Here is a 115,343-nt window from a genome sequence, read left to right as displayed (position 1 = left end):
CGCCTTTTTTGCAATGTTCGCAAATTCCACAGGAGTTTACCATACAACCGACACCAGCGTAATCTCCTACTTTAAATTTAGTTACGTTCTTTCCTACTTGGGTAATCTTCCCTGCTATTTCATGTCCGGGAACCATAGGGAAAATTGAACCGCCCCATTCATCACGTGACTGATGAATATCGCTGTGACAGATACCTGAATACATGATTTCAATCAACACATCATTGTCACCAATAGCTTTTCTTTCAAATTCATACGGTGTAAATACCCCGTTTTTATCCATTGCAACAAAACCTTTTGAATGTACATGACCGTCATGTACTTGATTGCTCTGTGCTTGAACATTGTAACTGATAGTCAGTAAAATTACTGACAAGAGATAAATTAACTTTTTCATTTTTAGTTGTTTCTATGATTTATAAATTGTTTATTTATAAGATTGTAGATAAATTTCCAGCATATCCATATCAGATAATTCAGCAGGGTCTGCGGAAATGTCACCGCCCATAACTTTACGGGTACGTTCAGGACAGCTTTTCAGATATTCTTTTGTAATCCCGAAATCACTCATTTTTAAATCGGACATCCCGATGTTCGCAATCAATTTGTCGAGAGCATTTACAAAATCTTGTCCTGAAATAGCATTATGAACCCCCATCGCCTTTGCTATTTTTATCATTTGTCCTTCACAAACTTTTAAATCGGCAAACTTCTGATAGTAAGCATGTGCAATCATAATCAAACCTGCTCCATGTGGCAGTTCGGGATAGAACCCGCCAAGTGAATGTTCCATAGAATGTGCAGATGTACAAAGCATATAATATCCGGCAAGTGAATTAGCCACTGCCATATAATAGCGTGCCTCTTTATCAGAACCGTCTTTAACGGCGAGGGGTAGATATTTTGCAACAAGTTCGATTGCTTTTAATGCGAACATTTCACCCATTATATGATTTTTAGTATTGATAACACTTTCTGTTGCGTGAAAGAAAGCATCCATTCCTTGATAAGCCGTAAATTGGGATGGAATAGTCATCATTAAGTCGGGGTCAACGATGGAAAGAACCGGGTACATGCTTTCTCCGCTGAAAAATCCTGATTTTTCTCCTGTTTCTTCTTTTGTGATGACACCCCACGGGTCGACTTCACTGGCGGTACCCGCTGTTGTGGTGATACATACGATAGGAAGCGGTTGGGCTATACGTTCTTTTTTGCCGCCTGTTGTACTGAAACTGTAATCCCATAAATCACCGGGGTTAGTCATTGCAAAAGCAATGGCTTTGGCTGCATCCATCGCACTGCCACCGCCTAAACCGATAACAAAATCGCAACCGCTTTCTTTTCCCAATATGGAAGCATCCATTACGTTAGCAAGGGTAGGATTGGGATGAACTCGGTCGAAAAGCGTGTATTCCACGTTTGCCATCTCCAACTGTTTTTCTACTCGTTCTAATGTTCCATTTCTTTTTACCGATTTACCGGAAGTCGTAACTATCAAAGCTTTTTTTCCGGGTAATTGCTGTTCGTGCAAATGATTTAACTGTCCTGCTCCGAACAATACGCGCGTAGGAATGAAATAAGTAAAATTGGTAATCATTGTAATAATCTCCTATAATTTGAATTGTTAGAAATTTATTTATCATTCATATTTCTTATGCAGAATAAATAATAGTATAGAACCAAGCACAGCAAAAGGAATACCTACTAAAGCCGGATAACGGAAATCAAATCCTGCTTGTAATATCAGACCACCACAATAAGCTGCAACAGCATTTCCTATATTAAAGGCTATTTGAATGCTTGCTGCACCTAACATTTCACCACCTTTGGAGAAACGGATAATCAGGTATTGTAAAGGGCTGCCCACACCAAATAGTCCTGCCGTGCCTATAACCATTAATACGACAGAAAGCCACGGAACAGGTGAAAAGAAAAATATCAATAACAATGTGAAAACCATACACGATTGTACAATGGCAGCAACAAGTCCGGCTCGAAAACGGTCAGCCAAACGTCCGCCAAGCAGATTGCCTATCACCATACCGAAACCTGCAATAACCATTAACCAAGTAAGGCTATCTGTTGAGAAGCCCGAAATGTTCGTTAAAAGTGGATTTATATAACTATACCAACAATACACGCCGCCGTTTCCTAATAAAGTACCACCGATAATAAGCCACGGTGCAGGTGACTTTAGGAACTTAAACTGTCCTTTGAAGCCACTATCAGGCAAACTATCCATTTGAGGAATCCAACGCCAAATGCTATAGAACGTTAGTAAACTCCAGCAAGCTACCAGCAGGAAAGTAAGCCGCCATGAAATAGTATTGCTTAGTGCAGTTCCAAGAGGTACACCAAATACTGTGGCGATGGTCATGCCTGCAATCATAACCGATACAGCTTGCGAACCTTTTCCTTTGTCTGCCAACCGTTGCGCCACGATAGATGCCACTCCAAAATATGCACCGTGTGGAAAACCAGACAAAAAACGGGCAAGTAAAAGCATCCAATAATCAGATGCTGCCGCAGCACAGAGATTACCAACTACAATGATGGTTACCAACAACAACAAAATCTTTTTTAAAGGATATTTGCGTACCAACAAGAGCACAGGAGCACCCAGACATACCCCCAAAGCATAAGCTGAAATCAGATGTCCGGCGGCAGAGATGCTAATCTGCAAATTTTCGGCAACACTTCCTAATATTCCCATCATTGCAAATTCTGCAATACCTAATCCAAGTGTACCGAATGCAAGTGCAATAAGACTTTTCTTCATAACAATTCGTTTGTTTAAAGACATAAAAAAACATCATCAAAACCGTTTGATTTTGATGATGCAAAAGTAGCTGTCCGAGGCTTTGTACTGTTTTTCTTATTCGTTATTTCTTCTTTGCTGAAAAGTCTTTTTATTTTCTCTATATGGCAGTAGAGTTTATGACGGACGGTGGAAAGCCGAACTCTTTTTTGTAGGCAGTAGAAAAATGTGACAGGTTCTTAAAGCCCACCTTTAAATACACTTCTGCAGGCTTTTCTCCTTTCTCGGTTATCAGACATTTGGCTTCTTCTAAACGCTTTTTTATCAACCATCTACTTGGTGTGTTATTAAAAACGCAGAAGAAATCTTTTTTGAAAGAAGATAAACTTCTTCCTGTATAATGTACAAATTCTTCTATAGACAAGTCGCATTTATAGTTTTTAGTCATAAAATCAGCCAAGTCAATTTTCCACGGTTCTGCAAAGTCAAAAAGTACCGAACCAAGTTCTGGCTTTAATTGAAGTAAAACGAATACTGCTTCTTTCAGTTTAGCTTCCATTAGCTCCTTTGACGGATATTGCCGGGCATCAAAATATTGTTCAAGTGACATAAATAGTCCTTTCAAAAAAGGGTGCTTTTCCAATAAAACATAAACAGATTTAGCAAGATGAGAGTTATTAACTAAAGGAACAGTTATTTGGCTTTCGTTCAGGAAAGTTTTCAGGAAAGGCGTTTTTAATTGTAAGAACAATCCTTTGAAAGGTTCTCCGTTTCTTGATGGCTTCTTAATTTTGCGGAGCATGTGGTTACGTTTCAAAAAAAAGGCATCTCCTTTCTTTAAATGATACCGTTTTTCGGGAGAAATAAGTTCTAATTCTCCTGAACAGATATACACCAACATATGCTCTGTAACCATCTCCTCACACCATTTGTCTTTCTCTACAAGGCAACAATAAAATGTGTCCATGTAATTGTAAACGACTATACCCGATTTTGTATCCATGACTTGAGTCTTATTTGATAAACAAAGATATGTAACTTTGTTTAGATGTGAATTAATCTCTTATAGATTGATATTTATTTTATACAAAAATATGGCGTTTCGTGTTGAGACAGGTTTTCTTAAAAGTTCTTTTTACTTTTCTTAAAAGCCAATAGTGAATAATAATGCTCTTTTGGGAGTATAAGCTATCGGTAGGGGTAATATCTTTATCATATAGACGAGGAACGTACCTTTGAAAATACAGACTTATTATGACAAATGAGTGGTTTCTACTATCTTCGTATGTGAAGTCGTTTTAGTGATGTTGTTAAATATTTTCTTCTTGGAGAGTATAATGAGGTACAACAGCTATATTTTGGCCCGTTTTAGAATCATATGCAACCAAAGCATGTATAGCTTGATGTATCCTTAATTCTATACCATTTTGTCTAAACCTATTCATTAGTTGAGATGAACAATGCTCAAACAAAGTTTCACTTTCATTTTGAATATCTTGTTCTAATCTTTTAATTCGATGAAATTCATGATTGGAATCCATGACAGCTTGTGCGCTTTGTCCTGTTAATGCGAATCCCATTCCCATCGGAAGGTAGCTTGTCCCATCTCTCATTGTTATTCCAACATTAAGGCCAGCTTTTCGGAGTTCTTTTATATCTTGAGAGTCAAACTTGATAGCGAATTCACCTTCTACTTTAAAATTCGATATTAATTGAGGCCAATTATCATGTATAATTTGTACTAACTCTATATTAGACCAATTGTCATGTCTCATAATACAAAGAAAATAGACATCATTAGGCGTTAATATTGCAAAAAGTACATCTCCTGTACGTTGAATAAAACCATCTGATGTTACAGCTTCACCTAAATGAAAATGATGAATATTCCAAGAATAAAGTAATTTATCTTCCTTATCTATTCGCTCTATTGTTTTACTCAGGTGAGGACGTACATCTATCCCTCTTTCAAATTTGTCTTTAAGTAAATCTAATCCATTTTGAAGTTGAAAGGGGCATACGAAATTATTAGCATAGTGTACTTGGCGGGAACATTGAGGAATGAGCCGTTTTTTAATAGTATAATATGTTATTAACAATTGATGATCATCTGTTATTATAGAAGTATCATATCCAACCTCCAATAATTCGGCTCGATATATATTAATAAGATCTTCTAATGCTTTTGAATCAATAGTAATCATGAAACATTAACAGTTACACCCCTCGTCTTTTATTGAGCCGCCTTGCAGAAACAGTTTTCCAAATGGTCGTTCACAAAACCGGCCGCCTGTAAAAAAGCATAGCAAATAGTCGGCCCGAAGAACTTGAATCCTCGCTTTTTCATATCTTTGCTCATAGCATCCGACTCGGGAGATGTGGCGGGAATCTGGCTCAAGCTCTTGAAATTATTGACAATAGGTTGCCGGTTGGGAAAGAATGATAAAGTGTACTTGTAGAAACTGCCGAACTCTTCCTGAATAGCCATAAATAGTTTCGCATTATTAATTGTGCTCTTGATTTTCAACCTGTTTTTGACAATCCCATCAAATTGCATCAATTGCTCGATGTCTTCCGGTGTCATCTGCGCTACTTTTTTCACATCAAAATGATGAAAGGCTTCCCGGTATCCTTCACGTTTGCGGAGAATAGTAATCCAAGCTAACCCAGCCTGGGCACTTTCAAGAACCAGAAACTCAAACAAAGCCTTGTCGTCAGTGACAAGTTTGCCCCATTCTTCATCATGGTATTTTATGTATAGTTCGTCTGTTCCAGCCCAACCGCAACGGGCATTTATTATATCTTCCATATTTATGACCAATTATTTATTAGTTCGTTGTTCCATATACAAAGATACAAAAAGGAACAATCATTCAAAAACATGAAAAAAAAATCACCCAAAGTGTGTCAGTATTTTGTAGTATGACAGACTAACCTAACAAAAGACATCCCAATGTTAGGGTTAGGGTTTACTTACTTAAAAACGAAAGACGTATGAAAAATGTTATTCTAATCATCGCTTTGTTCATATCCGGAGGATTGGCAACAGCACAAGAAACAATGAGCGGACAGCTCTCTAAAAATACAAATATGAGTGACGTAAAAGAAATTTATTTTGCAGGCGGATGTTTCTGGGGTACAGAACATTTCATAAAACAGATTAATGGCGTAGTCAATACGCAAGTGGGCTATGCAAATGGAAAAACGGATGTACAGAATCCGACTTACGAGCAGGTTTGCAATGATAATATCGGTTTTGCCGAAACAGTAAAAGTCGGTTACAATCCGCAGCAGGCCGATTTGAACTTTCTGATAGATCTGTTCTTCAAAACGATAGACCCGACAAGCCTTAACCGGCAGGGGAACGACAAAGGAGCACAATACCGGACAGGCATTTATTACACAGATAAAGCTGATTTACCGGTTATCAAACAGGCTGTGGAAGCCCTGGCCAAACAATATACCAAACCGGTTGTCGTAGAAGTCGAACCGCTGAGGAATTTCTTTCCGGCAGAAGATTATCATCAGGATTATCTGGACAAACATCCGAACGGTTATTGCCATATCAGCCCTGAATTGTTCGACATGGCCAAGAAAGCAGCTTTCTCGCCTCAAAAGATATATCAAAAACCGGATGACGAGACATTACGTTCCCGGTTGACAGCCGAACAATACGCCGTAACACAAAAGAATGCAACGGAAAGAGCTTTCCGGAACGAATATTGGAATGAAAAACGCGAAGGTTTATATGTCGATATAACTACAGGTGAACCTTTATTCATCTCGACCGATAAATTCGACTCCGGTTGTGGTTGGCCCAGTTTTTCAAAACCCATAGATAAGAGCCTGGTAATGAAAAAGACAGATAATTCCCATGGTATGCAGCGTATTGAAGTGCGCAGCAAAACCGGAGATGCACATCTGGGACATGTGTTCAATGACGGTCCGACCGATAAAGGCGGATTGCGCTACTGCATCAACAGCGCATCACTCCGGTTTATCCCGAAAGACAGGATGAAAGCCGAAGGATACGCCGATTATATTCCACTTCTGGAAAAGAAATAAAGAATTTTTATTATACAAACAATTTAATAACAGACGAATATGAAAAAGTATTTATTAGCAGCAACAATGTTTGCATTGGTTTCAACAGCATTTGTTTCATGCAGTGATGAGGATGAAAAGGACATGCCGGGACTTGCTTCTTCGGTAATCTCTTTTGAGAATGTATTGGAACCTAAAGATTTTGTAGAGAGCGGAACATTTGTAGGAATGGGAAGTGAAGATATTAACGCGCCTGTGGTATTACCGGGACAGAGTATCCGCTTTACATTCCATGCAGGTAAAGGACAGGCATTGATGTTTGCCACGATGTACGGAGCATCGAAAGACTGGTTTTTCGCACCAGAGAATCCGGGCCTACAACTTTATAATAATGACGGTGTGCCTATGACGGGAGATGTTTCTTCGCAAATCAAACTATGGGATAACGGGACGAAAGCCGGAATGACTGATGAGAAAGAAGATGTCGGCATTATGATGGTTCCTGATATCGACGCTTCGAAGCTGATGAAGCTGGAGCTGAATTATATGGCCAGTTCTTCTGAATTTGAGTTGACTATCACCAACACCTCTGGTGGCAGTGATAACGAGACCCCTTTTTCACCGGGTGTATGGGCAGTTTCGAATGTATTCAACGGGGAACTTCTGAACGGGATGCCTTTTTATGAAGCCGGAGCAAAATCGAATGCAGAAATAACAGCGATTGCACAAATGGGCGACAACTCTCTTTTAGCGGAAAAGATTTCTGCCAACACAGGCATCATCACAGGCATTTCTCCAGCCATAGTTGTAGTCTATACGGGAGACGTCAACCCAATCTATGAAGCAGGAAAGAAAGATGCCGGAATAGGTCTGGCTAACCTTGCGCAGAAGGGTGATGCATCAGCCTTGAAGGCTTCATTGGAAAAGATGCCTGATGTAAGAATGGTCTATGTTGCCGGCGATGCTCCGGTAGCACCGGGTGAAAAAGTGGAAATAGAGTTTGAAGCAACCGAAGGTGACCATATCGCCTATGCGACCATGTTTGGTTATTCCAATGACTGGTTTTATGCAAATGAAGCCATGATTCCTGCTAATTTCAAAGGTGACATTACGGGTAAGACTGCTCTTTTTGATGACGGAACAGCTGTTAGCCAATATCCAGGAGCCGGAAATGCACAGGGGCTTTTCATCGGAATGCCGGAAAAAGAGGACGCATCTATTATGAAAGTAGATGATATGTTCCCGGTTCCGACAATAAATAATGTTTTGAAGGTAGTTATCCGATAATAATAGTAATTCTGGAAGATTTTTATAACCACTTTATTAGCAAGCAGTTCTGAGGATAAGGTAAAAATGAGGTAATGATTTGGCAACCCTGTCTATTTCTACGTTCTGCTGTGAGTTGCTGTCAATGTCTCTCGTCTTGGTACAAAAGTAGCAATAAAAATCGGATACACATCAAAATGTCCCATGATTTTTATCACAGGACGTTTTTTATCTTCGCTGAATAATCCGGTTTAACCGTTACTTCTATTTTCGGCAAGTTGCGGGCTATGATTGCTGAAATTTATACTTTAATCCATACTCTTCCAACTTGCTATACAGCGTTGTACGTCCGATTCCGAGCAATTCGGCGGCAACCTTGCGGTTTCCGTTTGCCTGCTTCAACGCGCGTAAGATGCGTTCCTTGTCCTCCGCATCGTTTCGCAAGGCGAAGCTGACAGGTGAGGTCGGTTTCGTTACGGCAAGTTCCAGATGCTCTTTCATGACAACTCCCGTCTGTGCCTGCAACACCGCGCCCATTATCTTCTGCCGAAGCTCACGGACATTACCCGGCCACGGATGGGTCAGCAATGTCTTACGGGCTTCCGCATCGAGCCCAGTCACGCTACATTCCAATTCATTGTTGGCAATCTCACGGAAGAACTCCGCCAACGGCATGATGTCCTCCTGACAGTCACGCAAGGGCGGAACAGTTATCTCGAAGTCGTGCAAACGGTACAGCAAATCCTGTCGGAAACGTTTTTCAATGACCGCTTTCTCCAGATCCTCGTTGGTGGCGGCGATGATGCGGACATTGAAGCTCTTGTCCGTCTTGTCACCTATAGGGCGGTATCTCCGTTCCTGTATGGCACGGAGTAACATCTGCTGGGTTTCCAATGCGAGATTGCCTACCTCATCCAAGAACAATGTGCCACCCTCTGCCTCATTGAAGTATCCTTTCTTTGTGCTGTCCGCACCCGTAAACGCGCCTTTGACATGTCCGAAGAATGCCGAGGGCGCAAGGTCTTTGGAGAGTGAACCGCAGTCCACAGGCACAAACGGTTTCCCTGCCCTTTTGCTCTTATCATGCAGATGGTGGGCGATATGCTCCTTGCCCGTGCCGTTCTCTCCGAATATCAGCACGCTCATATCAGTAGGGGCAACTAATCTTATCTGTTGCATGATTTTCTGAAAGGCGGAACTGTCACGGGCAAAAACGGGCATACGATTTCGTCCGATACTCCGTTCTTTCAGGATGGTATGAAGCAGAGGCATAAGTTTATCCTCCACAAGCTGCTTGGGGATATAGTCCAGCGAGCCGAGTTTCATACTTTCGACTGCCGTATGCACTTCGGCATAGTTGATCATGATGATTAACGGTTGTGTCATGCCTTCCTTGCGCATCCATCGTAATAGGTCGATGCCGTCACCGTCGGGTAGTCGTAGGTCAGAAACCACGATGTCCCCGTCTGAGGCTTGTTGCAGAAGTTTCTTCGCGGTCGAGAGGTGGTAAGCCTGCACGGTACGGAATCCTTCCCGTGCCAGCAGGTTGCAGACAAACTCGCAATACACGATATTGTCCTCCACCACGATGATTCTTGTTTTATCCATTTTCGTATTTTTCCTTTCTTCTTTTGCCTGCCGGATAATTTCAGCACCTTTATCCAGCACAGCCGGTCACCGCTTTGCATATCGCTTCGTCATCTGGAGTGGCACTTCCATGAAGTTGGGCGTAAAGTTCCCTCAATGGCTGGTCGGCACGGAGAATCTGCCATGAACTTCGCAGATGGTGTGTAAGTGTGTCCAGTTCTTGGAGGTCTTTACGCTGTTCTGCATCCTTGACCGCCTGCATTTCCTTTTCGGTTTCCGCTATCAGTTTGTCCAGCATGACGGATTCATTGCCATAAGATAGCAGAGTGGAAAAATCCGGCTTTTCATCCAATATGCTGCTTAATGCGCATTTATCCGTAATCTCCATCAGTTCGGATATGGAGAACGGCTTGAACAGGCATCCGGCAAATCCACGCCCTATAAGTTCCTCCTTGCTGCAACTGCCCGAAGCGGTTGTCACGACTATGGGAATACTCTTCGAGTTGCCTACATTGGATGAGCGCAACAGTTCCAGCAGTTCAAAACCGCTTATCTCAGGCATATTCAGATCCGTCAGAAGCAGGCTGTATTCCTTTTTTCGTATCAGCTCCATCAGTACCGAAACATTGGTACAGGTATCGCAGTGCATCCCTTCATGGGCATACATTTCTTTCAACATAAGGAGAAGTACCTCGTCATTGTCGATGGCAATCACATCATGGCAGATATGATTATGGCGCATTTGCGCTTGAATTGTCTGTTCCGGCAGTTCCTCGGCTGTCTGCATGGGAATTTCCACCGTGAAGCGGCTCCCTTTGCCTTTCTCGCTTTCCAAGCGTATAGTTCCACCGAGCATCGCCACAATACGCTGCACGATGGACAATCCTAATCCGAAGCCGTCTTTTGCGGCGGCATTTGAAAGACGTTCAAATGCACCGAATACTCGTTGTTGCTCATCTTCGGTCATGCCCGTACCGGTATCTTCAACGATAAGTTTCAGCAAACCGTTATCATAATCCGCTGCCAATGATACACTACCGTTATCCGTGAACTTGATGGCGTTTGACAACAAGTTGTTGCCGATTTGCAGGATACGTTCCTTGTCGGTCAAAACCACCGCATCGGTGTGGCTCTCCACTATCAAAGTCAGCCCCTTGTTCATGGCAATGGGCATGAACTCCGTTTCAAGAATATGCGTGATTGCGGAAATCCTGCAAGGGGAAAGGTTGGGTTGCTCCTTGCCGTTGTCCAGACGGAAGGAATCCAGCAGCGTGTTGAGCATCTCCCGCATACGCTCGGAAGATTGCCGGATATTATCCACATACATGGTGCTTTTATCCGCGCTACAACTTTTCTGCATCAGTCCGGCATAGCCTCATTTTGTCAATCGTATTTTTTCGTGGTAGAAGTAGTTTACGATGACAGGTTTGCCTTTTTCCGAGCGTCCGTATGGCAGATCGTTTATACGATACGGGAAGCCCTGCTCCTTGGCGTAATTTGAAATGTCCTGCTCCAATGCCTGCCAGTATTCAAGCCTTTTTTTATTGTAAATTTCCTCGTAAAGCGGTATGAGGTCAGGATACTTCTCACGGATATACGTCATTATCCCGCCTTTGAACTGCCCGCGTAAATTCAGGTTTTCAAGCCAGATTAAATCAGCATAATCTTTTACCTCCTCTATTATTGCCTTCACGTCTGTTATTCTGGGGAATATGGGCGAGACGAAGCATACGGTGCGGATACCTGCCTCGTATGTCTGACGCATCGCTTTCAGACGGCGTTCAATGCTTACGGCGTTGTCCATATCTGCGCAGAACTGCTCGTCGAGCGTATTGACAGACCATGACACAGTCACTTTGGGAAAACTCTTCAACAGGTCGAGATCGCGAAGGACAAGATCGGACTTTGTGCATATCATAATCTCGGCATCGCTTCCTCGCAGCTCTTCGAGCAGCCTTCGGGTACGGTGGAATTCTTCTTCATACGGATTGTAACCGTCCGTCACAGACCCTATTACAACACGTTCACCGTCGTATTTATGAGGATTCGTTATCGGCTTCCAGTTTTTTACATCTAAAAACGTACCCCACGGCTCGGTGTGCCCGGTGAACCGTTTCATGAACGATGCGTAGCAATACCTGCAGGCGTGGGGACACCCTACATAAGGGTTGACCGAATATCCTCCCACCGGCAGAGAGGATTTGGTCATTACACTCTTTACATCTATTTCCTTTATTGTATCCATATTCATTGTATTCGTATGGTAAATTGTTCCGGCAATTCCTGAATCATTCTTTCGTCGCCCATAATCGGCAGCAAATCCTCTTTCATGAACACCGGTATGCCATGAGCCTTTGCCTGTTCTGCAATGCTAAGCACCCATTCGGGGCGCGAATATGACTTTCCTTTTCGGTTTCCGGTCTCTGTGCCTATGACAATCCAGTCAATTCCATCGAAATCAATCTCGCCGATATCATCGAAGAGAGGTTCAAACGTGACATGGTAGTGTCGTGCTTTGATATTCTTTTTCAAATCATCAATCCTCCTTTTCTCGGAACTGCGCGTGACGGTCACGCCCATCCATACGTTCTCGTCGTCAGAGGAGAAACTGATTTTGTCAGGGCGCTTCGTCAGAAAGATATAGGCGTGCTGGGGATTGCTGCTGATCCGCTCGAAAATTTCTGCGTTCCATTCAGGCTTCCAATCGGAGAAATCGCTCATTCCTGTCATGAGCCACACATGAGGACGGGACGTATCGATGATGCGCAGTTTTCGTTCCATGTATTCAGGCACGGAAAAGTCGTCGGTAATGTGGAAACGGCGGCAGTTGTTACGGGCATAGCAGTAAGGGCATCCTATAGTGCACCCTACCACTATGTTCATGTTTTTTATCAGGGATTTAATGCAGACACTCATAACACAACTGTTTCTCCGTCCTCCGGGATAATCAGCCGGCTCATGTCGGCTTCGTGATGCGTTGCCTCATTGCGCAGAATTGCACGGGTGGTCTGGCAATGGTCGATGGCATCCATGTGTACGGCTATCAGCTTGATATGCGAAGGCAATTCGTCAAGTATCTGCATCACTTCGTTCTCGTCGGGGATGATAGGACCGTCCGTTTTGGAAAATTCGGGAAAGATTGCACCTCCGGAGTTTACCACGATATAGTCAGGATTGAACCGTTCCACGGTGTCTCGGATACATGCTTCCCATCGGCAGTCACCCATTATATAAACGGTCGGGAAGCCCTCGGCTTTTAGCACATAACCTGATACAGGTCCCATCATCTGCCCGATCTGCCCGAAACCATGATGTCCGGTCGTGCGGTAAATGGATATGCCGTCTATTGTTTTTATTTCTTCGATGGGTATCACATTTGTAAATCCGTCGTTTCTGATGGCGTCCGCGTCCTGGGGCTGAACGTAGAAAGGAATTTCTTTGGGCAAATGTGTGGGGACACTCGGCTCGTAATGGTCGATGTGATTGTGGGTCAGGAGCACCATGTCCACGCCTCCGATAATATCCTGAATAGGAATGGTGAGGTGTACCCTCGGTGTTTTATTCACACCGAGGGCCGATATCAAAGTGCCTTTGTCGGCTAAAACGGGGTCAATTAGCATGGTGTGTCCCGCATACCTGATTTTCAAGGTGGCATTGCGCACCAATTGTACTGTGGATGTCTTTTTCATGACTATATGTCTTGTTATTGATTACGGGTGCAAAGTTCGGAAGAATCCGGCGAAACATCTATGCCTGAAAAAACGGTAATTATGCCATTTTGATAAATGAAATTATTATCTTTGCAAAAACGACAAGGATATGGACGAGATAATCAACCCTGATCGACTGGTCAGCGTACCGTTCAACAAGACACGCTGCGGCGTGGATTTTTACATCAATACTGCCATAAACAAGGACATCGGACTTGTGCTGACAGAAAACAAGCGGTTTAAGACAGACTTCTTCAGCTTCTACTTTTTCCGTAAGGCAAACGGATATTTGCTACTGAACTTCCGCAAGATTGAACTGCGCGACGGCATGGTTCTCCTGCTTTCACCCCATCAGCAACAAGAGTGGCATGTAGATGAGACGGCGTTGGATTACACGTTCCTTATATTCCGCGAAGATTTCATGCGTACTTTTATCGCCGACAAGTTCTTCGTTTTTCGCCTTTTGTATTGTTACCAGACAGATACGCCGCCTTACATCAATGCCACACATGACGAAATGAAGGAATATATGCGGCTGCTCGGAAAGATTAAGTATGAGCTGATGAATCCAGTGTCCGATACGTACAATATCATTGTTTCCTTACTATATTATCTTTTGCTGATTATCAATCGTACATACGCTGCCGCCTATTGCTTGCCCGCTGAAATTGCTAAAAACAATTTCGCTTTTCGGTTCAAGGACTTGTTGGAACAGAATATCCGCACCCACCAGCGGGTGCAGGAATATGCAGACATGCTTCATGTCAGTCGCATCACACTCAATAACTCAGTAAAAGCCCAATTCGGAGTATCAGCTACCCATTTGATAAAACAACGTCTGCTTGAGGAACTGAAGAACGAATTGCTATTCTCCAACCGCACTGTCAGTGAAATGGCGGATGATTTCAATTTCTCTGATCCGAGCCATCTCATGCGCTTCTTCAAACAGCAAACAGGCAAAACATTTACTCAGTACATGACGGATTACAATAAAGGCATATACGAATAACTTCTTAATATAGTCGATAGCGGCTATCGAAATATGGTTGTTGATGTTCAGGCGTTTTTGTACTGCATGAACCATTTTACGATTTCTGGATCTTCGTGCGAGCCGAGTAAGAAAGGCTTGTCGGTATCCAGCGTCTTTATCCGTGCCATGTCGTCGGCCGACAGGGTGAAGTCTAATATGTCGAGATTCTGCTTCATGCGTTCCGGTTTCACAGACTTAGGAATAATTATGCACACTGATATTTATCGCGCCCGGACAGGTGTTCGGTGCGGAAGATGACGGCATGCAGTTCCAACCAGATGGCTACCTGCTTATGTTCCATCCCGACCTGCTGCGGAATACACCTCTCGGGCGGATAATGCGTGAATATTCGTTCTTTTCCTACGAGACAAACGAGGCATTGCACCTTAGTGTGGAAGAACGGCAAATCATCATGGATTGCTTCCACAAGATTCAATATGAATTGAACCATCCGATACACCGTCACAGCAAGAACCTCATCACAGACAGCATCAAGACGTTCCTTGATTACTGCACACGTTTCTATGACCGCCAGTTCATCACACGCGACAACCAAAACCGAGACATCCTCGCAAGATTTGAGCGGTTGCTTGACGAATACTTCCATGATGGGGCTGCTAAACGGATAGGCTTGCCCACTGTACAGTATTGTGCAGACAAGCTCTGCCTCTCGCCCAACTATTTCAGTGATTTATTGAAAAAAGAAACAGGTTCAACCGCCCTGCATTTCATTCATGACAAGTCTATTGAAATAGCCAAGACGGAACTTGCATCTACAGACGACACCGTTAATGAAATCGCCTATAATCTCGGTTTTCAGTACCCGCAACATTTTACCCGACTGTTCAAGAAAGAGGTAGGTTACACTCCGAATGAATATAGAGCGCAAGTGTCGTGAGAATTGGATTAGTACAGAATATTAGAACCCAACACCTCTCTTGCGCTTAACTTTCTTCCTTCTGCGAAGTATATCCACCATTTCCTGATTGGCTTCCGCATCAGCAGCGTTATAAGATGAGCCACTGCTTTTTAGCAATCCCCAAGAGCCGTTGAACAACTCGCTTTGTGCCGTGCCGGACGGTGCGCTTGGTGTAGCCGTTTCATATATTCCGGCTGTTATTCCCATACGTTCCCTGCATCTGTTGTGCTGCAAAGCCGCGTCAATCTTGGAATAACTGAAACGCCTGTCCACTTTGGAGCCGTTGAAATGGTAGCCATTCATGGAGAATACAACACCCTGCACCTCGCTGGTCTGCCCCTTATGCTTGAAATGTACTTCCACTCCCTGCCGTTTCAGGTTGGCGATAAGCACGTTCCAGTTGCCGCATCTGCCGACTTCCATTTTGATGATGTCGTAAAGCGCATATTTCGTCCTGTCTGGCTCTTTCAGGCGGTTGCGTTTGACATTGTCCTTTCCGCCAGCCATATGCAAGCCGTATTTCAAGGTCAATTCCTTGCAGATGCGGGTACTGCGCAGACGCTCGTGCCTGTCCGATATGGTATTGCCGTTGTTGTCTATGCGGTTGAAAGCAATATGCACGTGCGGATGCTCCTTGTCGAAATGCTGGGCGATGAAGAACTGCGTATTCTTGATTCCCATCCGTTCCATATATTCGAGCGCGATGCCTGCCATGATACGGTTCGTCAGCCGTAACTCATCCTCTTTGGAAAAACTCAACGCGATATGTCCGACAGGTTTTGTCACCTTATCGTTCATCCGTGACTGGGCATTGAAACTCATGGCGATAGTTTCCAGATTTTCCATAAACAAGCCTTCGCTTGCTACTATCTGCGTATCCTTCTTCTTGTCGATGATGTAATCCACCACACCCTTGAAGTCGCTTCCTTTTACGATTTTCGCCATCATATCCCTATCTTGGTTATAAGTTCATGAATCCTTGCCACTGCCACCTTGCAGTCCCACCGTTCATCGTGGAAGCCTCCGGCGTTTGCCTTACGCGCAAGCTGGTTGAAATTGTTAGCCATGCCGCAGAGTTGGCGGATGTATCCGGCATGTTCCTCCGACAGCCGTTCTTTCACATGACCGTTACGGAAACATTCCCTCATGTACTCGCTTGGTGATACGCCCGCCTCATGCGATCGTGTCAGCAGGCGGAAGTAGTCGGCTGCCGTCATTTTCACTGCGATACGGTATTTCAGTTTCTCGGTTGCTTCCTTCTTGGGGCGACCTCCCTTGTTGCGTTCCTTGTGTTCCTTTGTCTGTTCCATATTTTATTCCTTTTAATTCGGTTACTGATTCAACTGTATAGACCGACGGGATGCCACCTCCTGCAATTTGGATGGTGGGTGGCAAGCGGTTTCGGTACACCCGAAACACAAACTTGCTACCTCCCAATCCTTAAGGAATGAGTTTCGGGCATCTCCCGTTTTTCTCATTCGGGATGTCATAATCCCAACCCTTTCTTCTTGGGTTTTACGATAGTTCTTAGCGGTGGACTAACGGCTAATTTCTGCCGGATTCCACGCAGGTAATCGTTCAGGTCTTTATGCCCTTTGTAGTTGTCGGAGAAGTCGCGGATGCGTCCGGCGAACTTCCTTTCCAATTCCCGATACGCCTTTCTTCCCGCCTCGTCATTGTCGAGCATGCAGTGGATACGTCCATACCCGTGCAGCACATCTATAGCTTTGGAAACATTGGCGGTCGAATTGAGGATGACGTAATCCTGCCTGTCAAGGTCGGGCAAGTTCGAGCAGTTCCTCTTCCGCAACGTGAGGAATGAAAGATAGTCCATCATGCCCTCGAATACAAGGCATTTCTCTCTCGCTTCTCCCTGTTGCCGAATATGGCTGATGTCTTTGGGTGCGACACAGCCTTTGAAAAAACGGTTACGCACTTCAAATCCTCCCGCCACATTCGGAAAACCGATGGCGAAATAGGGCTTGCCGTTATGGGTGAAGTGGAGCTCTTTACATTGCGCCTTTGCCAAAGCGATGTTTATGCCCCGTTCCTGCAAGTATCGGAGCAATGCCGGATGGGTGAGTTCACCCACCTCCAAATGTTGGAAACTCGGTTCGGATGCCTGCTGGCGAAAAGAGAAAGATATGGGACGGATGTGTGGTGCCTGTTCCGCTATCTTGCCAAGCAGATAAGGCACATGGTCGGATGCGTACAGTACCCCTGCAAGTGCGATGATGTTACCACCTCTTCCCAGTCCATAATCGAACCACAGGTTGCGGTCGGTGTTCACCTTGAACGAGGCTTCCGTTTCCTGACGGAACGGGGATTTATACCACAGGCAGTTTCCCTGTTGCTTTACGGGCGAATAACCCAAACTTTGCAGATAGTCCGCAATTTTGATTTGTTTTGCTTCTTGGATGTTCATGATATAATTTCTATGGATTTGATGATGACTGTAAAAACGTTGATTTGATGAATGAGATATGTATTGTCCTATACGTTAATGCTTTATATTCTCAACATCTTCTCAACAAACCACTCACAAATAGAGAATCCAACAAACTGATGCTGTTTCCCTCTCAACTTTTCTTTTCGATTGTTGAGAATTTGTTGAGAGTGTATGCTGTTTATTATCAGTATGGTTATATCATTATTCATCAATTCAACAAAAAAAGAATAGTATTACAGGGATTCAAGTTGTTCCCTTGTGACGGTGTAGAAACGACCGACTCTTTTTATCGGCTCATATCGGCACTCCCGATTGTAATTGAATTGGTAAGTGGTATATGTAAGCCCGTTAGAGGCAGGAGTAAGTTTCCAACATTCCTGCAATACCTTTCTGACTTGGTGCTTCTCCACCTTTACCTGCGAATGTACCAGCAAAAGAAGAATGTCGTTGTGGCAGAACGAGAATGTGTCCGTGCCGACACTTTCCATAATGTCAAGGATAAGTTCGCACATCTCTATCTCCAATCGGTTGCGGTTGCTGCGGATAATCTTCTGCAAGGCTTCGGTATGCAGCAAAGAGGGCGCAAACCACATACGGCTTTCCTTTTCGGTGGAAAGTTGTCTGTATTGCAGGTAATACAGAAAGGCAGGTATCTCAGCTTTCAGCTTTTGCAGGAAGTCTGTGTCATCGGATTGCAGACGGTCTATCTTGCGCACCCAATAGCGTGTTTCACCTGCATCAATGATAACAGGCAGATACTCGTTGTTGGAGCATAGCACGAACTTGGCAAAGAACGCTATCTCGTCACGGTCTTTGCCTTTGGCTTCCACCTTGTAGGAAAGTGTGGTGCTGAGGTTCTTCAACCGCTCGCTGTCCTCCCTGCGGTTGAGCAATACCTCGTCCACCACGATGAGCAGTTTTCCTGCCCAGTCGGAATTGAACTGGCTGCGGAAGTCCTCGTTGGTATTGAAAGTGACATTGTTTTGAAACACAGCTTTCAGGAAGTTCAGGAATGTACTCTTGCCCGTGTTGCGTTCTTCTGATACCAACAGCAGGATAGGCAGTTTCTGCACGGGTTGCAGGTAGAGCAATTGAAGATAGTCCATGCCCAATTCATACTGTTCACCGAAGATATGGCGCACCAATGACCGGATACAGGGAAACTCGCCTTGTTGCGGACGGTGTCCTATCGGCTCGTAGAGGTTCAGGAACTTGTCCACCACGGGACGGTAGTCCACATGGTCGGGGACGGTGCAGAAGCCGTCGTACTTCGGCACGGTGGCGAGATAGTCCTTGCCGTAGTCCTGCCGCAGTGTTTCGTTGTTCCACACGATGCGCTTCTTCACATAGCCTCCGTTCAGACGGGGCTGGTTCACTAACTTGTAGAGGGTAGTACCCACACGGATAAACTCCTCATTTTCAAAGTTGCCTTGTTTCATTAGCACTTCTTTTTTTGTTTAATCAGTGCAAAACTCGGCAATTAGCGCAGAACGGATTAACAACTCACGCATACCTCACGTAAGATTTTCTTGGATTTGGCTTTATGACATACTACAAAAGCCCGAAGAAATGCCATTCTAATGGATTTTTCTTCGGGTTTGTCGTAATCGTACGTATGAATGGCAATACACCTATTCACATACTCGTATAAATACATTGTTGGCAATGGGAATACGCATAGGTCTCACTACTTCATGTCGTCATATCATTAGAACTTATGCCTGATAATTAGACATATCCCAACCATTTATACCCAGCGAAAAGAAGATATTTGTTTTCTCTTTTCGCAAGTACAGCCTTTCAAAAACGGTATTGCGTACCTGTTCCGCACCGAAGCTGTTGATGCGGAAAGCAAGCGCGACTATCATCGGAAAACTGAACACATCGGCATGATAGCCGTTTTCCAGCCGGATATACTTCTGTACCTCGTATTCTTTTAATGCTCCACTGTTATAGATGTTTCTGATGGCAGAACGAAGTGTCGGAGCAATTACTCCGAACAGTTCCACCAATTCCGGCTCGCTCATCCAAATGTTTGAGACATTCTCCGGCATGATGATATTGCCGGATTCATTCACTGTTATGCTGTTTCTTCTCATACTCATGACATCGTTATTCCGTTAAACGTCTTACTCAGTTTGTCGCCGAACATGGTCAGGTCGTTGTCGAGCTTCTGCGTGGTTATCTTTGCGTAGAGTTGGGTCGTGACTATATTCGTATGTCCCAACACACGGCTTACGCTTTCAATGGGCATCCCCTTGCTCAAAGCTAATGTTGCGAAGCCATGACGACTGCAATGAAATGATATTGACTTGGTTATGCCACATTCCCTTATCATCCGTTTCAACGGTTTGCAGATAGACCAATAGTTCAAGCCGGGGAATATACGATTGTCTTTCTGCATCGGTCGGTAGCGTTCGACTATCTGCAAGGGTATATCCAGCAGCTTCACTTGGAAGGCGACTTTTGTCTTGTGGCGTTTGGACAATATCCACTTCTCGCCGTTCACCTCCACGATGTTGTCATTCGTCAGTTCCTGAATGTCCACGAACGACAAGGCGGTGAAACTGGCAAAGATGAAAATGTCACGGATGTATGCGAGCTTGCTGTCTGCAAACTCATGTGTCATGACCGCTTTCAGTTCATCCTCCGTCAGATATTCCCGTTCTTTCACATTGGGGCTGATATGAAACTGGATGAAAGGATTGCGCGGTATCAACCCGTTATAATGCGCTTTCATGACCACGCCTTTCAGCCACATACAGTTTGCCCATATCGAACCGTTCCGCAATCCGGCTTCAGTCGAGAGGTATGCGGCGAACTCCTTGATGAAATCGGGAGTAAGTTCCAACATGGACATATCGCTGCGTCTGTAAAACGACTTGATAAAGGCGGCTACATGGTTTCTTGCCCGTACACGTGCCCGATAGGTAGCCATTACCCTGTCTTTGCCTACCCGTTTCTTGAACACTTCGTTCTCACGGTCGAATGCTTTTAGCAGCGTCTCATACTCGCTGCCGATTCCCTGATAGGCGTTGCGCACCATCTCAGCCGTAACAAATGCCTCGCGGTCTGAAATGCGCTGGTAATGTTTGATGATTTGCGCCTTGATGTTGTCAAGGGCAAGGTTGATGTCTCGTGCCTCGCGGCTCTTGCCTTTCGCCTTGTTTCCTTTCACGTCCCAAAGCGTTTTCGGGATGTTCTGCTTACAACTGAACTGCGCCACAGTCCCGTTGATTGTCACTCGTCCCATGATGGGGACAATACCGTTTTTCTCCTTGCTGCCGTTCACGTAGAACAGAACCTTGAATGTGCTTCTTGCCATACTCGTTTTTTGTTTGCAAAGTTATTACTCAACGAGTTAGACCTTGATATGCCAACCTGTGCCACAAGCTGCCAAATACAACACGGTGTGTTAAAAATCACCATTCGGCGGGTAATGATTTGGAGACCGTTCTTCTTCATAAATCCGCTTTCCTTTACGTTACCTCGATTTTTCGCCTGTCCTCATTTGTCTTCGCAAACGCCTTATTGACAGGCATTACGAAGACATTTGTCCCTTTTTATTCGTCTTTTCCAGAGATTTTTCGTATCTTTGTAACAGAAGAATCCAGGGCACAGGTGCTTGAGAATCATGCCCTGGATTCACGACTTCTAATCAATAAACAAATGCGACAAAACGGCATTTCCACATCGGCTTTCGAGTTGGAGAAATGGATAGACGACTACTCAAAAACACTCTTGGACAGAGCCTATTATTTGCTGTCCGATAAAGAAGATGCCAAAGATGTAGTTCAGGAAGTTTTTCTTTCGGCTTACAAAAGCAGAGATTCTTTTCAGGGGAAAAGTACGCCATTAACTTGGCTGACAAGCATATTGCAACATAAAATCGCCGATATATACAAAAAGCGGTATAACGGGAACTCCCAATCATTATCTTTCGAGACTTTTTTTGACAAACACGGTGAATGGATCGAGCCAGACGTGGCGGACCCTTGGGAGGAGGACGAGTTTGCAGTAAGTACACTATTAAATAATGACAGTTTCTATGAGGTATTCAATCAATGTCTTGGGAATCTGCCCCGACAATGGCTGATTGTCGTCAACAAGTGTTATCTTCAGGAACAAAAAGCGGTGGAAATATGCCGCGAACTAAACCTGTCGACTGCCAATTACTGGAAGCTATTGCAGCGCAGCCGTCTTCAGTTAAGAAAGTGCCTCGATATTCACTGGTTTAAATTAGGAGGTCAAAATGCTTAAAGAGTTTATACATATATTTACGTTGTCATGCAAACAGGCAACCTACTTAATCGAAAAGCGTATCCATGTCCCCTTGTCGGTTACGGAAAGGATGCGTTTGGCTATCCACCTTTCACTCTGCCGGTTGTGTCGCGCATATAACACAAAAGCTGTCTTTTTAGACCGTTTGATGAAAAGGGGTAGAAAGAAAGAAGTTTGTAACTGCCGATTTGGAAAGGAAGAAGTAGAGCAGTTTAAAATGGACATAAAAGAGAAAATAAATAGATGATGGCTTGGATTTCTTATAAAGTTGTTTTACTTTTGCGCTCCGAAAACAAGGAGAGATGCTCGAGTGGTTGAAGAGGCACGCCTGGAAAGCGTGTAAACCCCTAAAGGGTTTCGCGGGTTCGAATCCCGCTCTCTCCGCTGAACCGGCTGTTCCTACCCCCCTGTATATCTTGATTTACTAAATGAGCTGCATATATATATGAAAGTGTCCGATACTTGAAAGATCGTCGGCACGACCTGTATGAAGTAAAACCAAAACGGAAGTAACAAAATTGTAATAAATATATCTTAGCATTGTCATTTTGCTGTGTTTTACAAGGTGTTTAAGATGTTTTATAAGTAGAACACTTTCAATAGCGGAGAAAAAATAGTATATTTGTAGCAAATGCATTTAAACTAACATTCTATAACCCTCCAAAAGTATTTGCTTATGATTAAAAGAAGATTACTCGCGTATGACATCCCACAATTGACTAAAGAATTCAAGAAAGATTTTCCCCAGTTGCAGGCAATGGCGGAAGAAAGCGAGAGCGCAGAGCTTTTTAAAGAGGCTCTGCGCTCTTTTGTCTCTTCACGCATTGACAAGACTGTCGGCGGAAGCAATATGGGCAATGCCGTGGCGAGACATATTCTTCTGCTAATCGAACATGACGACACCATCGTTTCCGAGCTCTCGACCGGCGAAAATATACCGGTACGGACAATCACCTATCTATGGCAGCTCCTGACCGGAAAGCTGACGGAGCCTGTTTCACCTGATTTATTTATAGACCTGTTCCGGCAGTTTGATTTATTGGAGAACCCGGAAGAGGTTATACCGGACCGTTCGCTTGTCAAACGGCAAATGAACCGTTGGCCTACCGGCTTGGATGAAGATGTGATGGCAATACGCCGTTCCAATAAGGAGCGGATCATTGCCGGACTGATACGCAAGATCGAACGGCGCCATGCACCGACATCCCGCTTTCAGTTTGCTGAAGGAATGAGCTATGCGGAAAAGTACACAAAGGTGCAGGATTGGTGGAATACCAGCCGCTTCCACCTTACCATGGCATTTAAGAGCCCGACGGAACTGAACTATTTTCTCGGTGGCTCCCTATCGGAAGAGACAATGCAATTACTGGCGCGTGCCCGGAAAAAAGGAATGCCTTTCTTCGTAACGCCTTATTACCTTTCTTTGCTGAACACCAACACAAGCGGATATGACGACGCCACGATCCGTTCCTATGTCCTTTATTCCGAAGAGTTGGTTGAAACATACGGACAGATAAAAGCTTGGGAAAAAGAGGACATCGTCGTGGCCGGCCAACCCAATGCTGCCGGATGGCTACTGCCGGAAGGGCATAACATACACCGCCGTTATCCGGACGTGGCGATCCTGATTCCCGATTCGATGGGACGGGCTTGCGGTGGTTTGTGCGCTTCTTGCCAACGTATGTACGATTTCCAGAGCGAACGTCTGAATTTCGATTTCGAATCTTTAAAACCGAAAGAGACCTGGGACAAGAAGCTGCGACGCCTTATGCGTTATTTCGAAGAAGATGCACAGCTCAGGGATATCCTGATTACCGGAGGCGACGCGTTGATGAGCCAGAATGCAACACTGCGTAACATCCTCGATGCCGTCTACAAAATGGCAGCCCGAAAACAAAAAGCGAACGAGAGCCGCCCGGACGGAGAAAAGTATGCCGAACTGCAGCGTGTCCGTCTTGGAACCCGCCTGCTTGCCTACCTGCCACTGCGTATCACGGATGATTTGGTTACTATTTTAAGGGATTTCAAAGAGAAAGCATCGCGCATCGGAGTTTCGCAGTTCATTATCCAGACGCATTTCCAGTCTCCGCTCGAGGTGACGCCGGAAGCGAAAAAGGCTATCGAAGCAATTCTGTCTGCCGGATGGATCATCACCAACCAGCTGGTCTATACCGTTGCCGCCTCCCGGCGCGGACATACGGCCAAGCTGCGGCAGACGCTGAACGCGATGGGTGTCGTATGCTATTACACATTTTCGGTCAAGGGCTTTCATGAAAATTATGCAGTCTTTACGCCGAACAGCCGCTCCTTGCAAGAACAGCAAGAGGAAAAGATATTCGGTCTTGTCCCGAAAGAAAAACAGAAAGAGCTTTACCGCCTGATCCGCTACGAACGTCCATTGGGAAAGAAGCTGGTCAATTTCATCCGGGAAAACCATCTCCTGTTTGCAGCAACCGACCGTAATGTATTGAATCTTCCCGCTATCGGTAAAAGCATGACATTCAAAACAGTCGGCATGACTGCCGATGGAAAACGTATCCTGAAATTCGAGCATGACGCCGGACGCCTCCATAGCCCTATCATCAATCGTATGGGAGAGGTGTATATTGTCGAAAACAAGTCCATCGCCGCCTACCTGCGCCAGTTACAGGCAATGGGCGAAGACATCAAAGAGTACCTCAGCATCTGGAATTATTCCGAAGGCGTAACCGAACCGCGCTTCAGTATCTACGAATACCCCGATTATCCTTTTGATATTACAGAAAAGATGACGAATCTTGAGCTATAAAACGAGTAATGTGTTATCTTTGTTCGTGCTAAACCAATATTAAAATGATAGAGAACGAAAGAGAAACACGACACGAGCATGTGTTACAGGCTGTCCGCCAGATGATGACAGCCGCCCGGACGGCCCCGAAGGGGAAAGGCATCGACATCATCGAGGTGGCAATGGTTACGGACGAAGATATCAAACGTCTTTCCGAAGAACTTATTATTATGTCAGGCGAAACCGGTTTGAAGTTTTTCCTGCGCGACGCCGACAATATCCTCCAGGCCGAAGCGATTATGATTGCCGGCACACGCCAGCAGGTACAGGGTTTGAACTGCGCACACTGCGGATACCCCACTTGTGTGGAGAAGCCCGATGCTGTCCCCTGCGCCATCAATTCGGTGGACCTGGGTATCGCAATCGGTTCAGCCTGCGCCACAGCATCGGATCTCCGTTTGGATACACGCGTCATGTTCAGCGCCGGTTTGGCAGCCCAACGGTTGGGGATGCTGGGCGACTGCAAATGCGTGATGGCAATTCCGGTCAGCGCGTCTTCCAAAAACCCGTTCTTCGACCGGAAACCGAAGACTGAAGGTTAACTAATAAAATTGTGTTTATGATTAAGTTTGATAACAAACTCGAACTTCGATATTACTTCAATGACAAGTCCAACTACATGGATGCCATAATCAAACACCGGGCAGAGAAAGAAGTCCTTTCCCTTCTCCGGTCATTGGCAGACATGCTGGATGTCAAGATGACGGTCTACTGCGAATCTTTCCAGCAACAAGAAGGATTCCGCGAGATATGGTCGGCGGCAGGTGAAAACAGCCGCCTGATCTCGATCGTCCTGAATCTGTTTATGCAGGTATGGACACGCCCTTCCCTACTGGTTGGCGGACAGCCGGCGGCAGACCGTACGACGGCAGACGAGGAGAAGATGCAACGTGAAGTGTCGCTCCTTCGTAACAATTTGAAAAAGAGACTGCCCGGCGTCACGATTTCGCACGAACTGGTGGAACTGCTGAGCGCATCTCCCCGCTTCTGCAAATGCAAATCCAATTTTTATGAGGCTGTACGCGGCTATCCGAAAGTAACGCGGTTCACCTTGCGCGAGCTGAACGAAAACAACCGGAGCCGTTCCGGTTCACTGGAAGTCAAGCGCGAACAGTTCGACTATTATATCCTCCGTTCCGACGAACTGCCCCCTGTCAAGGACAACAAAGCGACGATCGAGATTATCTCGCCTGTGTTGAAAGATGCCCGCTACCGCTGGAAAGGGATCTATAACAAAGGAGGAGAAACGATCGACTTCTATATGTGCGACGAAGATTTCAAAAAAGATATGTTCGACGAAAAGATCACCTTCAAGAGCGGCATGTGCATCGACTGCGTGTTGGAAATACAACGGAAGATGAGCGAGTTAGGCGAAGTGGTCAACGTCAGCTACACCGTCGAGACAGTCATCCGGACCCGCTTCGACAAAATGGAAATCATCACGCCGCAAGGCAAACGGCACCTGCGGAAGTTAGAAGCCGAAAAAAAGCAGTTGACACTTGACCTTTTCGGATAAAACAAAATAACAATGGCGAAAGCAAAAACTGTCTATGTCTGCTCCAACTGCGGGGCTGACTCCCCGAAATGGATTGGGAAATGTCCTTCTTGCGGCGAGTGGAATACGTATGTCGAAGAGATCGTGGCAAAAGAGCCTGCCGGAAAGCGGGCGCTCTACGGCTTGCCGGACGGCGGCAAGGTACGGCCTGTATTGCTTCGCGACATCACTTCCGAAGAGGAAACGCGCATTGACCTGAAGGACCAGGAGCTGAACCGCGTCCTCGGAGGCGGCCTGGTGAAAGGCTCGCTTGTCCTGATCGGAGGCGAACCGGGTATCGGGAAATCGACCCTCGTTCTGCAAACTGTTTTAGGATTGAACGGACTGAAAACGCTCTACGTCTCCGGCGAAGAGAGCAGTCGCCAGCTGAAACTCCGTGCCGACCGCATCGCCCACGAAAACCCGGACTGTTTTATCCTTTGCGAAACCAATCTTGAACAGATCTTCGTACAAGCCCAAAATGTACAGCCCGACCTGTTGATCATCGACTCGATACAAACCATTTATACGGAAGTCGTGGAGTCCTCCCCCGGCAGTATCACCCAAGTACGCGAATGCAGTGCGGCTATCCTGAAATATGCCAAGGAAAGCGGGACGCCCGTTCTTCTGATCGGCCATATCAACAAGGAAGGGAGCATTGCCGGCCCGAAGGTATTGGAACATATCGTTGACACGGTCCTGCAGTTCGAGGGCGACCAACACTATATGTACCGCATCCTCCGCAGCATCAAGAACCGTTTCGGGAGTACGGCCGAGTTGGGGATATACGAGATGCGACAGGACGGCCTTCGCGAAGTCAGCAATCCTTCCGAACTGCTGCTGACGCAAAACCACGAAGGGCTGAGCGGCGTCGCCATCGCAGCAGCTATCGAAGGTGTCCGCCCTTTCCTGATCGAGACGCAGGCATTGGTCAGTTCCGCTGTCTACGGGACGCCCCAGCGCAGCGCGACGGGCTTCGACCTCAGACGTATGAATATGTTGCTGGCCGTGCTGGAAAAGCGCGCCGGCTTCAAGCTGGTCCAGAAAGATGTCTTCCTGAATATCGCCGGCGGCCTGAAAGTGAACGATCCGGCGATCGACCTGGCTGTGATCAGCGCCGTACTTTCTTCCAGTCTCGACATTACGATCGAGCCGGGTATCTGCATGTGTGGCGAAGTGGGGCTGTCGGGCGAGATACGTCCGGTGAACCGCATCGAGCAGCGTATCCTGGAAGCGGAAAAGTTGGGCTTCTCACGCATTATCATCCCGCACAATAACCTGAAAGGCTTCGACTCATCCAAGTGCAAGATTCAAATCATCCAAGTGCGCAAGGTGGAAGAGGCTTTCCGGCAATTGTTCGGATAAGTTATATTTATATGAGAAAAAGTGTTGTTTATCTATTTGTGAGTGTTTTCTTCCTGTTTACGAGCTGTGAGTATCAGTTAGGGGAGAATTTTGTGGAGATGGAAAATCACCAGGTTGACTCGGTCACGACGAGTGTGGATTTTTATGGTTTTATCCATGATTTGGAAAACGAGATCTATGTGGTGAAACATAGCGGGAATGCTGTATGCGAAATTTATCCGTTGCCCGGATTCGAAGTTGAGAAGCAAATCATCCGCTTAGGTGAATTGGAATGGGAAAGCGATGGAATCCGATGCGATTTTGTGCTGGACGTAGACCGGATTCCAAATGGTTCTTATGAGTTGTCGTGCGAAATCTTTGCACGGACAAATAGTGGGACGGTTGCCGGACAGGTCGGAACCGAACATTATGTAGAAAAGCGCAGTTGGCCTCTAAAGGTTGATGCGCGTAACGGGAGCGACAAACTCCTGCCGTACGAAATCAATGAAAAAGGGCATCCTGTCATATTCTGGGAAGTAGACGAATCGGAGCGTGACGGTTTCGATTACTACACAATCGAGTATAGCATCGAGAATTATACATATATCCGGCGAAGTTACGATTTCAACCAACGTTCTTTCGTAGACGAGAAATACACCGGTGGCGGCGGCACATACGAGGTTTATATTTATTTCAAAGACGAGACCCTTCGTCCTTATTCCCTTGGCAAGGCAATTCTGGAAGCAAACATGTCTAACCCTGAAAACACCCCGGAGAAATGAAACGGATACTGCTTTTTATATGCCTCGTCTTATCTGCCATCCGCTTCGGACAGGCACAATCGCTGACTGTCGAGTATAACATCGGACATGGTTCTTACCAGATGTCCGAAATGAAAGACCGGTTAAAAGATCTTGCACTCCCTGTTGTAAATGCCCAGACAACCGACAAGTTCCCCGGTTATGTCACCCAGGATACCCGCATCGGGATTGAATGGAAACGTAATCATGCAGGGGTGCTTTTCAACTATATGAATACAGCGGGGAAGAAAGGCGTAGCCGATTATTCGGGGCACTGTAACTATGAGTTACATAACAAAGGGTACAAATTAGGGGCTTTCTACCGCTTCCGCCTGACGAAGGAAGAACTGGGTATTTTCACCTTTGAGCCTTATGTACAGCTCTCGTCCGGTGTCGTGCTGACCAGAGGAAAAGAGCTCTACAGCTTGTTTATAGAGTCTGCTCCGGAAAGTAGCAACCAGAGTAAAAATAAATATTCCGGTACAAACATCTTTCTGGAACCAACTTTTGGTATTAAATTTGGCCTCTGCCGCAACATCGCGCTGAACCTGAGTGTCGGATACGAATGGGATGCGGTAAAAGAAGACTGCCAACTCGGAAATCCGAAATCCCCATTACCCGTAGAGGTCGACTGGAGTGGCTACCGGGCACAGGCTGGATTGATTTTTTATTTGAATCTGAAGAAATAACAATGATACAAGAATTACAACTCCGTATATTGCCCGAAGAGGCCGCCAACGAACAGTCGTTGAAACAGGTTGTTGCCCGCGAGACGGGGACATCCGTTCCGCATATCCAGGCAGTCCGGGTACTGAAACGTTCGATCGATGCGCGCCAGCGGACAATCTATGTGAATGTAAAACTGCGTGTTTTCATCGACGAACAGCCGGACGAACCGGAATACCAATCGGTGGAATATAAAGATGTTTCAGCTGGCAAAACAGTTATCGTGGTAGGCGCTGGCCCAGGAGGTCTGTTTGCAGCTCTCCGCCTGATCGAGCTGGGTTTACGCCCTGTCGTAATCGAACGCGGGAAGAATGTGCGCGAACGGAAGAAAGATATCGCCCTGATCAGCCGCGAGCATAAAGTGAACAGCGAATCGAATTATAGTTTTGGTGAAGGAGGTGCCGGAGCATATTCGGATGGCAAGCTCTACACTCGCAGCAAGAAGCGCGGTTCGGTCGACAAGATCCTGAATATCTTTTGCCAATTTGGTGCCAGCACATCGATCCTGGCAGACGCCCATCCACATATCGGAACAGATAAACTGCCACGCGTGATCGAGAATATTCGTGAACAGATTATCCGCTGTGGTGGTGAAGTCCATTTTGAAACACGCATGGATGCCCTGATCATCCATGGCGAAGAGGTTGCCGGCGTGGAAACCAATACAGGCAAAAGCTTCTACGGTCCGGTCATCCTGGCAACAGGTCATTCCGCACGTGATGTCTACCGCTACTTACACGACCAGCAGATCCCAATCGAAGCAAAAGGCATTGCTGTCGGGGTCCGCCTGGAACATCCTCAGATGCTGATCGATCAGATCCAATATCATCGCAAGGAAGGAAGAGGGGAATATCTGCCGGCTGCCGAATACAGCTTCGTTACGCAGGTCAACGGACGGGGAGTTTACTCTTTCTGTATGTGCCCCGGTGGCTTTGTCGTTCCAGCAGCCAGTGGCCCAAAACAGGTGGTGGTCAATGGGATGTCGCCATCCAACCGGGGGTCTCGTTGGGCTAATTCCGGAATGGTTGTGGAGATTCGTCCGGAAGATTTTCCTTCGGATTCCCCTTTGGGATTAATGGAATTTCAGGAACATCTGGAAGAACTCAGCTGGCTGAATGGCGGTATGAAGCAGACTGCTCCTGCACAGCGAATGGCAGATTTTATCAACAAGAAAAATTCTTTTGATCTTCCGGAATCTTCTTATACACCGGGGCTGCTGGCTTCTCCGTTACATTTTTGGATGCCGGAATTTGTAACGGGCCGGCTACGTGAAGGCTTCCGTTATTTCGGAAAAGTATCTAAGGGATTCCTGACCAACGAAGCATTGATGATCGGGGTGGAAACACGCACCTCATCGCCTGTCCGCATACTGCGCGACAAAGAGAGTTTCCAACATGTAACGTTAAAAGGCCTTTTTCCATGTGGTGAAGGGGCCGGATATGCCGGAGGAATTGTTTCCGCCGCGATCGATGGTGAACGGTGTGCAGAAGGTGCCAGCCATTATTTGGACAACCAATAGGGAAAGTCTATAATATCTTCTTTTTCAGTTTACAATACCAGGCATTACTGATACCCATATACCGGGCAATGTATTTATCGGGTACACGGTTGATCATCCAAGCGTAATTTGCATAGAGAAACTGGATGAACTCTTCAGCGGTAGAGGACAGACGAACAGCCAGCAAAACATCCAGCTTATAGATGATCGTCAGCATGACATTCTGGTAATAGGAAGCGAACAACGGATAACGAAAAGAAAGATCTTCGATATGGCTACGGGAAAAGCAAAGCAATTCCCCTGCTTCAAGTGCCTTAATTTCGAACTCGGAAGGCTGTTTCGTAAAATAACCAATGGCAGACAGGAACGGAAACATATTATCGGCCGCAAAACCGGTGACACATTCGTTGCCGTTCTCGTTTACATATAAATTAATGAATAGTCCTTTGTTGATGAAATAGGCATCCTGACACAACTCACCCGTACGCAATAGGTAATCTCCTTTTTTCACTGAGATCACTTTGGCATGGTCTTCCAATTCGCCCAGGAAAGCTTCATCGCGAGCGAGAGCTTCCGGCAGATCGGCAAGGAGTCGCGCGAAATGAGCATCTGTTTCCATCGTTATTTCTCAAGTGTGAAACTTTTACGTCCGATCAGGTTGCCGTCTGCAAATACGTCTACCCGGTAGGTTCCGGGGGAAAGGAATTCTTCGATATTCCAATACATGGTTACCGGCAGTTCTTCACCGTCATATTCAACCAGCTTCTTCATGGAGTAATTGATTTCTTTTCCTTCAAAGGTAAAGACATCGGCACGGCTCTTTAGCAGGATGTCATCGTCAGGCTTCATGATACGCACATAGATCGTTTTTTCACCAACCGGAGCCGTAATATTTTTAGCAATACGGAAATCAACGACAAACTGTTCCATCTTTTTGATCACCTTCGCCTTCTTCCCACGACTGGTTACAGGGGTTACAGTGATTCCCGTCGCGTCCAACCGGCTTGCCAGCGTAACACGTTCTGTCAACTTTTCCTTTTCCTTCTTTAGCGTAGTGGCTGTAGAAGAAGCTTGCTGATATTTCTTTACGGCTTCATTCTTTTCAACCTTCAACTGTTCATTCGCACGGTTCAAAGAGTCGATCTGAACGACATAGTTACGCATGATCTTACGTAACGTCTGCAATTCCTTTTTCAAACGGGCAATCTCTTTTGTATTGGTAGCTTTGACAGTCCGGAGTTCTTCTTGCAGACGTTGAACTTTAGCCTGTTCAGTCGACAGCAAGTTCAACAGCGAATCATTGCCTATATTAAATTTATATCCTTCGTACTGGAGAGATAATTCATTAAATTCATCTTCCAGCGATTCCTTATCCAACACATAAGCTTGTTCCAACTCTTGCATCTGCTGCTTCTGATGGAAAATATAATAGCAGGCTCCAGCAATAATTAGCAGTAGCACAACCACTGCCATGATCAATAATGAAAGCTTATTTATTTCTTTTGTTTCTTTCTTTTCTGTATCCATACTGTCACTGTTAAAAATGAACACGCAAAGGTAGTAAAAATGATTTAAGTTCCGAATATTATTCCTACCTTTGTGCCACTCAATTAAATAATAATTTGCATGCACGAGAAACTTATTATTCTTGATTTCGGCTCGCAAACAACTCAATTAATAGGACGTAGAGTCCGTGAGTTGAATATGTATTGCGAGATTGTCCCCTACAACAAATTCCCACATGATGCTACAGATGTGAAAGGTGTAATCCTTTCCGGAAGTCCTTATTCGGTATATGATGCCAATGCATTTAAAGCTGATTTAAGTGAAATACGAGGTAAATATCCCGTATTGGGAATCTGTTATGGAGCCCAATTCCTGGCTTATACATCCGGCGGGAATGTCGAACCGGCAAACTCCCGCGAATACGGACGTGCCAACCTGTCGCATATCGCGGGCACAGACGAGCTGTTGAAAGGTATCAATGTCGGCTCACAAATCTGGATGTCTCACGGAGACACAATCACCGTCCTTCCTGAAAACTTCAAGGTTATCGCCAGTACAGACGATGTGAAAGCTGCCGCTTATCATGTAGAAGGTGAAAAGACTTGGGGCGTACAGTTCCACCCGGAAGTATTCCATACGACCGACGGGACTAAACTGTTAGACAATTTCCTGAATATCTGCGGATGTGCCAAAGATTGGACACCGGCTTCTTTCATCGAATCGACAGTTGCAGAACTGAAGGAACAACTGGGTGACGATAAAGTGATCCTGGCTCTTTCCGGCGGTGTGGATTCTTCCGTTACAGCCGTTCTGTTGAACAAGGCGATCGGAAAAAACCTGACATGTATCTTTGTAGACCATGGCTTACTGCGCAAGAATGAGTTTGAGAATGTATTGAAAGATTACGAACATCTGGGATTGAACGTAATCGGAGTAAATGCAAAAGAAAAATTCTATAAGGAACTGGCCGGAGTCTCCGACCCGGAAAAGAAACGTAAAATCATCGGCAAAGGTTTCATCGATGTATTCGACGAAGAGGCCCACAAGCTGAAAGATATCAAATGGCTGGGTCAAGGTACGATCTATCCGGATGTAATCGAATCGCTCTCCATCACCGGAACGGTTATCAAGAGCCATCACAACGTAGGCGGTCTGCCTGCCAAAATGAACCTGAAGCTGATCGAACCATTGCGTCTGCTGTTCAAAGACGAGGTGCGCCGCGTGGGTATGGAATTAGGAATGCAACCGCACCTGATCAAACGCCATCCCTTCCCCGGTCCCGGTCTGGGCATCCGTATTTTAGGTGACATCACGCCTGAAAAGGTACGGATCCTGCAAGATGCTGACGATATCTATATGTCGCTGATGCGTGAATGGGGATTATACGACAAGATCTGGCAGGCCGGAGTAATCCTCCTCCCGATTCAGTCTGTCGGTGTTATGGGTGACGAACGCACATACGAAAACACGGTTGCTTTACGTGCTGTTACTTCTACAGATGCCATGACCGCCGATTGGGCACAACTCCCCTATGAATTCCTCGCAAAGGTTTCCAACGAAATCATTAACAAGGTCAAAGGTGTAAACCGCGTAGTGTACGACATCAGCTCGAAGCCACCAGCTACGATTGAGTGGGAATAAGCTGCTAAAAACATTTATAAAGCCTGGTATTCATGTTATACCGGGCTTTTATTTTGCCTTGAAATGAAAAAATCATATATTTGCCTCAAGTATAACATAATGTAAAATCAATAAAATCAAGAATCACATGAAGCAAGATATGATTGTTATCCTGGACTTGGGCAGTCATGAAAACACAGTGTTGGCACGTGCAATCCGTGCATTGGGCGTTTATAGTGAAATCTATCCGCATGACATAACAGCAGAAGAGTTGAAGGCACTGCCGAATGTAAAAGGTGTTATTATCAACGGCGGTCCTAACCATATTATCGACGGTGTTGCAATCGACGTTAATCCGGATATTTATACGATTGGCATTCCTGTAATGGCAGCAGGCCACGAGAAAGCATTATGCGAAGTCAAATTAGAAGAATTCAAGGATGACGTAGAAGCAATCAAGGATGCTGTAAAGTCTTTCGTATTCGACACTTGTAAGGCGGAAGCAAACTGGAACATGACTAATTTCGTCAATGACCAGATCGAACTGGTCAGACGCCAGGTTGGAGACAAGAAAGTCTTGTTGGCGTTATCTGGTGGTGTTGACAGTTCAGTCGTTGCCGCCCTGTTATTGAAAGCAATAGGTGACAAACTGGTTTGCGTACACGTAAATCATGGTCTGATGCGTAAAGGTGAGTCGGAAGCTGTGGTCGAAATATTCAAAAACCAATTGAAGGCAAACCTGATCTACGTAGATGTAACGGACCGTTTCCTTGATAAATTAGTAGATGTCGCCGATCCCGAACAGAAACGTAAAATTATCGGTGGCGAATTTATCCGCGTCTTTGAAGAAGAAGCCCGTAAGTTGGATGGTATCGACTTCCTGGGACAGGGAACTATTTATCCGGATATCGTGGAAAGCGGAACCAAGACTGCCAAAATGGTCAAATCCCACCATAATGTAGGCGGCTTGCCCGACGACTTGAAATTCGAACTGGTAGAACCGCTGCGCCAATTGTTTAAGGACGAAGTTCGTGCTTGCGGTTTGGAATTGGGCTTGCCATACGAGATGGTTTATCGCCAGCCGTTCCCCGGACCAGGCTTAGGCGTACGTTGCTTAGGAGCGATCACCCGTGACAGACTGGAAGCCGTACGTGAAGCAGATGCCATCCTGCGTGAAGAGTTCCAGAATGCCGGCTTGGATAAGAAAGTATGGCAGTATTTTACAGTCGTACCCGATTTCAAGTCTGTAGGCGTACGGGATAATGCCCGGTCTTTTGAATGGCCTGTTATCATCCGTGCCGTCAATACGGTAGATGCCATGACGGCGACCATCGAACCGGTAGATTGGCCTATTTTGATGAAAATAACAGACCGTATCCTGAAAGAAGTTAAAAACGTAAACCGCGTCTGCTACGATATGTCCCCAAAACCCAATGCAACGATCGAGTGGGAATAAATACAAATCCATAAAATAAAGAAAACTCCCCTACCGCTCTTTCTATTAAAGAGAATGACAAGGGAGTTTTCTTTAAACTTTTCCGATCTTCCGTACCACCCGGCAAGGGTTACCAACGGCAAGTGAATTATCAGGTATATCTTTCGTCACTACACTGCCGGCACCGATTACAACATTATCGCCAACAGTGACACCGGGAAGAATAATCGCACCCGCACCTATCCAAACATTATGACCGATTGTGACCGGATAAGCATATTCCAATCCCTGATTGCGCAATGAGGCATCCAACGGATGCCCGGCTGTATAAATTCCGACATTAGGAGCAATAAAAGCATTATCACCAATCTTCACCTTTGCTCCATCCAATATAACCAGATTGACATTGGCATAGAAATTTTCTCCTATCTCTATATTATATCCGTAGTCACAAGCAAAAGGAGGTTCTATAATAAAGCTCTCTCCTGTCCTCCCCAAAAGTTTCTTTAGGAGTTCCGTCCGCTCTGTCTGTTGTGAAGGGCGCAAACGATTATAATCATAAAGCAGTTCTTTAGCTGTTTCACGATCTGACAACAATTCGGGATCATAGTTTGCATCATATAGCAGGCCCAGGTTGCATTTCTCTTTTTCGGTCATTATCTGTTTCTTTATTATTTTGACAAAAATAATAATTATTTTAATTCACGTGGACTTTTTCTCATTCGCCAGAAGTTTTCAATTTGTTCAAGGGTAACACCTTTTGTCTCAGGTATATAAAAATATCCCCAGATTAATGCCAAGAAAGCAATCCCTCCATATAGCCAAAAAGCACCAGCAGGATTACCCAGATATTCACCATCCAACAGAATCTCTTTGCCTGGTATAGTCAATACATTGACAATTTTAAAGAAAGTGAATGAAACAATACTATTAAACAACCAAACAGATAACGATCCTAATGACACTCCTAATCCACGTAATTTCTGAGGGAATATTTCCGAAATAATCAACCATCCCAAAGGCCCTATGCTTATTGCGAAGAATGCAACATAACAGAGTATAAGTAGAATTGTTAGCCACTTGACAGATTCTCCTAACAGATTGCCCCCCAGAAAACATAACCCTAACAGTAATAAAGAAACAGTTATTCCGGACAATCCTATAAAATAAAGCATTCTTCTCCCCAAGCGATCCACAAAATAAACAGACACAATCGTAAATATAACATTCACTAATCCAACCACTACAGAAGCCCAAATAGCAGCAACTGTTCCATCAAAGCCAGCCATTAGAAAAATCTTGGGACTATAATAGATTACAGTATTAATTCCGACAAATTGTTGGAAGAACATAATCCCTATGCAAATGAAAAGTGGTGTCCTCAACCAAGGTTGTAAGAGCTCTTTCCAACCAGATTTTTCCATCTCGTTCCTTTTTATTTCTTCTTGCATCTGTAACAGGGAAATCCTCGCTTGCTCTTTCCCTTCTATTTTATTCAAAATATCTACACATTCATTATGCCTTCCCCGGCTCATCAGCCAACGAGGAGTTTCTGGCATAAAAGCCATGCCCACTAATAAAACACAAGCAGGTATGACACCGACATAAAACATGGGGCGCCAACAAGATATATCATTTTCATCCGCAAAAAACAAATCAGATAAATAAGAGACCAATACACCAATGGTAACCATCAACTGAAACATAGAAACAAGCATACCCCTCACTTTTGCCGGAGAAATTTCAGCAATGTACAAAGGTACCGCAAATGAAGATACTCCTATTGCTATTCCAAGAAAAAGACGAGCCAAAATTAAATTCCAAGCATCTACTGCAATTCCTGACCAAATCGCGCCTACTGCAAAAATAATGGCAGAAGCCAATATCACTTTCTTACGTCCTAATCGATCTGTTATTTTACCACAAAACAAGGCACCCAGAATTGCCCCCAACAAACCGGCAGATGTAACTAACTCAATCGTACTATCATCTATTCCAAAATCTTTTTGAAAAAATGGAATCGCTCCTGAAATCACCCCTGTATCAAAGCCAAAAAGCAGACCTCCGGTAGCAGCTATAACAGCTATAATATAAACCAACATACTATTGTGCCCTGTTTCCATGATATCTAAAATTACAAACTAAATTATTTTTATGGAATAAAATTTATCCAGTATTCCTTTCTTAGTTGAGGAGACGGAACAAACAAGAAAGTATCAGGATTTTCTTCAAAAGTATCATATATGGACTTGTTTTTCTTTATACCTAAATCCGTATAATCCGATGGTAATTTACATATCAATTTGGAAGACTGATAACAAGGATTTGCGACCCATTGAATCTCATCAAATTCGTTAAAAACCGGATACCAAGCAATACCTTTATGTTTCCTCACTCCATCATACACAAATCCATATTCGCGATCACACCAAGCACCAAATGTCAAAGGTTTATTAGGATTGGCACTAATAGTCGCATGCGTCCAATAAGGGGGAACCACCACTACATCTCCAGGTTTGGCATAAACAGCAAAGCAGCGTCCCGGATTATCTTCTGCATATTCCTGTATATAAATAATAGCCTCTCCGGACCATATTTCATATACTTCAGGAGTCGACCAATTACTGAAAGGAGAAACCTTATGAATATGCCCTTGGCTTCGAATAGGCTCAGTTCCTAATTTCCCAGCAGCATAAGTCACGACTCCATACAATAAATGCATCGAATTGAGTAGTTCCCTATGATTTTTTTTACCGACATCCATAGCAATGGAATAAACAATCTCCGGTCCCTCACAATTCGGATCCAACAAACTCTTCGAGATGTCGTTCAATTTACGATTCTCTACCTGAGGACCAAAAATATCAGGGCCATAAATAAATCCCATAGGACTTTCAGTTGCCTTGATATCAAGCCCTGGATCAAAAAAAAGTTCACACATGATGTTTTACAAAAGCTTTAATTGTGGCACATTCTGTTCCTTCCGATTCTCCAAACGGACGAATTGTATAGTCTCTGACCGCTTCTGGTATGATAAATGTTTCTGCATAATGAACAACAAACGGTTCAAAAGATCCGGAAGGGCTTTCAACAACAACTTCTCTCCCTTCAACTAAGTTTAATACATTGACACTGCCGCTCGTATGATGCAAAACTGGTTTTGTAAACCAATGTCTTCGTGTCTCAATAAATTCACATTCATGCAAACCAGTATGTTCCTCCCTCCATCCATCTCCTTCTGCAACAAAAGCAACTTGATTAAGAACTTCTTTTCTCACCCATGATTCCGTACGATTCCATTGAATTACATTCTTTCCATGCTCTATATTTATAGGTCTGGGACGTCCGTCCAACCCTAAACGTCCCCAATCCCATAATTTAAATGTAAAGATATAAGGAGTCGCACTGATCTCAAGTACCATGCCGTTTGCTCCGGAACAATGGACTGTTCCCCCCGGTATCAAGACGTGGTCATGTTTTTTCACAGGATAGCGTCCTACAAACTTTTCGGCATCAAATTTCCCGGAAATTTGGGCATCTTCCAATGCTTTAATCATACCCTTCGAATCAACATTCTCCTTTAGCCCCAAATAGACCACAGCATCTTCTCCCGCATCTAACAAATAATAACTTTCATCCTGTGTATAATGCATGCCGAACTTTTCTTGGATATATTCAGTCAACGGATGTACCTGCAAGCTTAAATTACCTCCTTGCATCGTATCCAAGAAATCAAATCGAATCGGAAACTCATCACCAAAACGAGCATGTACCGGATCTCCCAATAATTCACGGGGATGAGCAAACACCAAATTAATAGAAGGTATTTCAAACTTGATATTGCCAAAAGATAAAAATAAACTATTCTCTTCTGGAACACAATCAAAACACCAGGCATAATTAGCAATACTTCTATCCAAATCACACACTTCTTTCATCCATTGTCCACCCCATGGTCCCGGATCAAAAAAAGGGACCACACGAAATGGCTGTTTTATAGCTTGCTCCAATCCTGCACGAACAGCATCCCCTGTTGCCATTTTGGGTTCCCCGGCTTTATTGGTATCAAGAACATAGTCCCAATAGGGCATTAATCTCTTTTTGAAACGATCACAAATACGCCAATCTACAAAGAAACCTCTTTTATACTGCAATGCAGATCGCTCAGTCCGATTTTCCACCCCTACATTACTAATTTCATTCCTTCGAAAGCGCATCTGGATTTCCCAACGAGCCATATCTGCATACACTAATAAATCGGTTTCTGGCTGAATATAAGCAGCTCCTGTACCATAAACAATAACAAGTCCTTGTTTCCGGTCTATTTTATTCCGTAAATCACAAACTTTCTGTTCATCAAAATAGCAGTCTATGCTAAAACGTGTCATATAACCAAATAGCTCATCATCCGTTATATCCGCTTGCAACTTAACATTTAGCTCTTGCTCCGACAGCATGCCTTCGGAGGAATCAATAAAAAAAGCATCAGGAAATGCCAAACAGAATTGCTTTTTCACCTCATCATGAAGTATTCCCTGATAGCATTCCACAACCAATATCTTACGGGGTTTATCTATTGCATTCAACCGTTGATTCAAGACGTTTACAATATTCGCCCACCCTAAATAGCAAGAAGATATATATATATCCGGCACATTAACCGATGGATATTTATTATAATTAGATTTTTTATGCAGATAAGATTTCATTCCTTCTTTTTTTATTTTTAAAACAATATTCTGATGCCAATATCGCTGCATTATCACCAAGTTCTGATGCCAATATTTTAACAACTGAACTTGGACACCAAGCTAACTTTCCTACACGTTCACGGATATAGGGAAGTATTACATCTTTACTTTTCATCACTCCACCCCCTAAAACAATAACCTGAGGATCATAAGCATGTATATAAGTAATTATGGCTGCACTCCACACATCCATACATTCATTACGTACGATTAAAGCATCTACATCTCCATGAGAGGCCCAATTAAAGATTTTCTCAAAATCGTAATTGTCAGCGTTTTCCCTAAACGAAGCTGATAACTTCGGATTTTCCTTTATTATGTAAGGGAGGAAAAAAGAGGAGGAAAGAGCCTCTACACATCCTACATTACCACAACTACATTTACGCCCCTTATAATCGATTACGAAATGCCCACCCAATGAACCGGCCTGATAATGCTCCCCATACAGAACACGCCCATCCAAAACAACACCAGTACCAATTCCAGTACCAATTGTCATCATTACAACATTATTCAAACCTTGTGCAGCTCCGCATTCCCATTCCCCAATAGTAGCCAGTCGCGTATCATTATCCATATAAAAAGGGACGCCCCAATTCAATTCGCACCATAATCTCAAATTTAAATCACAAGCATCATCATATTTGTCATTTGTTGCCAGAACCTGATAATGCTTCACATCCACAATCCCCGGAAAAGCCAAACTTATACCTGCCAGATCTGTAATTTGAACTCCGCTATTATACAATAAATTATTTATCGTATCTTTTATTTCTGGTAAATTATTTCTAAGTCCTTTCTCTGAATGAGCCGGCAAAACTTTAAAGTTTAACACCTTACCAGATTCAACCAAACCTATTTTAACAAAAGTTCCTCCCAAATCAATTCCTATAGTATACATATCCAGACCTTTCATAATAAAGTGGGAACCCCATTTACATCCATCAAACTACGCGCAAACCCTTCTGCTGCAATTGTCGCATAATCATGTCCGGCATCAGAAGGCCAACAAGCAGAAAAAACTAATTTTTGATAACCTATATTGGCTACACGATGTGCGACTTTCCCGGGAATATAATGCAAACTACCCGGAAACATTCGTTCGGCCCATACATTTCTTTGCTCATCCATTAGGATTAGCATGCCTTCTCCCTCAACTCCCCAATAAAATTCTGCACGATTGCTATTGGTATGAAAATGCCCTTTAGTCATAAAAAATTCTTGCCCTACTTTACCCGGATAAAGTAATGTGATCCCCATAAACAGTCCCCCTGGTGTATTTTCCACAACAGGAAGAAAACTACTGACCTGATAAATAATCTGGTCTCTATCCATTTGCTCAAAAGCATCCTTATCTTGGAATACACCATCCAAATCCCCCAATAAACGAGTTGATTTTACAACATTTTCTCCTGTAAGACAATTATTGGTAAAAAAAACTTCAGGTACATAAATATTATCTACTTTCATAATCCTTTTTTTACATTGATTCCACCTTCTATCTAATCCATTCATCAAATGACAAATAAAACTCTTTATTGCCTTGCTTTTCAGGCATTTCTATATCTATTCGTTTGCACTCACCTGGCAATAGATTAAAATAACCTTCTGACACATACACAGGAAGTAAAGCTTGTCCGGACTCTTTGTCACGCACGTTGACCTTGATTCCTGTTGCTACCAGATCTGAATTATTCTTTATTTCAGCCTGGATCAATATTCGCTCCTCTGTTTTCTTTATCTTCTTTGACTTTAGCTGTAGTTTAGCTTTCCCACCTTTTTGCAAAGCAGAAAAATTTGAAGGAGCAGCAGGATTAACCCAATAATCATTGTAGGAAATGGTATGACCCTTTCGATCTAATAACTGGGTTCTGATCAATGATAATTCATTGATTTCTGATGGAACAAAAACTTCCATACAATCAGTTAATCCATTTGCATCTAAGTTTACCGATATTTTTTCCTCATACAACTTTTGGCCTTTTAAATTATATATTTTAAATGATGCTTTTGCGTTCGAAATTTTTCCAAGGGTTGTATTTATGACTTGTAGTTTCCCGTTAACTGAATTCCATTGTACATGTATCGGCTCACAAGCTTTCTTTGCTCCATAGAATGCCCCGTGAGTTTCATAATCATACGAATATACCTGCCAAATAACACTCGGCCATGCCGGGTGACTCATCCATAACAATAATCCACTGGCATAATTCCACATCTTCTGGTTCCAAGTTTCAAACATATTACGATACAGATTATAATTAAGAAACTGAGCTCGCGAGCAAAACTCATCCGCACTACGAGATGGAGCCATTCCTAATTTTTCCACATCGCGGATATAATTTTTCCAATCAAAACTTTCATAATGTAAATCATGATAATACCAAACATCCCCAATCGGCCAAAGATCTTCTTCCGGTATAAATTTACGAAGAGTTTCCACTGTTGGAACAGAAGGTGCTCCCAATTCCGTACTGAAACCATTCGCTCTTTCAGTCAAATATTCCAATTGATTGTCAATATAATGCCAAGGACCACTTGGACAAAGATTTAAACATCTTGAATTACCGTGATAATGTCGGGTCCCATCCACCGTATTAACTATTTCTTGAAAACCATCTTCCAATATATCTGGTGCATACCCTTCATTACGTGGACACCATATGGCGATAGAAGGATGATTACGAAAACGCAATACAATATCCCGAGCATTCGAAAGAAATAGTTCATCGTCCAATGGTTCCAAATTATACCCTTGAGTTGAAAGGGAAAAATCATTCCATACAAGCAAGCCGTATTCATCACAGAGAGTATAAAATAGTTCCTCCGTCGACTCTCCGGTCCAATTTCGAATCATTGTAAAATTAGCATCCTTATGCAAACGGAAATAAGGCTCAAGCCTCTCACGGGTCACACGTTTCATCCCATCATCCATACCCCAATTTCCGCCACGACAAAAGATCGGTTTTCCATTTACACAAATAGTCAAAAATGGATTTTCCGACTGATTCACTTCTTCCTGCAAATACCGTATAGTCCCATCTGCTAATGTTGGAATAACTACTTGTGGAAAAGCAGGATTTTCTATTGCAATCCGTTTTTTATAATTAAACAAAGTTTTTCCCTTCTCTTCTACATCCGTAGGACTATATTGGAAGCGCACATTTCTCTTGTCTGGAGTTTGCGCCATAAGTTTATAAGAAAGTTCACGAATCCCAAAACGAATATTTTTTGTTTGTAAAGCCTGATTGTCCCGTATTACAGTCAAATTCAACTTATACAAAGCTTGTGCTCCATAACCATTCGGCCACCATAAAGCAGGGTTTTGAAAACGTAGTTGTTCAAACTTTTCCGATGTAAAACATATTTCTTTCCGCTCTAACGGGTTCAACGTTACTTTCTGTGAAAATGAAACATTTCCGATCTTCCCATTTACGAAGAAAATTTGTTCTTCTGTAGTATTATTCACCAAGGGTATCTTTATCGTGATATCCGCATAAGTAGTATCAGGTAAAGGTAAGTCCGTTATAACCTGAGGATCCTCCATAATAACATCACCTACTCGCATCAATCTAACATCTTGCCAAATACCAATATTTCGATCTCGGATACCTGGTATCCAATCCCATCCTTCCGAAGATATAAAAGTTGGTCCATCCAAGCAAAGAGCCCCCCCGTTTCCGCCAAACCATTCCTTCGTTTCCTCAAAAGGAATACCTGGATTATTAGGCGGAAAAACATGAATAGCCAATGTATTTAAGCCCTGTTTATCCAATAAATCATTAACAGGAAATATTCCTCTTTTAAAAGCACCATTTATAGTTCCTAAACGGCTACCATTTAACCAAACATCTGCTTTATAATTAATACCATTCAATAATATCTGATAGTCTGAATCATTATTATCTTGAGGAACAGCAAAAGAAATCCGATACCACCAGTCCATACGGCAAAGCGTATCCGGTATAAATAAATTATTCAATCCATAATAAGGATCCGGATATACGGATTGCTCCACTAAAGTTGTCAAGACCGTACCCGGTACAACTGCATTATACCATTCAGATGCATTGGTTTGAATATCCCATAAAGACATTCCCCTTCCAGCCAACTTATATCCTTCGATCATTTCCCAGCCACCGGACAACAAAAAGTTTCCGTCATCATCCAAACTCAGTTTTCCGGAAACGGATTGATAAGCCTTCCGTTTCAAAATATCCTGAGTTGATTTTGAACGTGGGAGTTCATTTACCGGCTGTCTGACAGTCCGCCCAAAATTCAATTTATTTTGTCCTATAGCTTGTCCCCCTATTAATAAAAAGGTAAACAAACTAAACCAATATACCTTTGTCATATTATTAATTTATTTTTTCAAAAGCTTATCTTCCATCACCTCTTTAAAAAGAAGATAAGCATCAGGAGTTATATGAATCTGATCATCCATAAAATATTTCATAATAGGACGATCATTTTTATCTACAAACTTATTCCATACACTTACGAAGTCTATATAATCATATAATGCAGCATACTCTCTCATAAGATTATTAGCTTCCTTATATTTATCAAAAGATTTCACCCGTGCCGGACAAGGCTTAATAGAGACAAGTAATATCTGACATTTAGGATAATGATAATGGATAAGGCGACTCATACAAATTACATCTTCCATAAACTGCACTGGGGTTGTCGACGTTTCATTCAAGTCATTATCGCCCTCGTAAATAACAATCTGTCTGGGACTAAATGGTTTGACAATTTCATCAAAAAAATATATTTGATCACACATCATAGAGCCTCCAAAGGCTCTGTTCACAACAACAGAATTTGGAAAGTATTTCTGCGTATCTCCCCATCTTGTAAAAGTGGAACTTCCTATAAATAAAACACAACCTTGTTTAATCCCTTCTTTACTATTTTTATCTCTTAACTCCTGAATCTTTTCTTCCCATTGTGCCGCTCTTTCATATTGAGCAGAAAGATAAAAACAATGACAAAGTAAAATACAAAACAGAACTATCCTTTTCATACTACAAAACAGTTTACCGATTCCACACCAGATTTCAAATATAAGCCGGGAACCAAGATTAATCCTCTTATTCCCGGCTTACTCCTCCTCCTTACTTTTTCACTTTAAAACACCAAAACCAAGCCTCCCATCCATTATTTAAAACATGAGCCAATACCATTTTATCTTCTGTCAGTTTCAGTATATCAAATTCATGGACAGTTTTTCCTCCTTCATTAGGAGAAACTCCTTTCAGCACAGTACCGTCAACAATTGTTAATGTACCAATAGACCAAGGTGTTCCATCCGCCATTAGTTTCTGTTTGGTCATATCAAATTGAAAACTACCTCTCTCTACCACCTGTCCAGTTTGACTTATTTTAGTGAAATTAGCCGCCCCATTCAAGTCAAAAAGCATAACTCCATCCTTTCCGACTTCTGGATCCTGCTCGTCCATATCACCAGCTTTGATCGTAGCCCAAGCGGGAGCTATATTTCCCGGGTATCCCCCATTTCCCCAAACAACATCATCCGGACTGGTATAATCCCACATCCAGGTTTTACCGTTCCTATCAGTACCAGCAAAAAGAGCCCATTCATCTTCTATCGGATACAAAATTTTATCAATTATCACCTTTCGACTAGTAGAAACAGTTCCTCCAGAACAAATTCCAGTAAAGACGATTTCCTTTTCCCCTAAAAACGGGACTAATACGGTGTCTTGCTGACGAACGGAAATTCCCGAACCATAATTCCAATGAGATCCAATCATTGGAGTTCTATTTATCATTACGATTTTATTTCCACCTTCTGTAAGTGGGTAAACATCCAAATTCAATTCACTTTCAGCAATAGTACTTCCTTGTTTATGCTCTTCTTCTATCGGATTACAGGACAATTGAAATATTGCCAATAACGAAAAAAGAGCTATTATTATCCTTTTCATATAAATTCATTTAACTAATTAATTAATACAAAGCTTCATTTCCCCAGCCCGGAGTTTGCTCAAGTACCCCTGCAGATAAATCAATCTGAGTTTTAGGAATCGGCATAAATCCACCTGTTTCCTGAAGACGCTGTACCAGATTCCCCATATTCATGACATCATCCACACCATTATTTTTCACTTTCACTCCATTTTGCTTTCCAAGAGCTTCTGCCGCAATCCCCCAGCGGAGTAAATCATAATAACGGACACCTTCAAAAGCAAGTTCCCAGCGACGTTCATCCTGCAAAGCCTTATCCGTATAAACTGCCAAAGGGGCTAAACCTGCACGCTCACGCACCCGATTCAGATAACTTACATCTTTTTTTAATTCCGCCATCATCAATAAGACATCTGCGTAACGAATAATCACTTGATCCTGTGTATTATCAATTTGAAAATCTGGGGTACGTCCATATAATACACAACTATAATTTACGCAAGCTGTTGTGCCATCCGATTTTGCCTGATGGGCATTGATCGCTATATATTTTTTCTGCCAATAACCTGTTTCCTGAATTTGCATACTGGCTCCCCAAGTATAACTTTTGATATTTTCATCCGGATTATTTACATCTAGAATAGATGCTGTACGTCTAAAATCATTCGGTTCACTTGCTTCCCAATCTTCGATCAAACTTGTACTTACAGTACCGGCCCCCCAACCTTGTCCAAATGGAAAAATATTTTCATAATCAGGCTGTTCACGAATAGAAAAATAAAGCACTGGCTGATTACTATAGTAGATACTAGTCGAATGGTTACCCATTGCAGAATATTTAATCGCAAAAATTGTTTCATTATTCTGATCATCACCGACCCAGTTCAAATTATTATCTGCAGCAAACTTATAATCAGGAGCCGTAGCCGAATTCGCATAAGGCCATAAATTACCGAAATTAGATACCAGCCCATGACCACTATTATTAATACAATCATCCAGCCAATTAATTACCTCTTGCTTTGTAATAGAACCTCCGTCAGGTAAAGGCAATACATCCTGCTTATAATACCCTGTGTAGAATAAATAAACACGTGCCAACAATGATTCGGCAGCCCATTTGGTTGCATGCCCCAACTGACCGTCTTTTGCTTCATACCTTCTATTCGGTAAAGTTTGAATCGCATATATTAAATCATCTGCTATCTGGGCATACAAGTCTTTTACTTCAGCTCTTGGATTATTAACCGCCTCTGTTGTTAGTACTAATGGAACCGTTCCAAACATTCGACACAGGTCAAAATAAAAGTAAGCACGTAAAAATCGAGCTTCTGCAGCAATCTGATCTTTCAATTCTGGCTTTTCCCATGTTTTTACAACATCAAGAGTTTCCAACAACATATTAGCTCGAAAAATACCTTGATACATTTTTTTCCAAAAATCAGGAAACATATCATCATTTATCTTCTTCAATTGATCAATGGCCCCCCAACTTCGGTCCACTAATGTTCCACCTCCCAAACGATCATCAGACAATAATTCAGATACCAGAAAAGTACACTGATTAACATTCACAGACGGTAATACTGTATACACCCCGGTCAGTGCATCCAATGCATCCTGTGAAGTCTCCGGAAAATTAGAAGTGTCTTTCTTTACTAAATTGTCTGAATCCAGAAAAGAGTCACAACCTGTAATAAAAGAAACGAGTAATATAAGAAATGCTATCTTTTTCATATTTCAAATCTATTAGAATTTTAAATTAACACCTACCATATATGTTCTTGGACTCGGATAAAAACCGACATCTATGCCGGAAACCCAGCTCTTGTCGGCCCCATATCCAATCTCAGGATCCATACCCGAATATTTAGTAAAAGTTGCCAGATTCTGGGCTGTAACATATAGTCTGGCCTGTCCCAATGGAATACGTGGAAATAATTTTTTAAAATCATACCCTAATGTGACGTTCTGAATACGGAAATAGTCACCGTCTTCTATAAATATGTCAGAAATATATAACCAATTTGTATTTGTTCCAGACGCTACTCGAGGTAAGCGGTTAGAGGTCCCCTCACCATGCCAACGTCCCAAAATATCAGTGGTATAATTTTCCTTCGGTTGATCGGCAAATGACCGGTACGACCTGGCAATCTGATTGCCTAATACAGCATTAGTTGTTATACCCAGATCAAATCCTTTATAACCTAAATTAAAAGTAAGCCCCATTATTACATCAGGATGAGGATTACCAATCATACATTTATCATTATCATCAATTACACCGTCTTTATTAGTATCCGCAAAGATCAAATCGCCAGGAGCTGTCCCGGAAAGCTTGGCACCGGAATACTCTGCTATTTGCTTTTCACTCTGAAAAACACCTAAAGTTTTGTATCCATAAAAATAACCGATAGGATATCCCTCTTGTGCGCGATACATTTCAGTAGTACCTTCACTCAAAATATTAGGGCTACCATGAATAATACCTTCTGAATTAGCAATACGGGTTACCTCGTTTTTATTATGAGATAAATTCAAATTTACTCCATAAGTAAAATCACCTACATGATCATTCCAATTCAAAGCCATTTCAATCCCCTGGTTCCGAACATCCCCACCATTTATATATGGAGCACTTGTTCCATAGGAATCCAGAATTGGAGCCTGTACAAGCCAATCCTTAGTTGTCTTCAAATAATAATCGAAAGAGAGCCCCAAACGGCCACCAAAGAAACGAGCATCCAAACCTAAGTCCAATTGTTCGGAAGTTTCCCAAGTAACATCTTTATTAGGTAGAATATCAGGATATGCACCAGAAGAAATCGTTTGCTTATCCGGGCCGAAGAAATAATTAGATTTCAAAAATGAGATCGTAGCCAGATACTGGAACGGATCAATATCTTGATTACCATTTTGTCCCCAACTGGCACGAATTTTAAGAAGATCAAGATAATTCTTTGTCGACTCCATAAAAGCTTCATTACTCATAATCCAACCTGCAGAAATTGAAGGAAAATATCCCCAGCGATTTCCTTTTGCAAAATTAGAAGAACCGTCAGCCCGCATTACCAAAGTCAACAAATAAGTTTCTTTATAATCATAATTTACACGTCCAAAGAAAGATGCAATACTCCTTTTCTGTAAAATCTTATTTTTCATATAGGGAGATCCACCTACGGTTGTTTTATCGGCATAGATAACAGTTGTATTATTCAGATATGCATGTTCAAAATCATTAAAAATTGAATTCACATTACTGGCGGACAAATTATCCCCTAAACCGCTTCTTTCCATCGACTGACCGATTATTGCACTAAAACTATGATCGTTATTTATTTTAAAATCATAACTAATCGTATTTTCCCAAAGCCATCCGGAACTGATATACATCTGTTGAGTCACTTCATTCTCCTTATTATATACGTTAGAAGCCAATTCATAAACCGGCTCAAAACTACGATAAGCATTCGCTTCCATCGTCAAGCCAAAGCTACTTTTAATTTTCAAGTTTTTAACTGGTTGCAAGGTTACATATGCATTAGCCTTGATATTATGCTTTTTTGTCAAATTTTGACCGTGTGCATACTCCATCAGCGCTATAGGATTTTCACCAGTCGGATCCCAAGCCAATGCATAATGATAATCACCGTTTTCGTCATACATCGGAAGGAATGGGTTTGCTTTCAACGCACCATTAATATCATTCTGGTACTGGTTACCGATTGATATGCCTGATTTTTCACTATATGAATAAGTTAAATTTTCACCAAACTTAATCACATCAAAATCATTATTTTTTAACAATGTATGTTCCGTATTCAGACGAAATGTATAACGGTCATATTTAGGCTGTACAGGTTTGCCCAAAATACCTTCTTGTGAAGTATACGAAATACCCATAGAATAAACAGACTGTTCACTACCTCCAGTGATATTCAATGCATGATTTTGAATCGGTGCATTTTCATTTCTCATGGCATCCAACCAGTTTGTTCCTTTATTCGTCCCATTCGAATAACTTTCCCAATTAGGAACCAAAGAACTAAAATCATAAGCAGGCAGGCCATCCATCAACCGACCTTCATTCTGTATCATGGCGTACTCCTGGGCATTTAGCGTCGGAGCCATTTTATACACGTTTTGAACGCCAAAATATCCATCATAAGAAATAGAAGCCTTTCCTGCTTTCCCCTGTTTTGTGGTAACCAACACGACACCATTTGCGGCACGTGAACCATAAATAGCAGCCGAAGCAGCATCTTTCAGCACATCAACAGACTCAATATCAGCTGGATTCAAATTATTAATATCTGCACCCGTCACGCCATCTATAATATACAATGGGCCCGAAGAGCCAGTAGTACCCAACCCTCGTATCGTCACACTATAGCCTTCTCCCGGCATACCGGATGATTGAGTAATATTCACACCCGGAGTTTGACTTTGTAAAGCACCTAAAGCACTTACTGTATTCAATTTTTGGATATCATCGCCTTTCACCTGTACGGTAGCACCAGTCACCAGCTTTTTTTTCTGAATGCCATACCCTATTACCACCACTTCTTCCAAAGCCTGCGAATCTTCTTTCAACGCTACTTGATAAACGGTGATATTAGGTTTAACTGTCAGAAGTTGTTCCTGATATCCAATATACGAAATTTGTAAAACACTCCCATCCGGAACAGTTAAAGTAAATTTCCCGTCCAGATCTGTAACTACACCATTTGTAGTTCCTTTCTGAACTACATTTACACCAATCAAAGGCTCATTATCAACCTCTGAAACAACAATTCCGGAAATAGTTCTTCCCGTTTGAGCTTCTGCGATCAAGTTTCCTAAAAGCAGAAAAACGGAAATGAAAACCAGATAAAAAGTCCTATTCTTCTTCTCCATAAAAGAATCGATTTAATTGATTAATCATTATTAAAAAAATGCAACATCCCCAGCAAAGACAAAAACGTCCTTGCCTATATTTTTTTTATTTGAGACTTTTGAAGATTGAAATTTAGAGCCGTCTCAATAATTTAGCAGCTACTTCATTATTCATGATAATAGATTCATCCAACTCAGCAGACCTGATTATTGCAGTCATCTCCTGATGCCATTTTATATCACGCCACATTCCTACAAACTGAGGCCCACAAAAATTACTGGTAGCTATCCCGGCCCACATACCGGTTTGAGCAGCGGTGACAGTGCCTAAAGCACAAAGTTCCTTCACCCAATCCCAATTTAACATAGGCCAATCTTTATAATCTACAATACCCCAGCATTCCGTCGTAACAAGAGGGCGGCCTACTCTTTTTGCTACTTTTCCCATCAGTTTAATTTTATCAGTCAAAAGTTTCTGCCAGTACAATGGTTTATCCTGATAAAGATTTTCTGCAACTTTCACCACTTTTTTATATGCCTCTGGAGAAAATTGTCCGTCTTTATAATCTACAATCTTATAAAACTCACTATTATTCTGGTGAACCATCCAAATGTGGTGTTCATACAAATCCAAAAATGAAGTATCTATTTCTTCATATTTATAAACATCACCACAATCAAACGAGAAAAGGAAAGGTATATCCGGATATTTTTCCTTCATTCGACTCAAAGCCTGCTTCATCCATCGAAGAGATTCTTCCTTATACCACTGCCCCCATACAACATGAGGATACTGTGAAGAAAAGAAAGGTGCCCATAAATTCCCCGGCCATTCATTACATAAATCTACAAACAATATAGTATCCAGTAATCCATCCTGTTCTATAGATTGAAGAGCCGAAATCCAACAATCAGCCATTTTATCAGAGGTCGTTATCTTCATTCGAACATCATCTATATCCTGGCGGTACCAAGAAGAAAGTCCAACTTTTATATCACGTTCTTTGCACTTCAATAGAAACCTATTCAAATTCGGTTGAACCTGTACTTCATTCAAATCCGGACTACCCCAGACCTGCTGATTCCAAACTTCTTTCAATAACCACTTCTTAGTCGGGTTTTCTGCAATCAAATGTGGATAAGCATCAATACGTATTGCATTATAACCGCGTTCCTGCAATTCATCCAATGCTATATCCCAGTCTTCATAACCAGCACCCGGCCAACGGCGCTCCAACCAAGAAAAATCCCACATAGTAATTGCACGAGGTGAAACATTTCTCCTCCCAGTCTCAAAAGCCATCGTATCCTTATTAGAAGAACCAAGAGTATCTAAGGCAGTAAGACTCCCTAAAGCGGCTATTGTAGTTTGTTTTATAAAATTTCTTCTATTCATATTAGTACTCAAACAGGATAATTTACAATCGTGTGACAAAACTATTCATTCAAATATTTCTATATTCATAGGCTTTCTATTATTAGAATTACAACTGTTAACTATATCTCGAATATCATATTGCAAATATATAGTAATCCGATATTATCTTATTTCTTAATTCTCACACACATTTCTGGTATTTTACCATAATTCCAAATTCATATAACTTTTTGGTTTTTTACCCCAAATTTCTTCTGGTATTCCGAGGGGGACATTTGCGTAGAGCGTTTAAACTGCTCAATAAAATTTGATAAGTTATTAAAACCGGACTCCATACTCAATGTCGAAATCTTCATACGTCCTTCAATCAATAACTTTTTGGCATGACCAATTCTTATATCATTCAGATACTGAATAAATGTTTTCTTCGTTCGTCCTCTAAAATAACGACAAAAAGCATTAGGAGTAAGCCCAACCAGTGATGCCACTTCCTCTAATTTAATCGGTTTCATAAAATTCTTCATCATATATTGATATACCTTATCAAATCTTTCAAAATCAGAAGAATTAACAGATTCCGTAAAGCCGATACTCGCTAACAATTCGTATTCATCAGTGGTAGCCATCATTTCTAACAAAGAAATAAAGTTAATAATACGGGACGCTCCGGTATCATTTACCGACCGCTGAATAAAAGAGCCAATGGCATCCCGGGATTTCCCTACAAACTTAATTCCTCTTCTAGAACGTTCTATAAGCTGACGTATATTAGACATCTCCGGCAGACGAATCAAATTAGCTTCAAAAATATCTTTCAGAAAAAACAAACATAAACAAGAAGCCTTCAGTCCTGCTCCTTGTGTAAAAAACTCATCGTCATTTCTCCATTCATGAGGTAGTTTCGGCCCTACCATGCAAACATCTCCTTCTTGGTATCTACCTATATGATCACCAACAAAACGCGTGCCTATGCCCTCTAATATATACATGATTTCAATTTCCGGATGATAATGCCACGGAACAATAAAATGAGGCAAATCTTCTTTATAGAAGTTTATATAACTATTGCTCGTAAATGGTAGTTCTTGATAAAGTGGTATCATAATATTTTATTTGTTAAAAGAATGGACAATCAGACGACAGACATAAGTCTGCCGTACAAATATACAGCCAAGCACATTTAAAGGCTTATATGATATTCGCAAAGAATTATGGTATTTTACTCTTAACGTTAGGACCTACGTTAATATACCAGAATTCTTCATTAATCTTCTCCTTTTCCGTTGATGCTCTAAATAACGATTCAAAGAAAAATAAAAAAAGGATATGAACCAAAATATTTTTTTGGGTTAACATATCCCTTTTCTTACAAAAATTTATTCTTACTGATTCAACACATGTATCGTATGACATGCCACCAATGCCGCCGTCTCCGTGCGCAACCGGCTTTCTCCCAACGAGATGGGTTCAAATCCTTGTTGCAGGGCAAAGGCTATTTCTTCCGGGCTGAAATCTCCTTCCGGACCGATCAGTATCAAGGCATTCTCGCCAGGATGGTACACTTTCTTCAATAAAGGTTTTTCGCCTTCTTCACAATGAGCGATAAACTTACGGCCTTCAAAAGGCTGGCTGACAAAAGAACGGAAATCCGTCATTCCATTCAATTCCGGCAATGTTGCTTTCTGAGACTGTTTCATCGCACTAACCAAAATCTTTTCCAGACGAGCCGGCTTAACCTCTTTCCGTTCGGAAAAACGGCAGTTTAAACAAGTGATCGCATTAATACCGATCTCCGTTGCTTTCTCCGCAAACCATTCCATCCGATCCATATTTTTAGTCGGAGCTACCGCTATATGCAAATTGAAGTTCCACAAAGCCGGTTGTTCCCAGCTTTCCAATATATTGACTTCACAATGTTTAGGATGTGCCCTACTGATGGCAGCCTTATAAAAAAAACCTTTACCGTCCGTCAGTAAAATCTCATCGCCCTCTGTCAACCGAAGGACACGAACACAATGGCCACCTTCTTCTTCCGGCAACTCTGGATTAACAGCAATATCCGGCGTATAAAATATCTGCATCTCTCTAATTTTCAATTTTCAACTCTAATCTTCAATTACCCCAGTATCATGCCCACTATGGTAGCTGAAAGCACCGAAACCAAGGCACCACCGACCATGGCAGGAAAACCGAAGCGGGTAATGAGTTCCCGTTTTTCCGGCGCCAGCACCCCCATGCCTCCCAACAAAATACCGATAGATGAAATATTAGCAAAACCACATAGAATATAAGTAGACATCAAAACTGATTTCTGATATACAAACATACCGGCATCTTTCCATTCCTGCATCTGGAAATAGGCGACAAACTCATTCAGGATTGTTTTCTGCCCCAACAAAGAGCCGACCAACATGATATCCTGATAAGGAACCCCGATCAACCACATGAAAGGGGAAAGAATTACCCCCAAAATAAACTGGAATGTCAGCCCTTGCGCCTTACCGTCCGTGACCGACACGATCCAATCATTCAGTCCGGTATACCGTCCGACCAACCCTTCCAATATATAGTTGGCAAGCGCCACCATCGCAATAAAGACCAATAACATGGCAGCAATATTGACCATCAGGCGGACACCTGTCGATGTCCCGGCAGCCAAAGCATCCAATGCCGTAGAATGCTCTCCGATTTTTTCCATCTTAACCAGTCGGTCATCGGCTTTTTCCGTCTGCGGACAAAGAATCTTAGCCAGAACAATGGAGCCCGGAGCAGCCATCAACGATGCAGAAAGCAAATGCTTCGCAAACAAGACTCTGGCAACCGGGTCACCACCAGCCAACATACCGATATAAGTCCCCATCACTGTTCCGGCAATCGTACCCATACCGGAAACCATAACCAAAAATATTTCAGACCGGTTCATGGCCGGCAAATAGTTCTTTATCAAAACAGGCGATTCCGTCATTCCCATAAATACATTTCCGGAAGTTACCAATCCTTCCGCACCGGATATATTCATAAAACGACGCAAAACCCAGGAAAAAGCACCCACTATACGCTGGATAATCCCCCAATAATAGAACAAGGAAACCAATGCGGAAAAGAAAATTACGACAGGGAGTGAATTCAGAAGAAAAATAAACCCTTCACTTTTGGTCACCAACGGTCCTAACAGAAAAGCGACACCCGACTGTGTAAAGTCCATCAACTTGATAAAAGCCTTTCCCAACCATTCCAGCACGATCCCGACTGCCGGAACATGCAGAACCGCAAGTGCAAAAATGACCTGCATCAGCAATCCGCCTCCGACCAGTTTCCAATCGATCCGTTTCCGGTCATAACTCAGGAGATAAGCCACTCCTAAAACCGTTGCTATACCCAGAATACCACGCAAAAAAGACTCCAGGCTAAAACCAAGTTGTTGTTCTATCATTTGGGCCCTCCCTCCTCTTCGCGACGCCGTATTTCATCCTTATACATTTTTGCATACTCATAGTTCTCATCTGCAATCGCCTCATCCAGACGATCCGACAGCTCCTCGGCATCCAAAAGGGAAAGCCACTTTTTTAGCCGGACTTCATCTTTTATATCTTCCGGCTCCAAATCCAGGATAAAATCATCATCATCCTTATCCTTTTCATCCATGGCGGCATCTTCCAGAACAACACCACATTCTTTCACGATCTCAGGTGTTGTATAAATATCGCATTTTACCCGCAATGCAATAGCAATAGCGTCTGAAGTACGCGAATCCAGACGAACCTCGTTGGCTCCATCCTCAAAAAGCAATTCGGAATAAAACACACCGTCTTCAAACTTATAGATAAAAACCTCACGTAAACGGATACCGAAAGCCTGGGCAAACGTTGCAAACAGATCATGCGTCAAAGGACGAGGGGGTGTTATGCGCTCCAATGCAATTGCTATTGACTGCGCTTCCGATGTTCCGACAATGATAGGTATGCGGCGAACCCCTTCTTCTTCCGCCAGGATCAGAGCATATGCACCCGACTGTATCTGGCTATTCGTCAAACCCTGTACCCGTAGTTTTATTCTTGTATCCACACTATTTAGTTTTTTAGTCAATACACAAAAGTAATATTATTTCGGAATCTTAAAAAGCATTCGATAGGAAAGAAAAGAACAAACGGCCTAAAAAAAGAAAAGGTTGTCATCACGACAACCAATCTTCATTGCTAACCTTAAATCTAATACCATGAAAAACACAGTGCAAATATACCTGTTTTATGTTATGCAGCATAGTTTTTCAGCAGAAAAGATCAGAGATTTAGCATTATTTTAATCAAAAAACCATCTATTTAAGCGTCATTAACGGTTTATTTCTGATTCTTCACGTATTCATCCGCTTTTGCCCTCATGCGTTCCACCCGCTTTTGCGTTTCCGGATGACTGGAGAATAACTGGCGGAATTTAGACGATTTAGGGGCTTCTTCACTCAATTCCAACAGTTTGTTCAATGAATTACACATACTGTAAGGATCAAGGCCGTTGGCTATGCTAAATTCAAAGCCGTAATCGTCCGCCTCGTTTTCCTGTGTCTGTGAATATTGCGCACCGGCAAGCGACTCGGCCAGATCTCCCAACTGCGAATCAGTCAACTTTGCCGCCGTATTACTGGCAGCACCGGTAGCGTTCTTGGCCGCTGAAGTCAGATAGGCTTGCTTCATGGCATCTTTCGAATCCGTATGTACCACGTGGCCGATTTCATGACCGATAACTGCCATCACTTCATTATCATCCATGATCTTCATCAGACCTCCACAAACACGAACACTTCCGTCTCCGCAAGCGAACGCGTTTACGTCAATCACATTATAGACTTTAAAATTCAGGTCAAGACCATCCACTTTTACATCCTTTGTCAGATTAGCTAAACGCTGTCCCATTTCCGTATCAGGACCAGCTACTTCATTGTGCGTATCCATCCACTGGATATATTCGCGCGCCATCTTTGCCACATCCTCGTCCGACAGAGTTATAGCTTTTGCAGCATCCGCTGCCGCATTTACTAATTTCTTTGTATTGATGGATTTACCGCCAATCTTAAATTGAGCCGATGCACTCAAGCTGACACCGGCCACCAAAGCCATTGATAATAAAAATGTTCTTCCTTTCATTTCGTTTGTTATTGTTGTAAATAATTCTCTATCTGGTTAAATGTAACATCTTTCAAAATAACTTTCTTATCCTTATCCAACAGATAAAGTGTCGGGATAGCTTTCAAATCATAAATCTCATCATTCTTCAGGCTGACCGTGCTGTCATAGGAATTAATCCAGCTTGCCGGCATATAAGAAATATGGTTCCTCCACGCATCCAAATCTTCATCCGGATAGACGGCAAGGATTTTGAGTTTATTATTCTTGATCCATCCATTCACAATCGGGGAAGCAGCAAGCTGATCGGTTATTTCTTTGCAGGCATGGCAATCCGGATTATAGAAAAATAAAAGCAAATAATCAGCTTTCACATGATACAAAGTACCTTTCTTTCCGTCTGCCAGGGTATAAGTAAAATCAGTAGCAGGCTCCCCTATCCTGTTTTTAAGAGCCACTTCAAGAAGATGCGCCGGACGTACTTTATGGACTTCATCGAAAACCGGAGCCTCTAAAACAGCTTCCAATACAGGTATATAGAGGGATTCATCCCGCATGGGTGAATTCGGGTCATACAAATATTTTTCATATAACCCGGCAAAATAAGCAAACATCGTACTGTCGACAGCCGCCTTATGCATCATGTCTTTAATAGAAGAAGCAGCCGTTGCTGGTGAAACATATTTCATCATGTCAATATAATTGGATGCTGCCTGTTCCGTAATTTCGGGAAGGTGGATCAAGGTCGTATCGGTAAAATCAAATTTATCCCAATAGTGCGTGACCAGATAGGCAGCACGTTTTTCCGGCTCGGTTATGACACTTGGAACAGAAACCATTTCAAAAGTACGTTCTTTTGTGTTCTCTGTTTCCATCTTTTTGGGCTGTTGACCGTTACAAGCACTAAAAATCAACATAAAAGATAATAAGTGAAGTACTTTAATCCGCATAGTATCTTGTTTTTATTTGCCACAAAGATAAGCTTTATCAGCAATTAAATAATCAGAGGCGCAATAATTAATCGACCGGTTAACTAAAGTAAGAGGTTATCCGAAAACCGGCGGGCTCATTCAGAAAAAAATGCCGATATTCAAAGACAACCTCTTACGCGCTACAAGATAAAAATTCGAGGTACCTTATATCTTTGTCTACTCTGCTGATAAATCAAAACAGATTATAGTTTGTCCGTAATACTTTAAATTCTGTCCGACGGTTTATCTGGTCCGCAGTCTCCTGCTGTTCGGGAGTCAGCTTCTCTATAAATTCTTCCGTCAGGACATCCCCTTCATTCAGGAAATCGAAATTCTTAGCCATCTTTTTGTTGATCACCTTAGGAACACTTTCACCATATCCTTTGGCTTCCAAGCGGTCTTTGGCTATACCTCCCGCAATCAGATAATCGACTACCGATTGGGCGCGCCGTTGGGCCAGGCGTTCATTATACTGGTCCGAACCTTTCCGGTCGGTATGCGCTCCTAATTCGATTGTCACATTCGGATTGTCATTCAACATCTTAATCAGTTCATCCAATGCTTTTTTCGATTCCGGACGCAGTGTCGCCTTATCGAAATCATAGAATATATTTTCGATCACAACCGGTTTGCTGATCGGGGAAAGGAAAAAGTCCACGATATATGTCTCATTCTTTTCTTCCGGCCCGGTCTTCAACTCAAAATTCTGGTTCAGATAACCGCGTGCACTGGCCATCATCACATACCTGATGTCACGTTCCAGTTCCACTTTGTACTTACCATCTTTCTTTGCCAGCACTTTTTCGTTCAAACCGTCCCGGCCGACAATACGGACTGTCGCATCTTCGATCGGATTCTCATCCACATCCGATACGATACCTTCAATAAAGATCGTGATAACCGGCATTTCAAAAGAATACAGATGATCGTATCCGCGTGCATCATTTCGATTGGAACTAAAAAAGCCTTTTTCCTGCTTCCCGGCGAAAGTGATACCGAAGTCATCTCCGGAAGAATTGATCGGAGCTTTCATGTTTTCGACATTCCATTTACCGGTACTGTCTAAAGTAGCCTTAAACAGATCGAGTCCTCCCATACCCGGATGACCATCCGATGCAAAATAAAGTGTAACGGAATCGCGCACATATGGAAACATTTCGTCACCCGGCGTATTGATATCCGGTCCCAGGTTTTCCATCGGTCCGAAATCATTCCCGACAACACGCGCCCGAAACAAGTCTTTACCACCGTAACCGCCCACTGCATCGGATACAAAATACAAATATTTACCGTCAGGCGAAATCGCCGGATGACCAAGAGCTGTCACCGAATCTTTTACGATACTGGCACGCGTACCCTTCCCCCATTTGGCACTGCTACGGGTAGAGATATAAATTTCAGAAGTACGCGGTCCCTCCGGATCCTGCGCACAATAAGTATAATACATCGTATTCCCGTCCTTGGAAAAAGAGGGCGTCCCTTCATCAAATTCCGTATTTACTTCATCCTCCAACTCTATCGGTGCTTGCCAGGCTCCGTTCTCATCCTGCTTCACCAGGAAGAAATCATTATTCCGTTGCCCGGTAATCGCATTGGTAGTCTCATCCTTATCTTTTCCGGCTCCTTTGGGCGTACGAGTCGATGCAAAATAAAGCTGGTCATATTTTTCTCCGTACAGCATCGGGCCAAACTCGGAACGGCGGGAGTTAAACTTCTCCATTCGTTTGACCACATAACGAGTCGGATTCTGTTTCCATTTCGTAGCCTCCTCGCACCCCGCAATACCGTTAAATGCCAATATGCTGCCCGGTTCCGCTAACAGATAATCATTGTAATATTTGATCGCTTCACCATAACGTCCGCTCTTATGGTACATCTGCCCGAGGCGAAGGTTCACAATACTGTCGGGATAGTTATAGCGCAAGGCATTCATATACGCACTGGTTGCACGCGGCGTATTATTAATCAAGCGATTGCAATCGGCCATCCTGTAAGCGATATAACCACGCAAGTCCCGCTTGACAGGAGGTGTTTTTGTATATACTTTCCGGTATATGGCCGCAGCTTCAAAGTATTCACCAATGCGTTGCTTTTCTTCCGCATCGCTCAACTTCGCCGATTTACAGGAATACAAAAACGATACTGCCAGTAACAGGAATAAGTATGGGGTAAATTGTCTCATTTGCTATAATCTATGTTATATATAACAGGATTATGTACGATTTATTGTATAACCTTTACAGCAACAGCGAACTATCCCCGTAACTCAAAAAACGGAAATCATGCGCCAGGGCATAATCGTAAATGTTCTTCCAATCACCTTTTACAAAGGCTGAGATCAGCAACAGCAAAGTACTTTTCGGCTGGTGGAAATTCGTCACGATACCCCGTACGATTTTGAATTCATAACCCGGAGCGATAATGATCCGGGTAGCCGTCACCAGCTTATCCGCCTGATGCCTGTCCAGATAATCCAGGATATTTTGCAACGCTTCATCAGCAGTCAGACGGTTATTCGACTCTTCATAAGGCATCCACTGTTTGACAATCAATTCATCGGCTGTCGCCTCCGGATTCGAAGCCAGCGTAACTCCCATATAATAGAGGCTTTCAAGCGTACGGACCGAAGTCGTACCGACCGCAATAATCTTACCGAGGTTCTGTTTGATCCGCTCGATCGAACTACGGCGTACGGATATAAATTCCGTATGCATCTCGTGGCCTTCGATTGTTTCACTTTTCACCGGCTTGAACGTCCCGGCTCCGACATGAAGCGTCAACTCCTCGCGTCCGATGCCGTGCGCATCGATATCAGCCAGGACTTCCGGCGTAAAATGCAAACCGGCAGTCGGAGCGGCCACCGAACCTTTTATCTTCGAATAGACAGTCTGATAAGTCTGCAAATCGCTTTTTTCAGTTTCCCGGTTCAAGTATGGAGGAATAGGCAATACACCTGCCGCATCCAGGAGATCGGCAAACGTACAAGTCGGATGATCCCAGGAGAATTCAATCAGATGACTATCTCCGCAAGTCTGTAGCTTCTCCGCTTTTAGCGTGACAATTTCGCCATCGAGCTGCACCATCTTAGTCAAAAACCCTTCTTTCCATTTTTTCAGGTTACCCACCAGACACGTCCAGCGGCAACGTTCGGTCTGCTGGAATACCAATGCATAATCATGCGGTTCGACCGGTTCCAGGCAGAAAATCTCGATCTTGGCCCCTGTCTCTTTCTGAAACAAAAGGCGGGCCTGGATCACCCGCGTATTATTAAAGACCATCAACGAGCCTTCCGGCAGATAGTCCGTAATGTGTTTGAATATACTTTCGCCGACCTTTCCTTCCTTATATAATAAAAGTTTCGATTCATCCCGCTTAGGCAACGGGAATTTAGCGATCCGCTCGTCAGGCAGCGGATAATCGAAATCTTCAATACGTATCTGTTGCGTCTTTGTTGTCATGATAATTCTTCCAATTCTATTGTTTGTTCAGTCCAAAGATCCATCGTATCCGACAAATCTTTCTTCAAGGCCGAATATTCGCTATATAAAGAGACATCCGCCGCTCCCTCAGGCGTTGCCAGTTTAGCCTCGATTGCCGCTATGGATTTTTCCAAATCCGCAATTTTCTTTTCGGATTCCGCAATCGCTTTTTCCACTTTCTTGATCGCTTTACTCTGCTCCTTGCGGGCTTCATACGAGAGCTTATTTTGAGTGGGTTGTACATCTGCCGCAGCAACATCAGATGCCGCCTGGGCGGAACGTTCCAGTTCTTGCAGACTATCCAGCTTCTTGCGTTCGAGGAAATCATAAATCCCTCCCAGATGTTCGACCACCCGTTTATTGCCAAACTCATATACTTTGTCCACCAGGCCATCCAGGAACTCACGGTCGTGTGAAACGACAATTACCGTTCCGTCAAACTCCTTCAATGCATCTTTCAACACATCTTTAGAACGCATATCCAAATGGTTCGTCGGCTCATCGAGAATCAAGAGGTTCACCGGTTCCAGCAGCAAACGGATCATTGCCAGACGCGTTTTCTCCCCTCCCGACAAGACCTTGACCTTTTTGTCCGAAGCTTCTCCCCCGAACATGAAAGCACCCAAAATATCGCGTATCTTCGTACGGATATCCCCTTGCGCCACATAATCGATCGTATCGAACACCGTCAGATTTTCATCTAAAAGCTGTGCCTGGTTCTGGGCAAAATAACCGATCTTGACATTATGCCCCAGTTGCAACTTGCCGGTGAAGTCGGTAATCTCACCCATTATACATTTTACTAATGTCGATTTACCTTCTCCGTTTTTACCGACAAAAGCGACCTTATCCCCCCGGTTGATCGTAAACGTCGCATGCTCGAAAATCAAGTGTTCACCATACCGTTTGGCAAGGTCTTCCACTATCACCGGATACGAGCCGGAACGGGGAGCCGGCGGAAACTTCAAGTTCAGCATAGCCGTATCCACCCCATCCACTTCGATGCGTTCCACTTTCTCCAATTGCTTGATACGGGATTGTACCTGAACGGATTTGGTCGCCTTATAGCGGAAGCGTTCGATAAAAGCCTCCGTATCGGCCAACTTCTTCTGCTGGTTCTCAAAAGCACGGAGCTGTTGTTCACGCCGCTCCTGGCGCAACACGACATATTCGGAATATTTTACTTTATAGTCATAGATTTTTCCAAGCTCGATCTCAACCGTACGGAAAGTCGTATTGTCGATAAACGCCCGGTCGTGGGAAACGAGAATAACCGCATTGGCACGTGTCGCGATAAAGTTTTCGAGCCATTGGATAGACTCGATATCCAAATGGTTTGTCGGCTCGTCCAACAACAGGACATCCGGCTTACGCAACAAGAGTTTTGCAAGCTCGATACGCATACGCCATCCCCCGCTGAACTCGGAAGTCGGCCGGTCGAAATCATTCCGGGTGAACCCCAGACCGATAAGCGTACGTTCCAGTTCCGCATGATAGTTATTTCCACCCATCAGCTGGAAATGTTCTGTCAGATGGGTGACACGATCGATAAGTTTCTGATAGGATTCCGTCTCATAATCGGTACGTTCGGCCAATTGCAGGTTCAGCCGCTCCATTTCCTTTTCCATTTCATGGATATGCTCAAAAGCCTGCTCGGCTTCTTCACGAACCGTCTGCGTATCCGCTAATTTCATCTGCTGGGGAAGGTAACCGATTGTCGTTTCTTTCGGCACGCTGATTGTCCCCGCGGTCGGTGACTGCAAGCCTGCAAATATCTTCAGCATCGTAGATTTTCCGGCACCGTTCTTCCCGACCAGTGCAATACGATCCTTCTTATTAACCACAAACGAAACATCATCAAAAAGCGTAAACCCGCCAAACTCAACTGTTAGTCCTTCAACCGAAATCATATATTTTTTCTATTATGGCTGCAAAGATACAATTTATCCATAAAAAAAGCCGCAACATAAAGTCGCGGCTTTCTATTTTAATAAAAAGACTTCTCGCCAAATGGCGTACCTATTAATAACCTGTATTCTGTTTCAGGTTCGGGTTCTTATCGATACTACCTTGCGGAATCGGCAAATAACGATTCTTCTCTACAAATTGACGATTTTCGATAAACGCTCTTTTATCAGAAATAACTGCACGTTTATAAGGATCAGTTTCACTGTAGTTGATAGTTCCTGTGATACGATTCAATTCCCCGTTCAACAATGTTTCAGCCAATCTCTTACCACTGGCATCTTTCCAGCGCAAGATATCTGCACGACGCAATCCTTCACCAGCCAGTTCGACACAACGTTCACGACGGATCAACTCACGCAATGATTCTTTTGTACCATATTTGGTTCTATCAACCGGCTTCATGCCTGCACGTGTACGGATTTGATCCAAATATTCATAAACCTGAGCCGAAGGACCATCCAATTCATTCGATGCTTCAGCATAAGTAAGCAATACTTCTGCATAGCGGAAAACGATCACACAAGTAGCCGTATTCCATATGTTCGAATACTGATCGATCGGATCCAAATATTTAGCCCATGTCAAAGCCGTTTTAGAAGCATTATCGGTATAAGTCGGATAATTGATATTTTTCGATTTACCATCAGCTTCAAATTCATCCAAAGTATTCAGGACTTCACCTCTCCATTCCTGTCCGGGGAAAAGAATAGTCTTTTCCATACGAGGATCCCGGTTGGCAAACGGATGAGTAGCATCATAACCACTACCCGGTTCATCTTTTGTCAAACCGTTACTCATCTCATACATATCAACTAAATTCTGAGTAGGAACGATTGAAGACCAACCAGCATCTTTGTTATTATACATCTGGCCGACAACACCTAAACCATATATATTTGCAATACGCTGATCCGCTAAAATAACTTCTTTGGAATCAATTCCCGTCAGTTTAAACAGATTGGAATAATCCGGGTCCAATTCATACTGTTTCAAATCGATAATAGCTTGAGCCGCATCTTTAGCTTTTTGCCATTCATCATAATACAAAGCTTCGCGCATTCTGATCGCAAGGGCCGCTCCTTTCGCAATCCGTCCACGTTCGGAAGGCTCAGCATTAATGTTTGCAAGCGCATCATCCAAATCTTGTGCAATTTGCCGGCGCACTTCTTCTTCCGTATTACGGGGAACCTGAGCTTCTTCAGCTGTCAGATAAGAGCCGATAATAGGCACACCGCCGTACCACCAGTTCATACGAAAATAGCAATAAGCACGAATGGCTTTAGCTTGGGCGATCAAATCTTCTTTCTTTCCCGGTGTCGTAAACTCGACATTGTCAATGTTGTCCAATACCGTATTACAACGACGGATAATAGAAAAATTGTAGAATGAAGCTCCGGTATTGGAACTTGCCAAAGAGCCATCACCCCAAGGACGCCATCCTTCCCAAGGGAAATTATTATAACCGATATCAGAACCGCAATCCAGGTACAAAATAGAACTTGGATCCCACAGTCCATTATAACATCCTACAACAAAGCTTTCAGCATCATTTTCTGTTTTCCATGTTGTGGAAGGAGACAGCGCATCATGCGGAGCTGTATCCAAAAAGTCCGAGCAGGCAGTAGACAATAGTGCTACTCCAGCCAATAGATATATTGATATACGTTTCATATAATTCAACTTATAATTAGATAATCATTAATTGTTTAGAATGTAATATTAACACCAAATGAATGTGTTGTTGACAGAGGATAGCTTGACAAGCGAGAGCTTACAGTTTCCGGATCTACATTCAACGGCATAGAATCAAATGTCAGCAAGTTTTCAGTTGAATAATACACTCTCAAATTCTGAACACCTACTTTTTCCAAAAGACTTTTCGGGAAAGTATAGCCCAATTGTAAAGTCTTTAAACGCAGATAGCTTGTGTTGATTACCCAAAAGTCAGACAAAACATTGGAAGCTTCACTCGGAGACATACGAGCTTCAGCTACACGTGGCATACTTGCATTCGGATTTTCTGGAGTCCAGGAGTCCAGCCATGCTGTGGACGGATGCCCTGCACTACCGGAGAATTCACCAAAAGCTTCTTTTGTATAAGCAAATCCTACATTAGCGGCTCCTGTGAAATTCATTGTCAAATCAAAATTCTTATAAGCTGCATTCAAGTTCAAACCGAATGTCATGACCGGATCTTTCGTTTTATACAATTCACGGTCTTCAGCCGTAATCTTGCCATCACCGTCTGTGTCGACATATCTTAAATCACCGGCTCTGAACTTCTGTCCGAACGGATATCCTTCCTGTTTGGAATACTTATCCATCCAAGCTTGTGCTTCTTCGTCAGACTGGAAGAATCCATCTGTTTTATAAACATACCAGGAGTTGATCGGCGAACCTACCTTACGCAGGAAGTCACCATCAGACATACGTTCGACACCACCTAAATTTTCTATCTTATTTTTATTATAAGCAAAATTACCGACTACGCCGAATTTCCAATCACCCCAACGGTTATTGTAACCCAATTGGATTTCAACACCACGGTTACGCATCGCACCTACATTATCTTTATAAGCTCCTAATGCGAACTCTGTCGGAACCGGAACTTCCATAATAATGTCTGTAGTCTTACGATCATAGTAATCGAATGTCAAGTTGATCTTATTATTGATCACAGCGTCCAAACCGATACCCCATGTTGTAGATTTTTCCCATGAAAGGTCTTCGATTTTATAACTGCCCTGATAATAACCAGTTGTCAACGCACCGCCAAAAGGATAATTAGCACCCAGATTATAGGTGTTCAACCAAGGATAGAAGTCACCGCCTGTCGGAGTTCCGTCACTCAATGCATCCTGGTTACCCAGCATACCCCAAGAACCGCGGATCTTCAAGCTGTTCAACCAATCTCTCGTATTTTCCATAAATCCTTCTTCACTGATACGCCATGCACCTGAGAAAGAAGGGAAATATCCCCAACGATGTCCCGGAGCAAAACGGGAAGAGGCATCCGCACGGAAGTTAGCTTCCAACAGATATTTACCAGCGTAATCATAGTTTACACGGCCAAAGTATGAAAGCATAGCCAATTCACGGGTAAATCCAGAGTTTGTTTGAGTAGCTGTCGCACCGGCGTTCATATCATCCAACTCATTGTTAGGGAAGTTTTCACGATACATATAATTGTAACGTACATCATACTGTTCTGCATGATAACCCAACATGGCCTTCAAACCATGATTACCGAACTGTTTATCATAGTTCAACAAAATATCCAGATTATAACGGCTCCAGTTTGTGAATGCTTCCGACAAACTATTCGGACGGGCAGCCTGCGCCGGGTCAGCGTCAATTTTCTTTACAAATGCTTTGTAGTGTTGATCGTCATTTACATAAGCACCTGAAACAGTTGCTTTCAAACCATCGATAATCTGATAATCGACAGCCAAAGATCCTGTAAAGTTCTGATTGTATTTATCAACAGTCTGTTTGGAATCCAACCATGCGATAGGGTTACCGTCATTTGTTGCCCCATAAGTACCATCTTCTTTATAAACAGGGATCATCGGGCTCAGAATGTTCAACTGACGAATGATCTGGTCAGACCAACCGCCGCCATAGTTGGAGTTCGGGTCTTTATAATCATTCTTGATATAAGCCATATTCATACGGACCGTCAATCTCTTCGTGATATTCATATCCAGATTAGCACGCCCATTGAACTGTTTACGTTCCGAATTAGGAAGAATACCTGTTTGTCCTAAATAACCGGCAGAAGCCATATATTTTGCTTTTTCAGAACCTCCGCTTACGTTTACATTATGTTTATGCAGCACACCTGTTTGATAAGCAGCATCATTCCAGTCTGTATTAGGATGGCCATAAGGGTCTGAACCGTCCTGGAACAGACGAATATCTTCATCACTATAACGGTGCGGCTGACCATTCGTATCGTCAATACGGTTGTACAGCATTGCATATTCAGCAGAGCTTACACGGTCAATAACAGCCGTCGGGCTTGAAACGCCGACATAACCGTTGTATGAAACGCGGGGAGCACCAGATTTACCACGTTTAGTCGTAATCAAAATTACACCATTCGATGCCTTCGAACCATAGATAGCGGCCGACGCTGCATCTTTCAATACAGAAATACTTTCGATATCATTGGGGTCAACGCTATCCATCGAACCACTTTCGATACCGTCAATCAAAATGTAAGGATCAGAATTATTTAATGTCCCGACACCACGAATACGGATATTACTTCCGTCTTCACCCGGACGACCTTCACCGGCAGTGATCGTTACACCAGGCATCAAACCCTGCAAACCGGATGATACATTAGAGATAGGACGATTGGTCAGTTCTTCACTGGCAACAGAAGCAACAGCACCTGAAAGGTTCGCTTTCTGCTGTGTTCCATAACCTACAACTACGACCTCTTCCAACTTTTGTGTGTCTTCCTTTAAGCTTACAGTTAACGACGCTTGTCCGGTGTACGGTATTTCCTGAGTCAAATAACCGATGAAAGAAATCTGGATAACATCTCCATTTTTAACATCCAGTACAAAATTACCATCCATGTCGGTAACCGTACCGTTAGTCGTTCCTTTTACAATTACAGAAGCGCCGGCTACAGGGCCTAAATCATCACTCACTGTACCTTTCAAACTTTTTTGTTGCTGAGAAATGCCAACTTTGGGAGTTGCCGTACTGTCTAATGCATAAGCTGCTCCTCCGGAACACAATGCTGCAGACAACAACATAAGGCTGACTGGTCTTGCGATTTTCAACATACCAATTTGTTTTTTGTTTAATAATAATAGTTACTATATGAATAAGATCTAAGGAGGTGACAATCACCCAACTTATAGACTTAACACATTCTTTTCTTGATTTTGAACGTTCAAAAAAACTTATATCCAAAAACTTGACTTAGTTCTTGTAGGACTATGATTAAATAAATTCGACAAACGTGCTCGAAAAAACAATGAGAGATATACAATAACCCCCTTTTTGGGCAGTTTTTCTATTTCGTTCAAAATCTTGATCGATTTTGGATTGACTTTTTTCATGGTTTTAACCTTCCCGGCTGACACCAGATGAAATGAGGTGCCGAGCCAATTCTAAAAAGCATGCAATTTGATTACCGAAAACCGGAAACACCGACAAAGTGATAAACCTTAACTCTCGGAGAATCGAATATTTGAAAATAAAACGGACAGCGTTCCAAATATCCCGAGGAAATTCAGGGGCTTTTTTGCCCTGAAGACGGTCCTCTTTCCAATTACGACCGTCCAAATCGCCATTACGACCGTGCTAATCTTCGCGAGGTGCCGAGTGCACTACACATTAGCACGGTCATAATGGCAAAGAGGACGGTCGTAATTGCTGGAAACGCTCAAAAAAGGCGAAAAAGTCCTTTTTTGATGGCAGAAAAGTGGATTAACATTTATTGGGTTTCGGATGTCTTTCGAGCCTGAAAAATGCATTTTATACAATAAGCCCCTAAGGATTGAAAAAAATATCCATGCCCATCCATCCGGATTTTCATGCCCATGCAATCCGATTTTCATGGGCACTGGATTTTACCAAAGCCACTATCGGATTTTGTCACTAATCAGGCCATATGATATGTGGTTTATTATTCGATGTTAATTAAATACTTATTACAATAAGTACGAAGGGATAAAAGCCTAACTACAAACATACTCACATAATCCACCGAAATACCCTTTAATTGTTAATTAACATTTCAAGTTCTGTCATTGGGTAAATAGGCAAATATTAAATTACACTTAATATAGTAAAAGATTAATTTTACACACGCCGAATAAAAGTAATAGATATTTAGATTTTCAAAGGAAGAAGAGCAAACATTAGGCTTATATAAGAAAAAAAACAGATAATATTGTTTGTGTTAATGAAATATTTTAATATATTTGTCGCGTTATATAAAGGTGATGTTAAAATACATTTCACAGGTATCGTGCTAATTTTTTCTAAAAAAAAGTATGTACTGTAATAAATATGTATTACATTTGCCACGTCGAAGAAACGTAGTCCTACAAGAACTTCGCATTAAAATCCTCCCTTTTTTTCTATCATTCATTATGTTTTTTACAATAAGTAATTAGTCCTACAAGAACTAAGTCAAGTTTTTGGATATAAGTTTTTTTGAACGTTCAAAATCAAGAAAAGAATGTGTTAAGTCTATAAGTTGGGTGATTGTCACCTCCTTAGATCTTATTCATATAGTGACTATTATTATTAAACAAAAAACAATTAGTATGTTGAAAATTGTAAGACCAGTCAGCTTTTTGCTGTTGTCTACTGCTCTTTGTTCATCAGGGACGATGTTTGCAGCCAATGAAACAGCAACTCCTAAAGTTGGCATTTCTCAGCAACAAGCGAGTTTAAAAGGTATCGTGGAAGACGAATTTGGCCCTGTAGCCGGAGCTTCCGTTGTTGTAAAAGGTACTACTAACGGTACAGTTACCGACATGGATGGTAATTTCGTCTTGGATGTTAAAAAAGGAGATGTGATCGTTATCTCATTTATCGGTTACCTGACCCAGGAGATTAAGTACAATGGAGAACAATCCATTAAGGTAAACTTAAAAGAAGACACACAAAAACTGGATGAGGTTGTTGTTGTTGGTTATGGCGTACAGAAAAAAGTAAACCTGACAGGTTCTGTATCGACAGTAAAAGCTGAGACTTTGGAAACAAGACCTGTATCAAGCGTTTCTGCAGCTTTAGCAGGACAGATGCCGGGTGTGACAGCTATCCAAAGTTCTGGTAGACCGGGTTCACAGACAGGTTCTATCACGATTCGTGGTAAGAACTCCGTGAATGCAGCAAGTCCGTTAGTTATTGTAGATGGAGTTCCGGGTAGCATGAATACGATTGACCCGGCTGATATCGAAAGCCTGACAGTATTGAAAGATGCTTCTTCTGCCGCTATTTACGGTGTACAGGCTGCCAACGGTGTTATTTTGATCACAACAAAGAAAGGTAAAAAAGGTGACCGGGCACGCGTCAACTATTCAGGAAATGTAGGTTGGTCAACTCCGACTATGCGTCCCAAATTCTTGGGTTCTGCAGATTATGCCATGTTATATAACGAGGCGACTCTCAATGACAATCCGAACAATCCGCTTCGTTTCACGGATGAAGACATTGAATTATATCGCAACGGAACAGATCCTTACGGTCACCCAAATACCGATTGGTATAAAGAGACCATGAACAAAAATGCGATTGAGACAATGCATCACATATCTATCAGCGGTGGCTCTGAAAAGACAAGCTATAATGCATCTGTCGGATATACACAGCAGAACGGTTTGATCGATGCCAACAACTACAAACGGTTTAATGCGCGTACCAGCGTCGATTCTCAAATCAACAAATGGTTCTCTGCAGGTTTGAATGTTTCAGGCTACAGAGGAACCCTGATGGACGGATGGAATAGTGTTGCCGGTATGACTCAATTTACCAACCGTGCAACCCCGGTCGAAGCAGTCCGTAATGAAGAAGGTGATTTCCTGTATCACGGAAAAGACAATCCGGTAGCACTGTTGGGGCGTGACGGCTTCAGAAGAACAATGGACCAACAGGTAAACGGTACACTGTATGGGCAGGTAAATATTCTGCCGAACCTGACCGCCAAAGCGTTATTTTCAGTACGGAATGATGAAAGAAGCGAAGATGGTTTCAAAACTCAAATCGTTTATGGCGCTAATAACGAAGCAACGACAGGTCTTCGCGAAGGATATGAAAAGCAAACCTGGTGGAACTGGTACACGACGCAGGTATTGATCAATTATAACGAAACATGGGGCAAACATGATTTAGGTTTGTTAGCCGGTTTCGAACAGATCGATTATCGTTATAAACATCTTGAGGCTGAACGAAAAGGTGGAGGTAACAATGAATTGCAAGAATCATTGAGCACGCTGGATGCATCTTCACAGACCAACAAAGAATCAAGATATGAGATCGCCCACCGTTCATATTTCGGACGTGCACAATATAGCTTTGCTGATAAATATTTGTTAGAAGCGAATGTCCGTTTGGATGGTTCTTCCCGTTTTGCTTCCGGTAACCGTTGGGGTGCTTTCCCTGCATTCTCTGCCGGTTGGAGAATCACCGAAGAAGAATTTATGAAAAATGCAGGTATAGATTGGTTGAGTAATTTGAAATTACGTGCAGGCTGGGGACAAACAGGTAACGAAGAGTTGAAAGATGAAGAAGCCTATCTGACTGTTCCTTCATATGCATATGATAAATATATGTTTGGGAATACGCTTTATTCAACCATCAAAGAAAGCCGTTATGCAAACCAGGAACTCAAATGGGCTACAGTAACAAGTATCGAAGGTGCGATTGAAGCCTCTTTCCTAAATAATAAAATCGGATTCGAACTGGCCGGTTATAAGAAAACGACTAATGATATGTTGCTTCTCTTGCCTGTACAGGGTATTTTTGGTATGGATGCACCCAGACAAAATGCAGGTCAAGTGCAGAACACCGGATTCGATTTGAGTATTTTCCATAACAATTCTATCAGCAAGGATTTTCGCTATGACATCAATTTCAACATCGCCTATGTCCACAATGAGTTAACAGACTTACAAGGTACTGAGGGAAAAGAACCGGGTGACGGTAGAGGAAATTTCTGGTTCCTGGAAGGATATCCAATCGGTTCTTATTATGGATATGAAGCTGACGGGCTGTTCAATTCTCCTGAAGAAGTTGCAGCAGGTCCGACACGTACCGGAACGGAACAACCGGGTGATATCCGCTACAAAGACTTGAACGGTGACGGAAAAATCGATGCAGCTAACGACCGTAAAGTGATCGGTAAAGAATTTCCAAGCTGGACAGCCGGTTTAGGAGCTAACTTATACTACAAAGATTTCGATTTGTCATTCTTCTTCCAGGGAGCATTTGACGTAGACGCTTACGTTAATGGTGAAGCAGCTTATGCTTTCTTTAACGGTGGTAAAGTTTTGGAACGCCATTTGGACCGTTGGACACCGACCAACCATAATGCTTCATATCCACGTATTACAATGGCAGACCAGATCAACTACCAGTTCTCTTCTTATTGGTTGCAAGACGCTTCTTATGTCCGCTTGAAAAACCTGACGATCGGCTATAACATACCGAAAGCATTACTAAGTAAGATCAATCTGGATCGCGTAAAAGTATTCCTGACAGGTGAAAACCTGTTCACAATTACCGGAATGGATTCACTTGACCCGGAATCAGCACCGTCCAATGCTCGCGGAGGTTTATACTCGAACGTAAGAAAAATATCAATCGGTCTTAAAGTAGGTTTTTAAATAACAGATTATAATATAGAAATATGAAAAAGAATTATATATATGTAGCAATTCTGGCTGCTATCCTTTTCGGTTTCAGTTCTTGTAGCGACTTTCTGGATCGTATACCGGACGACGAACTGTCAGATGGTAGCTTCTGGAAAACTCCAAACGATGCAAAGATGTTTATTGCCGATGTATATCGACAGGCTTTACCGGCAGGGGACGGCAATGGTGATATAGACGGAGACATTGATTCCGATAATGCCGTACATGGTATCAAATGGGCTGCCGGCGATGTATCCAGAGGTATTTATGACCCGGCCAATATGGGATGGAGCGGTGATTATAATGCGATTCGCGCCTGCAATGTTTTATTGACTAAAATAGATATGATTCCTGATTATGATCAAACAGAAAAGGAAGCAACCATGGGCGAAGCACATTTTTTACGCGGCTTCATCTATTTTGGATTAATCCAAACCTATGGCGACGTTCCTTATGTGGATCAACCTCTCGATCTGAAAGAAATGGGAGAAATTACTCGTACTCCGGTTGAAGAAGTATATGCCAAAGTCATGGAAGATTTCGATTATGCGATCGCCCACCTTCCAACACAGTGGGGTAGCAGTGATTACGGACGCGCAACGAAAGGAGCCGCTTATGCAATGAAAGCTCGTGCAGCATTATATTTCAAACATTTCGACACGGCAGCGGAAGCCGCTAAAGCAGTAATGGATTCCGGTGAATATGAATTGTTTGACGCAAACAATACAGGACAATATGCTAAATTATTCTGGGAAGAACAGGAAGCCTGCAAAGAAGCGATTTTAGTACGTCAGTTCAACGCTCCGACACTGACAAACTATATCATCGGTTGGGAATGTTTCCCGACAAAAGGCTGGGGTGGCATCAATCCGACCCAGAGTTTGGTCGATGCATTTGAGTGTGCTGACGGTTCTCCGATTGACAAGTCCACAACCTATGACCCGACAGATCCGTTCAAAGACCGTGACCCGCGTCTGGAAGTTTGTGTACTGCATGACGGTGAAGAAATGTATGGTGTAACAATCAAGACAGCTCCTCTGCCATCAAGTGGTTCAACAGGTGTTGCTCAGCATAACGACGCGACAGCTACCGGTTATTACCAGCAAAAATGGTTAGACCCGAGCATTGATCCGCAATCGACAGGTTGGGATATGGGGAAAGACTGGCATGTAATCCGCTATGCAGAAGTTTTATTGACTTATGCAGAGGCTAAAAATGAACTTACAGGATTAGATGCTTCCGCTTTTGACGCTGTAAACCAGGTACGTCGCCGTGTCGGTATGCCGGAGCTGCAAAATACGGATGCAAGCAAACCGACCTATTGCGGCACGCAAGATGCTTTACGTCAACGAATCCGTAACGAATGGCGTGTTGAGTTTGCCCTTGAAGGAAGCAAGCGCAAATGGGACATCCGCCGTTGGGGCATTGCTAAAGATGTACTGAACGCTCCGTTCTTAGGAATGAAATATATGATAGTCGACGATCCGACTGCACCGGATATAGATAAGGGAAAGAGATGTATTTTATACCAGGGAGAAAACATCAAACTGACCGGTAGTAAATATGAAGATCACAACTACCTGTTCCCGATTCCACAGGAAGAAATCGACCTGAATCCGGCATTGGTACAGAATCCGGGATATCCGACAAAGTAAATATCTAAATTTTTGTCATAACAAACACGGGAGGAGTCATATCCTCTCGTGTTTCATTCTTTTATGAAGTATATTCACTGGCTACTCTTTACTGCTCTTTGCGGCTTGTTTCTGTTCATGTTCCTGGACAGTCTGGCTTATCTTTTCCCTTATCACGAACAACAAAACTTATTTCTGTTTTCCCACGCTTACCTGGATACATTTTTATCCACCCCCGGTAAACTCGGGGAATATCTGGCAAACTTCATCGTCCAATTCTTCTACCTGCCTTATACGGGAAAAATTATATTTGCGTTTATTCTGTCACTCCTTTATCTGTTTCCGGTACTCTGTTGCAAGCAGCTAACAGGAAAACACGATCCATTGCATCTGGCAATCTTGCTTCCCTTGTTCTTATTCGTGCAATTTGAATCGCTTGGTTTTGAAATCAGTTGGGCTACCAGCCTTTTCTGTTGTTTCTTCTTATTATTCTTGCTGTCGTTGTTACCTAAAAAGATATTCTATATAACTCTCTTGCCTTTTTTTCTATTAACGAGCTTTGCACTGGGATGGATATATCCGACCATTGCAATTTTAATCTGTGTCATAACACTGCTTTCCGCTCTTTTTTTCTCACGATTCGGAAAGAACAAAAAGATTTACACTGGTGGCAGTATTCTCTGTTTGGGAATCTACGCTGCCGGTACTTTCTATCTATTCGTCTATTCCTATAATATGCGTGAACGGTTACTGCTTGAAGCGGAAGGTCATCTCAAGAAACAGGAATGGGAACAAGTTCTTGACTGTACCCGGAAATACAGAGGAGAAAATCAACTGAACGACTATTTCCGGAATATGGCGCTTTATCATACAGGACGCATGCCTTATGACTTACTGAACTATTCGCAAAGTTACGGCATCAACTCCCTCTTTTTACCTTGGACGGGAGACGCGCAACAAAGCCGGTACGGACATTACATTTACGAACAGTTAGGATATTTGAACGAAGCACAGCGGTGGGCCTTCGAGTCACTGGTTGTCAACGGAGAAACAGCGCCCAACCTAACGAACCTGATCCGCTATAATATTGCAAACGGACGCCCGGAAGTCGCCCTACGCTTTATCCGGATTCTCAAACAATCTTTATTTTACCGGAAACAAGCCGAAGAATACGAGAAAATAGCTTATACCGGCCAGATTCGAGGTCTGAAAGCGTTACCACATGCAGAAAATAAAAAAGCCCGCTTTTCCAATATACAGAATCTGGGACCGGAACTAATCTATATCTGTGACCGGGATTCTTCCAACCAAATGGCATTCGAATATCTGATGAGTTACCTGATATTGAGCAACCGGCAGAAACAGTTTGTCGAAAACCTGCCGCGCATACAGGCCTTCTCCTATCCCGGAATGCCGCCCCTCTATCAGGAAATCCTGAATCGTTATCAACAAGACCAGCAATAAACAAATATGGCACGATACATAATATTATATACACTTCTTTTCTTAACAGCCTGTCAACCCGGACGTGTTTCACCGGACAGACAGACCGACACCAGCCCTGTTCTTTTTCCGGATTATACAGATGTAACATTTCCCTGCAATATAGCTGCACCTAACTTCCTGATAACAGAAGAAGGAGAAGCCTTTTATACCGAAATCGGTTCTGAAGGACAGGTATTCTTCTCCCAAAAATCCCGGAATGCCAATGTCCGTATCCCCGCTGAAAAGTGGAAAGCCCTGACTACAGCAACGGCAGGAAAAGAGTTTTACATCCGTATCTGCGTCCGGCAAGAAGGGAAATGGATACAATACAAAGATATCTGGAACACGATTTCAACAGAATCGGTCGATCCGTATTTAGTTTACCGCCTGCTATATCCCGGGTATGAGCTGTGGAACGAGATGGGGATTTACCAGCGCGACCTGACTTCGTATGAAGTAACTCCCATCATCGAGAATAAATCCGCAAAGTCAGAATGTATGAACTGCCATACTTTCTGCCGGAATAATCCGGAAACAATGATGTTGCATATCCGGGGAAAAGCCGGTGGAACAGTCATCTCCCGGAATGGGAATGTAGAAAAAGTAAACATAAAGAAAGAAGGGATGAACAACAGCGGTACGTATGCCGCCTGGCATCCGGAAGGACGATATATCGCTTATTCTGTCAATGAGATCCAGCAATTCTTCCATTCTACGGGGAAAAAGCCTATCGAAGTATCAGACTTGGAATCGGACCTGATCGTATGGGATTGCGAAACAAATCAGATGATTACTGATTCCCTTATTTATGGCCCGGAATGGATGGAGACATTCCCGGCCTGGAGCCCGGACGGGAAAACACTTTATTTCTCCCGGAGTAAAGCCATTACTCAACAAACACCACTGGACAGTATTTATTATGATCTGTACAAAATATCATTCGATACGCAAAACAGAGTCTTCGGCAAGCCGGAATGTGTTTACAACGCATCAGCCTTGCATAAAAGTATCTCTTTTCCGCGGGTATCACCGGACGGGAACTATTTAATGTTTATTTGTTCCGATTATGGGAACTTCTCAATATGGCATCCGGAAAGCGAACTGTATCTATTAAACCTGCAAAACGGGAATATCCGGAACATGCAAGAAGTAAACAGTGATAATGTCGAGAGTTTCCATACCTGGTCATCGACCGGAAAATGGTTTGTGTTCAGCAGCAAACGTATAGACGGGCTTTGGGCACATCCATTCATTGCTTTTTTCGATCCGAAAACAGGGATTGCGGGTAAACCTTTCATGGTTCCTCAAAAAGATCCTGAGTTCTATAAAACATTTACCAAAACATTCAATTTACCGGAACTTATCATAAATCCAGTTACAGAAAACGAACACAGCCTCAAGCTAATCCGAAATAAATTACTATCTTCGTCCCCAGATTAACTGTAAACATTAAATATTCATGAAGAAAAAAAGCTTAACATTATTGGTGGCAACGACTCTTGCCAGCAGTGTATTATTCTCATCATGTATTGGATCATTTGGATTGTCCAATAAACTGTTGGATTGGAACAGAAACATCGACAGTAAGTTTGTGAACGAGCTTGTATTCATTGCATTCTGGATCGTTCCGGTTTACGAAATCTCTGCATTGGCAGATGTTTTGGTCTTAAACTCTATCGAATTCTGGAGCGGCAGCAACCCTGTTGCTGATGCAGGCACAGTAAAGACAATCGAAACAAAAGACGGTACGTATGCGATCGAGACAAAGAAAGACGGCTATCATATCCAGAAAGAAGGAGAAGAAAAAGCGGTTGATCTTGTCTTCAACGAAGCAGACCAGAGCTGGAGCGTCGAAGCAGACGGCGAAGCAACCAAATTGCTGCAGTTCAAAGGTAATGACGAAGTTGTCATGTTCCTGCCCGACGGTAAGGAAATGAATGTAGAACTGAACCAGGCCGGCGTACTTGCATTCAAGCAGGTTGCTGAAGGCTATTCTTTCTACGCCGCAAGATAAAACAGGTGAAAGTTAAAAGGTGAAAGGTGAAAGTTGGGGGTCGATGATTCAAAAACTTTCAACTTTCACCTTTCAACTTTCAACTATTAAGTGCTAATCTAAATTAAAAATGCATATGAAACACGTGATCAAGAAAACAATGTTCGCAGGAGCATTGAGTTGCTTCCTCTTGGGCACCGCGTTGGCAGACAATGCGGTTAACCAGCCGGCGAAGCCTTATTGGCAGGACATACAAGTCGTTGCCGTCAACAAAGAGGCGCCCCGCTCCTCTTTCATGAGCTATGGAGACCGCGCCACAGCTCTCACCTCCCGATATGAAAAAAGTCCTTTCTATTCCTTATTGAACGGTACGTGGAAATTCTATTTTGTAGATTCATACAAAAAGCTCCCGGCCAATATCACAGACCCTTCTGTCAGCACTTCCGACTGGAGCGACATCACGGTTCCGGGCAACTGGGAAGTACAGGGACACGGCACTGCCATCTATACCAACCACGGATACGAGTTCAAACCGCGTAACCCACAGCCCCCGCTCTTGCCTGAAGCAAACCCGGTGGGTGTTTACCGCCGCGACTTCGAGATTCCTGCCACTTGGGACGGACGCGATGTATATCTGAACATCGCCGGAGCCAAATCAGGCTTATATGTATATGTAAACGGCAAGGAAGTCGGCTATAGCGAAGATTCCAAGAATCCGGCCGAGTTCCTGATCAACAAATACCTGCAACCGGGCAAGAACGTCCTGACGCTGAAAATCTTCCGTTGGAGCACAGGCTCCTATCTGGAATGCCAGGATTTCTGGCGCATAAGCGGTATCGAACGCGACGTATATCTGTGGTCGCAACCAAAGATCGCTGTGAATGACTATCGCGTCGTTTCCACACTCGACGATACTTATACAAACGGTATCTTCCGTCTGGCAATGGACATCAAGAACCATTCCGACAAAGTGAAGGATATCGACGTTACATACGAATTGTTGGACGCAAAAGGCAATGTGGCTGCTACAGCTGAGAATAAGCTGTGGGTGAGCCCGAACACGATTACGACAACTTCATTCGAAAAGACATTGGATAACGTAGCGACATGGAACGCCGAACATCCGAATCTGTATAAACTGTTGATGACGATCAAGGAAGACGGCAAAGTGACGGAAGTAATCCCGCAAAACGTCGGTTTCCGCCGCATCGAAATCAAGCAGATCGACCAGATTGCAGGTAACGGCAAGCCTTACACCGTGCTGTTGTTCAACGGACAGCCGATCAAGTTCAAAGGCGTGAACATCCACGAACACAATCCGCTAACCGGCCACTACGTTCCGGAAGAGCTGATGCGTAAGGATTTCGAGCTGATGAAGCTGAACAACCTGAACTCAGTCCGCCTGTGCCACTATCCGCAGGATCGCAAGTTCTACGAACTTTGCGACGAATACGGATTATATGTGTACGACGAAGCCAATATCGAATCTCACGGTATGTATTACAATCTGCGCAAAGGCGGCACATTAGGTAACAACCCGGAGTGGCTGAAACCGCACATGGACCGCACGATGAACATGTATGAGCGCAACAAGAATCATCCGTCCGTAACGATCTGGTCATTGGGCAACGAGGCTGGAAACGGCTATAACTTCTATCAGACTTATCTGTATATAAAGGATAAAGAGAAAACAATGATGGGCCGTCCGGTCAACTACGAACGCGCACAGTGGGAATGGAACTCCGACATGTACGTGCCGCAATATCCGAGTGCAAAATGGCTGGAAGAAATCGGCAAGAACGGCAGCGACCGTCCGGTGGCTCCTTCCGAATATGCACATGCAATGGGTAACTCCACGGGTAACCTTTGGGACCAGTGGCAAGCAATCTACAAATACCCGAACCTCCAAGGCGGTTATATCTGGGACTGGGTGGACCAGGGCATCCTTGTCAAGGATGAAAACGGAAGAGACTATTATGCTTATGGCGGCGACTTCGGTAAGGATATGCCGAGCGACGGTAACTTCCTTTGCAACGGTATCGTAAACCCGGACCGCACGCCGCATCCGGCAATGGAAGAGGTGAAATATGCCCACCAGAATATCGGTTTCGAGGCTGTGGACGCTGCTAACGGCGTATTCAAGGTTACAAACCGTTTCTATTTCACAGGTCTGAAAGATTACATGATCAGCTACACGGTCAAGGCTAACAATAAAGTGATCAAGAGCAATAAGATGTCGCTCGACTTAGCTCCGCAGGCTTCACAGGAAATCACGGTTCCTGTAGAAGGATTGAAACCGGAGGCTGGCGTAGACTATACGGTTAACTTCGTTGTAACAACAACTAAGCAGGACGGTGTAATTCCTGCCGCATACGACATCGCACAGGATCAGTTTGTATTACCTGTTACAGCCGAGAAAACGGCTTACAAGGCAGGTGGTCCGAAGCTCGCCGTATCGGAAGAAGGAGATGCCTTGAAAGTGACTTCATCCAAAGTAAACTTCGTATTCGACAAGAAAGCCGGCGTCGTTACCTCTTACAAAGTGGGTGGCACGGAATACTTCAACGAAGGTTTCGGTATCCAGCCGAATTTCTGGCGCGCACCGAACGATAACGACTACGGAAGCGGCAACCCGAAACGTCTCGAAATATGGGAAATCTCCAGCCGTAACTTCAACGTAACAAGTGCGACAGGCGAAATCGTCGACGGCAATGCGATCGTAAAGGTCGACTACAAACTGCCGGCCGGCAACCAGTTCCTGGTAACCTATAAGATCTATCCTGACGGTGTCATGAACGTGGCAACCCACTTCACTCCGGCTCATCTGGATGGCGTGAAGATCGGTATTTCCGAATCGACTGCAACAGCAACTTTCTCACCGGGCCGCAGTAATGTCAGCGAGCGTGACAAGATGGTTGTTCCGCGTATTGGTGTACGTTTCCGCCTGCCGGTGACAATGGATCAGTTAGAATATTTCGGCCGCGGTCCGCTGGAAAACTATTGGGACCGCAAAGCCGGTTATCCGATCGGACAGTATAAGAGCACGGCAGAAGCACAATACTTCCCATACGTACGCCCGCAAGAAAACGGCCATCATTGCGATACACGCTGGATCTCATTGGGTGGCAAGGGTAAGAATCTGTTGATCGTGGCAGACGACGAAATGGAATTTAACGCCATGCGCAACTCCGTAGAAGATTTCGATGCCGGCAAGACGACAAACCGTCCGTACCAGTGGAACAACTTCACACCGGAAGAGATTGCCAACCGTCCGGAAATCGGTCCGTACGACAAACCTCGCCAGACACACATCAACGACATTACACCGCGTAACTTCGTTGAAGTATGTGTAGACCTCAAACAACAGGGCTTGGCCGGTTACGACAGCTGGTATTCACGTCCCGAACCAGAATACACCTTACCGGCAGACCAGGAATACAAGTGGGGCTTCACTTTAATCCCGGGCACAAATGCCAATGGTGCACAGAAGAAAGCAGGTTACAGCTATAAATAAAGCAACCTTGCTTAAATCATACTAAAAGCTGCCTCCGGTTCGACCGGAAGCAGCTTTTTTCTTTTTCATAAGGCATTTTCCTCTTTTTCATTCATAAATGATGATTTAGTTGTTACTTTTGGCTTGATCCAAAAGTAACCAAAAGATCAAGGCTTAATCGGCCAGGCTACTCCGGGTAAAGGCTACGCTGTCGCCTGCGAAACTCGCTTCGCTCAAACAACGCAGGCTCCGGACGCTTCACCTTTACCCTCCGCTCGACGCCTGCCCGCTTAGGCCTTTCTTAGAAAGCTCCGCTTTCTCTTAAGATGGCCGACACCGCCTGCCTTGCTGCGATTATGCGTCAAGCGTATAACTAATTTCAATCCTACAAGCTGGCTATCGGCAAGAAATAAAAATGGGCCGATCTTCCACAGACCAGCCCACACGTTATTATAATCAATCTTAAATGAAAAAAACTATTTAGCATAACTTACCGCACGGGTTTCACGGATAACCGTGATCTTAACCTGTCCCGGATAAGTCATTTCATCTTGAATCTTCTTTGCAATTTCGTTAGACAGATTTTCGGTATCCTTATCGTCGATCTTGTCAGCTCCCACGATCACGCGGAGTTCACGACCGGCCTGGATAGCGTATGTCTTTACGACGCCTGGATAAGAAAGCGCCAGTTGCTCCAGATCATTCAGACGCTTGATATAAGCCTCTACGATCTCACGACGGGCACCCGGACGGGCTCCTGAGATGGCATCACAAACCTGTACGATCGGAGCCAGCAACGTCTGCATTTCCACTTCGTCGTGGTGAGCGCCTACGGCATTGCAGATATCCGGTTTTTCTTTATATTTCTCACAGAGTTTCATACCTAAGATTGCGTGCGGCAATTCCGGTTCATCATCAGGCACCTTGCCTATATCGTGCAACAATCCGGCACGTTTTGCTTTCTTCGGGTTCAGTCCTAATTCGGATGCCATTACAGCACAAAGGTTGGCTGTTTCGCGTGCATGCTGCAACAGGTTCTGTCCGTAAGAAGAACGGTATTTCATCTTACCGATCATACGGATCAATTCGGGATGCAAGCCATGGACACCAAGGTCGATCACCGTACGTTTACCGGTTTCCACCACTTCGTCTTCCACCTGCTTTCTTACCTTCGTCACGACTTCTTCGATGCGGGCCGGGTGGATACGTCCGTCCTGTACCAATTGGTGCAGAGCCAGACGGGCAATCTCGCGGCGAACCGGATCAAAGCCGGACAACACGATTGCTTCAGGCGTATCGTCTACCACGATTTCAATACCGGTAGCAGCTTCCAACGCCCGGATATTACGCCCTTCACGGCCGATGATGCGGCCTTTGATTTCATCGGATTCGATATGAAATACGGTAATCGAGTTCTCGATCGCCGTTTCGGTAGCAACGCGCTGGATAGACTGGATAACGATCTTTTTCGCTTCCTTGTTGGCTGTCATCTTGGCTTCTTCCATGATCTCGTTAATGAAGGAAGTGGCTTCGGACTTGGCCTCGTCTTTCAATGATTCGATCAAACGTTCTTTTGCTTCTTCGGCAGAAAGTCCGGAAAGGGTTTCCAGATGTTCGATTTCACGCTGGTGCAGTTTCTCAAGATCCTGTTTCTTTTTATCAACCAGTTCCAATTGGGCAGCCAGGTTTTCCTTGACGGCATCCATTTCGCTGTTTTTGCGTTGCAGGTCTTCCTGACGCTGGTTCAGGCTCAATTCACGCTGTTTCAACTTAGCCTCAACCGACTGGATTTTTGAATTACGTGCGGAAACCTGTTTTTCCAGATCCGCTTTCAAATGAAGAAACTTCTCCTTTACTTCAAGGAGCTTCTTCTGCTTCATTACTTCCGACTCCTTTTCAGCTTCACGTATGACGGCGTCATACCTCGACTTCATAAGGACTCTCATCACGAACCACACAAGCAAGCCCCCAACGATGAAGGTTACCAGTGCTATGATTATGCTCATTCCCATTTTACTTATAGTTTAAATTCTATTATATTATTATATACAAAAAAAGCACTACCCTCACATGGATATACCATGCAAAGCAGTGCGGAAACGCATCTTCTTAATTCTTACAACTATTTATCCTTCAGGTAACTTTCCAGTTCATCGGTCAGTTCCTGTATCTTTTCAGTAAAGGGACTTGTGTCATTCTTTTCCTCCAACTTCACGTTCTCCACCGATAGTTGAAAGGCCACCATGGCTAACAAATCTTTTACATCCACTTCGGAATATTTCTTCCGGTACTGGTCCATCTTCATCCGGATTTGCTTGACAGCCTTACGGGCTTCCTGCTCCTCACTCCGGTCGATTCTGATACCATAACTTTTACCGGCTATCTCTACATGTATAAGAAATTTATCGTCCATCGCCTCTATTCGTTTAATAGTGCAATGCACTTGTCTACTTCCCGCACTAACTTCGATAACCGCATCCTTGCGCTTTTCATTTCTCCTTCGTTTACGGAAACAACCCGCGCCGTCAGCATGTTATCACATTTGGTATTCAACTCTTCGATCGTCTTTATCGCCTGCTGAAGTTCTTCTTCTTTCTGAACCAAAAAACCTTCGAGCTCGCCGATTCTCTGTTTTTGCTTATCGCAAAGCTCCATCAAATCACGAACTCTAACCTCAAATACAGCCAACAATCTTTTATGATCTTCGGTCATTTCACACCAAATTCTACACAAAAGTAAACTTTAGATTTGAATAAAACAACAATCAGTTTGTTTTTTTGACAGAAAACGTCCGGATACACAAAAGGCCGTTCAAACCAAAATCCGAACAGCCCTCCTTCTAATAGTTTCAGTTACGCTCTATTATACCAACGCAACGTACAATTCACCTTCAACTTCTTCGAAAGCTAACTTGCCTTCTTTTGCCAACCAACCAAAAGCAGCATACATATCTTTTTCTGCTTTAATTTTAGTTGCTTTCTTTACTGCCTTAACACTCATTTTACCGCCTTCGTTCAGTGCTGTCCAAACAAGGCCGGCGTTTGTTCCAATCAATTCGATCATGTTTCTTTTTGTTTTGTTAATTCGTTAACGGGGGCAAATTTATAGATTAATCCATTAAAACAAAAGGAAATAGATGTTTTTTAGCATAAAAACAGGCGCTTTTTATACTTTGCAAGCATATTTAACACACTTACAGTACTATTATAGTACTATTTCCGTCCGTTTACCGGCCGAAACAAGTTCCATTTCAATGTTTGTAGCTGAAACATATTTGCTTAATAGGCCTGCCGCATACTTTCCGGCATCGATCAAACCGTCCAACCCGGAGTAACCATTCAGAATCATTAACAGGCTTGTGGTGTCTAACCCGATTTTCGTCCGTTCCTCATCGCTGGTCGGTGTCCCGATGCCGCCAATGGCATCGCGATAAACAGGCAACCCGGCAATATTCAGTTCGCCGCGGCCGATCCCATGATAAAGTTCGCCTTCCCTGCCGACTCCCAGCACCAGCTTACCGCCTTCGATCTTGTCCGCATCAAAACCTCCTATGGAATAACCGCTGCGGATAGAAACAAGATTGATCAGATCGACCAATGTATCGACCTTATAAAGGGGCAACTCGCGAAGAATACGCCTGCGCAAGGCTTCCGCAGAAGGACGGTAACGGTTCGGATCTTTTCCCAGCCGTTTATAGGCCTGGCGCGTAGCCTGAATAGGAAGCCACTTATTGATTTGTTCCAGTTTGACCGTCGCCCGGACAGCCGCTTCTTCTGCCTCGATCTCCCGCCAGAGTTGTTCATCCGGCTCCGAATTCCTGACCTGACAGGCTATCACCAGGACTTGCAGGTCCGGACAAGCGCTGGAAACTTCTTCTGATATTGAAACTTGTATCATGGTTTTAAAATTTCTGAGTTATAAATTATTCTTGAGCATAATCCCGGAAAGAATACGTCCGCTTTTGATACCCAGGCGGCGGGCGGAGAAGAATTCGTCGTGGTGCGTATAAGTGCAGATTCCGGCGACTTCGATATTTGCGGCGGCAAGTCCGCAGTCCGATAGCTGCAAACGGTTGGCTTCCCAGAGGTCGATATGGGCTTTACCGGTCGAGGCATTCCGTTTCATGATACGCGACAGATCGAAACCGGCCTCCCGGAACGCTTCCACCACCTCCTCCCCTACTTCAAAGGCATCCTGACCGATAGAAGGTGCGATGCCGGCTTTCATCAAAAGCGGATCGGCATCATACTCTTCAATAAGAAAACGGACTGTTTTAGCCGCAATCTGCTGCACCGTTCCCCGCCAACCGGTATGAACAGCTGCTACGGCTTTTACATCGGGAGCATAAAGCAATACGGGAACACAATCGGCAGTAGAAACCGCTACGCAAACATCCGGCACATTGGTGGCCAGCGCATCTACGCCGTCCAGATAAATCCGCTGTTCATCCAAAGGAAGGGAGAGAAAGAAAGGTTCGATCGAGCGGACCTCCGTGCCATGTACCTGGAAAGGGGCAAAAATCCTTTCGGAAGGGATTCCGATTGCATCCGAAAGAAGCTTCCGATTCATCCGGACGGCCTCCGGATCGTCTCCGCTATATTCACCGGGATTAAAGGAGGCATACGCCCCTTCGCTCACACCGCCCCGGCGGGTGGTTATAAAATGAGAGATGTTGCAATCCCCGCTTAACCCGGGAAATTGCAACATCTTTACTTTATCATTTTGAAGTATCTTCATCTTCGTCGTCCCAATCTTCGTATTCTTCATATTCCTCATCGTCGTCCGGATCGTCCTCTTCAAGAGGAATAATGAAATCGTCATCATCCAACGCAAGCGAACTGACATCGATATTCTTGTGTACGATACGCTCCACCTCATGGAAAGTCTCCTTGTTCAGTTCCTTCCACAGAAGGTCTTTCAACTCGACAATTCCCATTCCGGCAACCGAAGAAATAAAGACATGCGGAACGCCTTCCGGCAAATCTTCCGACAGGGCCTCGATCAGCTCTTCGTCCAGCATATCGCTTTTCGTGATTGCCAGCACACGGCTCTTATCCTGCAAATCGGGATTATACTTGACCAACTCGCCTAACAGGATTTCGTATTCCTTCTTGATATCGTCCGCATCGGCCGGCACCATGAACAGGAGCAGCGAGTTGCGTTCGATATGGCGTAGGAAGCGCAATCCTAATCCTTTACCTTCGCTGGCCCCTTCGATAATACCGGGAATATCGGCCATCACGAACGAACGGTTGTCGCGATAGCTCACGATACCGAGGTTCGGCTCCAGCGTCGTAAACGGATAATTGGCGATTTTCGGTTTAGCCGCCGAAACCACCGACAGCAACGTAGACTTACCTGCGTTCGGGAAACCTACCAGACCGACATCGGCCAGCAACTTCAATTGCATGATCACCATCCGTTCCTGCGCCGGCTCACCGGGCTGCGAATAACGGGGCGCCTGATTGGTCGAAGTCTTAAAGTTCCAGTTACCCAAGCCGCCGCGACCGCCTTTCAACAGCATGACCTGCTGTCCGTCTTCGGTCACGTCACAGATAAACTCGCCCGTATCGGCATCATACACGACAGTTCCGCAAGGAACTTCGATCACACGGTCTTCGCCATCTTTCCCGAAACTGCGCTTGGCACCGCCTCCTTCACCGTTCGTCGCCATAATATGACGTTCGTATTTCAGGTGCAGGAGCGTCCAGTAGTTCCGGTTTCCACGAAGATACACATGGCCTCCTCGCCCTCCATCGCCTCCGTCGGGACCTCCTTTCGGAATGTATTTCTCGCGGCGAAAGTGAGAAGACCCTCTACCGCCCTTACCTGAACGGCAATAGATCTTTACATAATCTACAAAGTTTGATTCAGCCATAAAAAATAATTATTTAATGTGCGAATATGCCAATGTGCCAATAATGATACTTAAATTGGCATATTGGCACATTGATCAATTTACAAATTATTCACTGCTTCTTTGATACGGCCGAAGATTTCTTCGACGGTACCCATACCTTCGATAGCAACATGTTTGCCTTCGCCGATATAATAGTCAGCCAGAGGAGCGGTCTGTTTGTGATAAACATCCAGTCTTGACTTGATTGTTTCCAGGTTGTCATCTGAACGCCCTGAGACTTTGCCGCGTTCCAGCAGACGTTTGATCAGTTCTTCTTCCTCAACCTGCAGGTTCAACATAACCGATACGTCCGTACCGCGCTTGTTCAACATTTCTTTCAGTGCCTTTGCCTGCGGGATCGTACGGGGGAAACCATCGAAGATAACACCTTTGGAGTTCTCTTTGCTGTCCAGAACTTTTGCCAGCATGTCGACGATCAGTTCATCCGGAACCAACTGTCCTTTTTCGATGTAATCCTTAGCAATCTTGCCCAGTTCAGTTTCGTTCTTCATTTCAGAACGCAAAACATCACCTGTAGAGATATGGTCTACGCCATATTCAGCAATAATCAATTCGCTCTGTGTTCCCTTTCCTGAACCGGGAGCACCAAAAATAACAATGTTCAACATAAAAAGTTTGCTTTTTAATTGACAATTAAGAATGAATAATTGTAATCACCCCCCTATTGCCACCCATTATACATTAATCTAATAACTTTCAATTTTCAACTCTCAACTTTCAACTATCTTATAGATGTTCCGGTAAGCCCTCCCCATCTCGTCATAATCCAGTCCGTAGCCGACAATAAAATCGCCCGGAATCCGGATACCGACATAATCGGGTTTCAAATCACACTTCAACGAATCGGGTTTGAAAAGCATCGTAGCCAACTTCACATCGGCTGCACCGTCTTTACGGAGCTTGTCCATCACGTATTGCATCGTGAACCCGGTATCGATAATATCCTCAATCAGAATCAAAGTCCTCCCTTTTACATCGGCTTGCACAGGCATGATCTCACGGACAACGCCGGTCGTACTGGTCCCCTTATAGGAAGAATAGCGGGCAAAAGTAATCTCGTACGGTTCGTCCAACTGGCGCATCAGTTCGGCCGTAAACATAAAGGCTCCGTTCAGGATTCCCACAAACAACGGATTCGTACCTTTCACATCGGCCCGGATACGCTCCGCCACCTTTGCAATCGCTTCTTTTATCTCCGCTTCCGGGATAAAGAGTTCAAATTCTTTGTCTTTTAATCGGATCTTATCCATATTCCGTCTGATTTTCGAGGGGACAAATGTACAACTTTTTCGGGTAACTATTACTATTTTTGTACAGATTCGGAGAAGTTCATCCAAGCGGAGAACAACTAATTTGCAAAAAATAATGTTCCCCGGAAAATATATTTTCGTCCCGGTTGTCTGCATAGATAGAGAGCTCTCAGAAAGTAATAAATTAAAACACAGAAATGTATGAAAACGAGAAGTATATTAATGGTCCTTTGGGGAATAGCGATAGTTGCGGGATTCAGTGCCCTGGTTATGTTACTGTGGAATCTGGTCATTCCGGGCATATTCGGATTGTCATGTATCAATTTCTGGCAGGCAGCCGGATTGCTAATCCTGTCCCGTCTCCTCTTCGGTGGTTTCGGATTTGGCAGGGGAAGAGGAAGAGGCGGAATGATACGGCATCGGAAACATGCCGGAGGCCGGAACCCGATCCGCGAGAAATGGATGCAGATGACACCCGAAGAACGAGAGGAATTCATCAACAGACGGCGGCAATTCGGCTTCGGAGGCCCTTTCGGCAGAGATCGGTTTGGCAAGAAAAAACAAGAAGAACAAGTAAACGAGGATGAACCGGCAAACTGAAAAAGAGAATCTCGAAGGGCTTATCAACGAGCATAGTCCACGATTGAAGTCGTTCATCCAAAGACGGGTTCCCAACCGGGAAGACGCCGAAGATATCCTGCAGGATGTTTTCTACCAATTGATTAAAACGGTTGAAAGCGCGGTCGATCCTATCGAGCAGGTCACGGCATGGCTCTATCGTGTAGCCCGGAATACGATTATCAACAAAGGGAAAAAGATGCAAGAGGAAGAAATGCCTGCATCTCAATACGACGATGACGGGAATATCCTGAAGGAGTTTTCCGAGATATTGTTCAACGATGATAATCCGACGCCCGAAACCGAATATCTCCGTTCCCTTGTATGGCAGGAACTCGAAACGGCCCTGTCCGAATTGCCTCCCGAACAACGGGAAGCTTTCGAACTAACCGAACTCGACGGACTACCCGTGAAAGAGGTCGCCAAAAGCATAAATATCCCCGTCAACACCCTGCTGTCCCGCAAGCATTATGCCGTCAAACACCTTCGTAGACGTTTAGAGGGAATATATAAAGACATTCTCAATTCCTAATTTATTAATCAAGGAGGAATACGCCCAAAGCCCTGTTCCCGCGCCCCGACGCGGGATCGCATTGAAACAGACCAAACATCCGATCGACATGTTTTAGTTCTTTTGCGGCCCCGCGTCAAGCGCGGGGACAGGCCGTCTTTGCCCGTACCCTCATCAAACAAACACAAAAACAAATATGAAAACAAGTATCATTATAGCCGTACTCGCCCTGACAACCCATACGGCATTTGCACAAGAAACCGTCATCAACCTGGACGAAGTGACCATCCTGGCACGTTCCGTCATTGTAAAGGAAGACCGGAAATTGCTCTTTCCCACTCAGGAACAGGTAAACGAGTCTACCGACGGAGCCGACATACTCCGGAAAATACAGTTACCCCGCATCATGGTCGACCCCATATCCGGTGAAATAAGCATGTCCGGCAACGGAAAAATACAATTGCGTATTAACGGAGTACAGGTGACAAATACCGAAATAGCCTCCATCCCTCCCGCCGATATCCTCCGTATCGAATATCACGATGCCCCGGGGGCACGCTTCGGAAATGCCGATGCCGTTATCGACTATATCACACGCCGTCGGGAGTCGGGCGGAAATATCAACGGCTCGTTCTTCAACGGAGGCGGCCATAGAAGGATGTCGCTGGACAACAGGCTGTCCCTAAAATACAACTATGGCAAATACGAATTTTCCGCCAATGCAACACTTGTACAAAGGAAAGGGTACTGGACGCGCGAATACGACGAACAGCTCGTCTTCCCCGACCACTTGCTGCACCAGACAGAAGTCGGCGAACCGACCCTGTTCAATAAGCGGATATTCAGCAGCAACCTGAACTACAGCCTGATAGAGAAAGGCAAATATTTCTTTAACGCCCAACTAAAATATACCCGCAACGATTTTCCCAATAATTATGAAGACAGGAAAAGCAAGCTCTACCTCTCCGGTTCCGAGAGCCCGCTGTCTATTTCCGACCATACGGCAGAGACTGACAATTCGCCGGTGCTGGACCTTTATCTGCAACGTTACCTAAGGAACAACCAGACATTCATATTCAATGTGGTAGGAACGTATATCGATACGGATAACAGACGCATCTACCTGGAAAAACAAGAGAACGAAACCGTGACAAATATAGTCTCAAACATCACGGGAAACAAGTATTCACTTATCGCAGAAGGAATCTACGAAAAGAAATCCGGACAAAATAAGCTAACCGGAGGTATCAGGCATCTGCAATCCTACACTAACAACAAATACACAGGAACGACCTTTGCCAACGTGTCGATGCGCCAGGCGGAAAGTTCCATTTATGCAGAATACCAGGGAAAAGCAGGGAAATGGAGATATAGGACAAACCTGACTGCCGCCCGCCTTTACTACAGCCAGTCCGGTAACCGGTCGGAAAAATACGCCTTCCAGCCGTCTGCGCTCCTGACTTTCGAGCCAAACGACAATATCCATTTCCGGTACAGGATAAATCTGCGCAAGAATGCCCCAGCCCTATCGGCCATGAACGATGTGGAACAGGCAATCAACACATGGCTAATACGACGCGGAAATCCAAACCTGAAGGCTTTCAATACACTTAGCCAAAGTCTTGCAGCCGGATTTAATAAGGGTATCTTAGGCTTAGAAATTCTGCTCGGTTACGATCATGAATACAATCCCATCATGGAATCGGTCCTCTACGAAGCAGGTCGATTCATCCGGATCTATGAGAACCAGAGGTCGTTTCAAAATCTGAGTGCGGAAGCGACATTCACCGTCAAGCCCTGGAAAAAACATTTAACCCTTTCCGTCACACCACGTGTGAACCGCTTTATCAGCAAAGGAAATAACTACCGGCATACATACACCATGCCGGAATTAAGAGTCAACATGGACTTTTCATACAATCATTGGCTGGCCAACTTCACCACAATCACTCCGCCTCGCTCCGTATATGGGGAACAACTGATGAAAAGCGACCAGATGTACACGATTATGGCAGGCTATAAACTGTCTAACTGGTCCATTATGGCAGGCGTGCTCAACCCGTTCACCGGTGAATACAAAACGGACAATAAGAATTGGTCGGCGCTGAACCCTGTCGATTCAAAAATACACACGACAAACAACAGGTCATACCTGGTTAAATTAAGCCTGAACCTGAATTACGGCAAACAATCCAGCAGCCGTAGAAAACAGATCAACAATATGGATACAGACTCCGGAATCATGCAAGGCGTAAAAAACTAAACAAACACAGGGACAGAAAGGAGGGCTATTGCATAATTCCCTGTTTGCGGGTGGTTCATATTCTTAGAAGCGAAACTTCTTCGCGTTTGTCGAGCCCCGTGGATGCTACAATGATATATTAATTTTCAAATTATACTATCATGCAGACCTCAATACATCATGAATATCAAGCATACATAAGATACGGATGTAAATGGCGTCAAAACCGGCATTTCCGGCAAAATACATAACGACTTTATGTTAAAAACAAAGGGGAGTGTATCAAAGGAGAGTAGCAAAAGTAAGTTCTAACGCCTTAGCGTGTCATTGCGGGTGCAGTCATCCCAGACTTGATCCGGGACCGCCAGGACACAGACGCTATAAATAAGACTTCTGACACACCGCGTCAATAAGTTCAAAACTTCTTAAATTCGATCCCTCTTTAACTCTCAACTTTCAACTCCCCGGGGGGGGACTTATTGTAAAAAACGTTTTTTTCGGGCTCGAAAGACATCCGAAACTAAACAAATGTCAACCCAGTTTTTCGGCCCGAAAAACCGGCTTTTTCCTCTTTTCCGACACCTTATCGCCATGAAATCGGACTTTATTTCGTTTTCCTGGGACTTTATCGCCATGAGAACGGTCGTCATACCCTATGAAGACGGTCGTCATACCAATGAGGACGGTCGCGAGGGCGATGAGGACGGTCGTCATGGCGACAGGGCTCTAAAAAATCCCTGGGATATTTGGAGCGCCGTCCGTTTTATTTTGCTACAGGCGATTCTCCAGGAGTTAAGGTTTATCACTTTGCTGCTGTTTCCGGTTTTCAGCAATCAAATTGCGCGCTTTTCGGAACGGGCTGCGCACCTCATTCCGTCCGGTGTCAGCCGGGGGAACTGAAACCATGAAAAGAGTCAATCCAAAATCGATCAAGATTTCGGACGAAATAGAAAAACGGCCGAAAAGGGGGTTATTGTCTTTTTCTTTATTTGCAGGAGGTTCAAAACTTGCCAAATATGAGCCATAAATAACGATTTACACTCCTTTCAACTTGTAAAAGATAAAGACCGGATTACTATCTTCTTCCATACTTTTTAGTTGGTCGGGAATTGAGACGGAATGAAGGTTCTTGTAGAAATCAAGTTCGCCAGCCGTTACGACCTGGACCAGATCATTCCCCGCCGTACTTCCCCAAACCGGGAAACCCTGATAACTTCTTGTTCCTAACATTCCATGCAGCAAAGTAGCGGCCGACAGTTCCGCCAACGAAACGGGCTGTTCACACTTCTCCACCAATGTCTCACCTGTTTTCTTATCGACGGAAGCAACCAAATGTCCTTGATTATTCCTCAAACGGAAATAATAACGTACAGGCGTTTCAAAAATATCGGAAACAAAGTAATCTTTATCATCCCCGAAATCCCTCAAACTATTGAAGTCCGTAACATCGACCGAACTGATGATCTCTTTGTCCGAATTCTGCAAACTCAAAACACAAGCAGGCTGAATCTGATTGTCTGACATCCGGTATAGCGTATCATTACTGCCGGTCTTAAATAAAACGGATTTCAACTGTTCGGAATAAGCAGCAGCAATCCGGATAGTCAACCCTGATTTATCATGTGGGACCAAAGGAGAATAAAAATCATTCTTCATAACAACCGTGTCACCGTTTTCCGTAAAGACACCAATACCAAAGCTGCCCTCCTGAAAAGGGACGTAGGGCATTGACACAGCTGCCAGGCGGTCCTTGCCAACCGAGTATTGATAGACAACCTGGTAATCATGAGCAAAATGCCGGACAGGTTCCCCGTCCAACGTATATACCTCGACACGGTCTGTACTGAACAAATAAAGACGGTTATTCTTTTCATCCGCCTGCATACTGGCTACATAGCCGCTAAACTCGCCCGGCCCCTGTCCGAACGGGATCAATGTCTTGATAAAATGACCTTGCCTGTCAAACAATACGATTCGTTGCTCTTTCACCGGAAGCACATAGATATATTGACTCGTAACAGCATAATTGGCAACGCCATCTATCAGCGAAGCATCATCGGAGGTTACTTCCAGGGGCACATACATGATTTCTTCTATTTCATCACTCAGCTTCAGAGTGCCCGGATTACTGATTCCGGCCCTTACATCTGCTACCGGATAAGTTGATGTATCCGATTTAGGTGAACTGCAAGCGATTAAGAGAAAGAACACCCAGCTCAAACTTAATTTATTCATCTTTTTCTTAGATTTAATATGTTATCCTATTTCCTACTTTCAGTCAGTATATTCCCATCTATCATACGGATCAGACGGCCGGCCATCCGGGCATTCTCTTCGGAGTGGGTGACCATTACGACTGTCGTTCCTTCCCGGTTCAGTTCCTGCAACAGGTTCATCACTTCGTTGCCGTTGACAGAGTCCAGGTTTCCGGTCGGTTCATCCGCCAGCACGATATGCGGGTTCGTGACTATGGCACGGGCAATCGCCACACGTTGTTGCTGCCCACCGGACAGTTGTTGTGGAAAATGCTCCGAGCGGTGGGCTATCTGCATCCGGTCGAGGGCGGCATTGACTCTATCCACCCGTTCTTTCACCGATACACCGGCGTAGAGCAAAGGAAGTTCCACATTTTCAAAAACCGTCAGTTCGTCTATCAGATTAAAACTCTGAAAAACAAAACCGATATTCCCATTCCGTAAATCCGTCCGGTTGTTCTCCGTGTACCGCGACACTTCCTGCCCGAGGAACCATAGTTCGCCGTCCGTCGGATTATCCAGCAACCCCAACAGATTCAGTAAAGTAGATTTTCCACAACCGGAAGGCCCCATGATTGCCAGGAATTCACCTTCGTTTATTTCCAGATTAATGCCGTTCAAGGCTGTTGTTTCCACGCTTTCCGTGCGGAAAACTTTTGTCAGATTAATTGCTTTTATCATAACTGTTTACTTTTTATTTCTATTTATCATTTTCTTTTTATTCATAACGTAGTGATGTCACCGGATTCCGGGAAGCGGCACGCCAGGTTTGGACAATAACTGTCAGTATCGTAATCAGCAACACAACCAGTCCCGCCACCGGGAAAAGCCACCAGCCGACCGTTGCCTGATAAGCGAAGTTGCTCAACCAGCGAGCCATAAAGAGATAACCCAGCGGGCAAGCTATCACAAACGCTACACCGACCCAAATCATATACTCCCGGCAGAACATCCTCACGATCCGGTCCGAATGAGCACCGTTGACCTTCCGGATACCTATTTCCTTTGTCCGTTGCGCCGTCGAAAGGGCGACCAGGCCGAAGACACCCATCATGGCGACAAGAATAGCAAGTACAGTAAAGATCAAAAACATCTGTCCAAGTTGGCGTTCATGGGCATAGTTCTGGCGAAGGGCATCCGAGAAAAAACGGTAAGTAAACACATTGTCCGGACGCATCTTCTCATATTCTTCTTTCAGGAACTTCAACGTTTCAGCCTTGTTCACTGGTGATATCTTTATATAAAGGGTGTTCAAGAACCGGCGGGAATAATACAGAAAAGCAGGTTTTACCTTTTCCCGCAGAGGTTGGAAGTTAAAGTCTTTCACGACGCCGACTATCCTCGACGTCTCTCCGTACCCACCTTTGTTCCGGAGAAGCATACCGACCGGATCTTCCACTCGCATCATCTTCCAGGCTGTTTCGTTAATGACGATCGGTAACTCTTTCGCATACGCACCCTCCATAAAAGCGTTCTTGTCTGCGCCGAACGGCTTGCCTTTCAGTAGAGTCAACCCTAATGTCTCCATGAAATCCGCGTCACCGGCCATCCCGACCGCTTTCAACGAATCGACCTGTCCGGTCACGTCCGCCCAGCTGAAGACACTCTCCTCAAAACTATGTCCCTGAAGATAATTCGAGAGTTCGGCCCCTCCGGTGACCTGTTTCACATTCGGATTTTTCAGTACGGCTTGTTTATAATCGTCTATCCCGTAACCTCCCATATAAGACATCAGATCGAAGAATCCGCAATCGACCACAACCATATCTTCTTTATCCAACCCTAAATCCGCATTTTGCAGATAATGGAGTTGCCGGAATACGACAGAAGTCGCAAACACCATCGTTATGGCAATGACAAACTGCACGCACACCAGTCCTTTGATCAGCAAACCTTTCTTCCCGGTCGCCCGTCCACCTTTAAAGGCTTGCAACGGATTGAACTGCGACATATAGAACGCTGGAAACGCACCGGCCAGGCAACCGACTCCGATAATCCCGAACAGGACAAACAACAAGGTCTGCCAACCGAATGTCAACAGGATATCTTTCCCGACAAACTGATTGAAAAACGGCAACAACAATTCCGTCAACGCCAATGCCAGAATCAGCGAGAGAAAGGCTTGTACCAGGCTCTCCGCCAGGAATTGCACTACCAGCGTCTTACGCTTCGCACCCGTCACTTTCCTTACTCCGATTTCCTTGAAGCGCAGGGAAGCGCGTGCCGTAGACAAGGTTGTAAAATTGAACGCTCCCATAAAGATAATCAGTACAGCCAAAGCCATAAACAGATAAATCTGGGACATATTTCCATGATTATCCACTTCCGGGTCTTTAAAAAGAGTATGCAAATGGATATCTTCCAAAGGCTGGAACTCCAGATATTTCCCTTTGTCATCGTGGCTGAACCAGACGCGCCCCATCTTCTCCCGGTCGGCGTCGGACAAAACCGTTCCCTTCCTTATCTGGACATACACAGTTGTTCCTTCGACAAAATCCCAACCGACCGGAGCCGGATAAGCCTGTTCGCTCAACAACACTTCAAACTTTATATGACTTTTACACGGGATTTCCAGGACAGCCGCCACTTTATAGCGGAATGTTTGCCCCAGGAACCGGCAAGTCACTTCCCTGCCGACAGCCGATGTTTCGCCAAACAGTTTCCGTGCAGCCGATTCGGCCAGCACGATCTGTTGCGGGTCCCGTTTCATCAGTGCCGGATCGCCGGCAACGACCGGAAAGCTGAAAAGATCAAAGAAAGTAGTATCCACATACGTGTATTTAGCCTCGATCAGGTTTGCTCCCGAATGCAGGTTCAAAGTTCCGAAGTTCAACGTAAAAGTGGCATTCTCCACCTGCGGGAACTCATCCCGGAAGGCTTTGCTCAACGGCGCTACCGTATAGGCAGATTCCTTCTCCTCTCCGCCGGCATCTTGTTCTACCGCAATAACCCGGTAGATAGAATCCCTGTTCTTCTGAAAATCTTCAAACGTCAACTCGTCCACAATCCAGAGATAAATCAGGAAAGCGGCAGTCATCCCTATCACAAAGCCTAACATATTGATAGACGAGAACAGGAAACTCCGTTTTATCAACCGGAGGGCGACTTTGACATAGTGTTTCAACATCTCTAATCCTCTTAAAATAGTTATCGTACTGTTATTAAAACCATTTCCTTATCCTCCAACCCTTGCAATGCTGGAATTTTCGATAGCCGGTCGGCAGGAACCGCACGTTTCAAAGCACGCCCGATCAGCAGCATATAAGGCTGCCCGTTCATCTGTATCTTAGGCCAATAACCGATACCTCCGTCCAAATCGTTCGGGATAAGTCCGGGAACCGTCTTTTTTGTTTTGTCGACAAAAGAATAGAGCTCGCCGTTTTTCTTATTATAAATAACCTGAAAGAACTTGACTGTTCCGGCATTCCGGGTGTTCGGGCAATCATGGTTCTGTGTCAGGCTAAGAAACAGGTAGTCATCCGTTTCCGTGAGGTTATGAACCAGATATTTATCCGATAAATCGACAGCAGGATTCAGCCCTTCCGCACGGGTTGCCTGATGCGTACCGAAATCGATCTTATAGGCAGGACGGAACGTAGACGCATCCAAAGTACGGAACAAGGTGTCGGTATAGGCCAACCGGAAACACTCCTGCCCTTTATATTTATAGAGATCGCTGCTCTCGGCATTCCTGATAGTCCCTTTCATCGCCTTAAACTCACCGCTCCCCGGAGCAAAATAGCATAGTGTATCTCCGTTGGCAGCAAACGTATAAAGCGCATTCAGACTTTCCCGATACAGTGCAAAGCCATTCTTAACAATAAAAACACGCGCTATCCGGGCAAAAACATTCGGCTCATCCTTCGTTTTAAGCCATTTCGGCAAATCATTCAGATCCATCGGAGAAGAACGCTGTCGTAATTCCGCCAATGGAATACGCGACGTGTACATTACAAAACTTTTATTCTTCTTATCTTCCAAAAAGAACTGGCAATAAACGGAGCGGGAAGACAGATCGTAATCATAACTCTTCAGCATAGAGTGCGGACTGTATCCTTCAAAATCACCGGACGACATAAACTCAACATCGTTCTTTATCAGTAGCTTGTCTTTCTTCAAGTTTTTATCCAGCCACCATAATCCCTCCGCACAAATCACCAAGTAGCCGTCCTCCACCGGAGTGAACGAAGCATCTATTCCATGTTCGAATACACCAATCCGGTGATAGACAATTTCTTTCCCGAAGTCACTCAACTTAACAGGCCGGACATTCCGCAATGCCGCCTCGATATCCAGATGAATCAAAGGTTCGCTCCGGTCCAGCTTTGCCGCATAACGGATTCCGGCTGGCGGTACGTGGCCTTCCGTCATCACCGAAGATGTATCTGCGACTTCCACCTCGGAAACCTGTTCCATCTCCGAAAATAGTTCATCCTTACTCAGATTCGGGTTCTTATTCTTACAACTGCTACCCAACGACACGAGTAGGCAAAGAGCAAAATAAATCAGCTTCATATCTTCTTTTTATTATTATTCATATCGTAATGACTTGACCGGATTCTGTGAAGCGGACCGGTAACTCTGGCCGATGACGGTCAGGAGCGTAATCAACAGGATAATCAGACCTGCCAACGGAAACAACCACCAGCTCAACGTCGTCCGGTAAGCAAAACCTGCCAGCCAGTTGTGCATCAGAAAGTATGCGACCGGACATGCCACCACAAATGCAATCGCAAGCCTCAGCATATATTCCCGACAGAACATCTTGACAATCCGTTCCGTATGCGCCCCGTTCACTTTACGAATCCCGATCTCCTTCGTCCGCTGCTGCGCCGAAAGGGCGACCAGTCCGAACACGCCCATCATCGCTATGAGGATTGCAATAAAAGTAAATATCAACGAGACGTATCCCTGTTGCCGTTCCGGAGCATAAGTCCGGGACAAAGCATCGTCAAAAAACTCATAAGTGAAGAACTGCCCCGGGTTCATCCGTTCATATAGCTCTTTCAAGAAACGTATCGTTTCCGCTTTATTCTCCGGAGCTATTTTAAAATGAAGGGAATACATATTTTCAGGAGTATAGAAGATGCATACAGGCAGGATCGGCTTCCGCAAAGGCGAGAAGTTAAAGTCTTTCACCACACCGACAATCTTTCCTAAATTTGTTTCTATCCCGATCGGGTCTTCTACGTGCATCTGCTTCCAGGCTGTTTCATTGATCATTACCATGCGGTTCTCATACCTCCAATAGGCGTCATAATCCGATTTCATGGCTTCTCCTTTCAATATCTGAATGCCGTACGTCTTCACAAAGTCGCCGTCAGCAAAGAGAAAAGCAGCCTTCATTTTACTCATTTCGTCATTCGTCTGCCAGGTAAATTCCTTTAAGGATTCTACGTCATAACCTTCCAGATAATTATCTATTTGCGTGCCCATCGACACGCTCTTCACATTCGGATTTTTCAGGACTTCCTTTTTATAAGCGTCTACCTCATACCAAAGATTTGTCTTTACAGAAACGACATTCTCCTTGTCCAACCCCAAATCTTTATGTTGCATATAATACAGCTGTTTGAATATAACCGACGTACAAATCACCAACAGGATCGCGATAAAGAACTGCACACAAACCAGCCCTTTAATGAAATCGCCTTTCTTTCCGGATATCTTCCCGCCCTTAAATGCCAGCAAAGGATTAAGAGACGACATATATAAGGCCGGATAACTCCCCGCCAAAACCCCGATTCCCAATATGCCCAGCAAGATAAACCAAACAACTTCCCACGAAAAGACCAACCGGATATCCTTTCCGACAAACATATTAAAGAACGGCAACAACAATTCGGTCAACGCCAAAGCCAGCACCAGGGAAAGAAAAGCCTGCACGATACTTTCCGACAGGAATTGCATCACCAGCGCATGCCGCTTGGCGCCGCACACCTTTCGCGCACCGATCTCCCGGAACCGCAAAGAGGCACGCGCCGTCGACAAAGTCGTAAAATTGAACGCTCCCATAAAAATAACCAACAACGCCAGTGCCGAGAACAGCCAGATCAGCGAAAGGCTTCCGTGGTTCCTGACCGCCACATCTTCAAAGTTCGTATGCAGATGGATTTCTTTCAAAGGCTGGAACATCAGATAAACATCATCTCCCGTATGTTCCTTCATCAGCAGGCTCATCCGTTTCCGATCCGCATAAGTCATCCTTATATTTCCCATCTTGATATAAACTAAGGCTTCTGTAAAAGGTCCCCATGACGAACCAAACACGATATTACTGCCTTTCAGATATTCACTGCCGGTGAAAAAAATATCCGCCTGGATATGAGACTTACGTGGTACGGCTATGACCGCCGCTACTTTATAATACGCTACCGGGCCGTAATAAACACCCTGAAACTCCTTTCCGACGGCATTATCCGTACCAAACAGCTTACGCGCCATCCGGTCGGAAATCACAACAGAGGCCGGTTCGGTATGAATCCGGTTCGGATCGCCGGACAAGACAGGGAAACTGAAGAAACGAAAGAAAGTCGTATCGACGTAGGCGACATCCGCCTCATATTGCTTTTCTCCCAAAAAGAAAGGGCGTTGTCCTTCTCTACGGATAAAAGTCGCATCCTCGACTTGCGGGAACTCTTTGCGAAAAGCATTGCTCAACGCAGCACTTCCCCCGTTTCCTTTCTTCACAAGCCGGCCGTCATCAAATTTATCGACTGTCACCACCCGATAAATGGAGTCCGCATCTTTCTGGAAATCTTCAAATGTCAACTCATCCACCACCCAGAGGTAAATCAGGAAAGCAGCCGTCATCCCCAATACAAAACCCAACATATTGATAGACGAAAACAAGAAACTCCGTTTTATCAGCCGGAGTGCGACCTTTACATAATGTTTAAACATAGACACAGTATTTGTTTAATACAAATAATAACGCAAAGACCATGCCATTTCCGGAAAATCCTAATTAGCAATCAAATAAGAACAACACCCTTTAAGATGATTGTACGAATTCGTACGCCGTACGTGCAAAAACGCACAAACAGAACAATATGGCCAAGTCGATATTTCCGTATATTGAAGCATATCGATCCGCCCGCAAGGAAAATTTAAAAAGGAAGCATTCGTTTATTAAAAGATAATAGCGTACATTTGCATCATAAAGTATTATCTAAAATCTATGATTCCGATGAGTACACAAATATGCAAAAGTCTGATTGTATGTTTCCTTTTGGGTGTGTTTGTAACAAGCTGTAACACCAGTACAAAACAGACGACGGACAATGAAATCAAGTTCGATTCCATCCGGGTAGAAAAAACATACCACCTGTTAGAGAATCCGGATAATCCCAATTGTGATTTCCAATTAAACTTCATCTATCCGGTTAAATTCGCAAACAAAGAAATATTGAAGAAGATCCAGAACGACTTCGTTCTCTCCTACTTTGGGGAAAACTATGAAAATCTGTCACCGGAAGATGCAGCAGCCAAATACACGGAAGATTATCTGGATGCCTACAAGGAGTTGGAAACCGACTTCAAGGCCGAGTTGGAGAAAAAAGACGATCTGCCGGTCGGAGCCTGGTTCTCTTATTATGAATCATCGTCCGACGAAATCGCCTACAACCAGAATGATATTCTGAGCTATATCGTGAGATTTGAGAATTACACAGGTGGAGCGCATGGAGCGCACGCATATAATAATCATGTGATCAACCTCAAAACAGGCAATGCGATCACGGAAGAAGACATCTTTATCGATAACTTCCAGGACAGCCTCGCCCAAATACTGGTCGACCATATTGCCAAGCAAAACAATGTGGAGAATGCAAAAGACCTGGAAAACATCGGTTTCTTCAGTGTCGAAGAAATCTTTCCGAACGGCAATTTCCTGATCGACGGGAACGGGATCACCTATACATTCAATGAATATGAGATAGCAGCCTATGTCGTAGGGGCTACAAACGTATTTCTTCCCTATGATGAAATCCAGTATTTGTTGAAGAAAGACAGCCCGGTTTCGAAGTTAATTGAGAATTAAGAATTAAAAAGTAAGAAATAATACTTCATATACCTATCGTTAATGGAGCTTATCAACACAAACGGAACACAGTCGACCGCCAACGAACAATCGGCAGTTGTCAATAGCCAATTGTCTATTCTAAAAGCCTATTTTCCGGAACTGACGGACGGGCAGCAAGCACAGATAGACGCCTTATTTCCCCTATATGCGGACTGGAACGCTAAAATCAATGTGATTTCGCGCAAAGATATAGAGAATCTCTATCTGCATCATGTCCTCCACTCGTTAGGGCTGACGAAGATGTTGCGGTTCAAAGACGGATCGACCGTGATGGACATCGGTACGGGAGGCGGTTTTCCCGGTATCCCGTTGGCAATCCTGATGCCGGACGTGCAATTCCATCTGGTGGACAGCATCGGGAAAAAGATCAAAGTCGGACAAGCCGTTGCCGAAGCGATCGGCCTGAAAAACGTCACCTTCCGCCACTGCCGCGCCGAGGAGGAAAAGGGGCTTTTCGACTTTGTCGTGAGCCGTGCCGTCATGCCGCTTGCCGATCTGGTGAAAATTGCTCGTAAGAATATTAAAAAGGAACAACAAAATGCTCTTCCGAATGGTTTGATTTGTTTGAAGGGAGGGGAATTACAGCATGAAATATTGCCATTCCGCAATCAAGCTGTCAGTCTTAACCTGAGTGACCATTTTAAAGAAGAATTTTTCCAAACTAAAAAAGTAGTGTACGTACCGTTATGATTACAATAAAATCGTTCGAGTTTAACTATTTCCAGGAAAACACATTCCTGTTGTATGACGAAACACGCGAAGCCGTGCTGATCGACTGTGGCTGCTGCCGCAAAGAAGAGGAAAAGGAGTTGAGCGACTTCATTTCCGAGAACAAACTGACGCTAAAGCATCTGCTTTGTACGCATCTGCATGTGGATCATGTGTTCGGGAACGGTTTTATACACAAGACATACGGACTCAACCCGGAAGCCAACAAGCTGGATGTAGAGAAGCTGCCTTCGCCTGACGAACAGGCCAAACTGTTCGGGCTGCGCCAGCACGTGGAAAACGTTCCGGTAGAAAAATATATTGTCGGAGGCGAAATCATCAAGTTCGGGACATCCGAACTGCAGGTGCTGACCGTTCCCGGACATTCTCCCGGCAGTGTAGCTTTCTATAATAAGAAAAACGGCTTTGCCATTGTCGGCGACGCCCTGTTTGCCGGAAGCATCGGCCGTACGGACCTCTGGGGTGGAAACCAGGAAGTGCTGGTAGCTGCCATCCGCGACAAACTCCTCTCCCTGCCCGACGAGACAGTCATCTATCCGGGACACGGACCGGAAACAAGAGTCTTCGACGAAAAGTTTAATAATCCCTATTTATAAACTACATAATATTATGGACACAAATAAATTTGTAAACCGTCACGTAGGTATTTCGGCGGAAGACATTCCTTCCATGCTGCAAGCCATCGGCGTTAAGTCGGTTGACGAGCTGATCGATCAGACCATCCCGTCCAACATCCGCTTGAAAGAGCCGCTTAACCTTCCCGAACCCATGACTGAACGTGAGTTTGCCGAACACATCTCGGAACTGGCTTCCAAAAACGAAGTTTTCACTTCTTACATCGGAATGGGCTGGTACGACACTGTTTGCCCGGCTCCCATCCAGCGTAATGTATTCGAGAATCCGGTTTGGTACACTTCGTACACGCCTTATCAGGCAGAAGTGTCGCAGGGCCGCCTGGAAGCGCTGCTGAATTTCCAGACTGTCGTTTGCGAACTGACAGGCCTGCCGCTGGCAAACTGCTCGCTGCTCGACGAAGCGACAGCCGCAGCCGAAGCTGCAACCATGTTCTATGGAAGTCGCAGCCGCGCACAGGCAAAAGCCGGAGCCAACACGCTGTTCGTAGACGAAAACGTATTTGCTTCTACGTTGGCGGTTATCCACACCCGCATGATTCCACAAGGTATCCGGGTTGTTACGGGTGACTACAAGACATTCGAATTTACGCCGGATGTATTCGGTGCGATCGTACAGTATCCGAATGCCGACGGTTCAATTGAAGACTATGCAGCCTTTATCGCACGTGCCAACGCAAACGAAACCCGCGTAGCCGTTGCTACCGACCTGATGAGCCTTGTCTTGCTGACTCCTCCGGGAGAATGGGGTGCGGACGTGGTGTTCGGAAGCAGCCAGCGCTTCGGTATTCCGATGTTCTACGGCGGTCCGTCTGCTGCCTTCTTTGCGACAAAGGACGAGTATAAACGTTCCATTCCCGGACGCATCATCGGTATTTCCAAAGATGCTTACGGACATGCCGCCTACCGTCTGGCATTGCAGACACGTGAACAACATATCAAACGCGAGAAAGCGACTTCCAATATCTGTACGGCTCAGGCCTTGCTTGCCACCATGTCCGGCTTCTACGCCGTTTATCACGGAGCCGAAGGCTTGAAGAACATTGCCGGACGCATCCACGCCTCTGCCGGATTCCTGGCCGGGGAACTGGAAAAGCTGGGCTACAAACAGTTGAACAAGGACTATTTCGACACGCTGAAGATCCAGCTTCCGGAACATGTTTCGATCAATGCACTCCGCGAAATCGCATTGGAATGCAAAGTGAACCTGCGCTACTTTGAAGGCGGACAGGTGGGCGTCAGCCTGGATGAGACGACACAGCCGACCGATATCGGTGTATTGCTGTACATCTTCGCCGGTGCCGCCGGAAAAGATTATATGCTAAAAGAAGCTGTTCCCGAAAAGACTTATTTCGATCCGAAATTTGCCCGCACATCCGACTTCCTGCAGGAAGACGTGTTCAAGAAATATCATACCGAAACGGAGTTGATGCGCTACATCACCCGTCTGGGCCGCAAAGATATCTCATTGGCACAGTCCATGATTTCCTTAGGTTCCTGCACCATGAAGCTGAATCCGGCTTCCAGCATGCTGCCGCTCAGTCGTCCGGAATTTATGAATATCCATCCGTACGCACCGGAAGACCAGGTGGAAGGCTACAAAGAACTGATTGAGAACCTGTCCGCTTACCTGTGTGAAATTACAGGCTTCAAGGGTTGCACGTTCCAGCCCAATTCGGGTGCGGCCGGCGAATATGCAGGCCTGCGCGTGATCCGCGCTTATCTGGAAAGCATCGGACAGGGACATCGCAATGTCGTTCTGCTTCCGGCTTCCGCCCACGGGACAAACCCGGCAAGCGCCATCCAGTGCGGCTTCACGACTGTCACGGTGAAGTGTGACGACAAAGGAAATATCGACCTCGAAGACTTCCGCGCAAAGGCTGAAGCCAACAAGGATAATCTGGCTGCCAGCATGATCACATATCCGTCTACTCACGGTATCTTTGAAGTGGACATCAAGGAAATGTGCGACATTGTCCACGCCTGCGGCGGTCAGCTCTATATGGACGGCGCCAATATGAACGCACAGGTCGGCTTGACCAATCCGGGAACGATCGGGGCTGACGTCTGCCACCTGAACCTGCATAAGACTTTCTCTTCTCCTCACGGAGGAGGTGGTCCCGGTGTGGGGCCGATCTGCGTAGCCGAACATCTGGTTCCGTTCCTGCCGCAACATCCGGTTTTGTGGGGAAGCGAGCTGAACACAGTCTCGGCTGCTCCATACGGGAGCGCCGGCATTCTGCCGATCACGTACGCTTATATCCGCATGTTAGGAACAGAAGGTCTGGAGACAGTCACCAAGACGGCAATCCTGAATGCGAATTATCTGGCAGCCAAGCTGAAAGATACATACGGAATCGTTTACACCGGTGCAACAGGCCGCGTGGGGCACGAACTGATCCTGGAATGCCGCACGGTAAAAGAACGCTCCGGCATCGACGAGGGCGATATCGCCAAACGTCTGATGGACTTCGGTTATCACGCGCCGACACTTTCCTTCCCGGTGCACGGCACACTGATGGTCGAACCGACCGAAAGCGAAAGCAAAGCCGAACTGGATCGTTTCGTAGAAGTGTTGGAATGCATCTGGGATGAAATCAAGGAAGTGGAAGAAGGCAAGGCTTCGAAGGAAGACAACGTGCTGAAAAACGCTCCTCACCCGGAATACGAAGTTACAGCCGCTGAATGGAAACACGAATATCCGCGCAGTAAAGCAGCCTTCCCGCTGGAATGGCTGCACGACAGCAAGTTCTGGATCAACGTTGCTCGCGTAGACAACGCATATGGCGACCGCAACCTGATCCCGACGCTCTGCGCATGTGACATTTAAGGGCCATCATCTTTCCAAATAAAAAAGCCAGGGAATGTATCATTACAAACCCTGGCTTCTTTTTTTATGTATTTACCTTATTTCTTCAATTCAAATCCCAGCATCATCCCGTCGTACTGGCTTGCCAGCTTGTTCAGTGCCTGCAAAGTCGTATTCTTGGAAACGGCAGAGAGCTTCGTCAGGAAATCCAACAGTTTGTCCGCATCGAAAAGCAGTGAAAGTTCGTCATTGGAAAGGACGACATGCGCCGTCATGGTAGTCAGCTTCGACTTGCCGATCTTCCCGTAATGTAGTTCCATCGTCTTTTCGTCCGGATTAAAGGAATAAGTTCCCTTCAGCGTCTTGCCCTTTAGGACATTCGTAAATGTGCTGTCCGAATTGAATGTGTAGTTGAACGCACCTTCCACGATCCCGACTTTGGCGCAATATTCCTTCAGCTTCTTCTCCATCTCGGATGCAGCCACACTCGCCGCCACATTCTTCAAGGCATTATCCCCTTCGAGCTGGATACCGGGATTCACGTACGTCCAGGTCCCCGCCAGGTTTTCCACTGTCAGCTTCTTGCCCCCGGTCACAGCAGTGACGGCGTCTTTCACGGCTGCCGAGTTCAAAATATCCTTAATAGACTGCCCGTACGCAGCATCCGACACAGACAATATGCCGCACACGGCAACACCCAAAACCCAATTCTTTTTCATTTTCATCTATCCTTATTCACATTTATGTCCTGCAAAGATACGAATATTATCCCTACATTTGTAACCGGACAATGATTCCTGAAGATGAATAAATCCAATCTAAATAATACGAATAACATGGTAAAACTAACTAAACACATCTGCCTTATGCTGATCTGTACACTTGCCTGCCTGAACGGTCACGCAGAGATCGATCCGCCCATCGTCCAGTCGATCATCCAGTCTCTTACCGCCAAAGACGGCAAGAACAAGGAAGCCATCGAAAAAGGAGTCCGCCAGGCCGCCCGCCTCTGGCAGGAATCCGACGGAAACGCTGAAGCATTCAAAGCCTTCTGCGAAAAGAACTACATCGCCGACCCGGCCGAGAAAGAACAAGTATTCCTGAAAATCAGCGACTATATGGAAGGCATCAGCGGCTACTTCAACGAGATGTCCCTCCGCCTGATGAAGAATCTGCACCAGCCGACCGGCCCGCTCCACGCCGTCGACGAGATGTTCGGCTCCTACAGCCCGGGCACCCATCTGCAAGACGACTTCTATCAAAACAAAATCGCATTCATCGTCATGCTCAACTTCCCCCATTACACGCTGGAAGAGAAAGAGCAATTGGGCTCCGACCGGAAGGCCTGGGCTTATGCCCGCCTGGGCGACATGTTCACCGAACGCATCCCGGCGACAGCCCTGCAAGCCGCCGGCAATGCGGAAAGCGATGCCGACATCTACATCTCGGCCTACAATATTTATATGGGCCATGTGCTGAACAAAAAAGGGGAACTGTTGTTTCCTAAAGACATGATCCTGCTTTCGCATTGGAACCTGCGCGATGAGATAAAGGCCAACTACAACAAAGGAAAAGAAGGACTCGACAAACAGCGCACCGTCTACGAAGTGATGAAGCGGATCATTGTGCAGGACATCCCTGTCGAAGTCATCAACTCCGGCAAATACGAATGGGACCCGTACGCAAACCAAATCACGCTGGACGGGAAACAGGTGCAGGGAACGCCCGAATCGCCCACCCGCTACCAGAAGATGCTGAACAACTTCAAGGCCATGCAGGAGATTGACAAATATACGGGCAACACCTTCATCGACCGGAAGTTCTCGGAAGACATGGAAGTGTCGCTGGCAGACGTGGAGAAACTGTTCGACGAATTCCTCTCCGCCCCGGAGCTGAAAGCCGTCGGCAAAATGATCTCCAAACGCCTCGGCCGCAAGTTAGAAGCCTACGACATCTGGTATGACGGCTTCAAGGCGCGCAGCAACCTGGACGAGACGAAGCTGAATGAACAGACGCAGGCCCTCTATCCCAACGCCGAAGCATTGGATAAAGACCTGCCGAACATCCTGCAAAAAGCCGGCTTCACGCCCGAACGCGCCCGCTACCTGGCCGACAAGATCACGGTCGACGCTGCCCGCGGCTCCGGCCACGCCTGGGGAGCAGCCATGAAGGGACAACAATCCCACCTGCGCACCCGCATCCCGGAAACCGGCATGGATTATAAGGGCTACAACATCGCCATCCATGAGTTCGGACACAACGTGGAGCAGACCTTGTCCATGTACGACGTGGATTATTACATGCTGAGCGGCGTACCCAACACGGCCTTCACCGAAGCCCTGGCCTTCGTCTTCCAGAAACGGGACCTGGAGCTGTTAGGCATCGCAGACAAGAACCCGGACAAGCAGGCGATGGACGTCCTGGACAAGATATGGAGCATGTACGAAATATGCGGCGTCTCCATGCTGGACATCTCCGTCTGGAAATGGATGTATGCGCATCCCGACGCAACGGCGGGACAACTGAAAGAGGCAACGATCTCCCTGTCCAAGGAGATATGGAATAAATATTATGCTCCCGTTTTCGGCGTGAAAGACGAAACGGTGTTGGCTGTCTACTCGCACATGATCAGCTATCCGCTGTATCTGTCGGCCTATGCCTTCGGGCAGATCATCGAGTTCCAGTTAGACCAGTACCTGGAAGGAAAAGACTTCGCCACCGAGGTCGAACGCATCTTCCGCCAGGGACGCCTGACGCCCAACCGGTGGATGCAGGAAGCGACCGGCAGCCCGCTGACAGTCGAACCGATGCTGCATGCCGTACGGGAAGTGATTAAATAGAAAAGAATGATATCTGCCAATCGAACAACAACAGTAAACGAAACCGACGGACTGCCGCTGCCCAAGCGCTACTGGGCGATCCTCGCCACCGCCTTGGGTGTCGGCATGTCCGTAATCGACGGGACAATCGCCAACGTCGCCCTGCCGACCATCGCACGCGACTTAGGGACGGAACCGTCCGTCACCATCTGGGTCGTGAACGCCTATCAGCTGGCCATCACAATCTCGCTTCTCTCCTTCTCTTCCCTCGGAGACATCTACGGCTACCGGCGCATCTACCTGTCGGGCATCGCCTTGTTCAGCGTCACCTCCCTGATCTGCGCCCTGTCGGGTTCTTTCTGGACACTGACGGCAGCCCGCATCCTGCAAGGATTCGGGGCGGCGGCCATCACCAGCGTGAACACGGCGTTGCTGCGCATTATCTATCCGAAAAAGTTTCTGGGCAGAGGCATGGGGCTCAACGCCCTCGTCGTCGCCGTCTCGATAGCGGCCGGCCCGACCATCGCGTCGGCCATCCTGTCGCTCGGCTCGTGGCACTGGTTGTTCGCCGTCAATGTTCCGTTCGGCATTGCCGCCCTTGTTATCGGGCTCTCCCATCTGCCCCAGAATCCGGTCAAGACCTATGGCAGGTGCTTCGACAAGACAAGCTGTCTGATGAACGCGCTGACCTTCGGGCTCCTGATCTTCTCGTTAGAAGGGATTGCCCATAAGAAAAGCGCCGTCCTGATCGTCTGCGGAGTCGTGGCGTTAGGGATCATCGGCTTCTTCTTCGTCCGCCGTCAACTGCGCCAGCGCTTCCCGCTGCTCCCTGTCGACCTGATGCGGATACCGATCTTCTCGCTCTCCATCGGGACCTCGATCAGCTCGTTCACGGCACAGATGTTAGCGATGATCTCCCTGCCCTTCTTCTTCCAGAACACGTTAGGACGAAGCGATGTCGCCACCGGACTGCTCCTGACGCCCTGGCCGCTGGCCACCATGATCATGGCGCCGACAGCCGGACGCCTGGTCGAAAAGATACATCCGGGAATCTTAGGCGGCATCGGCATGAGCATATTCGCCACCGGGCTGTTCCTGCTCGCCACGTTGCCGGCCCATCCGACCGATATGGAAATCATCTGGCGCCTGTTTGTCTGCGGGGCAGGCTTCGGCCTCTTCCAGACGCCCAACAACAGCACGATCATCTCTTCAGCCCCCACCAACCGTAGCGGCGGGGCGAGCGGCATGTTGGGCACGGCCCGCCTGTTGGGACAGACGTTAGGCGCCACGCTGGTCGCCATGATATTCAACCTCGTCCCCAACCACAGCACCCAGGCTTGCCTCTACCTGGCCGGGGCATTTGCCATCGTTGCCGGGATCGTCAGTTGCCTGCGCATCTCCGAACCGGCTCCGTTGAAAAGGAAAATCGAGTAGGAGGAAAACGAAGTAGAAGTTTTCCTCCTACTTTCGTTTTCCGACCTCTCACACCACCGTACGTGCCGTTCGGCATACGGCGGTTCTCTTAACTGCGATGCAATTGGGGATAAATTCATTATTTGGCAAAAGAGAGCCTGCGGCAGAGGGGGCTTATTGTAAAAAACGTATTTTTCCGGTTCGAAAGACATCCGAAATAAAACAAATGTTAATCCGCTTTTCTGACCTCAAAAAGGGACTTTTTCCCCTTTTTTGCGTGCTTTTAGTCATTACCCCCGTCCTCTTTGCCATCACGACCGTGCTAATGTGTAGTGCACTCGGCACCTCGCGAAGATTAGGACGGTCGCAATGGAGATTAGGACGGTCCTAATTGAAAAGAGGACCGTTGTAAGGGCAAAAAAGCACCTGAATTTCCTTGGGATATTTGGGACGCCGTCCGTTTTATTTTCAAATATTCGATTCTCCGGGAGTTAAGCTTTATCACTTTGTCGGCGTTTCCTTCTTTTGGTAATCAAATTGCAGGTTTTTCGCAACGGACTGCGCACCTCACTCCATCTGTTGTCAGTAAAGAAGATTAAAACCGTGAAAAGAGTCAATCTAAAATGGATCAAGATTTCGGAAGAAATAGAAAAACGCCCAAAAAGAGGGTTATTGTATAATTTGCCTCATCCTTGTGGTTATCCCCAATGATTATCGAGTGAGCCGTATGCTTACCGTTGTCAGGGCGCTTTAGGGACTTACACCCGTTAGGATATGTCGTGCTGGGCGAAATAAAAAAAAGGGACGCCAACCGGCGCCCCTTTCCTTTATCTCGTTCCCTTGCAGAAATTAGAGTTTGTCGTTAGAACCAAGTACATTGATAATTTTGTGCTTGTACAGCTTTTCCATGTTATCACGAGCCGGGCCCAGATATTTACGCGGGTCGAATTCAGCCGGTTTTTCAGCGAAAGTCTGACGGATAGCAGCTGTCATAGCCAGACGAGAGTCTGAGTCGATGTTGATCTTGCAAACAGAAGATGTAGCAGCCTTACGCAACCATTCTTCAGGAATACCGATAGCAGCCTTCAAAGCGCCACCATATTTGTTGATTGTTTCAACTTCTTCCTGCGGAACAGAAGAAGAACCGTGAAGAACGATAGGGAATCCCGGAAGTTTTTCCATTACAGCGTCCAAAACATCGAATGCCAATGGAGGAGGAACCATCTTGCCTGTAACAGGGTCGATCGTGCACTGTTCCGGAGTGAACTTGTAAGCACCGTGAGAAGTACCGATCGAGATAGCCAAAGAATCGCAACCTGTGCGAGTAGCGAAGTCGATTACTTCTTCAGGGTTCGTATAAGTGTGGTGGTCTGAAGAAACTTCGTCTTCAACGCCGGCCAAAACACCCAGTTCACCTTCTACGGTTACATCGAACTGGTGAGCATATTCAACTACTTTCTTAGTCAACGCAATGTTATCTTCATAAGGCAGGTGAGAACCGTCGATCATGACAGAAGAGAAACCGGAGTCGATACAGCTCTTGCAAGTTTCAAACGTATCACCGTGATCCAGGTGAAGAACGATCTGAGGTTTTTCACATCCTAATTCCTTAGCATATTCAACTGCACCCTGAGCCATGTAACGCAACAGAGTTGCATTAGCATACTGGCGTGCACCTTTGGAAACCTGCAGGATAACCGGAGACTTTGTTTCTACAGCAGCCTTGATGATAGCCTGCATCTGTTCCATGTTGTTGAAGTTGAAAGCCGGAATAGCGTATCCGCCTTTGATGGCCTTAGCAAACATTTCTCTTGTGTTCACCAAACCTAAATCTTTGTAATTTACCATTGTTGTATATGTTATTACGTTAATGATTGAAAATCTTGCACAAAGATAATAACTATCCGTGAACATTATGCTTTTGAACATGTAAAATAACGCAAAAGTAGACTTCCGAGAAAAAATACTTGGATTTTCTTTGTTAGTTCAACTCTAATCCATACCTTTGCAACCCAAAATACCGGTTACCAGACTAAGTAATAAGAATATAAATTAAAAATAAGATAACAAAGCAATGAAAAAAGGAATTCATCCTGACAACTATCGTCCTGTAGTATTCAAGGACATGTCAAACGAGGACGTATTTATCACTCGTTCTACTATCAATGCAAAAGAAACGATCGAAATTGACGGCGTTACTTATCCGTTGGTAAAAGTCGAAATCTCCAGCACATCTCACCCGTTCTACACAGGTAAGGCTAAATTGGTGGATACTGCCGGACGTGTCGATAAGTTCATGAGCCGCTACGGTAACCGAAACAAGAAATAATTATTCAATTGACAATGTAGAATTGACAATTGACAATTATAAAAAGAAATAAGAAAGGCTGTCCTTCACGGGATGGCCTTTCTTATTATCATTACATTCCGTTTATAAGATGAAATAGCAGATTACACAGAACAAAACATAGAAGATTGGAAAGAAATACATATCTTTGTCTAAAAGTTATTCTAAACAGTCAACTATGCCAGAGATCAGTCGTTTCTATGGAATTGTTATTTATATGTATATAAATGAACATAATCCTCCCCATTTCCATATATGGTATGAGGAATATAAAGCGATAATCACCATAAAAGACGGTATTATTACAGGCTGTTTGCCAAGAAGGGCTCTGACGTTGGTTTATGAATGGCTTGACTTACATAAAGACGAATTATTGGCAAATTGGGAACGTCTCTGTAATTATGAAGCGCCGTTAAAAATTGAGCCTTTAAAGTAGTATTGCATCATGAACGGAAATAAATTGCTTACTGTATTAAAAGCCGAATACGTCCACGATTATATTTTACGTATTTGGTTTAGTGACGGCCAGGAAAAATTAATGGATTTTTCTTCCTTGCTGTCTAAAGGAATTTGCAGCAAACTTCGTGATCTGAATTATTTCAAACGATTCAATATTGATCCTTTTACGATCGATTGGAATAATGAGATCGGATTCGCTCCTGAGTTCCTTTATGAAAACAGTGTACCAGCTTAGTTTCATTTATCAATTAACATTATACCATGTCAAAAACTAAAGAACAATTGCTGAACATCCTGGACCAGTTCCAGCTCACAGAGAAAGTTGTTTCCGCAGAACCATTCGGAAACGGACACATCAACGATACGCTGAAAGTAACGAACGAAAAAGGCGAAATCAAATACGTGTTGCAACGCATCAACCACCTGATCTTCACCAATGTGGATATGTTGCAAAACAACATCCAGGTCGTCACTTCACATATCCGTAAGAAACTGGAGGAAAAAGGCGAAAGCGACATCGACCGCAAGGTGCTGACCTTCCTTCCGACAAAAGACAACAAACTGTATTACTTCGACGGCGACAGCTATTGGCGCGTATGCCTGTTCATCCCGAACAGCAAAAGCTACGAAGAGGTAACACCCGAACTGTCTTACGAAGCCGGCAAGGCGTTCGGCGACTTCCAGTCCATGCTGTCCGATATTCCGGAAGGCACACTGGGCGAAACGATCCCCAACTTCCATAACATGGAGTTCCGTCTCGAACAGTTCCACGACGCCGTGAAAGCGAATGCCGCCGGACGTCTGGACGAAGTGAAAGACCTGATCGACGAGATCGAGAAACGCGCCGAAGCCATGTGCATCCAGGAACGCCTCTATCGCGAAGGCAAGCTGAAGAAACGTACGAACCATTGCGACACGAAAGTCAATAACATGATGTTCGACGCCGAGACCGACAAAGTTTTGTGTGTGATCGACCTCGACACCGTCATGCCGGGCTTCGTCCTGTCCGACATAGGCGACTTCATCCGCACGGGAGCCAACACCGGCGCCGAAGACGATGAGAATCTGGACAACGTCAACGTCAACATGGACATCTTCAAAGCCTACACGCGCGGCTACATGGAAAAAGCCAAGTCATTCCTGACACCGACGGAGATCAAGCTGCTCCCGTATGGCGGCCGCCTGTTGACTTATATGCAGACCGTCCGTTTCCTGACCGACTACATCAACGGCGATACATACTACAAAATCCACATCCCCAAACACAACCTGATCCGTACGAAAGCACAGTTCAAGCTCCTCCAGAGCCTTGAAGCGCATGCGGAAGAGATGGATGCGTTCATGGGAGAATGGCTGTAGGGAATTAAGAATTAAAAATTAAGAATTAAAAAATAAAGGGGGGGGGTGTGTCAAAAGTAAGTTCTAACGCTTTAGCGTGTCATTGCGGGCTTGACCCGC

At 44.6% G+C, this 115,343-nt stretch carries 92 protein-coding genes, 1 tRNA gene and 1 pseudogene (1 of these 94 running past the window's edge); 35 read left to right on the top strand and 59 right to left on the bottom strand.

Annotated features, from left to right (window positions below):
* The 6 genes from DWW90_RS13380 to DWW90_RS13355 form a co-directional block, all read right to left on the bottom strand.
* Positions 1 to 397, bottom strand: the beginning of a protein-coding gene (locus tag DWW90_RS13380) for an NAD(P)-dependent alcohol dehydrogenase (protein WP_122332540.1). The gene continues 746 nt to the left of window position 1, outside the view; the window shows 397 of its 1,143 coding nt (coding positions 1-397); the start codon lies at positions 395 to 397; its stop codon lies off the left edge, out of view.
* Between the two features lie 30 nt (positions 398 to 427).
* Entirely contained in the window at positions 428 to 1,597 is a 1,170-nt protein-coding gene (locus DWW90_RS13375; protein WP_122332541.1) for an iron-containing alcohol dehydrogenase, read from the bottom strand.
* 42 nt (positions 1,598 to 1,639) lie between these two features.
* Complete coding sequence (gene araJ, locus DWW90_RS13370) at positions 1,640 to 2,779, bottom strand: MFS transporter AraJ (protein ID WP_115499920.1); 1,140 nt, start codon at positions 2,777 to 2,779, stop codon at positions 1,640 to 1,642.
* A gap of 139 nt (positions 2,780 to 2,918) precedes the next feature.
* Positions 2,919 to 3,761, bottom strand: a complete 843-nt coding sequence (locus DWW90_RS13365; protein WP_122345317.1) for an AraC family transcriptional regulator — start codon at positions 3,759 to 3,761, stop codon at positions 2,919 to 2,921.
* 307 nt (positions 3,762 to 4,068) lie between these two features.
* Entirely contained in the window at positions 4,069 to 4,962 is an 894-nt protein-coding gene (locus DWW90_RS13360) for a hypothetical protein (RefSeq protein WP_122345316.1), read from the bottom strand.
* Between the two features lie 29 nt (positions 4,963 to 4,991).
* Complete coding sequence (locus tag DWW90_RS13355) at positions 4,992 to 5,567, bottom strand: DNA-3-methyladenine glycosylase I (protein ID WP_122345324.1); 576 nt, start codon at positions 5,565 to 5,567, stop codon at positions 4,992 to 4,994.
* A 185-nt stretch (positions 5,568 to 5,752) separates the two neighbouring features.
* Between DWW90_RS13355 and msrB the strand changes: the two genes are divergently transcribed.
* Positions 5,753 to 6,823 (top strand): peptide-methionine (R)-S-oxide reductase MsrB, encoded by a 1,071-nt coding sequence (gene msrB / locus DWW90_RS13350; protein ID WP_115499925.1) that lies wholly within the window; start codon positions 5,753 to 5,755, stop codon positions 6,821 to 6,823.
* 39 nt (positions 6,824 to 6,862) lie between these two features.
* On the top strand, positions 6,863 to 8,089 hold the full coding sequence (locus DWW90_RS13345; RefSeq protein ID WP_115499926.1) for a spondin domain-containing protein: 1,227 nt from the start codon (positions 6,863 to 6,865) through the stop codon (positions 8,087 to 8,089).
* 264 nt (positions 8,090 to 8,353) lie between these two features.
* Here DWW90_RS13345 and DWW90_RS13340 read toward each other — a convergent pair whose 3' ends face one another.
* From DWW90_RS13340 to DWW90_RS13320, 5 genes and pseudogenes are all read right to left on the bottom strand, one after another.
* Complete coding sequence (locus DWW90_RS13340) at positions 8,354 to 9,676, bottom strand: sigma-54 dependent transcriptional regulator (RefSeq protein ID WP_122345323.1); 1,323 nt, start codon at positions 9,674 to 9,676, stop codon at positions 8,354 to 8,356.
* Between the two features lie 9 nt (positions 9,677 to 9,685).
* A pseudogene (locus DWW90_RS13335) lies at positions 9,686 to 11,030 on the bottom strand (hybrid sensor histidine kinase/response regulator); the annotation flags it as partial.
* The gene (locus DWW90_RS13330; protein WP_004329298.1) at positions 11,031 to 11,906 is read right to left on the bottom strand and encodes a radical SAM mobile pair protein B; all 876 of its coding nucleotides are present in this window, start codon (positions 11,904 to 11,906) and stop codon (positions 11,031 to 11,033) included.
* A complete protein-coding gene (locus DWW90_RS13325) occupies positions 11,903 to 12,571 on the bottom strand; it encodes a radical SAM mobile pair protein A (protein ID WP_040311589.1) in 669 nt (222 codons plus the stop codon). The genes DWW90_RS13330 and DWW90_RS13325 overlap by 4 nt, the downstream gene beginning before the upstream one ends.
* The gene (locus tag DWW90_RS13320) at positions 12,568 to 13,344 is read right to left on the bottom strand and encodes an MBL fold metallo-hydrolase (RefSeq protein WP_004329300.1); all 777 of its coding nucleotides are present in this window, start codon (positions 13,342 to 13,344) and stop codon (positions 12,568 to 12,570) included. Before DWW90_RS13320 ends, DWW90_RS13325 begins: the two co-directional genes overlap by 4 nt.
* 130 nt (positions 13,345 to 13,474) lie before the next feature.
* Between DWW90_RS13320 and DWW90_RS13315 the strand changes: the two genes are divergently transcribed.
* Positions 13,475 to 14,374: an AraC family transcriptional regulator gene (locus DWW90_RS13315; RefSeq protein ID WP_004329302.1), complete on the top strand. Its 900-nt coding sequence runs from the start codon at positions 13,475 to 13,477 to the stop codon at positions 14,372 to 14,374.
* A gap of 47 nt (positions 14,375 to 14,421) precedes the next feature.
* Here the strand turns inward: DWW90_RS13315 and DWW90_RS20655 are convergent, their stop codons facing one another.
* Positions 14,422 to 14,571, bottom strand: a complete 150-nt coding sequence (locus DWW90_RS20655; protein ID WP_004329303.1) for a hypothetical protein — start codon at positions 14,569 to 14,571, stop codon at positions 14,422 to 14,424.
* Between the two features lie 62 nt (positions 14,572 to 14,633).
* Between DWW90_RS20655 and DWW90_RS13310 the strand changes: the two genes are divergently transcribed.
* The gene (locus DWW90_RS13310; protein ID WP_004329304.1) at positions 14,634 to 15,293 is read left to right on the top strand and encodes an AraC family transcriptional regulator; all 660 of its coding nucleotides are present in this window, start codon (positions 14,634 to 14,636) and stop codon (positions 15,291 to 15,293) included.
* A 21-nt stretch (positions 15,294 to 15,314) separates the two neighbouring features.
* Here DWW90_RS13310 and DWW90_RS13305 read toward each other — a convergent pair whose 3' ends face one another.
* From DWW90_RS13305 to DWW90_RS13280, 6 genes are all read right to left on the bottom strand, one after another.
* The gene (locus DWW90_RS13305; RefSeq protein ID WP_007560543.1) at positions 15,315 to 16,262 is read right to left on the bottom strand and encodes a relaxase/mobilization nuclease domain-containing protein; all 948 of its coding nucleotides are present in this window, start codon (positions 16,260 to 16,262) and stop codon (positions 15,315 to 15,317) included.
* Positions 16,259 to 16,624 carry a MobC family plasmid mobilization relaxosome protein gene (locus tag DWW90_RS13300; RefSeq protein WP_008145222.1) on the bottom strand — a complete coding sequence of 122 codons (366 nt, stop codon included), beginning with the start codon at positions 16,622 to 16,624 and terminating at the stop codon, positions 16,259 to 16,261. Before DWW90_RS13300 ends, DWW90_RS13305 begins: the two co-directional genes overlap by 4 nt.
* A gap of 176 nt (positions 16,625 to 16,800) precedes the next feature.
* Positions 16,801 to 17,739, bottom strand: a complete 939-nt coding sequence (locus DWW90_RS13295; protein WP_008145216.1) for a toprim domain-containing protein — start codon at positions 17,737 to 17,739, stop codon at positions 16,801 to 16,803.
* A 257-nt stretch (positions 17,740 to 17,996) separates the two neighbouring features.
* On the bottom strand, positions 17,997 to 19,202 hold the full coding sequence (locus tag DWW90_RS13290; RefSeq protein WP_004328112.1) for a primase-helicase family protein: 1,206 nt from the start codon (positions 19,200 to 19,202) through the stop codon (positions 17,997 to 17,999).
* A 276-nt stretch (positions 19,203 to 19,478) separates the two neighbouring features.
* Positions 19,479 to 19,868, bottom strand: a complete 390-nt coding sequence (locus DWW90_RS13285) for a hypothetical protein (RefSeq protein WP_122345315.1) — start codon at positions 19,866 to 19,868, stop codon at positions 19,479 to 19,481.
* A complete protein-coding gene (locus DWW90_RS13280; RefSeq protein WP_005775881.1) occupies positions 19,865 to 21,088 on the bottom strand; it encodes a site-specific integrase in 1,224 nt (407 codons plus the stop codon). The genes DWW90_RS13285 and DWW90_RS13280 overlap by 4 nt, the downstream gene beginning before the upstream one ends.
* Positions 21,089 to 21,432: 344 nt before the next feature.
* Between DWW90_RS13280 and DWW90_RS13275 the strand changes: the two genes are divergently transcribed.
* The 9 genes from DWW90_RS13275 (at position 21,433) to DWW90_RS13230 (ending at position 30,794) form a co-directional block, all read left to right on the top strand.
* Entirely contained in the window at positions 21,433 to 22,023 is a 591-nt protein-coding gene (locus DWW90_RS13275) for a sigma-70 family RNA polymerase sigma factor (RefSeq protein ID WP_122331361.1), read from the top strand.
* A 317-nt stretch (positions 22,024 to 22,340) separates the two neighbouring features.
* Positions 22,341 to 22,428, top strand: a tRNA-Ser gene (locus DWW90_RS13265).
* A gap of 292 nt (positions 22,429 to 22,720) precedes the next feature.
* A complete protein-coding gene (locus DWW90_RS13260; RefSeq protein WP_122345313.1) occupies positions 22,721 to 24,832 on the top strand; it encodes a KamA family radical SAM protein in 2,112 nt (703 codons plus the stop codon).
* 44 nt (positions 24,833 to 24,876) lie between these two features.
* The gene (locus tag DWW90_RS13255; RefSeq protein ID WP_115499930.1) at positions 24,877 to 25,413 is read left to right on the top strand and encodes a ferredoxin domain-containing protein; all 537 of its coding nucleotides are present in this window, start codon (positions 24,877 to 24,879) and stop codon (positions 25,411 to 25,413) included.
* A gap of 17 nt (positions 25,414 to 25,430) precedes the next feature.
* A complete protein-coding gene (locus DWW90_RS13250; RefSeq protein ID WP_122345312.1) occupies positions 25,431 to 26,387 on the top strand; it encodes a hypothetical protein in 957 nt (318 codons plus the stop codon).
* Between the two features lie 12 nt (positions 26,388 to 26,399).
* Positions 26,400 to 27,770, top strand: coding sequence for a DNA repair protein RadA (gene radA / locus DWW90_RS13245; RefSeq protein ID WP_122345311.1), 1,371 nt, complete (start codon positions 26,400 to 26,402; stop codon positions 27,768 to 27,770).
* Positions 27,771 to 27,781: 11 nt separating this feature from the next.
* The gene (locus DWW90_RS13240; protein WP_147382437.1) at positions 27,782 to 28,531 is read left to right on the top strand and encodes a hypothetical protein; all 750 of its coding nucleotides are present in this window, start codon (positions 27,782 to 27,784) and stop codon (positions 28,529 to 28,531) included.
* Positions 28,528 to 29,238, top strand: coding sequence for a hypothetical protein (locus DWW90_RS13235; RefSeq protein WP_122345309.1), 711 nt, complete (start codon positions 28,528 to 28,530; stop codon positions 29,236 to 29,238). The genes DWW90_RS13240 and DWW90_RS13235 overlap by 4 nt, the downstream gene beginning before the upstream one ends.
* Positions 29,239 to 29,240: 2 nt before the next feature.
* Positions 29,241 to 30,794: an NAD(P)/FAD-dependent oxidoreductase gene (locus DWW90_RS13230; RefSeq protein ID WP_122345308.1), complete on the top strand. Its 1,554-nt coding sequence runs from the start codon at positions 29,241 to 29,243 to the stop codon at positions 30,792 to 30,794.
* Positions 30,795 to 30,801: 7 nt separating this feature from the next.
* On the opposite strand, the gene DWW90_RS13225 is transcribed toward DWW90_RS13230, so the two are convergent.
* Both DWW90_RS13225 and DWW90_RS13220 read right to left on the bottom strand, forming a co-directional pair.
* Positions 30,802 to 31,392 carry a Crp/Fnr family transcriptional regulator gene (locus DWW90_RS13225; protein WP_122345307.1) on the bottom strand — a complete coding sequence of 197 codons (591 nt, stop codon included), beginning with the start codon at positions 31,390 to 31,392 and terminating at the stop codon, positions 30,802 to 30,804.
* Between the two features lie 2 nt (positions 31,393 to 31,394).
* On the bottom strand, positions 31,395 to 32,300 hold the full coding sequence (locus tag DWW90_RS13220) for a hypothetical protein (protein WP_115499963.1): 906 nt from the start codon (positions 32,298 to 32,300) through the stop codon (positions 31,395 to 31,397).
* A gap of 99 nt (positions 32,301 to 32,399) precedes the next feature.
* Between DWW90_RS13220 and guaA (DWW90_RS13215) the strand changes: the two genes are divergently transcribed.
* Together guaA (DWW90_RS13215) and guaA (DWW90_RS13210) are read left to right on the top strand one after the other, a co-directional pair.
* The gene (guaA, locus tag DWW90_RS13215; RefSeq protein ID WP_115499937.1) at positions 32,400 to 33,920 is read left to right on the top strand and encodes a glutamine-hydrolyzing GMP synthase; all 1,521 of its coding nucleotides are present in this window, start codon (positions 32,400 to 32,402) and stop codon (positions 33,918 to 33,920) included.
* 127 nt (positions 33,921 to 34,047) lie between these two features.
* Positions 34,048 to 35,355, top strand: a complete 1,308-nt coding sequence (guaA, locus tag DWW90_RS13210) for a glutamine-hydrolyzing GMP synthase (RefSeq protein ID WP_115499938.1) — start codon at positions 34,048 to 34,050, stop codon at positions 35,353 to 35,355.
* Between the two features lie 72 nt (positions 35,356 to 35,427).
* On the opposite strand, the gene DWW90_RS13205 is transcribed toward guaA (DWW90_RS13210), so the two are convergent.
* The 23 genes from DWW90_RS13205 to DWW90_RS13095 all read right to left on the bottom strand — a co-directional run bounded on the left by DWW90_RS13205 (position 35,428) and on the right by DWW90_RS13095 (position 68,609).
* Complete coding sequence (locus DWW90_RS13205; protein ID WP_122345306.1) at positions 35,428 to 35,991, bottom strand: sugar O-acetyltransferase; 564 nt, start codon at positions 35,989 to 35,991, stop codon at positions 35,428 to 35,430.
* A 35-nt stretch (positions 35,992 to 36,026) separates the two neighbouring features.
* Positions 36,027 to 37,457, bottom strand: a complete 1,431-nt coding sequence (locus DWW90_RS13200; protein ID WP_122345305.1) for a sugar porter family MFS transporter — start codon at positions 37,455 to 37,457, stop codon at positions 36,027 to 36,029.
* A gap of 29 nt (positions 37,458 to 37,486) precedes the next feature.
* A complete protein-coding gene (locus tag DWW90_RS13195; protein ID WP_115499941.1) occupies positions 37,487 to 38,275 on the bottom strand; it encodes a glucose-6-phosphate isomerase family protein in 789 nt (262 codons plus the stop codon).
* Positions 38,268 to 40,043 (bottom strand): class I mannose-6-phosphate isomerase, encoded by a 1,776-nt coding sequence (locus DWW90_RS13190; protein ID WP_122345304.1) that lies wholly within the window; start codon positions 40,041 to 40,043, stop codon positions 38,268 to 38,270. The genes DWW90_RS13195 and DWW90_RS13190 overlap by 8 nt, the downstream gene beginning before the upstream one ends.
* Positions 40,024 to 40,986 (bottom strand): ROK family protein, encoded by a 963-nt coding sequence (locus DWW90_RS13185; protein WP_115499964.1) that lies wholly within the window; start codon positions 40,984 to 40,986, stop codon positions 40,024 to 40,026. Before DWW90_RS13185 ends, DWW90_RS13190 begins: the two co-directional genes overlap by 20 nt.
* An 11-nt stretch (positions 40,987 to 40,997) precedes the next feature.
* Complete coding sequence (locus DWW90_RS13180; protein WP_122345322.1) at positions 40,998 to 41,555, bottom strand: glucose-6-phosphate isomerase family protein; 558 nt, start codon at positions 41,553 to 41,555, stop codon at positions 40,998 to 41,000.
* A gap of 28 nt (positions 41,556 to 41,583) precedes the next feature.
* Positions 41,584 to 44,439, bottom strand: coding sequence for a glycoside hydrolase family 2 TIM barrel-domain containing protein (locus tag DWW90_RS13175; protein WP_122345303.1), 2,856 nt, complete (start codon positions 44,437 to 44,439; stop codon positions 41,584 to 41,586).
* Between the two features lie 9 nt (positions 44,440 to 44,448).
* Positions 44,449 to 45,114: a GDSL-type esterase/lipase family protein gene (locus tag DWW90_RS13170; RefSeq protein ID WP_122345302.1), complete on the bottom strand. Its 666-nt coding sequence runs from the start codon at positions 45,112 to 45,114 to the stop codon at positions 44,449 to 44,451.
* Between the two features lie 91 nt (positions 45,115 to 45,205).
* A complete protein-coding gene (locus DWW90_RS13165) occupies positions 45,206 to 46,039 on the bottom strand; it encodes a hypothetical protein (protein WP_122331292.1) in 834 nt (277 codons plus the stop codon).
* A gap of 22 nt (positions 46,040 to 46,061) precedes the next feature.
* Entirely contained in the window at positions 46,062 to 47,756 is a 1,695-nt protein-coding gene (locus DWW90_RS13160; protein ID WP_122345301.1) for a RagB/SusD family nutrient uptake outer membrane protein, read from the bottom strand.
* A 12-nt stretch (positions 47,757 to 47,768) separates the two neighbouring features.
* Positions 47,769 to 50,915, bottom strand: a complete 3,147-nt coding sequence (locus tag DWW90_RS13155) for a TonB-dependent receptor (protein WP_122345300.1) — start codon at positions 50,913 to 50,915, stop codon at positions 47,769 to 47,771.
* A 112-nt stretch (positions 50,916 to 51,027) separates the two neighbouring features.
* Entirely contained in the window at positions 51,028 to 52,290 is a 1,263-nt protein-coding gene (locus tag DWW90_RS13150) for a cellulase-like family protein (protein ID WP_122331295.1), read from the bottom strand.
* A 200-nt stretch (positions 52,291 to 52,490) separates the two neighbouring features.
* Entirely contained in the window at positions 52,491 to 53,375 is an 885-nt protein-coding gene (locus tag DWW90_RS13145; RefSeq protein ID WP_115499948.1) for an AraC family transcriptional regulator, read from the bottom strand.
* 279 nt (positions 53,376 to 53,654) lie between these two features.
* On the bottom strand, positions 53,655 to 54,353 hold the full coding sequence (locus tag DWW90_RS13140) for a 16S rRNA (uracil(1498)-N(3))-methyltransferase (RefSeq protein WP_122345299.1): 699 nt from the start codon (positions 54,351 to 54,353) through the stop codon (positions 53,655 to 53,657).
* Between the two features lie 35 nt (positions 54,354 to 54,388).
* Entirely contained in the window at positions 54,389 to 55,705 is a 1,317-nt protein-coding gene (locus DWW90_RS13135; RefSeq protein WP_115499950.1) for a NupC/NupG family nucleoside CNT transporter, read from the bottom strand.
* Positions 55,702 to 56,337: a bifunctional nuclease family protein gene (locus DWW90_RS13130; RefSeq protein ID WP_115499951.1), complete on the bottom strand. Its 636-nt coding sequence runs from the start codon at positions 56,335 to 56,337 to the stop codon at positions 55,702 to 55,704. Before DWW90_RS13130 ends, DWW90_RS13135 begins: the two co-directional genes overlap by 4 nt.
* A 272-nt stretch (positions 56,338 to 56,609) precedes the next feature.
* Positions 56,610 to 57,410 (bottom strand): M48 family metallopeptidase, encoded by an 801-nt coding sequence (locus tag DWW90_RS13125; RefSeq protein WP_122345298.1) that lies wholly within the window; start codon positions 57,408 to 57,410, stop codon positions 56,610 to 56,612.
* An 8-nt stretch (positions 57,411 to 57,418) separates the two neighbouring features.
* Entirely contained in the window at positions 57,419 to 58,339 is a 921-nt protein-coding gene (locus DWW90_RS13120) for a DUF5106 domain-containing protein (RefSeq protein ID WP_122345297.1), read from the bottom strand.
* Between the two features lie 214 nt (positions 58,340 to 58,553).
* A complete protein-coding gene (locus DWW90_RS13115) occupies positions 58,554 to 60,542 on the bottom strand; it encodes an OmpA family protein (protein ID WP_122345296.1) in 1,989 nt (662 codons plus the stop codon).
* Between the two features lie 55 nt (positions 60,543 to 60,597).
* Entirely contained in the window at positions 60,598 to 61,818 is a 1,221-nt protein-coding gene (locus tag DWW90_RS13110; protein ID WP_122345295.1) for an S-adenosylmethionine:tRNA ribosyltransferase-isomerase, read from the bottom strand.
* Complete coding sequence (locus DWW90_RS13105) at positions 61,815 to 63,749, bottom strand: ABC-F family ATP-binding cassette domain-containing protein (protein ID WP_122345294.1); 1,935 nt, start codon at positions 63,747 to 63,749, stop codon at positions 61,815 to 61,817. The genes DWW90_RS13110 and DWW90_RS13105 overlap by 4 nt, the downstream gene beginning before the upstream one ends.
* A gap of 112 nt (positions 63,750 to 63,861) precedes the next feature.
* Positions 63,862 to 65,478, bottom strand: a complete 1,617-nt coding sequence (locus DWW90_RS13100; protein ID WP_115499958.1) for a RagB/SusD family nutrient uptake outer membrane protein — start codon at positions 65,476 to 65,478, stop codon at positions 63,862 to 63,864.
* A 35-nt stretch (positions 65,479 to 65,513) separates the two neighbouring features.
* Positions 65,514 to 68,609 (bottom strand): TonB-dependent receptor, encoded by a 3,096-nt coding sequence (locus tag DWW90_RS13095; protein ID WP_122345293.1) that lies wholly within the window; start codon positions 68,607 to 68,609, stop codon positions 65,514 to 65,516.
* 1,494 nt (positions 68,610 to 70,103) lie between these two features.
* Between DWW90_RS13095 and DWW90_RS13090 the strand changes: the two genes are divergently transcribed.
* The 6 genes from DWW90_RS13090 to DWW90_RS13065 all read left to right on the top strand — a co-directional run bounded on the left by DWW90_RS13090 (position 70,104) and on the right by DWW90_RS13065 (position 81,819).
* Positions 70,104 to 73,166, top strand: coding sequence for a TonB-dependent receptor (locus DWW90_RS13090; RefSeq protein WP_122345292.1), 3,063 nt, complete (start codon positions 70,104 to 70,106; stop codon positions 73,164 to 73,166).
* A 23-nt stretch (positions 73,167 to 73,189) separates the two neighbouring features.
* Complete coding sequence (locus DWW90_RS13085; protein ID WP_122345291.1) at positions 73,190 to 74,848, top strand: RagB/SusD family nutrient uptake outer membrane protein; 1,659 nt, start codon at positions 73,190 to 73,192, stop codon at positions 74,846 to 74,848.
* Between the two features lie 63 nt (positions 74,849 to 74,911).
* The gene (locus DWW90_RS13080) at positions 74,912 to 76,291 is read left to right on the top strand and encodes a DUF6057 family protein (RefSeq protein WP_147382436.1); all 1,380 of its coding nucleotides are present in this window, start codon (positions 74,912 to 74,914) and stop codon (positions 76,289 to 76,291) included.
* A gap of 6 nt (positions 76,292 to 76,297) precedes the next feature.
* Positions 76,298 to 77,752: a PD40 domain-containing protein gene (locus tag DWW90_RS13075; RefSeq protein ID WP_122345289.1), complete on the top strand. Its 1,455-nt coding sequence runs from the start codon at positions 76,298 to 76,300 to the stop codon at positions 77,750 to 77,752.
* 19 nt (positions 77,753 to 77,771) lie between these two features.
* Positions 77,772 to 78,326: a DUF3332 domain-containing protein gene (locus DWW90_RS13070; protein WP_122331307.1), complete on the top strand. Its 555-nt coding sequence runs from the start codon at positions 77,772 to 77,774 to the stop codon at positions 78,324 to 78,326.
* A gap of 115 nt (positions 78,327 to 78,441) precedes the next feature.
* Positions 78,442 to 81,819: a glycoside hydrolase family 2 TIM barrel-domain containing protein gene (locus tag DWW90_RS13065; protein ID WP_122345321.1), complete on the top strand. Its 3,378-nt coding sequence runs from the start codon at positions 78,442 to 78,444 to the stop codon at positions 81,817 to 81,819.
* 455 nt (positions 81,820 to 82,274) lie between these two features.
* Here the strand turns inward: DWW90_RS13065 and rny are convergent, their stop codons facing one another.
* From rny to hpt, 9 genes are all read right to left on the bottom strand, one after another.
* Positions 82,275 to 83,810 carry a ribonuclease Y gene (gene rny / locus DWW90_RS13060; protein WP_115500895.1) on the bottom strand — a complete coding sequence of 512 codons (1,536 nt, stop codon included), beginning with the start codon at positions 83,808 to 83,810 and terminating at the stop codon, positions 82,275 to 82,277.
* A gap of 110 nt (positions 83,811 to 83,920) precedes the next feature.
* Complete coding sequence (locus DWW90_RS13055) at positions 83,921 to 84,211, bottom strand: cell division protein ZapA (RefSeq protein WP_115500896.1); 291 nt, start codon at positions 84,209 to 84,211, stop codon at positions 83,921 to 83,923.
* 5 nt (positions 84,212 to 84,216) lie between these two features.
* Complete coding sequence (locus DWW90_RS13050) at positions 84,217 to 84,510, bottom strand: hypothetical protein (RefSeq protein ID WP_122345288.1); 294 nt, start codon at positions 84,508 to 84,510, stop codon at positions 84,217 to 84,219.
* Between the two features lie 150 nt (positions 84,511 to 84,660).
* Positions 84,661 to 84,861 carry a winged helix-turn-helix domain-containing protein gene (locus DWW90_RS13045; protein WP_115500898.1) on the bottom strand — a complete coding sequence of 67 codons (201 nt, stop codon included), beginning with the start codon at positions 84,859 to 84,861 and terminating at the stop codon, positions 84,661 to 84,663.
* A 141-nt stretch (positions 84,862 to 85,002) separates the two neighbouring features.
* Positions 85,003 to 85,695, bottom strand: coding sequence for a B3/4 domain-containing protein (locus DWW90_RS13040; protein ID WP_122345287.1), 693 nt, complete (start codon positions 85,693 to 85,695; stop codon positions 85,003 to 85,005).
* Positions 85,696 to 85,713: 18 nt separating this feature from the next.
* On the bottom strand, positions 85,714 to 86,574 hold the full coding sequence (gene pgeF, locus DWW90_RS13035) for a peptidoglycan editing factor PgeF (protein WP_122345286.1): 861 nt from the start codon (positions 86,572 to 86,574) through the stop codon (positions 85,714 to 85,716).
* Positions 86,516 to 87,676: a GTPase ObgE gene (obgE, locus tag DWW90_RS13030; protein WP_115500901.1), complete on the bottom strand. Its 1,161-nt coding sequence runs from the start codon at positions 87,674 to 87,676 to the stop codon at positions 86,516 to 86,518. Before obgE ends, pgeF begins: the two co-directional genes overlap by 59 nt.
* 80 nt (positions 87,677 to 87,756) lie before the next feature.
* Positions 87,757 to 88,326 (bottom strand): adenylate kinase, encoded by a 570-nt coding sequence (locus DWW90_RS13025; protein WP_122332292.1) that lies wholly within the window; start codon positions 88,324 to 88,326, stop codon positions 87,757 to 87,759.
* 102 nt (positions 88,327 to 88,428) lie between these two features.
* Positions 88,429 to 88,968 (bottom strand): hypoxanthine phosphoribosyltransferase, encoded by a 540-nt coding sequence (hpt, locus tag DWW90_RS13020; protein WP_122345285.1) that lies wholly within the window; start codon positions 88,966 to 88,968, stop codon positions 88,429 to 88,431.
* Between the two features lie 201 nt (positions 88,969 to 89,169).
* Here hpt and DWW90_RS13015 point away from each other — a divergent pair, with 201 nt between their 5' ends.
* The 4 genes from DWW90_RS13015 (at position 89,170) to DWW90_RS20420 (ending at position 93,239) form a co-directional block, all read left to right on the top strand.
* The gene (locus tag DWW90_RS13015) at positions 89,170 to 89,568 is read left to right on the top strand and encodes a hypothetical protein (RefSeq protein ID WP_122345284.1); all 399 of its coding nucleotides are present in this window, start codon (positions 89,170 to 89,172) and stop codon (positions 89,566 to 89,568) included.
* Complete coding sequence (locus DWW90_RS13010; protein WP_122345283.1) at positions 89,552 to 90,118, top strand: RNA polymerase sigma factor; 567 nt, start codon at positions 89,552 to 89,554, stop codon at positions 90,116 to 90,118. Before DWW90_RS13015 ends, DWW90_RS13010 begins: the two co-directional genes overlap by 17 nt.
* A gap of 175 nt (positions 90,119 to 90,293) precedes the next feature.
* Complete coding sequence (locus DWW90_RS13005; RefSeq protein ID WP_233547750.1) at positions 90,294 to 92,360, top strand: TonB-dependent siderophore receptor; 2,067 nt, start codon at positions 90,294 to 90,296, stop codon at positions 92,358 to 92,360.
* 507 nt (positions 92,361 to 92,867) lie between these two features.
* Positions 92,868 to 93,239 carry a hypothetical protein gene (locus tag DWW90_RS20420; protein WP_147382435.1) on the top strand — a complete coding sequence of 124 codons (372 nt, stop codon included), beginning with the start codon at positions 92,868 to 92,870 and terminating at the stop codon, positions 93,237 to 93,239.
* Positions 93,240 to 93,374: 135 nt separating this feature from the next.
* On the opposite strand, the gene DWW90_RS12990 is transcribed toward DWW90_RS20420, so the two are convergent.
* From DWW90_RS12990 to DWW90_RS12970, 5 genes are read right to left on the bottom strand one after another with little or no spacing between them, the layout of a single operon-like run.
* Positions 93,375 to 94,574: a 6-bladed beta-propeller gene (locus tag DWW90_RS12990; protein WP_122345280.1), complete on the bottom strand. Its 1,200-nt coding sequence runs from the start codon at positions 94,572 to 94,574 to the stop codon at positions 93,375 to 93,377.
* A gap of 26 nt (positions 94,575 to 94,600) precedes the next feature.
* The gene (locus DWW90_RS12985; RefSeq protein ID WP_115500909.1) at positions 94,601 to 95,275 is read right to left on the bottom strand and encodes an ABC transporter ATP-binding protein; all 675 of its coding nucleotides are present in this window, start codon (positions 95,273 to 95,275) and stop codon (positions 94,601 to 94,603) included.
* Between the two features lie 37 nt (positions 95,276 to 95,312).
* Entirely contained in the window at positions 95,313 to 97,721 is a 2,409-nt protein-coding gene (locus DWW90_RS12980) for an ABC transporter permease (RefSeq protein WP_122345279.1), read from the bottom strand.
* 20 nt (positions 97,722 to 97,741) lie between these two features.
* Positions 97,742 to 99,109, bottom strand: a complete 1,368-nt coding sequence (locus DWW90_RS12975) for a DUF4933 domain-containing protein (RefSeq protein WP_122345278.1) — start codon at positions 99,107 to 99,109, stop codon at positions 97,742 to 97,744.
* Between the two features lie 15 nt (positions 99,110 to 99,124).
* On the bottom strand, positions 99,125 to 101,497 hold the full coding sequence (locus DWW90_RS12970; protein ID WP_122345277.1) for an ABC transporter permease: 2,373 nt from the start codon (positions 101,495 to 101,497) through the stop codon (positions 99,125 to 99,127).
* A gap of 286 nt (positions 101,498 to 101,783) precedes the next feature.
* Here DWW90_RS12970 and DWW90_RS12965 point away from each other — a divergent pair, with 286 nt between their 5' ends.
* Genes DWW90_RS12965 through gcvP form a run of 4 tightly spaced genes read left to right on the top strand, consistent with a single transcriptional unit; the run spans position 101,784 to position 106,868 of the window.
* Positions 101,784 to 102,635, top strand: a complete 852-nt coding sequence (locus DWW90_RS12965; RefSeq protein WP_199662200.1) for a DUF3298 and DUF4163 domain-containing protein — start codon at positions 101,784 to 101,786, stop codon at positions 102,633 to 102,635.
* Between the two features lie 42 nt (positions 102,636 to 102,677).
* Entirely contained in the window at positions 102,678 to 103,367 is a 690-nt protein-coding gene (gene rsmG, locus DWW90_RS12960) for a 16S rRNA (guanine(527)-N(7))-methyltransferase RsmG (protein ID WP_122345275.1), read from the top strand.
* Positions 103,364 to 104,002 (top strand): MBL fold metallo-hydrolase, encoded by a 639-nt coding sequence (locus tag DWW90_RS12955; RefSeq protein ID WP_115501350.1) that lies wholly within the window; start codon positions 103,364 to 103,366, stop codon positions 104,000 to 104,002. Before rsmG ends, DWW90_RS12955 begins: the two co-directional genes overlap by 4 nt.
* A 13-nt stretch (positions 104,003 to 104,015) precedes the next feature.
* Positions 104,016 to 106,868 carry an aminomethyl-transferring glycine dehydrogenase gene (gene gcvP / locus DWW90_RS12950; protein WP_122345274.1) on the top strand — a complete coding sequence of 951 codons (2,853 nt, stop codon included), beginning with the start codon at positions 104,016 to 104,018 and terminating at the stop codon, positions 106,866 to 106,868.
* Between the two features lie 77 nt (positions 106,869 to 106,945).
* Here gcvP and DWW90_RS12945 read toward each other — a convergent pair whose 3' ends face one another.
* Positions 106,946 to 107,566, bottom strand: coding sequence for a DUF4923 family protein (locus DWW90_RS12945; protein WP_122345319.1), 621 nt, complete (start codon positions 107,564 to 107,566; stop codon positions 106,946 to 106,948).
* A 147-nt stretch (positions 107,567 to 107,713) separates the two neighbouring features.
* Between DWW90_RS12945 and DWW90_RS12940 the strand changes: the two genes are divergently transcribed.
* Together DWW90_RS12940 and DWW90_RS12935 are read left to right on the top strand one after the other, a co-directional pair.
* Positions 107,714 to 109,687 (top strand): hypothetical protein, encoded by a 1,974-nt coding sequence (locus tag DWW90_RS12940; RefSeq protein WP_122345318.1) that lies wholly within the window; start codon positions 107,714 to 107,716, stop codon positions 109,685 to 109,687.
* Positions 109,688 to 109,693: 6 nt separating this feature from the next.
* Positions 109,694 to 111,100 (top strand): MFS transporter, encoded by a 1,407-nt coding sequence (locus DWW90_RS12935; RefSeq protein ID WP_122345273.1) that lies wholly within the window; start codon positions 109,694 to 109,696, stop codon positions 111,098 to 111,100.
* 828 nt (positions 111,101 to 111,928) lie between these two features.
* Here DWW90_RS12935 and DWW90_RS12930 read toward each other — a convergent pair.
* A complete protein-coding gene (locus DWW90_RS12930) occupies positions 111,929 to 112,927 on the bottom strand; it encodes a class II fructose-bisphosphate aldolase (protein ID WP_115500454.1) in 999 nt (332 codons plus the stop codon).
* Between the two features lie 226 nt (positions 112,928 to 113,153).
* Between DWW90_RS12930 and DWW90_RS12925 the strand changes: the two genes are divergently transcribed.
* From DWW90_RS12925 to DWW90_RS12910, 4 genes are all read left to right on the top strand, one after another.
* Positions 113,154 to 113,408, top strand: a complete 255-nt coding sequence (locus DWW90_RS12925) for a type B 50S ribosomal protein L31 (protein WP_008150452.1) — start codon at positions 113,154 to 113,156, stop codon at positions 113,406 to 113,408.
* A 196-nt stretch (positions 113,409 to 113,604) separates the two neighbouring features.
* The gene (locus DWW90_RS12920) at positions 113,605 to 113,862 is read left to right on the top strand and encodes a DUF4160 domain-containing protein (protein ID WP_115500455.1); all 258 of its coding nucleotides are present in this window, start codon (positions 113,605 to 113,607) and stop codon (positions 113,860 to 113,862) included.
* A gap of 9 nt (positions 113,863 to 113,871) precedes the next feature.
* Positions 113,872 to 114,120 (top strand): DUF2442 domain-containing protein, encoded by a 249-nt coding sequence (locus DWW90_RS12915; protein ID WP_115500456.1) that lies wholly within the window; start codon positions 113,872 to 113,874, stop codon positions 114,118 to 114,120.
* A 26-nt stretch (positions 114,121 to 114,146) separates the two neighbouring features.
* Complete coding sequence (locus DWW90_RS12910) at positions 114,147 to 115,244, top strand: phosphotransferase enzyme family protein (protein WP_122345272.1); 1,098 nt, start codon at positions 114,147 to 114,149, stop codon at positions 115,242 to 115,244.
* The last annotated feature ends 99 nt before the right edge of the window (positions 115,245 to 115,343 follow it).

It is taken from the genome of Parabacteroides sp. AF17-28 (assembly GCF_003479205.1).
Classification (GTDB): Bacteria; Bacteroidota; Bacteroidia; order Bacteroidales; family Tannerellaceae; genus Parabacteroides; species Parabacteroides acidifaciens.
This window is presented reverse-complemented; position numbering and strand designations above follow the sequence as displayed.

Bases quoted from the DNA above. Each gene is read 5' to 3' on its own strand.
- DWW90_RS13375 (WP_122332541.1), bottom strand. From the start codon at position 1,597: ATGATTACCAATTTTACTTATTTCATTCCTACGCGCGTATTGTTCGGA.
- araJ (WP_115499920.1), bottom strand. From the start codon at position 2,779: ATGAAGAAAAGTCTTATTGCACTTGCATTCGGTACACTTGGATTAGGT.
- DWW90_RS13365 (WP_122345317.1), bottom strand. From the start codon at position 3,761: ATGGATACAAAATCGGGTATAGTCGTTTACAATTACATGGACACATTT.
- DWW90_RS13360 (WP_122345316.1), bottom strand. From the start codon at position 4,962: ATGATTACTATTGATTCAAAAGCATTAGAAGATCTTATTAATATATAT.
- DWW90_RS13355 (WP_122345324.1), bottom strand. From the start codon at position 5,567: ATGGAAGATATAATAAATGCCCGTTGCGGTTGGGCTGGAACAGACGAA.
- msrB (WP_115499925.1), top strand. From the start codon at position 5,753: ATGAAAAATGTTATTCTAATCATCGCTTTGTTCATATCCGGAGGATTG.
- DWW90_RS13345 (WP_115499926.1), top strand. From the start codon at position 6,863: ATGAAAAAGTATTTATTAGCAGCAACAATGTTTGCATTGGTTTCAACA.
- DWW90_RS13340 (WP_122345323.1), bottom strand. From the start codon at position 9,676: ATGGATAAAACAAGAATCATCGTGGTGGAGGACAATATCGTGTATTGC.
- DWW90_RS13330 (WP_004329298.1), bottom strand. From the start codon at position 11,906: ATGAATATGGATACAATAAAGGAAATAGATGTAAAGAGTGTAATGACC.
- DWW90_RS13325 (WP_040311589.1), bottom strand. From the start codon at position 12,571: ATGAGTGTCTGCATTAAATCCCTGATAAAAAACATGAACATAGTGGTA.
- DWW90_RS13320 (WP_004329300.1), bottom strand. From the start codon at position 13,344: ATGAAAAAGACATCCACAGTACAATTGGTGCGCAATGCCACCTTGAAA.
- DWW90_RS13315 (WP_004329302.1), top strand. From the start codon at position 13,475: ATGGACGAGATAATCAACCCTGATCGACTGGTCAGCGTACCGTTCAAC.
- DWW90_RS20655 (WP_004329303.1), bottom strand. From the start codon at position 14,571: ATGAAGCAGAATCTCGACATATTAGACTTCACCCTGTCGGCCGACGAC.
- DWW90_RS13305 (WP_007560543.1), bottom strand. From the start codon at position 16,262: ATGATGGCGAAAATCGTAAAAGGAAGCGACTTCAAGGGTGTGGTGGAT.
- DWW90_RS13300 (WP_008145222.1), bottom strand. From the start codon at position 16,624: ATGGAACAGACAAAGGAACACAAGGAACGCAACAAGGGAGGTCGCCCC.
- DWW90_RS13295 (WP_008145216.1), bottom strand. From the start codon at position 17,739: ATGAACATCCAAGAAGCAAAACAAATCAAAATTGCGGACTATCTGCAA.
- DWW90_RS13290 (WP_004328112.1), bottom strand. From the start codon at position 19,202: ATGAAACAAGGCAACTTTGAAAATGAGGAGTTTATCCGTGTGGGTACT.
- DWW90_RS13285 (WP_122345315.1), bottom strand. From the start codon at position 19,868: ATGAGTATGAGAAGAAACAGCATAACAGTGAATGAATCCGGCAATATC.
- DWW90_RS13280 (WP_005775881.1), bottom strand. From the start codon at position 21,088: ATGGCAAGAAGCACATTCAAGGTTCTGTTCTACGTGAACGGCAGCAAG.
- DWW90_RS13275 (WP_122331361.1), top strand. From the start codon at position 21,433: ATGCGACAAAACGGCATTTCCACATCGGCTTTCGAGTTGGAGAAATGG.
- DWW90_RS13260 (WP_122345313.1), top strand. From the start codon at position 22,721: ATGATTAAAAGAAGATTACTCGCGTATGACATCCCACAATTGACTAAA.
- DWW90_RS13255 (WP_115499930.1), top strand. From the start codon at position 24,877: ATGATAGAGAACGAAAGAGAAACACGACACGAGCATGTGTTACAGGCT.
- DWW90_RS13250 (WP_122345312.1), top strand. From the start codon at position 25,431: ATGATTAAGTTTGATAACAAACTCGAACTTCGATATTACTTCAATGAC.
- radA (WP_122345311.1), top strand. From the start codon at position 26,400: ATGGCGAAAGCAAAAACTGTCTATGTCTGCTCCAACTGCGGGGCTGAC.
- DWW90_RS13240 (WP_147382437.1), top strand. From the start codon at position 27,782: ATGAGAAAAAGTGTTGTTTATCTATTTGTGAGTGTTTTCTTCCTGTTT.
- DWW90_RS13235 (WP_122345309.1), top strand. From the start codon at position 28,528: ATGAAACGGATACTGCTTTTTATATGCCTCGTCTTATCTGCCATCCGC.
- DWW90_RS13230 (WP_122345308.1), top strand. From the start codon at position 29,241: ATGATACAAGAATTACAACTCCGTATATTGCCCGAAGAGGCCGCCAAC.
- DWW90_RS13225 (WP_122345307.1), bottom strand. From the start codon at position 31,392: ATGGAAACAGATGCTCATTTCGCGCGACTCCTTGCCGATCTGCCGGAA.
- DWW90_RS13220 (WP_115499963.1), bottom strand. From the start codon at position 32,300: ATGGATACAGAAAAGAAAGAAACAAAAGAAATAAATAAGCTTTCATTA.
- guaA (WP_115499937.1), top strand. From the start codon at position 32,400: ATGCACGAGAAACTTATTATTCTTGATTTCGGCTCGCAAACAACTCAA.
- guaA (WP_115499938.1), top strand. From the start codon at position 34,048: ATGAAGCAAGATATGATTGTTATCCTGGACTTGGGCAGTCATGAAAAC.
- DWW90_RS13205 (WP_122345306.1), bottom strand. From the start codon at position 35,991: ATGACCGAAAAAGAGAAATGCAACCTGGGCCTGCTATATGATGCAAAC.
- DWW90_RS13200 (WP_122345305.1), bottom strand. From the start codon at position 37,457: ATGGAAACAGGGCACAATAGTATGTTGGTTTATATTATAGCTGTTATA.
- DWW90_RS13195 (WP_115499941.1), bottom strand. From the start codon at position 38,275: ATGTGTGAACTTTTTTTTGATCCAGGGCTTGATATCAAGGCAACTGAA.
- DWW90_RS13190 (WP_122345304.1), bottom strand. From the start codon at position 40,043: ATGAAATCTTATCTGCATAAAAAATCTAATTATAATAAATATCCATCG.
- DWW90_RS13185 (WP_115499964.1), bottom strand. From the start codon at position 40,986: ATGTATACTATAGGAATTGATTTGGGAGGAACTTTTGTTAAAATAGGT.
- DWW90_RS13180 (WP_122345322.1), bottom strand. From the start codon at position 41,555: ATGAAAGTAGATAATATTTATGTACCTGAAGTTTTTTTTACCAATAAT.
- DWW90_RS13175 (WP_122345303.1), bottom strand. From the start codon at position 44,439: ATGACAAAGGTATATTGGTTTAGTTTGTTTACCTTTTTATTAATAGGG.
- DWW90_RS13170 (WP_122345302.1), bottom strand. From the start codon at position 45,114: ATGAAAAGGATAGTTCTGTTTTGTATTTTACTTTGTCATTGTTTTTAT.
- DWW90_RS13165 (WP_122331292.1), bottom strand. From the start codon at position 46,039: ATGAAAAGGATAATAATAGCTCTTTTTTCGTTATTGGCAATATTTCAA.
- DWW90_RS13160 (WP_122345301.1), bottom strand. From the start codon at position 47,756: ATGAAAAAGATAGCATTTCTTATATTACTCGTTTCTTTTATTACAGGT.
- DWW90_RS13155 (WP_122345300.1), bottom strand. From the start codon at position 50,915: ATGGAGAAGAAGAATAGGACTTTTTATCTGGTTTTCATTTCCGTTTTT.
- DWW90_RS13150 (WP_122331295.1), bottom strand. From the start codon at position 52,290: ATGAATAGAAGAAATTTTATAAAACAAACTACAATAGCCGCTTTAGGG.
- DWW90_RS13145 (WP_115499948.1), bottom strand. From the start codon at position 53,375: ATGATACCACTTTATCAAGAACTACCATTTACGAGCAATAGTTATATA.
- DWW90_RS13140 (WP_122345299.1), bottom strand. From the start codon at position 54,353: ATGCAGATATTTTATACGCCGGATATTGCTGTTAATCCAGAGTTGCCG.
- DWW90_RS13135 (WP_115499950.1), bottom strand. From the start codon at position 55,705: ATGATAGAACAACAACTTGGTTTTAGCCTGGAGTCTTTTTTGCGTGGT.
- DWW90_RS13125 (WP_122345298.1), bottom strand. From the start codon at position 57,410: ATGAAAGGAAGAACATTTTTATTATCAATGGCTTTGGTGGCCGGTGTC.
- DWW90_RS13120 (WP_122345297.1), bottom strand. From the start codon at position 58,339: ATGCGGATTAAAGTACTTCACTTATTATCTTTTATGTTGATTTTTAGT.
- DWW90_RS13115 (WP_122345296.1), bottom strand. From the start codon at position 60,542: ATGAGACAATTTACCCCATACTTATTCCTGTTACTGGCAGTATCGTTT.
- DWW90_RS13110 (WP_122345295.1), bottom strand. From the start codon at position 61,818: ATGACAACAAAGACGCAACAGATACGTATTGAAGATTTCGATTATCCG.
- DWW90_RS13105 (WP_122345294.1), bottom strand. From the start codon at position 63,749: ATGATTTCGGTTGAAGGACTAACAGTTGAGTTTGGCGGGTTTACGCTT.
- DWW90_RS13100 (WP_115499958.1), bottom strand. From the start codon at position 65,478: ATGAAACGTATATCAATATATCTATTGGCTGGAGTAGCACTATTGTCT.
- DWW90_RS13095 (WP_122345293.1), bottom strand. From the start codon at position 68,609: ATGTTGAAAATCGCAAGACCAGTCAGCCTTATGTTGTTGTCTGCAGCA.
- DWW90_RS13090 (WP_122345292.1), top strand. From the start codon at position 70,104: ATGTTGAAAATTGTAAGACCAGTCAGCTTTTTGCTGTTGTCTACTGCT.
- DWW90_RS13085 (WP_122345291.1), top strand. From the start codon at position 73,190: ATGAAAAAGAATTATATATATGTAGCAATTCTGGCTGCTATCCTTTTC.
- DWW90_RS13080 (WP_147382436.1), top strand. From the start codon at position 74,912: ATGAAGTATATTCACTGGCTACTCTTTACTGCTCTTTGCGGCTTGTTT.
- DWW90_RS13075 (WP_122345289.1), top strand. From the start codon at position 76,298: ATGGCACGATACATAATATTATATACACTTCTTTTCTTAACAGCCTGT.
- DWW90_RS13070 (WP_122331307.1), top strand. From the start codon at position 77,772: ATGAAGAAAAAAAGCTTAACATTATTGGTGGCAACGACTCTTGCCAGC.
- DWW90_RS13065 (WP_122345321.1), top strand. From the start codon at position 78,442: ATGAAACACGTGATCAAGAAAACAATGTTCGCAGGAGCATTGAGTTGC.
- rny (WP_115500895.1), bottom strand. From the start codon at position 83,810: ATGGGAATGAGCATAATCATAGCACTGGTAACCTTCATCGTTGGGGGC.
- DWW90_RS13055 (WP_115500896.1), bottom strand. From the start codon at position 84,211: ATGGACGATAAATTTCTTATACATGTAGAGATAGCCGGTAAAAGTTAT.
- DWW90_RS13050 (WP_122345288.1), bottom strand. From the start codon at position 84,510: ATGACCGAAGATCATAAAAGATTGTTGGCTGTATTTGAGGTTAGAGTT.
- DWW90_RS13045 (WP_115500898.1), bottom strand. From the start codon at position 84,861: ATGATCGAATTGATTGGAACAAACGCCGGCCTTGTTTGGACAGCACTG.
- DWW90_RS13040 (WP_122345287.1), bottom strand. From the start codon at position 85,695: ATGATACAAGTTTCAATATCAGAAGAAGTTTCCAGCGCTTGTCCGGAC.
- pgeF (WP_122345286.1), bottom strand. From the start codon at position 86,574: ATGAGGAATATGAAGAATACGAAGATTGGGACGACGAAGATGAAGATA.
- obgE (WP_115500901.1), bottom strand. From the start codon at position 87,676: ATGGCTGAATCAAACTTTGTAGATTATGTAAAGATCTATTGCCGTTCA.
- DWW90_RS13025 (WP_122332292.1), bottom strand. From the start codon at position 88,326: ATGTTGAACATTGTTATTTTTGGTGCTCCCGGTTCAGGAAAGGGAACA.
- hpt (WP_122345285.1), bottom strand. From the start codon at position 88,968: ATGGATAAGATCCGATTAAAAGACAAAGAATTTGAACTCTTTATCCCG.
- DWW90_RS13015 (WP_122345284.1), top strand. From the start codon at position 89,170: ATGAAAACGAGAAGTATATTAATGGTCCTTTGGGGAATAGCGATAGTT.
- DWW90_RS13010 (WP_122345283.1), top strand. From the start codon at position 89,552: ATGAACCGGCAAACTGAAAAAGAGAATCTCGAAGGGCTTATCAACGAG.
- DWW90_RS13005 (WP_233547750.1), top strand. From the start codon at position 90,294: ATGAAAACAAGTATCATTATAGCCGTACTCGCCCTGACAACCCATACG.
- DWW90_RS20420 (WP_147382435.1), top strand. From the start codon at position 92,868: ATGTCAACCCAGTTTTTCGGCCCGAAAAACCGGCTTTTTCCTCTTTTC.
- DWW90_RS12990 (WP_122345280.1), bottom strand. From the start codon at position 94,574: ATGAATAAATTAAGTTTGAGCTGGGTGTTCTTTCTCTTAATCGCTTGC.
- DWW90_RS12985 (WP_115500909.1), bottom strand. From the start codon at position 95,275: ATGATAAAAGCAATTAATCTGACAAAAGTTTTCCGCACGGAAAGCGTG.
- DWW90_RS12980 (WP_122345279.1), bottom strand. From the start codon at position 97,721: ATGTTGAAACACTATGTCAAAGTCGCCCTCCGGTTGATAAAACGGAGT.
- DWW90_RS12975 (WP_122345278.1), bottom strand. From the start codon at position 99,109: ATGAAGCTGATTTATTTTGCTCTTTGCCTACTCGTGTCGTTGGGTAGC.
- DWW90_RS12970 (WP_122345277.1), bottom strand. From the start codon at position 101,497: ATGTTTAAACATTATGTAAAGGTCGCACTCCGGCTGATAAAACGGAGT.
- DWW90_RS12965 (WP_199662200.1), top strand. From the start codon at position 101,784: ATGAGTACACAAATATGCAAAAGTCTGATTGTATGTTTCCTTTTGGGT.
- rsmG (WP_122345275.1), top strand. From the start codon at position 102,678: ATGGAGCTTATCAACACAAACGGAACACAGTCGACCGCCAACGAACAA.
- DWW90_RS12955 (WP_115501350.1), top strand. From the start codon at position 103,364: ATGATTACAATAAAATCGTTCGAGTTTAACTATTTCCAGGAAAACACA.
- gcvP (WP_122345274.1), top strand. From the start codon at position 104,016: ATGGACACAAATAAATTTGTAAACCGTCACGTAGGTATTTCGGCGGAA.
- DWW90_RS12945 (WP_122345319.1), bottom strand. From the start codon at position 107,566: ATGAAAAAGAATTGGGTTTTGGGTGTTGCCGTGTGCGGCATATTGTCT.
- DWW90_RS12940 (WP_122345318.1), top strand. From the start codon at position 107,714: ATGCTGATCTGTACACTTGCCTGCCTGAACGGTCACGCAGAGATCGAT.
- DWW90_RS12935 (WP_122345273.1), top strand. From the start codon at position 109,694: ATGATATCTGCCAATCGAACAACAACAGTAAACGAAACCGACGGACTG.
- DWW90_RS12930 (WP_115500454.1), bottom strand. From the start codon at position 112,927: ATGGTAAATTACAAAGATTTAGGTTTGGTGAACACAAGAGAAATGTTT.
- DWW90_RS12925 (WP_008150452.1), top strand. From the start codon at position 113,154: ATGAAAAAAGGAATTCATCCTGACAACTATCGTCCTGTAGTATTCAAG.
- DWW90_RS12920 (WP_115500455.1), top strand. From the start codon at position 113,605: ATGCCAGAGATCAGTCGTTTCTATGGAATTGTTATTTATATGTATATA.
- DWW90_RS12915 (WP_115500456.1), top strand. From the start codon at position 113,872: ATGAACGGAAATAAATTGCTTACTGTATTAAAAGCCGAATACGTCCAC.
- DWW90_RS12910 (WP_122345272.1), top strand. From the start codon at position 114,147: ATGTCAAAAACTAAAGAACAATTGCTGAACATCCTGGACCAGTTCCAG.